Origin of the sequence: Ruminococcus sp. HUN007 (genome assembly GCF_000712055.1) — a bacterium.
Taxonomy (GTDB): Bacteria; Bacillota; Clostridia; order Oscillospirales; family Ruminococcaceae; genus HUN007.
Map to the genome: position 1 here is coordinate 2640001 of NZ_JOOA01000002.1, position 115343 is coordinate 2755343.

Below are 115343 nucleotides of genomic sequence, written 5' to 3' on the forward strand. Positions count from 1 at the left end.
GGAATCAATGATGAGGTTCTGAATGCAGATAAAAACGAAAGAGTTTCATCTCTGCCTGTCGGATATTCAGTCAGTGACGGTAACAATGAACCGCTGGTTTATTCAAAGAGCATGTTTGAAAACAACGGTGATCAGAACTCTGCCGGAAATGTAATAGAAACTGAAACTATCGGAAACGTAACAGAAACTATCGAAAATGCAGAGGAAACAGAAACTGCCGATGCCGAAACAAGAAAACAGAAAAATGTATCCGGAATTCTTATCACCGGTGTATCAATGGTACTGCTGGCCGGACTCATTTTCGTTACTACCAACTGGAATTCAATAGGAAGCGGATTCAAGATCTTTCTTAGTGTTCTGGTTACGCTTATTTTCTTCGGAGCATCATTTTTGGCGGAAAAGAAGTTCGGTATCGAGTCAACATCCAGAGGATTCTTCGTGCTTGGAGTATTCTTTGTACCGATAACCAGTATTTCAGTATTTTTCTATAAAATATTCGGAGAATGGCTTTCGTTTTCCGGTGAGGGAAAAATGCTGGCACTTATGGCTGTTTTCCTTTCATGCGCAGGGGCGTGTGTTCTTATAACCGGAAAATTCAGAAATCATATTTCCGCATTCGGTGCGATGCTGTTTGTTTCAGCAGCGGTATGCTCCCTCGGATTTTTCACCGAATCATATATTGCATTCTACATAATTGCGGCGATGTATTCCTGCGCAGTTATTTATATAAATCAGAAAACACTGGCCCGTCTGGAAATCCCTGTTGTATATTCTGAAGTATTCGGAAAATTTTCAGTATTCAATGTATTTGCTATGGCCTCAGTCGCCCTTGTCTTTGGCTATGCAGATTCAAGTTCGGCTGAAACAGCTGCTGCAGTTATAATGTTTATCACTGCTACTCTGTACTTCCAGCTGAAAACAGACAATAAGGAGATCTTCCTTGTATGCAGTCTGGTGTCAGTCGCCGAGTTCATTTATCTGGCACTCATTGTTTCTGATATCATGATGCCTGATACGGCGATCAGAGCCGAAGAAAAAAATATTATATTTGTATTATGTCTTGTTCCGGCGTTTGCGGTATATAATTTTGTGCCTAAGCTGAAATCAGAGATTTCTGCATTGGTGCTCAACATTCTGATGTTTTCAGGGCTTCTTCTGAACCTGTCGTTTTCAGAACCGGTTTCCTTCACTGCAGCGTTCCTGATGACAGCAGTTTCATGTGCATTATCCCGCAGAAAATATCTTATTTTCACTTATTCGGTACTGCTGGTTCCGTATCTGTACTTTGTACTCCTTGCCTTTGATTTAACTACTGATACAGCATTGCCGGCGGTTTCATATACTGTATGTGCGGTATTTACTGCTTGCAGATTTCTTTCATCAAAATCGGAGCGGTTTGATCCGGCGACCCTTGTGTTTGTAGGCTGGTCGGTACTGTGTCCGGTTTTAACAGCGGTTATATACATAAGTAATATGTCAGCAGTTATTACGTTTGCAGTATCTGTGACCGTATTCCTTGCAGCGCAGCTGCTTGAAAACAGAAGCGGATCCGGAGAAAGCTTCCGTTCTGTTATCTTCAGCATCATATCTGCTTCAGAATACATTATTATGGACTATCTGATAGTGCAGCGTTTCACACCGGATATAGCATCCGGATTCAGCCTTGCATTCACACTTACAGCAGTTCCTGCGCTTGTGCTTTACACATACGTAAAGCCGTTCCGTTCAAAGACAGCACAGTGTATCGTTACCGGAAGCATGTTCCTGTGGTCAGTGCTGCATTTCACCACAAATCATCCTGCAGCATGTGCGGTAGTTTCAGCCGCCGTTATACTTACAGCATTAAATAAAAAAAAGGACGGCAGTGTATACTGTATCAGCTGTTATGGTAACAACGCTCGTTTACCAGTTTACAGTCACACTCGGTTCCGGCAGAGCTGTTTCGGCGGTCATAGTTTCTGTTTTTGCAGCTTTAATGTTTTTCATTTCTGAATATTTTTCAGACAGGTACGAAAAGATCAGGGGCGCCGGCACGGTGTTCATGATCTGTACAATGATATTCCCGGTCGTATCCCGTTTTCCTGACAAGCCGTTCATGTGCTTTACTCTTCTGCTTTCGACAGCAGTTCTGGGACTTGCAGCATACAGAAGAGAATTAAAGGATTCTTCAAAATCAAGTATACTTCTCGCTCTGGCATCTTCTGCACATTTTCAGATTTTCGCATTCCTGCTTTCTGATAATATCCTGTTTGGCAGTTTTTCATCTGAAGCGTTCACTGAAAACGTTCCGATGTATATTGCCTCACTTGTAACCATGGGAATAGTGGCAGCTGCAGGTTTTGCAGTCAGAAGATCATCAGTATTCGTTTCAAAGTCATTTGTCTTTTCTTCACCGGTCATGGTATTGATGACATTCATTATCTATACGCCTTCTCCTGAAGGAAAGTGGGGAGCTGTTGCAGGATGTGCACTTATCATTTATTTCATACTCTGCGGTATGATCTCAAACGAAAAAGAAGCGCAGGTTCTGTATACTGCTGCTGCCGTTTCGGCGGTACCGACACTTCTGTTCCAGAAGTTCTTCCCGGTATCTGATCTGCTCATGCCTGAATACTGCGTGCTATGCACACTTGTACCGTACATTTTCCTTTTCAGGATCTGGAGAGAGAAAAGAGATGAACTCTGGAATGTTCTCTTTGTTCATTCCTGTATCGCAATGGCGTCACTCGGAATCGCTGCGGTCAGCTCGTCGGAACTTTTCCATGTTATCATAATGGGTGTTACCTGTGCGGTACTGATAATGATAACACTTATTACAGGAAGCAAAAGATGGAGCCGTCTCGGAACGGTCACCCTCGTTGTCCTTGTATTTTATGCGACAAAGGATTTCTGGTCATCGCTCGCATGGTGGGCATACCTTCTTCTTACCGGTATTCTTCTTATCATTTATGCAGCTGTCAACGAATACTGCAGACAAACCGGAAGAGAGAATGTGATCAGGGAATCATTCAAAGCGCTTTTTGAAGCGCTTCGCGATAAAAAGAAATGAATCGCTGACCGATAAATGAAAAACAAAGCCATAACACTGACGTTTTTAGTGTTATGGCTTTGCCGTTTTATATTATCAATCCTTACCCATCAGTACAGAGATAATAGCTGTAAGATCAGATGTGTTTACAACTTCGTCGCTGTTTACGTCTGCGGCGAGCTGTTCACGTTTATCGGCAGTGCCGCCGAGAAGAATGCCTTTGAGAAGTATAAGGTCGGCAATGTTTATTTTTCCGTCATCGTTTAAGTCTGCCGGGGTGTATCTTACCGGTGGAGTTGTTTCGGCCGGTGCAGTGGTTTCGGCTGGCGGTGCTGTTACGACCGGAGGTGTCGTTTCAGCTGGCGGAGTGGTTTCAGCCGGCGGAGTGTATCCGGCCGGAAGTTCTCCTGCTGCTGTGAGAATCCACTGCTGACAGAAATTATTTGTAGGACCCCACTGCGCGATGTTGGCACCGTATTCGGCACTGGCTCCTGCAACTTCCATGAATTTTGTTCCGCCTGATGCGAATGTCGATATCATGTATGTGCCGTTTTCATTTCTGGAAAACTTAAAGAGCTGTGATGTGTCTTCAGCGTTGAATGACGCAAGCTCAATGTTTCCGCCGTCTTCTTTGCCGGCACAGCGGAGTGCGAATTTAATGTCGCTTTCGGAAATTATGTAGTAGTAACCCTGGTGTTCTGATGATTTTCTCAGTATCCAGTGCTGGCACTTTTCGCCGTTGTTTTCCCACTGGCGGATGTTGGAGCCGTTCTCCATTACGCCGTTGATGATGTCGGCGACGAATCCGCTGTTTCTGTTTGTGAGTACATATGATACGGAGGCGTCCATTACGGCCGGATCTTCCGTGATAATTTCCTTCTTTGTATATGCTCTCGGAGTTCCTGTGAATTCCGTGGTCTTGTTGCCCCAGATTGTTTTGTTGTCATTTCCGACAGCAGTGAAGGACATTACTTTTTTGCCTTTTTCATCTTTGGCGGCAAGGAATTTTCCGCTGTAAAGTCTGCCGCCTGCGATGATGACAGCATCATTTGAGTCCTTTGCTTCTGACCATGTACCTGTTAAGGCGCCTGTTATTTTACCGTCTTCGGTAAGAGTTATGTTTACAGATTCATAGATTTTTGAACCTGTGTCAGTTCCGTGGTTTATAAATTCGTAGGTTCCGGCAATATCGGATGCACTGTATCCGCCCCTGTCGATGGCGTCACCGCTGTATTCATTAGGAGCGACAACAGGCCATCCCTCAGCGTTGAACTGCATGGAGTGAACACGTACCTCATGGTATTCGGTTCCGCCGTTGAAACGCGTATGGTTTACAAGGTACCATTTACCGTCGTCGTCACGGAGAACGGAGTTGTGTCCCGGAGCCATGTATGCCTGGTCGTTGGTCTTGAATTTGTGGTTGCCCATAACCTTGAGGCCAACTGTATCAAGATTTGTCGAAGATGCAAGCACGGCATTCTTTCCTGAAGGATCAAAGAAAGGTCCTGTCGGACTTGTTGAGCGGAATACTCTCATATTGTATCCGCCGGTGGCTGTAAGGCCGCCGTAAGTTACCCACAGATAGTAGAAACCGGTTTCCGGATTGTATTCGATGAACGGGCCCTCACCTGATTTTCCGTATCCGCCGGATATCTTGGTGCCGAAGTAGCTGTCGATCATTCTGCCGTCGGAAGTCTGTCCGGATTTCGGATGTATGCATTTTCCTGTTTTCGGATCGATCTCAAGAGTGAAAATACCGCCTGACCATGAACCGTAGCACATGTACATCTTACCGTTTGTGTCATAGTATATAGTAGGGTCGATGGCATTCGGGAAGAGCTGGTTGTTGAAGTTTGATTTATTGAACCAGTTCTGGTTGAATGATACCTGACCGGCTGCTATAAGTTCATCCACATTGGTCGATGTGTATTTGCGGTTTACGTTTTTGGTATTGCTCTTTGCGTAGCTGTCGTTTTCCGTAAATCCCGAGTAGATGAGTGTGTCGCCGAAAGTGTACGGACCTTCGATGGTTTTTGAAGTGGCGAAACATATAACTGAGCGGATGTAGGTCGATGATGTGCAGAAGTACATCATGTATGCGCCTGTGGTTCCGTCGGAGTTCCTGAATTCAGGATTCCATACAACATCAGGTGCCCATACTGCGAATCCGCCCTTGCAGTCTTCAAGGTCTTCGCCGCACCATGCAAATGCTTTTTTTAAGTTTCCGGAAAGATCGCCGAATTCGACATTGCCCGGAGTTTTATATCCGTTTGTGAACAGCTTCCAGTTCTGAAGATCGGTCGATTTTGCTGCGTCGATGTGAGAACCGAATGCATAGTATGTTCCGGTTGCAGGATCTTTTACTACAGAAGGATCGTGTACTGATACACGGCTTCGTGCCGCACCTGCCATGGTTCCCGGAAACAGTGACATGAGCATCATTCCTGATACTGCAGCGGGAATTATTCTTTTTAATTTCATAAATTCCTCCAGTTTACATACAAAGTCTTAACCCATAATGAAAATAGAATAATAAGATGACACTGATTATGCCGGAAAATGTGTTATGATCCGGCCGCAATGCGAAATACGGGCAAATCAGCGCACTTTAAGCGTAAACGTTTTCTCTTTTATGTACAGTTACGCTTTATTTACTCATTAAGATTATACACTCTTTTGTTAAAAAAATCAATAATTAAATATTGTGAACTGTTTTTTATGAGAAAATTCGGGCGGGAAAAAATTTTTTTGAAATTTAATATGCCTGTAACCTTCGGTTTTACGTGGATTCATAAGAAATAATACTTTTAAAGTAAAAAGAAATAAAATTTTTTTTATTTTTCGGGAACCTTTGTTTATTCTGATGCATCTAATTATCAGCAAACGAAAAATGGAACTGCTGCACTGAAAAATGCAGTGCAGCATTATACCCCACATATCCATAAGGAATTTTTAAGAAATGAAAGGAAGTAATTATTATGAAGTCAAACAAGATCATCGCAGGCGTTTCAGCACTCGTTATGGCAGCAGCAAACATCGCTGCAGTTTCAGCTCAGGCTGTTGAAGAAGAAGCAGTTAAGAAAGCTGAAGTTACAACAACAGTTGCTCCTGCAGCTGAAGAAGCAAAGGCTGAAGAAGCTGAAAAGCCAGCTCCTCCTGCACCGGCAGAAGAAGTAAAGCCTGAAGAAAAGGCTGAAAAGGAAGAGAAGGCAGAAGAAAAGCCAGCAAAGCCTGAAAAGGAAGAGAAGGCAGAAGAAGAAAAGCCAGCTAAGCCTGAGAAGGAAGAAAAGGCAGAAGAAGAAAAGCCGGCAAAGCCTGAAAAGGAAGAGAAGGCAGAAGAAGAAAAGCCAGCTAAGCCTGAGAAGGAAGAAAAGGCAGAAGAAGAAAAGCCGGCTAAGCCTGAAAAGGAAGAAAAGGCAGAAGAAAAGCCGGCAAAGTCTGAGAAGGAAGAAAAGGCAGAAGAAGAAAAGCCGGCAAAGCCTGAAAAGGAAGAAAAGGCAGAAGAAGAAAAGCCAGCTAAGCCTGAAAAGGAAGAAAAAGCTGAAGACGAAAAGCCAGTTCCTCCTGCACCGGCTGAAGAAGTTAAGTTCAATGCTGATGTAATCAAGCTCATCCAGGACTTCGTAAGCAACATCTCATCACTCCTTCCTGACTTCACAGAATTCGAAGGATTTGAAGTTTCAGAAGACTTCGGCGTTAAGGATCTCAGAGCAGTATTCAGACACATCAAGGATGCAGGCCGCAAGCCGGAAGCTCCTAAGGCACCTGAAGCTCCAAAGCATCCACTCGGTGAATTCACAGGTCTCAAGAAGTTTGAAGTAAGCAAGGATAACAAGGAACTTGCTGCTGAAGACGGCGTTCTCCTCGACAAGGAAAAGAAGGTTCTCATCGCTTACCCTGCAGGCAAGGAAGATGAAGAATTCAAGGTACCTGAAGGCGTTGAAGAGATCGGACCTCACGCATTTGAAAACAACAAGCACATCAAGAAGATCGAACTTCCTGACACTGTAAAGAAGATCGGTAAGGGTGCTTTCGAAAACTGCGAAAACCTCGAAGAAGTTAAGCTTCCTGAAGACGTAAAGGTTATCGAAGAAGATACATTCAAGGGTGCTGAAAAGCTCGAAAAGATCAACAAGCCTGAAAAGCTCGAAGTTATCAAGGATGATGCATTCAAGGGCGTAGAAAAGCTTGATGAAAAGGTTAAGGAAGAACTCAAGAAGCACGAAGATCTCAAGTACGGCGATCTCACAAAGGACAAGAAGATCGACGTAACAGACCTTTCAACGCTTGCACTCCACCTCGTTGGTGACAAGGATCTCGACAAGGATCAGAAGGTAGTTGCAAATGTTCGTGAAGACGAAGGCGTAAACCTTGCAGACCTCGCTACATTAAAGAGAAAGGTTGCAGGACACAAGGAACACTTAGGTCCTGACGCTGCAAAGGATGTTCTCGGACTTGACGAGGAAGAAGCAGAAGAAACTGCTGAATAATCCACACCATTATACCACCGTATAATAATATAATAATCAGTCGAAACGCCCTCCGTGTTTTTACGCGGAGGGCGTTTTGCTGTTGACGCAGATCTGAGAGCGTGGTATAATTACTATATTCTATGTGTGTGAAAATAACATATAATGATCATATACGGGGATAAGGGGGGGATATAAAACTGACACGAATACAGAAACGGTTTCTTCTGTGGTTTTTGTGGCCGGTGGCCGTTATATTTATCAATATGGTTCTGTCTGTAAAAGTCAGTTTATATATCTCCTATCTTCATGATCTTTCGTCCGTTATTTTCGGAACGCTGATCATGATGTGGGGAAGAGGAATCCGCAGCCGTGTCATACACAAACGCACACGAAACTGCCTTACGGGTGTTTCCTGGACTTTGTTTTCGCTTTATCTGATACGTGTATGCCGCTGGGAGTTTTTCGGACAGACGCCGTTTCTTGACCACATATGCTGGTACTTCTACTATATGGTGTTTATCACTGTACCATTGCTTTCTTTTCACGCGGCGGCCGGTATAAGCAGGGAGCAGAATTCCTGCAATACTGTTCTGAAACTCGCCTGGATATCCGGAGTGTTACTGACAGCTGCAACTGCCACGAATGGTATTCATGGAATGCTTTTAAAATTCGGTGACGAGGACAGCTACACCCACGGCAGGCTTTTTTATGTGCTGACTGCTTATTCAGTTCTTATGTCGTTCGGAGTACTGATCGTTCTGATTCGCTGCTGTCGTCTTTCAAAATGCTGGAATCAGATATATGTGCCGCTTCTTATGAGCGGGGCAGGAATGGCAATGCTTGTATGGTACAATATAGTCGGCGGATCGCCGAGGATCTTTGATATAAAGCTTTTTTACATGCAGGATTCCTATTCGCTGATCGTCACCGGACTCTGGGAAGGATGCATGATCATCGGTATTCTTCCTTCCAATTCAGATTACCGGCAGATATTCGAGCAGTCTCACATAAATGCAGTGCTTAAGGAAAATAACGATACAGTGTGGTATTCTTCAGTGCAGGTACAGAGTGACGAGCATGGTGCTGATCTTATTGAGCATCAGAAACCGGTCGCAGGAGGAAACATCACCTGGACGGAGGACCTTCACGCCATACGTTCACTGCAGAATGAGCTCGCTGAGGCAAACGAGATACTTGAAGAGGAAAATGACCTTATCGAGGAGGAAAACCGTATTACTGCTGAACGTCTGCAGTACGAGATAAAGAATCGTCTGTACGATGAGATAGCTGCACATACTCACGGTCAGCTTGAAGAAATTGCAGGTACATTTACTGATACAAAGACTTTTACAGACGGACTTGTCCGTTCACTGCTGCTTGGAACCAGTGTCAAGCGCGTTTCGAATCTCATGATACTTACCGATGCAAACAAGTTTCTTTCATCAGACGAACTTGTTCTTGCACTGCGCGAGACCATGGAAAACTTCAGACTCACAGGCGCCGACTGTGAGTTAAGGCAGGGAGAAACCAGACAGTATCCGTCAGGTGTACTGCTTGCTGTATATGATGCCGTGGCTGCCACTGCAGTAGCTGTTTCAGGAATGTGCAGTGCATTCAGCGTTTCAGTCACACTGGATGATGACACGCTTCTTGTCATTGAAACGGATGCAGAAGATCCTTATGCGGGGGCATCCGGAATATTGAATAAAGCCGGTATCAGGTTTTCGGTTTCAGAATCTGACGGCACGCAGATCCTTTCGACAGGAGGTGCGGTTCATGGATTACTATAGCTGGGATGCCCTGCAGGGCGTGCTGATGCTGATTGCTTTTATGTTTGTTTTCACCTGGACATATCTGCTTATTCGCCTTGTTCAGATAAAGATTTGCGGAAAACAGTGTGCGGCCATCTCGCTCTGCGCTGTGCTGTCGTATCTGTTCTACCATAATCTTCGTGAACATATCAGCGAATGGCCGTTACGGGTTTGCATAATAAGCTTTTCGTTCCAGACCGTGGTTGCCTTTATCACGGCAGTGTTTATTTACCGACAGGAAAAGACACATCTTTCCGCCATGTCGTTCCGCGAAGGATTCGACACTTTACCGGCCGGACTTTGCTTCTATACTGCCGGCGGCATGCCGAAAATGGTAAACTACCGTATGGACAGCCTGTATTTTAATATAACGGGCGAGCATCTTTCAAACGGTGAGGAATTCTGGCAGAAGCTTTCTGACGGAGCGTATCAGTGCAGTGTTTCAGGCGGGAAACAGCCGATCATCTGTCTGCCGGACGGAACAGCTTTCAGTTTTATGCACAGTGTAATAAAGGTGAGAAACGAGGATGTTTACGAGCTCATCGCCTCTGACATCACCGGTCTTTATAATCTGGCAAAGGAGCTGGAGGAGAAAAAGAAGCGAAGCCAGCAGATCAATGCCCGCCTCAGAGCTCTCAATTCCACTATGCGCTACGTTATCATGGAAAAAGAGCTTCTGGCTATCAAGACGAGGATACACGACGAGCTGGGACAGTCACTTCTGCTGGGACGCCGCTATCTCGCATCGCCTGACAAGGTGGATGCAGACCAGATGCTAAAACAGTGGAAAAATACATTCGGACTGCTTCTTTACGAGGAACGTGAGGACTGGCAGAAGCCATACCTGGTAAACACCAGAAGGGCGGAGCTGCTGGGGGTAAAACTCACTGTGGAAGGAGTTCTTCCTGAGGAAGAGCATCTCATAGCAGTCATAGACACAGCGATAGCCGTACATACCACCAACGTTCAGCGCCATGCGGAAGGAACCGAGGCGTATATACGAATCACGGAGGATGAACGGTTTTATAATATTTATTTTACCAACAACGGCAAAGCGCCGGAAAAAGGTATAAGGGAATCAGGAGGACTGCTTAATCTCCGCAGAATGGCGGAGCGTGCAGGCGGCGGTATGAAGATTCGCTCGCTTCCTGCTTTTGAAATGGCACTTAAGCTGCCGAAAGAAAAAATAACGGAGGATTTTGGGGATTATGAATTATCAGGTGCTTATTGCGGACGATTACAGGATGATACGTCAGATGTTTGAGGAGATCATAAAGGGAGCGGGAGGACGCTACTCGCTTGCAGGAACGGTTGACAATGCCGAGGAGGCAATAACATTCTGCCGTTTCCATAAAGTTGATCTTGTTGTAATGGACGTTGTTATGGGCAGCGGCATGGATGGTATCGATGCTGCCGCCGAAATAAAGAAGTTCAGCCCGAACACAAAGGTGCTCATTGTAACGTCAATGCCGGAAAGTTCGTTTATCAGACGCGCGAAGGAAGCAGGAGTTGATAGCTTCTGGCACAAGGAGGTTCAGGACGCTCCGCTGCTTGACGTTATCGACAGAACGATGGAGGGTGAATCAGTCTACCCAAACGCCATGCCGGAGGTCTGGTTCGGCAACACGGTCAGCACAAGCCTCACGGACCGCGAACTCGATGTTCTGCACGGACTGGTAGGCGGTGCTTCCAATTCCGAGATCGCAGGAGATCTTGGAATTTCGGAGCGAAGTGTAAAGCAGCATATCACCGATATGCTCAACAAGACCGGATTCAGAAGCAGGCTTCAGCTTGCGGTAAGAGCAAGGGGAGACGGTATTGTTATCAACGACTGTCACACGGTGTAAAAATCGCATTATCATATCTGGAGGATTCGTCGGATAGAAGATCTGACGGATCCTTTGTTTATTTATAATAATCTTACTATGCAAATGTTGAAAGTTTTCTAACGTGATGCTTCCCTTTTGTACGATGTGAAGCGCATTTCTGATGTGTTATCATAATAAACATAAGGAAACACTGATTAAATCGGAAATCCGGCTTCTCCGGATTTCCGAAGGTGGGATTTGCGGGGCTTCACCCCGGAACCCCACGCTGATTTATGAATAAATCAGCGTTTCCATAATAAAGAAAACCAGAGTCCTAGGGGGTAAAGTTTATGAAAAACATGAAAAAAGTACTTGCAGCACTTCTCGCACTTACAATGACAGTATGCCTTGCATCATGCGGCGAAACAGGCGGAGCAGGAAACGACGGCGGAACAGTCGAAAACAGCGTGACCGAAGAAAAGAAAGAAGAAAGCAAAACAGAAGAAACTGAAGCACCGGAAGAAACAGAACCGGCAGAGACAGAGGCACCGGCACCTGCGGTCCCTGATGGTTATGAAGAAGTGAAACTGGAAAGTGATTATCTTGGCGTAAACGTGTCGTTTGCAGCACTGAATGACGGCAGATTTGTCGGAAGTGAAATAAAACCGAATAAGAGTATGGATCAATATGGTCGTTCTGAGTTTGAAGTTAATTATTATTCGGATGAAAAACATAAGCTTCAGGATTGTGTTAAATACAAAGTTACCATTCAGGCAATATCAAATGACGCTATGGTTACTGAGAGTAAAAGATACAAGGCAATTGAAAACTCTGAATATTCAGGTTACTGGAGTACTGAGATTGAAGATAAAACTAAATGCTACTATAAGCTTTTTACTGACGAGAATACATATATTAATGGCAGAATAATGATATCGGTTGACATGTGGTCCTATGGGGAATGGATGCCGTTGGATGATTATAAAAAAATGACCAACACAATGATTGAATCGATGAAGATCGATATACTTGATACTAACTCACTGAACGATGCAAATGGCGATTTTCCGAATTGTCACGGTACTTATACTGTGCCTGCCAAAATGAATATTGCAGGTAAAGACTGCGATACCTATTGGTATGTCAAAAACGGTCAGGTTCATGCAGCTGTTGATTTCACAAATGAAAAAGGCAATACGTTTACGATCCTGGATAACGGACCTAATGTTCCACAGTACTTCAGTTCACACGTGAATAGTGAGACTTTAAGACAGCTTCAGTTTGGAGACAAGAATGTTCTTGCTGATATCAATATCGGTACTGTTCTGCTTAACAGTGCTCTGGAAGCTGAGTACACAGTAGTGTTTGAGACAGATGGAGAAAAAGAAAAAAGCATTTCATTCTCTGTTTTAATGGGCGGTTCCGGTGATTTTAATTATCTGGATTTCAAAAATGAGTACGGAGATGAAGAGAAAAAAGCAGAATGGGATGCAATGCTTGACAGTTATGCCGAGGAATATTTTAATCAGATTATTTATAATTCCAATACAGCAAATGAAGGAACTGCTGAAGACGAATCTTCAGAAAGCAGTGAAGCTGCAGAAGAAACAAAAGCCGAAGAATAACCGGTATCATAAAAGGGGAAATAAAATATGGGAGCTGATTCAACTCAGATGTGCTGCCCTAACTGCGGCGGTACTATGGAATTTGATCCGGGTGTGGGAAAACTGAAATGCATGTTCTGTGAATCTGTGTTTACTCAGGAGGAATGTGCGGCATTCTTCAAGGACAAGGAATCACAGGAAGAGGCAAAGCAGTCCGGCAGTGACTGGGGCAGCGATGCCGATGACATGAAGGCATATTCCTGCAACACCTGCGGAGCGGAAATACTTGCAGATGAAAATACGGGTGCTTCACGCTGCCCGTACTGCGGCAACACGACGATAATGGAAGCGACATTTACCGGAGCGGCAAAGCCGGATTACCTTATCCCGTTTGCATTCAACAAGCAGCAGGCGATGGAAAAATACAAGGAATACTATCAGAAGAAAAAGCTTCTTCCGAAGGCATTCTTAGACGGAAATACAGTCGAGGAGATACAGGGTGTGTATGTTCCGTTCTGGCTGTTTGACGGTGCTGTTACCATTGATGCCGAATACGAAGCTGTGGACAGGGAAGACACACAGACCGAGACCGTCCGCAAGATCTACCGTGCTGAACGACGCGGTAATATAAAATTCAAAAACGTTCCTGCTGATGCTTCAAAGCGTATGCCGGATGATATCATGGATTCGATCGAACCGTTTAAATTCACGGAACTTAAGGATTTCAACATGATGTATCTGCCGGGATTCCTTGCTGAAAAATTCGACGTTGAGGGCGACGATGACCTTGAACGTGCGGAAAAGCGTGTTGTCAACACAGCAAAGAGCAAAACACAGGAAACGGTAAAGCACGATGAAGTAAAGGAAAAGCGCGGTAACTTTGCGGTCAACTACACTGACAAGAAATACGCCATGCTTCCGGTATGGTATCTGACAACGAACTGGAACGGGAAGCAGTGGAATTTTGCAATGAACGGACAGACCGGCAAGTTCACCGGTGATCTTCCGGTCGATTACAAAAAACTCGGAATTTTTACCGGCATTGCATTCCTTGTTCCGCTTATAGTTCTTTATCTTGTAATGAAGAGCATTCCGGTCGCAGCCATTGCCGGACTTGTTATCGGACTTATCACTTTCTTCGCAGGCAAGGGAAGCATGAAGCCTGTTCATATTGCTACGCAGGCAAATGATTATATGGACAAGCAGGTACGTCTTGTTTATTCGCATGATCAGTACGTCCGCACGGAGCGTAAAAAGAAGGAGCAGAAACAGACACCTGCCCCGCAGAATAAGTGACAGAAACCATCGATTTTTAATTGTTTATTTTCTAATTCGTGCCGATCAGCAGTTCCGGAACATCCGGAACTGCTGACAGCATTTAAACCATGATATTACGGAGGATAAGGAAAATGAAAAAAATGAAGAAAGTACTTGCAGCATTACTTGCACTTTCAATGACAGTATGTATGGCATCATGCGGTGAAACAGAACCTGCAGCTGAAACTGAGTCAAAAGCAGAAACTGAAGCTGTGATTTCACCTGAAGAAATGTATCCGGCAAATATCAATCCTGAGGATATCCATCCCGGTTCAATTAATTCAGATGAAGATACCAGCGATCGCTGGTATCCAAACGGAGATACATCTTCAGCGCTCAGCTTCACTCTGACGCAGACTTCGAAAAAGAATGATTGTGTTGGCCTTTCGTTCTGCCTTTATAAGAAGAATGAATCCGGTATTGAAAATGATTTCATTGATATGCCTCTTCGCGATGGAGGAAATGGTCATGGTATCACAGAGGAGGCAACATTAACGGTTGACAAGAGCAAGACTTATAAGTTTGATCTTACATTTCAGGATAATTTCACTTGTTATGATTTTGAAACAGGTACTGTATGGAAGAGATGTCATCCCGATTATGGATGCAAGGATCAGGAATGGTATGATAACGCTTTTTCAGGCCTTGTAGCATATCGTGATATTTCAAGTGCTAAGCATCAGCAGATCGTTATGAATGCAGATCATACATTTTTAGAATCTGTAACTGGAATGGATGATATGACTGGTCACTGGGCGGTTAAGGCAGCCAATGTTCTTGATTTAATATATGACAATCCCGAAGATTCAGGTATGCAGGTTGTTGATGCCGGTTCACTTCTTGCCGGCGATGCAGAAAATGCTAATGAAACAACATACAGCGATACCTGGCAGCAGGAATTCAATATCTCAGCAGATGGCGTAGTTACAGAGTTTGGTTTATATCCTAAGTATGATGATGACATGAATCTTATCGGATATGATTCTGCATTCGATGTAACAACTGTTGAGAAGATGGAAGCAGATGCAAAGGCAGAAGCAGATGCAAAGGCAGCAGAGGAAGCAGCAGCAGCTCAGGCCAAGGCAGATGCGCTTGCAGCCGGAAGTCCTTATGAGCAGCCTGAAGACAAGAAAGATCTTTCGGGTGTAAACCTTGATCAGGTTCCTGACTATCTTATCGATGGTACACAGGATTATGAAACCTTTGATAAATTCAGGAAAAATATCGGTAAAAGTTATGGAATGATCTTTGAACTTCACGGTACTGCAGAATTTTCCAGCACTTTTGTTCATGTGATTGTTCAAAATGAAAGTGGCCGTCTTGAACAGAAGTTTACCATAGAGGCTGTGGATGTCGATGATCTTCAGAGTATTGTAACAGACGGAGGCCCTATTACCGTAACCGGAGTTCTCTGGAATGACAGAAGGATCTATACTGACTCAGCTCACATAAAAGCTGAATAATCTGAGCAGAGCACTTCCTGTTTTGATATGTTATCATTTCAGGGAGTGTTTTTATGTTCAGGTCTTGTCACCTCGATTATCTTGCAGATGGTCGGGGAAAATTTAAGATTTCGGATCAGTCGGATATCCGGGGGACAGTTGCTTTATACAGAAAGATAGGTTATAATACTATAGTAAGTATTCATGATGAAAAGGGGATATTGACATGAAACGAATGAACATTAAAATATTCTGTCTGGCTCTCTGCACATCGCTGATGATGAGCGGCTGCACTTCGTCAGGCGGGGATGAAAGTGATGTCACTGCGGAAAACAATGCTGAAACTTCTGCAGAGAATGTAACGGGAACGGCAGAAACATCCGTATTGGTGTCCGGTACTGAATCGAAGAAGGCTGAGACCGGAACCACGGCAGTAAGCGGAACGGAAGTATCTGGAAATGTGTCAGGTACGGCGAAGGTATCTGATACTGCCAAAAGCACGGAAAAGGCAAAGGCGTCTGAGACCACCAGAGTACCGGGACCTCCTGCGGAAACGGGAGAACCGGCGGTCGTACCGCATGAAGGAGGAAAGCCTGACACCTATGCTGATCCGGGCGAATACGGTTATGCCAACGATTTACTCTGTACGATGGCACGCGGTTACTACGGCTCACGCACCAATCACAGTCCGGAATTTGTCGAGGTGGAAGGCGAAACAGACGGGAAGGTAAATATCCATCTGTACGATCTGTTCGACGGACATACCTCAACAGCAGCATGGTATTACATCGACCGAATGACCGGAAAGGGAACAGATTTTCTTGAAAACGAGATCGATCTGACTGCTCCTCCGGCAGAGATGTGGAATCCTGATGTTCCGCAGCGCTCAAAAATCGAAGGAGATAAACGCTGTGCAGTTCTGTACCTCGGATATATTGACACTGATATAGAAACTTATATTTCAAATAATGTCTCTTATCAGGAACTGATCCATCAGAATTTCAGCGAGTATAATTACACCTGGCTCGCAGATATGCCGAAACAGAATTACGTGGAAATACCGGACGGCAATGAACTCTATCTGATAATTCCGCGTGATGATGAAGCCAGAGTACGTGTAGGCCGATTCGATCTGTCCAGAGAACAGCTCATCGGCAATGTATACAGCAGCTACAGAGGAGCTCCGTTCCTTCTGCGCTGCAATGTAAGCGAGATCAGACCTGACGCCGAGATATTCATCACCGACAACAGCGGTGAATATCCGGGATTTAGCGTAAGTTTAAGCGGAAAAGACGGCTCGCTATGCGAAAGCGACAGCTATACCCGTCTGAACGAAGACACAGAAGGCCCTGCGGGCTGATAAAATTTAAGCCATAACACTAACGAATGATCTTAGTGTTATGGCTTTTCTGTTAGAGCGTTTCCTTAAGGAAACGCTGATTTATTAATAAATCAGCGCGGGGCCGGGGCGAAGCCCCGCAAATCCCACCTCCGGAAATCCGGCGAAGCCGGATTTCCGGTTTAATCAGTGTTTCCTTAATTCTTTATATATTTCGTACTTCTGCCGGAACCGATTTTTCTGACGGTGCCGGATTTCAACATCTGACCGAGTACTGATTCAATCGTCGTAGGGCTTACATCCGGAAGTATCTTTGTAACATCACTTTTTGAAACAGGTGTCAGGCTATTTAGAACAACAGCTTCAACTCTTGCCTGCTTGGTGATTTTTCTGCTTCCTACAACAGCAAAGCGGTTATCAAGTTCCTTGTAGCATATATACAGCGTGGTCAGAAACTCCATGATGAAATCGGAGTAATCATTAAGGTTTTCATGCCATCCGTCAGATGAGCGTTTAAGGGCATCGTAGTAGTTTCCCTTGCGGATGTTTATCTGTTCTTCAAAAGAGATATATTTGCCGACATCGAAACCGTTTCTGTAAAGAAGGAGCAGTGACAGCAGTCTGGACATACGTCCGTTACCGTCACGGAACGGATGGATACACAGAAAATCCAGTATAACACACGGAACAAGAAGCAGCTGATTGATATTTGGGTTGTCTCTTGCTTCGCGGTATGCAAGAATAAGCTGCTCCATTTCATCAGGTGTGTCTTCTGCAGAAGTCGGATGGAATCTTACTCTTCTTCTGCCATTAACGTCTTCTTCGATTATATCGTTATCGTTGATCTTATACTTACCCGCCAGCGGATCGCGCACAAGTCTCATCATGACTGAATGAAGTCTTAGTATATCTGCTTCGCAGAAATCAAGATCAGCATATCCGGTATGCACCTCAGCCAGAGCGTCACTGTAACCGGCGATCTCCTGCTCGTTATGATTGAGCGGAGCACTTTTTCTGTTTACGATCTCATTGATTCGGTCGTCGGTTGTTACTATACCTTCGATCTGATTTGAACACTTTACAGACTGGACTTTAGCAACAGCAGCCAGTTCGGTAAATACATTTTCAAACTGTTCCTTACGGTTGACGGCCATTACACGAAGAGCGTAAATATCGCTTGTAATGCTTACAAGACTAGCGGGGAGCATTCCGTTATCAAGGAAAGAATAATCAAAATGATGCATGGTCACGACTCCTTTCTGCATATAAGTGTACTATTTTTTATGTAGAAAGTCAATCGTTTCTGCATAAAAAGTGGTGTGTTTTTATGCAGAAAGAAATTTTTATCTGCATAAAAAATGATGGGTTTATATGCAGAAAGTTTTTTTCGGAGGGGGGAGCCCAAACAGAAAGCCATAACACCAATGAAATGATCTTAGTGTTATGGTTTCGTTATTACATATAGGTTCACTGCTTTTTACAGTCGTTTAAGAAAATCTATTAACGCTTTTGCGGTTTTTACAGTGATTGGATCATCAGTTTTAACGATGGATTTTATGATTTTCTCAGTTCCGGCAATATCATCAATAAAATCACCTTTAAGTGTTACTTCTATTCCAGGTTCAAACGGAAATGTACAGAATTTCCTGTCGGTGATAGCGTTATCAATATAGATTTTTCTGATGATTTCTGCAAAATATTCATCTGGTTCAATGTTGTATATAGGAACATACACTTGTCCCGGTCCTATTGAAATCTTCTTCTGGGTGTATTCACATGGATACCAAAAGTGACAAACTTCAAGAAAACCAGGAATCTGTTCCGATATGCATACACCTATTCCCTGATGATTTACATTAGCCGGAAGAAAAACATAGCGTCCATCAAGCATGTTTGGCTCAAATGCATATTTATCATCAGCAAAATATGTTTCAATGAATTTAAAAAGAGGCATATTATCATTTATTCTTTTGATTCCTTTAGGTGATTTCATTGAATAATTAACTGACGGAATTAATCCCCACATTCCAACGTCTGCGATTTGTTCTTTCAGATATTCATTTTTTATCTTTGATTCAAAATTAGACGGCAGTTTTTCACGGTTTCTTTTCGATTCCATAGTTTTTTCCTCCGGTATATGTTCTATCGATGGTATAAGGATAACTCAGATACACAATCATACTATATAAGTATAAATGTAATGTTGATGTTTGTCAAATAAAAAATAATCACCTTTTTTCGGAGGGGTCAATCACCTGAAAAGGTAGCAGGCACCTTTTCAAGGCACCTGCTGCTATTGATAATGTGCTGCTTTGCAGCCCAAACAACCTGTTTGCTGAATCACTGGTTCTTCACGTACTTCGTACCTCTTACGGAACCGATTTATTTGACAAATCCGGACTATAAACTTTTTTTATTGTATTAAGCAGTTCAGCTTTGCTGATATTTATTTTTAAATTTTTAAGATCTATAGGTTCGTCTTCAATTTGCTCAATGAACTTAGTCATATCATTATATATTTCAGGAGAAAGCTGAACTTTATCATTTTCTGATATGATCTGAGCCAGTCGGAATATATCGCGTTTGTGCTTATCGATATTTTTGCTGTCAACAGATTCACCCTGATTTTTGCGATCTTTAAGGTCCAGCCATGCTTTCGCTTTAAATGGGATGATATGAGTGTAATTTAAAACTTGTATTCCGTTTATAAGTACTGTTCCGGTTTTCAGAAAGTCGTAGTATTCATCGTTTAAAAGGATCGCAGATAAACTGGATATTTCATCGGAAATATGAATTGGCATCAGTCTGCTGTTTTCTGAATAATTTATAACATTGCTTTTTCTAGAAAACAGTTCGATTTCTTTGGGATAATCGGGATTTGACGGCTTGTGGAACCTATAAAATTCCGGTTCTCCGCTGTTTCGTTCTCTGGCCTGATATCCGCCTTCCTCGACAAATTCCCAGAAAGCTTTTCCGAATTTTTTATCAAGTGCTTCAATTATGAGGACAATGTCAAGGTCTTTGGTAGATCTGAAATCCAGACCAGCGTCGTTAAGTACAAGACCGCATGCAGCGCCTCCGATAAGAGTGTACATATCTTCAAAGCCTTTGAATTTGTCCCTGAATTTATCAATTCCGTTTACCATTTATATTTACTCCTTAATTCGTCTAATGATATCTGTACGCGTTCGTCTTCAGAATTTTTCAGCGACAGTATCAGCGATATGTCATCCACGCAGTCACCGGTGCTCAGTAATTTCGGATCATAGCACCATTTTTCTAGACATATGTTGTTTCCGGGGTCGATATCTTCAGGTAAAACGATATAGTCGCTGATCAATGGATAATGATTATCAGCTGCGTAACAGATATCGTTATCGTTTATTGCTAACATTGATTTTTCACTGAGAGCAGACAATCCTGATTTTAATAATCCTGCATATTCATTCTGTTTCATGTAACAGTATTTTTTTGAAACCGGATTTATCATGTATTTTTCAGCCTGATCAAGAATTTCATCAGTCTTGTAATTCGGAATCAGATATTTTTTTCTTCCTTCTGTATGATAATCAAATAGTGCGCAGTTTACGAGCGATGAGTAGGCGCGGCTTATGGACATAGGAGTATATCCTGTTTTTTCAGCAAGTTCTGTTATAGTTAGTTTTGCCTGGTTATAAAAAATATAAAGAAATACGAACTGTGTTACAGGACTGAATTTTTCTGGTTCAGCAGATTTGCTGTATTTTTCTGTAAGATATACTGCAAGAAAAGGAAGGAAAATCTGTGTGTCTTTAATGATGAACGGGATATTATCTCTTATCAGTGCTTTTCTCTGGTATGGAGTAATGCTGTTCATGAGCAGAATTACAGGCATACCGGACAGTTCTGAAATGAGCCGGCTCTGTTTTTTATACGATGCGAGAGAGAACTCCGCAGGGGTAACGCATAAACACCGGCATCCGATTATAACAGTTTCTGTGTATGAGTAGGCATGTTTAAGATACAGCGGGAATTTTGATGAAAGAATATATTTCTGAGATTCGATTTTGGCGTTCAGCACTTCATTTATAAAATTTATCATGTGTCCACCTTCTTTATAACATAGTTTTTATTATTATAACATTGACTATGTTACAATGTCAATATCGATGTTAAAATTCATGCCGGAACTTGTTTTTTCTGACTGCTCCGGACTTTACCATCTGACTGGTACGCATCAGTCTACGGTACGTGGATTGACGGGAATGTGTGCGTCGGATATAATGGAAACAGGAGCCGGACGAAACACAGTGAGGTGGTGTAAAATGGATCAGAAAAAAAACAGGTGAACTGATAAAATATTTCAGAACGGAAAAGGGACTTACTCAGAAACAGCTTGCGGAGATGATAAATGTCAGCGACAAGGCGGTTTCAAAGTGGGAGTGCGGAAACGGCTGTCCGGATGTATCTCTGCTTGCTTCTCTTGCAGAGGTATTCGGTACAGATGTTCGGGTCCTGCTTTCCGGAGAGATAAATAAAAATGAAAGCGAGAAGGGTAAAATGAAAAATCTTAAATTTTATGTGTGTAAGAAATGCGGAAATATCATAACGTCAACATCTGAAGCGTCGGTAACATGCTGCGGCAGCAGACTTGAGGCTCTGGTGCCGAAGAAGGCTGATGAAAGTGAGATGCTGAGCGTAGAGGATACCGGCGGTGAGTGGTATATTTCATCGGATCATTCCATGACAAAGGAGCATTACATTTCATTTGTGGCATTTCTGACGGACAGCAGCGTGCAGATATTCAAGCAGTATCCGGAGTGGAATTTACAGCTGAATATCCCGGTGTACAGGTACGGAAAACTTGTGTGGTACTGCACAGAGTGCGGTTTGTTCTGTCAGGATGTGAGAAGACAGATAAAGAAGGATAAGTGATCTTCGGATAAGAACATATAAAAGCCATAACACTAAGGGTTGCTTCCGTTAGTGTTATGGCTTTTGTTTATCTCACACTGTCAGTTCAGAACATCATGCAAGTATCTTCTTGAGACTTAAAAGATCGATGATGTTTACGTTTCCGTCGCCGTTGAAGTCGGCTGCCGCTTTCTGCTGTTTTGAGAACTGGCCGGTACTCAGCATGATGTTTACCATTGCGGCAAAGTCTGCGGTGTTTACTGTTCCGTCGAGGTTTACGTCTCCGATGACTTCGTCGGATGCATTTTCGCCGCCCTTCTTTACGATGGCGATACGGTCGATCGACGGACCGTTTCCTCTGTCGTTGCTGAGTTTAATGGAGTTCTTTCCGGCGTTCAGTTTAACAGTTGTGCTTGCTCCCGCAAGACCGGTCCAGTCGTTTCTGTTTGCGTAGAGGCCTTTGAGTGTTGTGGTCTGGCCGCCGTTTACTGTAACGTCAAGATCACGGTACTCGCCTGAGATGTAGTAGATGTAAAGGGTGTAATCACCGGCTTCGGACGCCTCAACGTTATCGAAGGTAACCGCGCCGCCCTTGCCGATGTAGCCGACATACTGGAAGCCGGAGCTGTAGCGTCCGTTCTTTCCGGTTTCGGTTTTTTGCGCTTCCTGAGAGCTTAGCCTGTTCGGCTTCGTAGAATTTGTATTCGGAGTAAGGCGTTGTCAGTTTCATTCCGGTCTTCGTTATCTTGATGACGCATCCGCCGTTCGGAAGGAGGCTCTGCTTTATTGTGCTGGCCTTTGTGACATCATCAAGAACAGTTACCTTCAGGTCTGAACCGTCATTGTTGTCCGAGAAGATATATGCCTTGTATGTGCCGTCGTCTGTGATAAGGTCGCCTAAGTTTATTTCAACATCACGGCTTTTTATTGTTGAAGCACCGATGTACCAGTCTCCGCCGCTTCTTCTTGCAGTTACGTTGAACTGCATCGGTCTGCCGTCAAGTACTTTAAGATCGTCCCAGGTGACCGGAACGTCGTTCATCAGTGCAAGAGCTGTTGTGCCCGGATATCTGAATACCGAGTGTGCGTAGTGCTGGATGCCTGATTCTATTGTTACGAGGTCGGCAAGTGCAAATCCTGCAGTTGCCTTTATGCCCGGTATCGGGAGACCTGTAGGTGTGAAGTCTGCTGAGCCTACAACATTTCGTGTGAATGTGTATGAGATGCGGTTTTCAAGTGACGGGCTGTCGAACCACTTGTAGTATTCGGCGCCGTTTACCGCTTCATATGAAACCACGTTCGGATAGGTTCTGCTTTCACCGCGCGGGAGTGTGCAGCCGTGGAAGAGCACCATGAGTTTGTTCTTTGCAGCTATGTCCATGCACAGATACATCTGTTTCATGGTCTCCTTGGTGTCGCTTTCGTAGTAGTCCACCTTGACACCCTTTACGCCGAGACCGCTTATGCGTTCGAATTCACGCTTTATGGTAGCTTCGTCGAGCAGTGAGTAGTAAGGATAAGCCGGATTTCCCTTGCTGTCCCTGTATCCGCTGTGGCCTGTGTTGTTTACGCCGTACCAGAGATAGATGCCGATGCCTTTCTTATCTGCATATTCACATATCTCACGTACCTTTGCTTCACTGTCATCCCACAGTGCCCAGCCGAAGTCGAGGCAGACAAAATCCCATCCGTTTGCTGCTGCAAAGTCAACGTAGTCTTTCTGGGTGTGATATTCAACAGGGGAGTCACCGCCGCTTGACCACCATGACCATGCGCTCTTGCCCGGCTTTATCCAGCTTTCATCTTCCAGAACTGAAGGCGGGTTGAGGTTGAGTATGAGGTCACTTGATGACATGTCGTTTAAGTTATCTGCGACTACCATTGCACGCCACGGTGTGTGGAAAGCGTTGTTCATTGTTACTGACTTTGTCTTAACGCCGAACTTCCACTTTATCGCACGTGAGCCGCCGGATGTGCTGAGGCAGCCTGCGCAGTACGGATCTGACTCGTTGAAAACATTCGCTTCGGAAACGAGAACCCAGTACTTGTTATTGAAATTGCCCGTAAGAGGCAGTGAGTAGTCTGCCCAGGCGCTGTTTACCTTGTCCATGCCAAATTCGGTAAAGTTCCATTCGTAGGTGGCGTTAGGACCGTTGCCCCACAGGGTTCCGTTTGTCGGGAATACAACCTGGCTTGTTTCGTCCTTGACAGTGGCTCCGTGATTTAAGGCGTAACGGAAGCCTACACCGTCATCGTATACTCTGAAAATTACCGTAAGAACGGAATCACCTTTTTTAAGCGGTATGCTTATTTCGTTGTAGTGGTTCCTTATTTCTGCGTGTTTGCCGTAAGGCATTGAATATGTTTCGTCGAACGTGGACGTTGAAGATGCCTGAAGTGCGAGTCCGTTCGAAAGATCTTCAGTGGTTGTGACAAGACCGAGCTTTGAAGGCTCGATAACCGTTCCTGTCACGCCGCCGCTTTTCTTGTGTACCGAGTAGTAGAAACTTCCGCGTGAGTCCGTCCAGAGTTTCGTCGTAAGTGTTCCGTCCGGTGAAACTGTCTGGAGTTCAGGAAGGCTTTTAAGCTGTGTGCCGTCAAAAGTTACTGAGGTTTCAGCGTCTGTGCTTACTTTTCCTTCCTTAAGTGTTTCCGGTTCAAATGTATAGAGGTATTTTGCATTGTCAGGAAGGGAAGCTGCTTCGGAGGCGGAGAGTGCGTAATCGTAGAAAGCCACATCATCTACTTTTGCCTTTATGTCGTTGTCCGTGTAGAGTGAATGTCCGATCGAGTTGTACTTGTATGATCCGATCAGTCCGTCACCGAAAAGGCTTCCGAGTGTTTCGGTAAGATATTTCGCATCGACTTTGTCGATTTCCTTTCCGTCGAGGTAGAAGTTCATGGCACTGGCCGAATATGTTACGCAGAGGTCGTGCCATGTATCTGAATCGGGTTTTGCATCTACATTGAAGATAGCCCGGTGCTTATTGTCGTTTTCAGTAGTTGTTCCCTTACCGGCAAAAACACTGCAGCGGTACTGGTCGTGTTTATTCAGATCTACCGACAGATCAGGCGATGAATAGCTCGGAGTAACACCGGTTCCGAACGGAGCGGGTGCGAACTGATACAGTCTTGTGTAGTCTTCAGATCCCGGATAAAGACTGAATTTCATTGCTATGGTGAATCCGTCTTTGCATCCGTCCTTAAATACATCGGGAAGTTCGAGCCATGAAGCTCCGAATGCTCCTCCCTTAAGGTCGAGGACATTTGTTCCGTTTTCACTGTCCTTTACTACAGAAGCGTTCTCACCGCGGATGATCGCTGCATCACCGGATTTACCGGTACTTGCTGCTTCAGCATTCTGGAATACGATTTCCGCAGCGGAGGTTTCTGATGATGATAAAAGTTCTGCGCCAGTGAATCCTGCCTGTGAAGCCATACATACCGCTGTCGTCAGGGCAAGGCTTCGCCATAATTTTTTACACATACAAACCCTTCTTTCCTAAAACGATCAGTAAAGCACGTAATTCATGCCTTACCATTTTCTGACCGGTAGTTAAGCCGGCCGCAATTTCTTGCAATTTCACAATTATAGATATGTTCCACAAAAACTTTACACAATCATTAAATTTATTATATCATCTAATTTCGCAATAATCAATAGGCAGTTCGCAATTTTTGGTTTTACAGTTAAGGAAAACACTGATTAAACCGGAAATCCGGCTCCGCCGGATTTCCGGAGGTGGCATTTGCGGGCTTCGCCCCCAGGAGCAACGCGCTGATTTATGAATAAATCAGCGTTTCCATAAACAAAGCAGGCAGTGTCTGTTACGGACACTGCCTGCCTGTTTATAATGTTTGTTATGAAAAAAATTTCTGTTGTTATTTTTATGCTGCCATTTCGGCAAATTCTTCAAATGAATCAGTAAAACCTGTAAATCCGTTGAGATCAAGGAAAGTAAAGTCTTTGTCTTTCATACCGAGTGAGATGACAAAGTCAAGTTTTCCGAGATGGTATTCAACAGCAATAGTTCCGTCTTCATACCTGTAAGTTTCTTTTTCGGCACCGTCGAGTACAAGATGCTTTTTGTGTGTTTCAACGTAATTCATGATTTTTTCTACGATTCTGATTTCTTCCCCTGATAGATCAGATGCTACATTAATGTCCATCATATTTACCCCGTCCTTTCATAACTCTTCAGACCTTTGCTGTTTACGAATAAAAAAGCAAAAACAACTGATGTGTATATTATATAACATAACAGAGAACATTACAAGTGCATTTTCATAAAAAAAATTCTATAACCAATTTGTCTATTGTGCATAATGCATATACAAAGATCCCGGTCAGCATTTGTCAGCTTCTGACCGGGATCCGGAATATTTTAAGGAGATGAAAATTGTTTATGCGTATACCTTGTCATCATACTTGTAAAGAACAAGTGTGACATTGAGATTTCCGTTGAGAGTTCTGATCTCATCGATGAAAGCCTTCTGGTTGGCACTGTTGTTCATTTCAATGCTGTAGATGAGTTCAAAGAGTGTACCGAATTCAGTAGTCTTTACTCTCTTGAGTCTCCAGTCGGTTGAGTACTTGCTGAGTACATTGTCGAAGAGACCTACGTAGTTGAGGTTTTCCGGAATGGAGATCTTGAGTGTCATGCTGCTTGTTGCCGGAGCACCGAACTTTGTCTTGTGAAGAATTGTGATGATAGCAGCGATGATAGCAAGGAAGATAAATGCGTATCCGATATATCCGAGACCGCAGATAAGACCTGTTGCTGTTGCGTAGAATACGTAAGCGATCTGCTTCGGATCACCAGGGGCACTTCTGAATCGTACCAGAGTGAATGCACCCGCAAGACTGAGTGAGCTTGCCACGTTGTTTCCGATGGTTGCAATTACGATGGCTACGATAGGAGGGAGCATGATGATGGTCCATACATAGCTCTGTGAGTAGCCTTCCTTTTTATTTGTTATAAGGTAGATGAGACTGATTATGAATCCGGCTGCAACTGCGCTCAGTGTAGCCATGAGAAATGTGTTCAGAGCAAGCTCTGATTCGAGAAATATAGAATTGAACATTGTAATTTATCCTTTCAGTATTATGGAAAGCTGAGGTCCGGCGGATCATTTTTCTGCAGGCAGAGCTTTCCGGAGTAAAGCTTTAGTGAGTTTCTGTTACAAATGCTTTGAAAGCACGTCCGTATTTTGAGAAACTTGTTTTGTAGATTCCGAGCTCTGCGAGTTTTTCAGAAAGCCACATTGGCATTGAAGCACCGATCTTGATCTCCATGAGATACTGACCCGGAGCAAGAAGCTGAACACCGTAGTTCGGCTTGTCGAGGCTTACGTCGAATCTTCTCTGAGTGATTGCACGGTCGAAAGTAAGACGGAAACTGCTGTCGTCTTTTCCGAAGTAAGCTGATCTCTGGTAGCTGATATACTGTTTAGGCTCAACCGGATAGTTCTTCAGGAATACAACGAGTTCGTTGAGCACCTGATGCTGAATGTAAGCTTTTGAGCCTGTTGTAGTTAATTCCGGAAGTTTTCCTTCAAGAAGGAATGCATTTGCCTGTCCGAGCGTGAGTGATATCCTTCTCTTGGTTACGATTCCGCCGATCTTCTTCTTGATCTCAAGGAATACCATATCGTCATCCTTTGCGGGTGATGCGTAGCTGCGGAGTCTGATCTTTTCCTTGTAGTATGGCTTTTCAAGAGATTCACGTATAAGGTAGTTGTCCGGTGTATCATAATATACATTGTAGATGCCGTATTCTTTACCTCCTACGCAGTATTCATCGAAGTTCATGTACTCACCTAAAACGGAGCTGAGAGCATGAAACTGATTTTCGTCCAGAATGAATTTGATCTCCTGCCTCTTGAAAGTACTGATTGCCATAGAATCACATCCTTATCCTGTAAAATGTTGTAATCGTTGTAATCCCGGAATCCCGTTCCCTTTTGACAATTATATTTTAGAATATATATCTTAAAATAATCTTAAAGCTTTTAAGATTATTTGCGGATATATACTATTATAATACTGGCAAAAATCATAAATGAAATGATATTTCACGCAGATTTCTGTAATATTTAACATCAAAGACTCAAAAAAGACACAAACATGAACCTGATTGTGTTTTTTTTCTTAAGAAATTCGGCAAAATATGACGTAAAAACCGCAAAATATGATAAGTCCAGCTTTTCAAAAAGAATAAACATTAAAATAGTATTAATCGTTTTCATAAATGAAATTTGTTTTCACACAGATTTCTGCTGGCTTTAACTTTTAAGAAACAAAAAAGACATAAACCGAAGCTATAATGATGCTGTAAAAAGAAATTCAGCAAAAAACGGCAACATAACAGCAAGATACAAATTGAAAAAACGGATCGTTCTTTTTTTGACGGGCGCACGGCGACAAAGATCCGGTTCGGATCTTTTGCCGGGCAGAACATGATACGTATGAAGTAATGTACTGGAAAGAGGTTAGGCTAATGAACAGACAGAAGAATACAAGAACAATTTTAAGCGGTATACTTTCACTTGTTATTGCAGGATCCTACACAGGTGCCGCATTTTACGGAACAGAAGCAAACGCATCCGAAGAGGCGAAGACAGAAGCGGTATCAGGTGATGTGAACGGCGACGAGAGCGTAAACTCATCCGATCTTCTGGCAATGACAAAATACCTTTTAGGCAATGACGTTAAGATCGTTAAGGAAAACGCTGACTTAAACAGTGACGGAAAAGTAAATATCATCGATGCTGTACTTTTAACAGGAAAGCTCAGGGGCGACGGAACAGATCCGGCGCCAGAACCAGGTGCTGAACCTTCTGCAGATCCGGCCGGAGAAACAAAGACCATAACACTTAAAGGTGCTTCAGCTGCTGCAGAAGGAAGCGGAGTTAAGGTCGAAGGAAGTATAATTACAATAAGTGAGCCTGGTACATATGCAATAAGCGGTAAACTTGATGACGGTCAGATCATCGTTGACGTTGACAAGACAGCATATCCGGAAGGCGTTGTTGAACTTTCACTTGAAGGCGCAGAGATCACATCGAAGACTACATCACCTGTTTATGTGGCATCGGTTGCTGATGAGTGTGTGATAAAGCTTAAGAAGGGTACCGAAAACGTAATTTCGGACAGTAAGGAATATACCAATGCCGACGGATCAAGCGGTGCCATCTATTCAAAGGATGACCTTAAGATCAAGGGAAAGGGCAGCCTTACAGTAAACGGTAACTGCACAGACGGTATCGTAGGCAAAGATTCAGTGAAGATCTTCAACGGTACGGTTACAGTAAATGCAGTGGATGACGGTATCAGGGGCAAGGACAGCGTTAAGATCGGTGACTCCGATGATACTGAATTCACAGATCTTGTCGTTACTGTAAACAGCACGGGGGGTGACGGAATCAGAGCTACAAACGGTTCTGAAGAAGGCAAAGGCAAGGTCATCATCAACGGCGGTACAGTAAATGTAACTTCATATGCTGACGGAATACAGGCTGAGCAGACTTTCACCATGAACGGCGGTGACCTTACAGTTAAGACATATGAAGGCAGCACATACACTGCTTCCGGATCGCAGACAGGCGGAAACACTAATCCGTGGGGCGGCAGAGGCGGCATGGGAATGGACGGCAATGCCAACAAGACAGACATTTCTGCAAAGGGTATCAAGGCAGTCGGTATATATGACGAAGCAGGCACTGCATGGCAGTCGGGCGGCGACATCATCATAAGCGGAGGTACTGTTACTGTGGATTCTTCCGACGATGCTCTCCACTGCGGCGGCAGCATGACTCTCACAGGCGGCGTCTTCACGATAGCAACTGCTGATGACGCGTTCCATTCGGATCATGAACTTACCATCGGAACAAAGGATTCAGGTAAGTATGACGATGTGCAGATCTTTGTTTCAAAGTGCTACGAGGGTGTTGAAGGCGTAACTATCAACCAGAACTCAGGTACAGTTTACGTGGTTTCCGGCGATGACGGCTACAATGCCGCAGGCGGAAACGACGGTTCCGGAAACACTGCTCAGGGTCCGTGGGGCGGTGGAGGATTCGGCAGCGGATCTACCGGTACGCTTAATGTAAACGGCGGTCTTGTTGTCGTAAATTCCGCAAGCGGAGACCATGACGCACTTGACTCGAACGGAAACATAAATCTTAACGGCGGATTTGTATATGTAAACGGTCAGGAGCCTCTTGACTGCGGCGACGGCGGCAGCTACTCCATTAAGTACAACGGCGCAAGCGTTATCACGATGACTGCCGGCAATACAAACCTGAAGACAGTTTACTCATTCAAGGATGCTTCCGGCAACGTGATCGCATCATTCTACGGTGCTTCAGGAAATCCGGGACAGAACTGTACAAACTCAACTGCATGGACAGGCGGTACAGTATCCGGCGGAACAGCTGTCTGCGGCGGTAATGTAACTCTCGGCGGAACAGCAAGCGGCGGCACACAGATCACAGCAGCTGCATCATCCGGCGGCATGCAGCCTGGCGGTCCGGGAGGACAGGGCGGCCGTCCGGGAAGAAACTGGTGATAATCATCAGATAGATATTCATATATTTTTCATCATTATACCTCTTTTTCGCAGTGAACGCAGGTAAATTCCTCGTTCACTGCAAACTATGAAATTTTCCCCCAAATTTTCATACCTTAACGCAGACCGCTCTCCGGTACAAAACTGGAGAGCGGTTTGTGGTTTATGTGTGAAAATGATAAATGAACTGTGGTCAGGCATGCCGCAGAAAAGGTTGAACCGAAGTTTTGCTCCGGTTCGGTTTAAATTCAAATTTTCAATTCTGAAAATTTGAATGGCGCGTTTTTGATATGTATTATTATTGAAAATAAAATTTGATATTAATTTGCAGATAAAAAACGTTCACAGCACGATGTTGCTCCAGCGCTATGGACGTTTAAGTATATTTGAACAAGAAATTTTACTCGCTATATCTGAGTTGAAATATTACTTTGTGGAGCATTTAAGATAATGAGTTTGATTGTGTATTTACAATTCTTCTTAAATTTACTTATGCTTAATTGAACTAAACACACATATTATTTGTTTTTATATGTAATATATTATGTTACTACACAAATATCTGTAGCGAGTATTTACTTATATCAATTAATATGATATTATAAATTCATATTATTAAAATGAGAGGTGTCTTATGAAAAAAATCAAACGAATTATTTCCACTATTACTTCGTTTTCACTCATGTTTTCATTGATTGGAAATTTTCCGATTAGTAATGCTGAAAATGAGAAATTTCAATATACACTTTTTGCAGGGTCAGAAAGTAATGGTGCATTAACAATTAATGCAGAGAATTTTTGTATTAACGGAAATATGGCTACAAACGGTTCTGTCGTTCATGGACGAAATTTTAATGTGAACGGAATAAATAAAGAAAATGCAAATGTAGACATGATTTATATGTTTAATAAAATTGAAACAAGGTATTTTAGTACAGAGACAAAAACTTATAGCGATGACTATGCCTTAAATTCAATAAATATTGATATAAATAGTCCTATTAGTGTAAAAGGTAAAACCGATTTAACAGGCAATATAAACATTAACAATGCTTTGAAATCGATTGATGACATAATGCTTAATGGAGAAGTTAAAAACTCTAATAACGCATTGGTGTTTTCTAGGGAAACGCTGAATAAGTCGTGATATAATAAAATATCCTTGTAATATTGGAATAATATTGAAATGCGAATCGCTATTCGAGCATTTACCTCATTTTTTTATTATTTTTTGCGGAATTAATCCGCATTAGGGTACACTTACCCCTTGCAAAATTCTGCAGTTCTTCCTGCACGAGAACACATCAGCAAATTTGCTGATGCGAATAGAAAATTGAATCTATTCATGTTCTTTTTTATTCCTTTGTATGCTACTTTTGAGTATCCAAATGTATTCTTTACAATGAGGAAAGCATGTTCCACTTTGCATCTTACTGATGACTTATCATGCTCCATCTTTTTATCCCAGTTAATACCGTTATAGTCATCTGAGGTTTTTAAACTTGACGGTCTTTTATTGATTTCAAACTTCATGTTTTTATGATGCTCATCCTGTTTTATGGCATTCTGTGCCGGAACACCAAGATAACCAGAATCGCCGTACATTATTTCATCATCATTGCGAATAAGCTTAGATGCTTCAGTGGAATCATGCACATTTGCCGCTGTTCCGGTTATTGTATGCACATATCCTGTTCCAGCATCTACTCCAGCATGTACCTTCATTCCATGATACCACTGATTGCCTTTCTTAGTCTGATGCATTTCAGGATCACGTTCTCCCTTGGCATTCTTTGTTGAACTTGGTGCTGCAATTATTGTTGCGTCAACAATTGTACCACCATGCATGATAAGTCCTGCCTTTTCAAGTCGATCATTAACGTCCTTGAAAATAGCGTCGCCGATATTATGTTCTTCAAGAAGATGTCGAAACTTCAGTAATGTTGTTGCATCCGGAACTTGTTCATGCATAAAATTTATTTTCATGAATTTTCTCATTGCATAGCTATCATAAATAGCATCTTCGACACCTTCATCTGATAGATTGAACCAATCCTGAAGAAGATACATTCTAAGCATGGTCTCGATACCTTTTACAGGTCTGCCATGATTACCTGACGGATAGTAAGGAGCGATTATCTGAATCCATGAATCCCATGGAATTATCTCTTCCATTCTATTAAGAAACGCTTCTTTTTTTCCCTGACGCTTTCTAAGGGAATATTCCATATCGCTGAAACTTAACTGTCCGTTCATATCAAAATACCTCGCATAATATATTTTATTAACTACATTATATCATATATACGACAATTTGTCAATACTAACGTCGATTAAATCAGCGTTTCCCTAAATATGGAGACATAATAATTGATAGTCAGAATGTTAGTTTAAACGGCTTGATATATGCTCCATTTGGAACAGTTGAAATCACGGCAAACAACCTCAATTTGAACAATGTGGTTATAATTGCAAACAAAATAATTATGAATTGTCCAAGCGTCAACGCAAATGCAAACAATGAATTACTTGAATTTATTGGCGATACGACAGAACCTATATATGTCCCTGTCGAAGAGTATCAGTATTTAGATGATACTGATGAAGACAAATTACCTGACATAATAGAGAAACAAATTGGTACAAACCCTTTGAACCCTGACACTGATGCTGACGGATTACCAGATGGTTATGAAAAATATACAACACTTACAGATCCACTGATTGTTGATACTGATCATAATGATATTGATGACGGAAACGAGGATTTTGATAACGACGGATTAAACAATATTTATGAATACATATCAGAAACTAATCCATGGATACTTGATTCAGATGAAGATACTCTCCTCGATGGCGAAGAAGTAATGAACTACAATTCTTCTCCTTGTTTAAAAGATACTGATAATGATGGGCTAGATGATGACGATGAAGTAACTTTAGGTACAGACATAAATAATCCTGATTCTAATGGAAATGGTATTTTAGATGGTGATGAAAAATTCAATCAGTCATTTACATTTATTAATAATAATGAAGAAAGTGTAATTACTAAAGTTTCAATCGCTTCTGAATGTACAGGTAATATAAACAAAACTACAGTTGTTGAGGACATTTCTGAATCAGATTCAATATGTGCAGGTGTAGAAGGATTATTGGGCGAACCATTTTCCATAGAAACAACATCAAATTTTGAATCTGCTACATTAACTTTTGAAATTGATAAAGCATTACTTAAAGATGTAGATTTTGAAGATATCATGTTTTTGTGGTACAATGAATCAGATTACAAATTTGAAGAACTTGAGACAACATATGATTTTAATAATAGTTCAGTTAGCATAGAAACAACTCATTTTAGTAAGTATATGATTGTTGATAAAGAGTCTTGGTTAAAAGCATGGAATAAAGAATTAAACTATACTTCTTCAAATTATGAACAATCTAAATGTTATTCTGTTTTAGCGATTGATTGTTCTGGAAGTATGTATAATAACGATTATATAGACAATAATAATTGTAAACGTGCTGAAGCAGTTAAAAATTTCATAAACACTATGGATTCAGATGATAAAGCTGCGATAATTACTTTTGATGACAATACTACTGTAGAGGTTGAATTAACTGATAATAAAGATAAGTTATTAGAAGCTACAAAAAGCTTTTATCATAGTGGCGGAACAAACTTCAATAACGCTATAGAAACCGCAACAGAGCTGTTGCAAAACTCATCAGGAAGTACACGAAAAAATATTATATTACTTTCTGACGGTGGTTCAAGTTTATCTGAAGATATAAAAAAGCTGCTGCAGATGCTCATATTAAAATACACACCATTGGTCTTGGAAATAGTGATGACTACACACTTAATGAAATATCTTCGTATACTAACGGAAAATTTACCAAGGCCTATACTGCAGATGAACTATTGAAAATATATACAATGATTGGAATATCAAATGATTTTGATCAGACTGATAACGACAAAGATGGACTGTTTGATGTTATTGAAACTGTTGGAATCAGAATTCAGAATGGTAGTATAATTCACGGTTGTGATCCTACAAAGTTAGATACTGATGGTGATGGGAAAAATGATGGAATCGAAATAGATCCGCAAATCAGGTGGAAAATAGACAAACAATACTATTTTGTAATGAAATCTAATCCTGTTATTGATGAGAGCTATTATGATGTTAGAAATCATAAATTCAATAGAATAGATGGTGAATACTTATTATGTGAAGATTGCGATTTCAAAGTAAAATCTCCAATCTATCAAGACAAAGAAATTTTATCAGAAGATGATTATTTAAGAGTTCAATCACTATATAACGAATTTAACAAAGAGTTTATAGACTATACTGCAAAAGGCGATGTTTCTATAGCTGATGCTAAAAATTTTTATAATAGTTCTATATTCATTGTTGAAATAGAAAAAATACGTTCTAAAAGAGAATATCGTAGCAAATACGATTATTGTGATGATAATAATAATTATTATTCTGAAGTTTTAGCTTCTGTAAATTTGGATAATGTATATTATTATAGGAATGGTTCTCTATCACAGAAGCGCCACTGCCAGTGTAACATTGAAACAATTGATGAAACTAATATATATCGATACATAAACCAATATAAAACCATACCGTTTATTGGTTCTGTTATGATAGCTATAATTGGTTTTAACCATCCTGTCATTAGTTCAGCTTTGACTGCTGCCCAAAACTCAGCAGACGGAAGAATCAGTACTGATGAATCATTATGGAATACGTATTATACACTTTATGGTGTCTACCCTTTTTCTAACAATTATGTTGACCTTTCCAAAAATATTATTTTGACAATAACTGCAATAGTTCAGAGCGGTGATGTATATTCGAATAGAGATATACCTCAAATAGGCGATAAATATGTAACTATAAACAGAGGATGGAAATGTGAATGCAATAGTAGAAACTGCCATTTTCCAGCTTATACTACTGTTGCAGAATATATATATAGGAATGGGGAGATTGTTTATTATTCATTTGGAGGATAAACATGAAAAATCTTTTCAAGATAAAAAAACATAAATGTCCCTGGTGTGGAAATGATGTGTTTATGTTGAGTACGTATAGTTCAACGAAAAAAAAATGTGACTGTTGCGGGCATAATTATACATATTGCGACGATAGCAAAGCATGCAAAGCACAAAAGTTATCGGTCGGGCTAATGATACTATGCATGTTCGTTGTGCCATTTAACTTTTTGCCTTTTATTGTAGTGTTTTTTTTGTCTTTTTATGTGAGTTGCTATTTATTCATTCCGTATGAACGAATGGACGATACAGATAAATTTATGATAAAAAAATATGTATCGATTATCACTATGTACGATATCATCAAAATTAATCCTAGAAAAATACTATCATACTACAACATTGTTCCGATATGTTTTATTAAAGATAACGATATACCTATTTCAAATGATATTTGCATTCTCATCGAAAGCTCAAAAAAAATAGGTCCTAATGAATATGAATGCATATTTTCTTTTTTACCATTATCAAGTGTGAAATTTGATATTAAAGAACCAAATACGAAATTTATCGTTTTTGACAATCATGAAAAAGTCGGTGAAGGAATTGTTAAAGGTGAAAAAGAAGGCTTTTAATTATTAGATAGTTATAACTGGTTATCTTTATTTTGATAGTAAAAAAGCAGTTAAGAGAGAAATCTTAGCTGCTTTTTCATACCAAAACAAAAAAACATTGAGACTGTAGATAAGGCAATGGAAAACATAAATCCAACACATCCTGAAGTGTTTATTAAAAACATAATAGATTATTCTAAATTGAGTAAGGGTAAGGAAATCTTTTATACGTTCCGTAAGAAAAACTTGAATTTTAGGCGATTAGATGCTATGATATAAATTGATATGCTTCGAAAATAAGAACATTTTAAGATCGGAGGGACATGACATATGCGATGCTTCAATACAACGGCTCTGTGCAGACCGGACAAGCATTATATGGTTGATATTTCTGCAAGAATAGAAAAAATCAAAGAGCTGGTCGATGCGGGAAAATATTTTACGATCAACAGGGCGCGGCAGTACGGAAAGACAACTACATTAAGAGCGCTTCGGAATGAACTGCAAAGTGAGTACAATGTTATAGCTTTGAGTTTTGAAGGCCTGACTAAGGCAAATTTTGCTGATGAATACACTTTTGTCAGGGCTTTCTGCAGACTTTTAAAGAAGAACAGCAAATCATATATGCTGCTGCCTGATTCTGTAAAGCAGCAGATCGACGGATTTTTACTGCGCCGGGATGACAAAGCAGAAATGGACGAGCTGTTTATAGCGCTGAACGAATGGTGCGGGATTTCTGACAAGCCTGTTGTCATGGTCATAGATGAGGTTGACAGTGCCTCCGATAATCAGGTCTTTCTCGATTTTCTCGGTTTGCTGCGTGAAGGATATATCAGCAGAGAGGCAGATGATATTCCGGCTTTTCATTCTGTTATTCTTGCCGGGGTTACGGATGTAAAACATCTTAAGGGAAAAATCAGACCGGATGCTGATCAGAAAGAGAACAGTCCGTGGAATATCGCCGCTGATTTTGATATAGACATGAGTCTTCCGGAGAACGGCATCAAAGGAATGCTTGATGAATATGAATCAGATCATCATACGGGTATGGATACTGCATATATGGCAAAGCTCATCTGGGAGCAGACAAGCGGATATCCGTTCCTTGTGAGCCGCTTATGTCAGCTGATTGATGAGAAAGTTTCGGCTGAAATGCCGCTTTGTGATGCGTGGACCAAAAATGGTTTCTTAGAGGCTCTGAAGCTGATACTTTCAGAAAGCAATACTCTGTTTCAGACAATAACCAAAAACCTGAATCTGCATCCGGCTCTTAAAGATGCCATAAGAAGTATTCTGATGGAAGGTATAAAACTTACATATAACTCCGATCAGGATGATATTGTGAAAATGGAGATGTACGGACTTATCAGAAATGATCACAACTGTGTAAGAGTTGCTAACCGTATATTCGAAACAAGGCTTTATAATCTTTTCCTTTCAGATGCTGAACTGAGAAACAGTATTTTCTATAACAGCAGTGAACTGGAGAAAAACCGTTTTATCAGAAACGGAAAGCTTGACATGCAGGCAATATTCCTCGGATTTATAAAGACCTATGATCAGGTAGTTGAGAAACTGGTGGATAGGTTTAAGGAGGGGGAAGGACGTGAATTTTTCCTTCTTTATTTAAAACCGATCATCAACGGAACCGGAAATTTTTATATTGAGGCACAGACCAGAGATCAGCTGAGAACAGATGTTATCGTTGATTATCTGGGAGAACAGTATATTATCGAGCTGAAAATATGGCACGGTCCGCGTTATAACGAAGAAGGGGAAAAACAGATCTGCGAGTATCTGGACAGATTTGACCTTCAGACCGGATATATGCTGAGTTTTAATTTTAATGATAAAAAAGAACAGGGCGTAAAGGAATATCTTATTGACGGAAAGAAACTGATCGAAGCTACTGTGTAAAAACTAAAAAACACAAATATACAATTTCACCCCGCCGGTTCATATAATCGGTGGGGCTTTGTGTATATTAATTCTTATTGTATAAAAATACAGGTATTGAATTTACGCGGTTTGTTTATTTTAATTATTTCCCTTGACATTTAAGTGAATATCATTGTATAATATAAATCAGAAAAATGGTATTTTGTTGTATTGTTTTAATTATGAATGATGAGAAAGGAAAATGCTGCTATGAGTATTTTTAAGAGGCTTATTTCAGCTGTGTGTGCTGTTGCAGTGGCAGGCACATTCAGCTTCTCGTATGCAAACGGCAATGCGGGAGAAACAAAACTTAATGCTGCAGTGGATTCAAACAACGATGACTGGCTCCACGCAAAGGGCAGCAGACTTTACGACATGAACGAGAACGAGGTATGGCTCACAGGTGCCAACTGGTTCGGATTCAACTGTAACGAAGCCTGCCCGCACTATCTCTGGAGCGCTGATGCTGATGACTGTCTTACAGAGATCGCTGACCGCGGTATCAACATCATTCGTTTCCCTATTTCAACTGAGCTTATCGTTTCATGGATGAACGGCAAGCCGAATCCGGTAAACAGTTTCTCTGCAAACGCAGATCCTGCATTCACTATCAATGCTGATTTCTGTGAAGCAGACGGCAAGACTCCTGTTGACAGTATGCAGGTATTCGATATCATGATGAGAAAGTGCAAGGAGCACGGTATCAAGGCATTTATCGATATCCACAGCCCGCACACAGACAACTCAGGTCACAACTACAATCTCTGGTACGGCAAGGCAGGCGTAACAACAGACGTATGGATCGACTCACTCGTATGGCTTGCTGACAAATACAAGAACGACGATACACTTATTGCTTTCGACCTTAAGAACGAACCTCACGGAAAGGGTCAGGAAGGCAAGGAAGCTGCAAAGTGGGACGGCTCAAAAGACGAAAACAACTGGGCTTATGCAGCTACAAAGTGTGCTGAAGCTATCCTCGACGTAAACCCTAAGGCACTTATCCTCGTTGAAGGTGTTGAACAGTCAATGAGCGGTGCTATGGAAGGCGACTACTGGGGCATGCCTGACAGACGTGACAACTCACCGTACATCGGTGCATGGTGGGGCGGTAACTTCCGCGGTGCAAGAGAATTCCCTATCAAGCCTAAGCAGGGTACATCACAGATAGTTTACTCACCTCATGACTACGGCCCGTCAGTATATGCTCAGACATGGTTCGAAAAGGACTTTACTGAAAAGACACTTCTCGATGACTACTGGTACGATACATGGGCATATATCAATGCTGAAGATATCGGTCCTGAACTCATCGGTGAATGGGGCGGACACATGGACGGTAAGGAAAACCAGAAGTGGATGACTCTTCTCCGTGACTACATGATCAAGCATCACATCAACCACACATTCTGGTGCCTCAATACAAACTCAGGTGATACAGGCGGACTCTGGGACGATCTCGGATTCCAGGCAGGCAAGGGTACAACTATCAAGTGGAACGAACCTAAGTACGAACTCTTCGAGGAAGCTCTCTGGCAGACAAAGAGCGGCAAGTACATCGGTCTTGACCACCAGGTAGCACTTGGCAAGAACGGTATTTCACTTAACGACTACTACGCTAACTACGCAGCAAGCGAAGGAAGCAACCTCGACGGCGGTAAGACTTCATCAGGCAAGCCTGTTGATTCAACACCGGCACCTACAAAGGAACCTACAAAGGCACCTGCAAGTCCTTCACCGACAGCAAGTGCAAGTCCTACAGCTTCACCGACATCTGCACCTACAGCGACACCAACTGCCACACCAACTGCTTCACCTACAGTTACACCAACTGTTACTCCAACAGCAACACCAACAGTTACACCTACAGTGCAGCCTTCACCGACTGTAAAGCCGACAGAATCTGCTTCTCCAAAGCCAACAGAATCACCAAAGCCGACAGAGAGCCCTAAGCCGACTGAAGAGCCGAATGCAGAGAAGACTCCTGACAAGCCGAAGGAATCACCGACACCTGGTGTAACAAGACCAACTGAAAAGCCTGAAACAGTTGTTTACGGTGACGTAAACGGTGATGAAAAGGTAGATATCACAGACCTTTCAGTTGTAGCACTTAACCTCGTTGACAAGAAGCCTTTTGATGCTGAACAGACAAAGAGAGGCGACGTTGACGGAGACGGAAAGGTAACACTTCAGGATCTCGCAACGATCAGACAGTTTGTTTCAAAGAAGATCGACAAGCTCGGTCCTCAGTAATGTAATTTAATTCTTTTCATACATAACACAAAGACCCGGAGCGTAAAAAACTTCGGGTCTTTGTCTGACACTAAAAATCTGATTAAAATGATTGAAAGTCATTTTAACAGCGCCGTGCTCCGGGGCGAAGCCCCGCAGATCCCGCATCCGGAAATCCGCCAAAGCCGCATTTCCGATTTAATCAGTGTTTCCCTTGACAGTATATTTGCTGATACGATATAATAAAGTTAGTTGGTTTTTATATGAAAACATCAGGTATAAGCCCTGTGTGTTCAGAATGAATTACGGAGGTAATCAATATGGGTTTATTTAAGAAAACTACAGCTGTTCTTTGTCTTGCAGCTGTTGCAGGTACCTGCTTCGGCGGATATTCACCTGCATCTGAAAAGGTAAATGACACAGCTTTTGCTGCAGTCGATGACAGCGGTGATGACTGGCTCCATACAAAAGGAAGCCGTATTTACGACATGAACGGAAATGAAGTATGGCTTACCGGTGCAAACTGGTTCGGTCTTAACTGTTCGGAAAACGCACCTCACGGTCTTTATGCAAGAGACGTTGATGACATGCTTCAGAGTATCGCAGATCACGGTATCAACATCATCCGTTTCCCTATCTCAACTGAGCTCCTGCTTTCATGGATGGACGGAGAACCGCTTCCGGTAAGCTCGGTTCAGGCAAGCTACAATCCTCCTAAGGATGAAGTAGGCGAAGACGGTACAGTTACTCCTGCCGGCAAGTACGGCAACATCAACCGTGATTTCTGTGAAGCAGACGGCAAGACTCTGAAGAATTCAATGGAGATCTTCGACATAATCATGCAGAAGATGAAGAAGTACGGCATCAAGGCGCTTGTTGACGTACACAGTCCGGCTTCACACAATTCAGGACACAACTACAATCTCTGGTACTACGAACCGACAGCCGAGGACTGCGACGGTATGGCTACCGGACATTTCTCAGGCAAGGAGATCACATGGGACAACTGGAAGGATTCCATCACATGGCTTGCTGAAAAGTACGCAAATGACGATACCATCCTCGCATACGACCTGAAGAATGAACCTCACGGAAAGCGCGGTTACGACGGCAGCAGCTGCCCTGCAAACATGGCAAAGTGGGATGATTCTACAGACAAGAACAACTGGAAATACTCTTCCGAAGAGTGCGCAAAGTCGATCCTCAAGGTAAATCCGCATGCACTCATCCTCATCGAAGGTATTGAACAGTCACCAAGATTCGACAGAAATGCTACATGGAATACTGCAGACGTATTCCAGCCTAAGGCAGGCGAGGAAAAGTGGTACGGCGCATGGTGGGGCGGTAACCTCCGCGGTGTAAAGGATCTTCCGGTTCTTCCTGAATCAGGTCAGATCGTTTACTCACCTCACGACTACGGCCCGTCAGTATACGCTCAGTCATGGTTCGACAAGGACTTTTCAACTGAAACACTTCTCGATGATTACTGGCGTGATACATGGGCATATATCAATTCAGATGAAATCGCACCGCTTCTCATCGGCGAATGGGGCGGACACATGGATGACGGCCCGAACCAGAAGTGGATGGAGCTTCTCCGTGACTATATGATCGACCACCATATCAACCACACATTCTGGTGCCTGAACCCGAACTCAGGCGATACGGGCGGACTTCTCGACACTCAGTTCAACAACTGGGATGAAGCAAAATACGGCCTTTTCGAAAAGTCACTCTGGCAGACATCTTCAAGCGGAAAGTATGTTGGTCTTGACCATCAGGTAGCACTCGGCAAAAACGGTGTTTCACTCAATGATTTCTATTCCTCATATGCAAACAGCGAGGGAAGCAACCTTGACGGCGGAAAGAAATCTGACGGCAAGCCTGTAGATTCAACTCCTGCAAGCCCGAAGCCAACAGAGAGCCCGAAGCCAACAGAAAGCCCGAAGCCGACAGAGAGCCCGAAGCCGACAGAGAGCCCGAAGCCAACGGAGAGTCCGAAGCCAACAGAAAGTCCGAAGCCAACCGAGAGTCCAAAACCAACAGAAACTCCGAATCCTTCAGAAAAGGCTGTATATGGTGACGTAAATGAGGACGGAAAGGTAGACGTTACAGACCTTTCAACACTTGCACTCAGCCTTGTTGACAAGAAGGAACTCAAAGGAAACGCATTCACAAATGCTGATGTAGACGGTGACGGAAAAGTAGGTCTTACTGACCTTGCAACTATCAGACAGTACATTTCAAAGAAGATCGACAAGCTCGGTGTATAAATAAAGCGGACAGATACGTCTGTACGCATCAGATGTATGCCGTAACAAATAATAGTAATGATCCCCCTCCCGGCGGGAGGGGGATAGCTTTGAAATAATATAAAAATAAGGACAGGTATTATGAAAAGAATAGCAGAATTTCAGAAAGTAAGCCGTGAACAGTTTATAAAGGACTGGAAAGATTCCTTCGACGGCGTAAGTGACGAGCAGGCCGGAGCTGTTTACGACAGCATTAAGCTTCCGAAAAGAGCAACATCCGGTTCAGCCGGCTACGACTTCTACACACCGACAGACTTTACTCTTGCCCCGAATGAGACAATCAAGCTTCCTACGGGCATCAGAGTAAAGATAGAAGAAGGCTGGATGCTCGGGTGCTATCCGAGAAGCGGACTTGGCTTCAAGTACCGCATGCAGCTCAACAACACAGTCGGCATCATCGACAGTGACTACTACTATTCTGATAACGAAGGCCATATCATGATCAAGTTTACCAATGCATCAAATACAGGCCTCACTATCTCCCTTAAAGCAGGAGACGCCTTTGCACAGGGAATCTTCACTGAGTACGGAATAACTTTTGACGATGACTGCACAGAAGTAAGAAACGGCGGCTTCGGCAGCACAAGTAAATAAATGTACGCTTTCAGCGTACTATCAAAAATACCGGCACTCCGCGGGGGACCGGTATTTTTTTCGGGCAAAACAAAAGCACGCAAACTTTATGTCTGCGTGCTTTCTGGTTTATTCTTCTGTATTATCTGAATCCTCAGAATCGGTTTTCTTTGCTGAATCAACGGAAACGGATACTTCAGTATCGTCGCTTTCTTTTGAAAATCCGACTGAAATTTCCGGCTCGTCTTTCTTTTCTTCCGGAATATTTATGTTTATGTCGGTTTCAGTAGGCTTTTCTTTCTCAGAAGGAATTTCATCCTTTTTAACATCAAGTTCACCGTGAATGAGCTTTTCGAAGTCGTCGCCGTCGATCTTTTCGTTTTCGATAAGGTACTTTGCAACGAGGTGGAGTTCATCGAGGTGTTCTCGGAGAATAGCTTCACACTGTTCGTGAGCTTCCGCGATGATCCTGCGTACTTCAGCGTCGATCTCTGATGCGATCTCTTCACTGTAGTTTCTTGTGTGGCCGTAGTCCTTGCCGAGGAATACTTCACCGTTGTCATCGCCGTAAACAACAGTTCCGAGCTTCTCTGAGAAGCCGTACTTTGTTACCATGTTTCTTGCTACCTTTGTGGCACGTTCAAGGTCGTTTGAAGCACCTGTGCAGATGTCATCGAGAACGATCTCTTCTGCAACACGTCCGCCGAGGAGCATTACGATGGATTCACGCATCTTTGTTCTTGTCATGTGTGAATCATCTGTTTCAGGTCTTGTAACTGTAAGACCGGCAGCCATACCACGCTGGATAACTGTGATCTGGTGTACCTTGTCCTGTGTTTCGAGATAGTAAGCTGCGATGGCGTGTCCGCCTTCGTGATAAGCTGTGATCTTCTTGTCGCGGTCTGTAACGATGTGTGATTTCTTTTCAGGACCTGCGATCACCTTCATTGTAGCTTCTTCGATGTCTGATTCGATGATAGCCTTTCTGTTCTGGCGGGCTGCAAGGAGAGCAGCTTCGTTAAGAAGGTTTTCAAGGTCAGCACCTGTAAAGCCCTGTGTTGTTTTGGCAATTACCTTCAGGTCAACGTCAGGACCGAGAGGCTTGTTCTTTGCATGCACTTTGAGGATATCCTCACGTCCCTTGACGTCAGGATAGTTTACAACGATCTGTCTGTCGAAACGGCCCGGTCTTAAAAGTGCCGGATCAAGAATGTCACGGCGGTTTGTCGCAGCCATTACGATAACATTGTCGTTGGCTGTAAAGCCGTCCATTTCAACGAGGAGCTGGTTAAGTGTCTGTTCACGTTCATCATGTCCGCCGCCGAGACCTGCGCCTCTGTGACGTCCTACAGCATCGATCTCATCGATGAATACGATGGACGGGCTGTTTTTCTTTGCCTGTTCGAACAGGTCACGTACTCGTGAAGCACCGACACCGACGAACATTTCAACGAAGTCAGAACCTGAGATAGAGAAGAAAGGAACGTTTGCTTCGCCTGCAACGGCTCTGGCAAGAAGAGTCTTACCTGTACCCGGAGGGCCCAGAAGGAGAACACCCTTAGGAACTCTTGCACCTATCTCGTCATATTTCTTGGTATTCTTAAGGAAATCAACGATCTCCTTGAGTTCTTCCTTTTCTTCATCGGCACCGGCAACATCATCGAATGTAGTCTTTTTGCCGTTTGAAGGTCTTATGTTTGCCTTGCCGAAGTTAGCGTATTTTCCGCCGCCGCCGGCCTGACGGATCATGAAGAAGAAAAGCGCTACTCCCATTATAAGAAGGAGTACTGTCGGAACGACTGTTATGATCCAGGAATTATCTGAACCCCTGATGTAGTCTACCTTTACGTCCTCACCGTTGTGCTTTTCCCTGTAACCGGCTCTGTAGTCGGCTATTTCAGAATCAGTATCGTTTATGAAAAGATTTACGTTCGGGACTATATATGTGTTTTTATCCGAAGAGCCTTCGAGATAGTATTCAAGCTCGCCGCTCTTGAGATTGAGAGTATACTCAGTTACCCTGTACTCATCAAATTCGTGCATTATTTCAGAATATTTCTTGCCCTGGCCTGTCGGCTCGAGCTTCGGTACGAGTACTCCGAGAACTATAATTATTACTGCTGCAATGCAGATATAAGTCAGCAGCCCCTTGTTCTTTCTAGGTGTCAATGACATCACTCCTGTCTTTTGTGTTTTAACATCAATAAGAATATTTTAACTTGAAAACGTTATAAAGTCAAGCATAAAAGGAAAGAGCTCTATAATTTCATGTTTTCTTGTTACTATTCACGACCTAATTTTCCCAGTACAAAAGAAAACAACACCACTGGACCGGTTTTATTACCGGCCTGGTGGTGCTGTATTTTTTATTATTCACATTCAGCAAATATTTCTTCGACAGTATATGGGTTACCATCACATAATCTTGTTAATGCATCATATTCGTTGATTCCATTTCTTCGGCATGTTTCAATGTATGTACGAATCATTGCATAGTTATTTGCTGTTTTTGAAGATGCGAACTGACCTGACACCTTCATTTTTGTTTTCGTCCCACGTAGTGCTCGTTCTGAGAGATTATTTGTTGTAGGCAGACTGAAATCATATACCCAGGCGAAGTAATTGCTGCGATATTTTATGATTCTGCGTATCAGAGCGCGTTCCGGACCGCCTGAATATTTTGATGTATTCGCTTCTGCCAGCGTTTCTGCTCTTTGCAGAAGTTCTGTAAGCTTGCTTTCAAAATTTTCAAGATATCCATCATCAAATCGTGTTGTTCCTGCTTGTATCAGATTCTTTCGGTCTTTTATCGTTGCTGATATCAATGCTTTTATTTCAAGCAGTACTTCATGATTGGTTTCATCTGCAAGTTTCTGAAGATCGCGCTGCAAATGTGCATTACACTCAATATTTATGAACACAAAACGTTCATTGTAATTGATGCTGTTATGATCATGCATAACAGATGTTTCAGCAGAAAGATTTTCAAGTATTCCATCCAGAAGAATTCCGTTCATATCTTTGTTTTCATGGGCTGCAAAGAACGCGATTCTTTCGTCTCCGTAAAATCTCAGGCAGATTCTTTTGGTATCGGCGTAAACCACGGTATCATCCCAGTAAATGAGCAGTCTTTTAAGTAACTCCCTTCGCAAATCATTATGAAAAACTGCCAGTGCTTTGGCGGCTCTGGCCTGTACTTTAGCTACATACCCTTCACTCGGACTGATCTCTCCGTTTGTTATGCCCTGAAAGAATACAGGAACCTTATTTATTGACGAATTCATAATATTCAGCAAAACAAGTATCATTGCCTGTACGTTTGCTCCATATCTTACTTTCGTTCTTTTTTCAGGTGCCGTTCTGCTGATCACCAGGGTCCCGCAATTCTTACATTTGTAGACGTAATACTTATGCTTCACCCTCTTTACTTTAACTTCTACTTCTATTTCATAGCGATTTTCTGTTTTTCCGGTATATTCAAACTCATCTTTTTTGCATTTCGGACAACAGTCATCTTCAGTTAAACAATGTTCCGTTATATCAGTTATTGCTTCTTCTGCAGGTGGTTCAAGCTCTGATCTTTTATGCCCTGTTTGGCCTCCTTTGGAATTATCGGTTTCTTCTCTGCTGTTTGGTCTTGCTTTTGATTTCCCGATTGGTGTCTGCGATGTAGGCAGAGATGTATTGGTTCCATCTCTGTCCTGTACCGCTTTCATATGCCGGATCTCGGCTTTAAGTGTTTCTATTATGGTGTCTTTCTCGTCAAGTGCTTTTTGATATTCTTCGTCCTTCTTAGCAAGCTTTTTTTGATACTCACAGAACAAATCATAGTTTTCCTGTCTTAATTTACAGATTGTATCTATCTTTTCATCAAGCTCTTTGGTGTGATTTTCGCATTCAATTACAAGCTGTTCATACCAGATATCGCGTACTTTCTTCACTGCATTTTTTGATGACCGAACTTGTCTGCAAAGCTGTTTTATCCGCCTCTGATATCCAAGATATATGAGATGATGATTATGCTGCAGTTTTTTATATCTCTCACCATTTTCAAATTCTTTTACCAGACGTTTAAGTCTTTTATTTTCATATTGTAATGATGTATTGATAAAAAACTGCCTGTTCATAGCTTGCTTCCTGTTCTGTTTTATTTCTGTTCCAGCGCTCTTTCTGCTGATTCCTTTATGTTCAGTAAGTGATTTTTAAGAATAGCATTTTGTTTTTCAAGTTCGCTGATTCTTTTATCTTTCTGTATACTTTCTTCTTTTAGTTTTTTTATGATTTCCTTGTAATCCGGTTCTGCTGTTACCTTCGTTTCAACAGTATTGCTATTTGATTCTGATTTAGCCTTTCGTCCCGGCTTTCCTGTAGACGGTATCAGTTCTCCCGTTACCGGATCTTCCACTCCAAGATACTTGCGTATTGGTCTTGATTGTTTGGTTACAGGGTCGTAGTGTGATGTTGATTCATAAAGAACCACTCTTCCGGTTTTCTTATCTGTGTAGCGTACAATCGACATGATTTCAGCTTCCTTTCTACACTTGGTACTTATTATTATATCACATACCAACGAAAATGTCAATAGTTTTATTGGTATCTATTTAAACAAATACCACTATGCTTTTTTGTACTTTTTTTACGTAAAAAAAACAGTGCTGAAAACATCGCATTTTCAATGTTTTCAGCACCATTATCATTTTTCTATTTTACATTATTTGGCCGTGAATAGTAACGTTTTCTTCACAAACTACTCTTATCATCAATATTTTTTTTTGTACTATTAGTGATTCGTGCCCTGTCGGCTATGCCCGCTTTTTCGATGAACAGAATTCCGGAATCGTCGGCAGCAAAGCAGAGACTGTCGCGTTCTTCAGGTTCGGTAAGGCTGTTTAACAGTTTTTTTACTGAAGAAGTAAAGTTTCTGTTTTCAAGTTTTATCCGGTCACCCGGCATTCTGTTCCGCAGCACCAGGTCTCCCGTGATGCAGTCAGCGTCGATCATGGCAGTGCACGGCGGAAATCCGTCCTTTTCATACTGGTTTATATCTGCGTATGTGATATAAACTTTTTTGTTCAGAAAAGTATTTTCGCCCTGCGCAGCGCGAATGCATACATTTCCGGCAGATACCGGTTTCTTCGGGATGACTGTTATCCTCAGTACATCATCTGCCGCTTCGGCATAAATATCTCCCTTAAGATTGATCTTGCCGCCGGTAAGTGCGGCTTTTTCCATATCGGCTATCCTTCCGGCATTTACTTCGATATGGTTTTCTGTCAGAAGTCTCGCTATGCAGCGCCTGCGGACTGCAGGGTGAAGCTCTGAGATACCGCGCAGTGTATTACCGTTTTCTGAAAACCGGGAATAAGCTTTTTCCGCCTCTGATTCAATGAATGAACTGTCAGTCCGGAAATTATCCGAATCAGCCGAAATTGTTCTGAAAAGAGCAGGATTTATCTTTTCAAGCACAGGTATTACGTTGTGCCTGATGGTGTTCCTTGTATAGTCGTCAGACAGATTGGTGGAGTCTGTCACAAAGTCCTGTTTCCGTTCCTTTAAGAATGCTTCTATTTCGTTTCGGGTGACTCCAAGCAGAGGTCGGATTATATTATCCCTTACAGGAGGTATTCCTGCAATACCCTTTGTTCCGGTGCCACGGGTGAGATTGAATATCACCGTTTCAGCGTTGTCGTTGGCGTTGTGGGCAGTGGCAAGCTTTTTTCCGGCTGTCTGTTCGGCAAAGAAGCGGTAGCGTATCTCGCGTGCTGCAAGCTCAGTTGACATTTTCATCTTTGCGGCTTCCGCATTTACGTCAAATCTTCCGCAGATAAATGGAACCGAAAGCCTTTGGCAGAGATCACGGCAGAACTTCTCGTCCCGGTCGCTTTCCTCACCGCGGAGGCAGTGGTTTACGTGAATGGCGGAAAGGGTGATCCCAAGCTGGTCCTGCAGTTCGCTGAGTGCAAGCAGCAGGCAGACACTGTCAGCTCCTCCCGAGAGCGCAGCGACAATGTGATCATTTTTTTCCGTCATGCGGAATTTTTCAATATCAGAAAGTATACGACCGAGCATGATCAGCCTTCCTTGTTGGCAAAACGTGTGAACTGACCATCCCAGACCATTTCCACGGTGCCGACTTCGCCGTGACGGTTTTTCGCAACTATACATTCACTGACATTAGGCGATGTGCATGTTGTAGGATTATAGTATGCATCACGGTAGAGGAACATAACTATGTCGGCATCCTGCTCGATGGAACCCGATTCTCGTAAGTCCGAAAGCATAGGACGCTTGTCTGTACGTGATTCAGGACCTCGTGAGAGCTGTGAAAGAAGGATGATCGGCACGTCAAGTTCCTTGGCCATGATCTTGAGCTGTCTTGTGATCTCCGAGATGATAACTACTCGGTTGTCGGTCTTGAGTGTGGAGTTCATGAGCTGAAGGTAGTCGATAACCACAAGACCGAGATTTTTTATTCTCCTGAGTTTGGCCTTCATCTGCTGTACTGTTATGCCCGGCGTGTCGTCGATGAGCATCGGCATACGGCAGAGTGTGTCGGCACTGGAAGCAAGACGCATCCAGTCGTCCTTTTCCAGAAGTCCGCTTCGGAGCTTTTTACTGTCTACGAGAGCTTCTGTGGAAAGAAGTCGTGTCGCAAGCTGCTCCTTGGACATTTCGAGTGAGAAGACTGCCACCTGTTTTTCAGTTTTTCTTGCAACGTTCAGTGCGATGTTCATGGCAAAGGACGTTTTACCCATGGCAGGACGGGCAGCCAGGATTATAAGGTCCGAACGGTTAAGACCTGTTGTGTATGTATCAAGTTTGGTGAAACCTGTCCTTGCACCGAGATATTTTTCCTTGTCCGGACCGGTGATCTTGGCAAGCTGGTCGTAAGCCCCGTAGACAACGTCATTGAGCGGTGTGAGACCAGTGGTGTCACGTCCCTGACGTATGTCATAGATCTTCTGTTCTGCCGAGTCCAGCAGGGAAGAGGCACTGTAACCACCTGAGGCGATATCGCTCAGGATCTGCTGCGCTGTTGCTGCCAGTGTTCTTGCGTAATACTTTTCAGCAACAATATTGCAGTAGTCCTCGATGTTTGAAACGGAAGGCACTGACTGTACCATTGAGACAAGATAATGTTTGCCTTCCTGTTCCGTATCAAAGATCTTCATGGCCAGAGCTTCATTCAGAACAGTAACGATGTCCGAGGTGGAACCGTCTGAAAACATTCTCACCATTATCGAGAAAAGCTGTCGGTGCTGTTCGAGGAAGAAGCATTCCGGTTTGATCTTTTCGAGTACTACTGCCAGAACATTCGGATCATAAAGAATTGAGCCGAGTACAGACTGCTCGGCTTCAATACTGTGAGGCAATTCAAAACCAGCTACCGTTTGTGTCTGATCGTAGCTATTATCCATTTTACGCCTCTGTTACTTCAACTTTCATTTTTGCGGAAATTCCTGTGTAGAGCTTGATCTCGGCTTCGTATTCACCGAAGTTCTTGATCTCGGACTTGAGTGAGATCTTCTTTTTCTCCACTTTCTGTCCGTACTGGGCAGCGATCTCGTCCGCGATCTGTGCAGATGTTACTGCACCGAAGAGCTTTCCTGATGAACCCGCCTTGGCTTTGATAACGATCTTTTTGTCGTTGAGGATATCCGCGGTTTTCTTTGCTTCCGCAGTGTCAACGTCGATCTTGTGCTGTGCAGATGCCTGCTTTCCTTCAAGGTCGCTTAAGTTTTTAGGGGTTGCTTCAACTGCAAGTCCCTTTGTGATAAGGAAGTTTCTTGCGTATCCGTCTGATACGTTCTTTATTTCGCCCTTTTTGCCAGAGCCTTTAACGTCCTGTGTAAAAATTACTTTCATTTCAATTCTCCTTCTGAGGTAGTGTTTTAGTGTCTGTCATATTTTCCAGCAGATACTGTTCGATCGCATCAAGAAGCATTTCCTTGGCCTTCTCAGCGGTGATGTCCGGTATCTGTGCGGCCGCCATTGTCTGGTGTCCGCCGCCGTAGTGGAGCTTTTCCACTATCAGCTGGACGTTTACTTTTCCGTAGGAACGTCCTGATATATTCATTTTTCCGTCAGCGTCGAAAATTACGAATGAAGCACTTATGTCGCTTATGTTCATGAGCTCGTCGGCAGCCTGTGAGGCAATGACTCTCATGGATTTTTCAAGCTCAGGTGTCGTTTCAACAACAGATACCGCAAAGCCCTTGTAGAGTTCGGCGGAGGAAACGATCGCCGCTTTCATTCTGTAGAAATCTATGCTGTTTGTGAAAAATTCCTTTACTGAAACTGTGTCGGCTCCCATTTTCTTGAGGTAGGCAGCTGCTTCGAAGGTTCTTACCGTTGCCCTGATAACAAAGTTCTTCGTATCGAGCATGATTCCGGCAAGAAGAGCGTTGGCTGCTTCTTCAGGAAGCCTTGTGAAATTCTTGAAGTAAGGGATGATCTCCGTTACCATTTCCGATGCGGATGAGGCATTCGGGTCATGGAAGAACAGAAGAGAGTTGTCTATGTAGTTGACATCTTTTCTGTGATGATCGATTATTGCAGTGTTCTTTACTTTCTCGTAAAGTGCCTTGCTTTCAAGCAGAGCCTTCTTGTGCGTGTCAACGATGATGAGAAGACTGTCGCGGTCGGTCATTTCGAGAGATTCAGCCTCGGTAATGAACGAAATGTCCTTTATCTGTTCACGGGCACGCTGTATGAGTTCCGGTGCAAGGTGGGTGCTTTCGTTTATTACGATGTACGACTTTCTTCCGAGTATCGATATAGCGCATGAAAGACCGATCGAAGCACCGAGTGCATCAAGGTCGCCGTTCATGTGACCCATGATGAAAATTGTCGAAGCGTCATCGATGAGTTTCTGTATTGCAATCGATTTGAGACGTGTTTTGAGCTTTGACTGTTTTTCAACAGGCTTGGAAAGTCCTCCGAAGAATTCGTAGCCGTTTTCCGTTTTGACAGCAGCCTGGTCGCCGCCGCGGCCGAGAGCCATGTCGAGAGCTTCCCTGGCGAAGACCTCACTTTCAGCAAGTGAGTTTCCGCCTGCTCCGACACCGATCGAAACGGTGAGCATGATACCGGTTCCGGCACCTGCCTTGCGGATCACGTCAAGTATACTGAAACGTTCTTCAATTACCTTGCGAAGATGCTTGTCTTCAAAAATAATAAGGAATCGGTCCTTTGAACAGCGCTGTATCATGCTGTTCTGACCGGAAGTGAAGTTTTCGAGTGCCTGTTCAAGATTTGCAAGCACCTTGGAACGTTCGCTTTCCTTGGTGTTCTGGAATACTTCCTCGTAATTGTCTATAACGAAAAAAGCCACAGTAGGTTTCTTGTCGCTGTATTCCTGGCATATGCTGATATAGTCAGTGTCATCCTTGAAAAACAGGATCTCGAAATCCACCTTGTAGTCACGGCTTTCAACGCATTTTACGCTGTATTTTTTATCTGCGTATTCAACGGTGAACTCTTTTTTGTCCTGCAGACAGTCTGCGTCGATGAGGAGAGATTCACAGATGCTCATTCCGTATGCGTCGGTTCCGTTTGAAATTGTATCAAAAAAAGCGTTGTTGTACCAGAGAATTTTACCGGTCTTGTCCGTGATGGCGATAGGCTCAGGCGAATTGTAAAGGCAGTAGCACTTTACCTGGTCGAGACTTCGTTCAATACGGTTGAAGTACTTGTAGATATTCTGCTTCATTCGTATTGCCTGTGAGATCAGCAGGAAAATGAGAAGCAGCGTTACCAGCATGTACATGAAAGATTCCTCTTCGTTGTACGTGTAGATACGCAGCGATGAAATAAAGCAGAGCGTTATCATCATCATCGAAGATATGGCAAGCGGTATGAACTTTCTTTTATTCGTGAATATTCCCCTCCTTTCACGGGAAACGCTTTCCGGACGGATATCCGGTGGAGACTGCCGCGGTTTCATGCGATGCTTCGCATTTATCCGGCAGACGGGCGTTACCCAAGTATTTACCCCGCATAAAGCGGGGCGTTTCCTGGATCTGCAGTTTCAGATGTCAGATCTCCATTATTATCGGAAGGATCATAGGACTTCTCTTTGTCTTGCTGTAGATGTACTCGGAAAGTGCATCCTTAAGCTTTGACTTGAGTGAGTTCCATTCCCTGAGATCGTGGATGGAGCACTGTGAAAGTGTTGCGTTGAGTACCTGTTTTGCTTCTTCGATAAGTTCTTCGGATTCACGCACATAAACAAATCCGCGTGAGATGATGTCCGGACCGGAAGCGATGATGTTTGATGCCTTGTCGATCGCGATAACAACGATTATGAGACCGTCCTGGGCAAGATGCTTTCTGTCGCGGAGAACTATTGATCCGACGTCGCCTACGCCAAGGCCGTCAACAAGTATGCGGCCGGCAGGAACACGGGATGTTATCCTCATGTCAACACCGTCGGTTTCAATAACGTTTCCTATTTCACCGATTATTATGTGATCTTCAGGTATTCCCATGTCAATGGCAAGCTGGGCATGCTTTTTCAGATGCTTGTATTCACCGTGAACAGGAATGAAGTATTTTGGCTTTGTGAGTGCCAGCATGAGCTTGAGTTCTTCCTGGCATGCGTGACCTGAAACGTGTACTTCATACATTTTTTCATACACAACTTCAGCGCCGGACTTCATGAGTTCGTTTACCACCTTGGTAACGTACTTTTCGTTGCCCGGTATAGGTGTAGCTGAAATGATGATGAAGTCGTTGCAGTTTATGTTTACCTTCTTGTGGTCGTTCATCGCCATTCTTGTGAGCGCTGACATAGGCTCGCCCTGGCTTCCTGTTGTTATGAGGACGATACGGCTCGCTTCGTAGCGGTTCATAAGGTCGATGTCGATGATGGTTCCTGAAGGTGCTTCAAGATATCCGAGCTCAATGGCAGTGGTGATAACATTCACCATGCTGCGGCCGAAAACGGCGATTTTTCTGTCCGTGCGTACTGCACAGTCGATGATCTGCTGGATCCTGTGTATATTCGAAGAGAATGTAGCAATTATTATTCTCTTGCCTTCAGCCTTTGTGAAAAGTGACTCGAATGAATTTCCTACGGTTCTTTCAGACTGTGTGAAGCCCGGTCGTTCTGCATTTGTCGAGTCCGCCATGAGAGCGAGTACGCCCTTTGATCCGAGTTCGCCGAATCGTGCAAGATCGATCGGTCCGCCATTTATAGGTGTGTAGTCGACCTTGAAGTCACCTGTGTGTACGAGAACGCCGGCAGGTGTGTGGATGGCAAGACCTACTGAGTCAGGTATTGAGTGGTTTACTGAGATGAATTCAACTGCCATGCAGCCCATTTTAACTGTTTTCTTCGGAGCGACCTCGTTGAGTGTTACCCTTCCTGAAAGTCCGTGCTCCTTGAGTTTTCCGTCCACGAGTCCGAGCGTAAGCTTTGTGCCGTAGACAGGAACGTTTATCTTCTTGAGAAGATAGGCAAGACCGCCGATATGGTCTTCGTGTCCGTGGGTAAGAACAACACCTCTTACTTTTGCCTGGTTTCTTTCGATGTAGGTGAAGTCCGGAATTACGATATCGACGCCGAGCATTTCAGAATCCGGGAATGCAAGGCCGCAGTCAACGATGAAAATGTCGTTTGAGCATTCAAAGGCAGTCATGTTTTTTCCGATCTCATTAAGACCGCCGAGTGGAATGATCTTCACTGGAGTTTTCCGGTTATCCTTTTTGGCTGTCTTCATTGCACGGGCCGGTGCATTTGAAGCGGAACTGCCGGATTCGTTTTTCTGCTGTGATGCCTGTCTGGAATTGCTCCGGTTTTCGCCGGAACGTTTGTGATTACTGTTGTTGCGGTTCAATTAACGCAAGCCTCCTTTATGTATTTTTGTTTTTGTCAGATTCATTGGCACATCACCTGTGGGTCCAGATCATGTGTACTATCAGAACATAAATATACACACTAATTATAGTACAATACCCGATCAATGTCAAGGAATTAAGTGGATAAAGGCTATGGTGAAAATATACGAATTTCGTGTACAAAAAAACATTTTCATTTTAATATTCTCTTTTCGTTTTTGTGGAAATGCAGTATTTTTAAGAATATACTGACAAATCGGGAAATGTAAGACAGAGCTCGGCCTGCCTTGACAAATCAGACGGTATTATGGTAAAATCTGTAGTATGAATGATGCCGGTCTTCGTGAGGCCGGTACTGGAAAATATGCGGGAATGCCCGGTGTTTTCCGGATCAAAGAGAAAAGAGAAAGACGGTGTATATAATATGTATGAGACACTTTTGAACCAAGCGGTAAGCGCCCGTGAAAATTCATTCTGTAAATACTCCGGATTTGCCGTAGGTGCTGCTCTTCTCTGCAGCGACGGTACTGTATTTACCGGATGCAATATAGAAAACATATCCTATTCACTTACGAACTGTGCGGAAAGAACAGCTGTATTCAAAGCTGTGTCCGGGGGAAAAAAAGACTTTACAGCAATTGCCGTCGCCGGCGCTGTAAAGTCTGATGATCCGCTTAAGGAACCGTGTTTCCCGTGCGGTGCGTGTCTTCAGGTGCTGAGTGAATTCTGCGGACCTGATTTTGATGTGGTCCTTGCAAAGGACGGAAAACCTGAAGTATATAAATTTTCTGATCTTATGCCGAGGGTGTTCGACTCAAAGTTCTGAGAAAACGCTGACCGGAGCGCAGATACCGCCTTACCGGAGAGCCCGTGAAACTTGTATTCTGCAGTGTCATCGTACGCTGCCGGTCACTTTGCGTTCTTAGCCTTTTTGAGTACGTTGCCTTTTTCATCTACTATAGTACAGCTGTCAAGCTGCGATGTGAGACTCGAAACAACGCTGCGGCGGAATTCGTTGCGGAGCTCAGTCTGCTCTGCCTTTTCCGCTTCGGTAAGACCTTCGGGTGTTTTTGATTTTCTTGCAAGTTCGTTGATGCGCTGTACTTTTTCGTCTGTCATTTTATTATACCTTCCATAATGAGTAAACTGTAGATTTAATGAAACACTGATCAAACCGGAAATCCGGAGGTGGGATCTGCGGGAGTTCGCCCCGGAGCTCCGCGCTGACTTATGAATAAATCAGCGTTTCCTTAACGTAAACACATCCATTATACTATAATTAAATGCAGGCGTCAATAGAATGATCAGTGTTCGGTAAAATCAAAGCAGAGGAATGATAACATGCCAAAAACAGTACTGATAACCGGTGCATCAAGGGGAATAGGTGCCGCATGCGCGGAGCTGTTTGCCGAAAACGGTTATAATGTGATAATAAACTATGCCAATAGCAGCGAAAAAGCTGAGGCGCTTGCAGAAAAAACAGGCGGAACAGCTGTGAAATGTGATGTTTCTGATCCGGAAGCATCGGAGAAAATGGTAAGCGATATAATAGAACGGTTCGGAAAGATCGATGTTCTCGTCAACAATGCAGGAATATCGGTCACCGGCGTTTTTGATCTTGTTTCTGACGAGGATGAAAAAAGGCTTTTCGACGTCAACGTATTCGGAACGCTGAACTGTACGAAAAAGGTGCTTCCGTACATGCTTAAAAGGAAGTACGGAAAGATAATAAATATCTCATCCATGTGGGGTCAGACCGGCGCCTCGTGCGAGGTGCACTATTCTGCTGCAAAGGCAGCTGTGATCGGATTTACAAAGGCGCTTGCCAGGGAAGTCGGACCGAGCGGGATAAATGTCAACTGCGTCGCTCCCGGCATGGTCATGACGGACATGACATCCTGCTATACTGCAGATGAGATTGCGGAGATCACTGAGGAGATCCCGCTTGGAAGATGCGGTGATCCGCGTGACATAGCGGAGGCCGTCTTTTTCCTCGCTTCGGAAAAAGCGTCGTTTATTACAGGCCAGGTGATCGGGGTAAACGGCGGAATGGTCATATAGGCCGTATAAACGCCTTCAAACCCCGTAATTTCAGCGTTCCGGGAATCAGGTGAATACAGATTTCCAATTCAATCAGTGTTTTCCTAGGAAAACGCTGATTAATTCATAAATCAGCGTGGAGGTTCGGGGCGAAGCCCTGCAAATCTCACCTCCGGAAATCCGGCGAAGCCGGGTTTCCGTTTTAATAAGTATTTCCCTAGTTGCTATTGCACAAAAACGGTTGTGCCGGATTATGCAATACAAAGAGAATAGACAAAAATCGATTTAAGCTATTGAAGTTTTATCTCCAGTGTGATATATTTGTTTACAAAGAAAGATAGAAAAACAGCCGGTAAAGTCCGGCGTTTATTCATTTTGGTCCCATATACAGAAAGAAAAGGTGGAGAACAAATAATGAATGGCTTAAAAAGTTTATTGAACAGGCGCTGGCATAAGTTCAATGAATTTATCAGGAATGTCAACGAGATAAGAAACAGAAACACAGTACAGTACAGCATGACCTGCTTCTTCCTTACTCTGCTCTTTCCGGTTTTCATAGTACTTATGGCAGAACTGAATCAGGACAAGTATCCGAGCAAGCTCGTGATGTTCATCGTGAACAAACCTCTGGTTATGCTTTTCGATATTGCGGTCGCGGCGGCGATCTTTGCAGCGCTGTGCCTGCTGTTCCGCAAGGTGTGGAGAGCAGTGGCAGTCCAGAGCGTGGTCTACTTCATGCTTTCGATAACCGAGCTTTTCAAGTACGGCACAAACGGCAATCATCTGATCATGACTGACATGAAGCTTATCAGAAGCGTCAAGAGCCTTACTTCATTTGCCTATATAAAAATCACACCAAGACTTGTGACATATACGATAATAGTTATTGCGTATATCGCTTTCACATTCTGGTTCAACCCGAAAATAAAGATAAGTTTAAAAAAGAGCGTTGCTCCTGCAATAGCATGTGCCGGTGCAGTTCTTTCAATGTTCTTTGTAACAGCAGTTTCAACGCCGGTTTATTCATTCTTTGACGTTGATACAACAGCAGCTGACAATGTTTTCATTCTCAACGAGAAATTTGAAAAACAACAGTTTCCTCGCATTTTTCATGCAGACAGCCAGTGAAAATCTTGCAAACAGACTTGAAGAGCCTGAAAACTACAGCGAGCAGGCAATTGCAGGTTTCCTTGGCGATGAGAGTAAAAACAGCTATGACGTAACTCCGGATGCTGATTTCAAAAAGCCTAATGTCATTGTGGTAATGTCCGAGGCACTTGCAGATTTCAGAGCATTCGATGAACTTAAAATAAGCGACGAGTACTACAGCGGCCTCGATAAAGTGGCTGCCGAAGGACACCGCGGACAGGTTATTGTTCCGACATTCGCAAGTTTTACAGTTCGTACTGAATTCGAGCTTCTTTTCGGTCTTCCGGTAAAGTCACTCAATGACCCGAACATGCCGCAGAGAATGCTTGCTGAACGTGACCAGCCGGCTTTCGCCCGTTACTACAAGTCACTTGGCTACAACACGGCTTACGTTCATCCGTTCCTCAGCTCATTCTACAGCAGAAAGAGAATTTACGGAACATTCGGTTTTGACCAGATGATCTTTGAAGATGATTTCACAGTTCCTGTTGAATACCGCGGTTCATACATCAAGGATGAAACAGTATTCAATCAGATAGAAAAGCTCATAAAGGAATCTGACGAACCGCTTTACTTACATACTACAACGATGCAGAACCATCAGCCGTATACTGAGGGTGAATCGGATGATGAACTTCTTAACTATCTCGATAACGTAAAGGTTACAGGCGATGCGTTCGAAGCCTTTATTTCAGATCTTAAGAAGATAGATGAACCGACAGTGGTATTCATGGTAGGTGACCACTTCCCGTCCTTCAAGAATACAGAAGGCAACGTCTACAACCGTCTTGGCATCAACAGTTCAACATGCAGCAAGGTATTTGAACAGAACTATGTTGCATGGAGCAACTACGGTGCAGATCTTTCAGCACTTCCGGAGGAAAGAGTATCAACATTCTATGTTCCTTACCTCCTTCTCGATGTGATCGGCGCTCCGAAGGATACATTCATCGAGGCGATGACGGAAAAGATGAAGACACTTCCGGTGTACTCCACACAGTATGATTCATCAATACCGGGCGACAGTGAGCTTGACGTGCTTACTTACGACCGTGTGATCGGAGAGAATATTTCCGGTTAATACAGAAATCCCCCTCCCTCCAGATAGAGAAAGCAGCCGAACAGATCAGGGTTTGCCCCCTGGTTTGTCCGGCTGCTTTATTTTATGCGGATAGGTTCAGAATGAGGAGGCCGGTATACGTGCAATATGTTTATTGTAATTTTGTGCGAAACGGCTGTCAGATAAGCTGGAAAATTTCATTTTACGGAAGATGTAAATACCGGAAACAGACTAATTTTGGACTTTTAAAGCGCGTAATTTCGTGCATTAAAAGGTGCATTTGGTGATTGTATAATTATTTTATACGGGAAAGCACTGAAAAATTGCACAAAGGATAGTGCAAAATTATTACAAACGTTTTCATCCCCGGTATTGCGCAGTCCGGAAATGATGTCCGACACATTTCTGAAAAAGTGTTGAAAAGTATGCAAAAATATAAAAATCTGAAGAATAACACTGAAATTAATAAATTTGTATGTTCCGCGACCCGGAAAAATCCCGTGTAAAGCTGTCGGTTAAAGCCGAAATGTTGTTCTTTATGTGGAAAATACACTAAATTTAATGTGTTATAGTCTGCTACATGTCATCTATTGTATTTTTAAACCGTTTGACTTGTGAAATTTCAACTGTAATGTGGACAGGCGATTAATGCAATAAAATTTGTACACATTTTCTGACCTTAAAGTATTGAAAATGAAATCACATTTGGGTATAATAATTTTCGAACGCTAGTTTTGTGCATATTCTACAAAAGTTGGTCGAAAGTGTGCAGGCCGCACACACCAGGGACGGGGCCATGTCGGATTTGTGTGCAAAATGATATTCGGGCGTGAAATCGCGTGTTTATGAGAGGGATATCGGCTGCACGGCGAAAGTTTTTAATTTATTTATTTTTGAAAGGCAGGTATGATATGATGGACATCAAAAGATCAGACAGGCTAAGAAAAACAGCTGCCATAGCAGCTTTAGTGCTGGCAATCAACAGCACCGGTGCCACAGCCGAACTCGGGACAACGGGATTTTTCGACGGGGATGTAGTAAGTGCGATCACTATTTCTTCTACCGACTTTGAAATCAAAAGCGAAGCTGATTTAAAGGCTTTCTTAGATCCTGACCAGACACAGAAGAAGCGCGGTATTATTAATCCTGATGAGGGCGAAACTATTGAAGTTTCAGAATACTTAGGCAACCTTACAGGCGAAAAGACCATTTACGGAAATGGTAAAACAATCACAATAACTTCAGAAAAACGGAAAAGCTTCACCACTGTTCAATGAAATTGAAAGCGGCTCCAGAATCGAAAACGTGAATATTAAAACAGCTCCTTCAGTTTATATTGAAAGCGATACAACGGTTGGTGCTGTGTGCTGCAAGAACAACGGTGAGATCAGATATGTTACAGTTGATGCGAAAGTAAAATCAGCTTCAAACAGAGATCACGACAATGCAACGGCGGGTATTATCTGCGGTGAAAATAATGGTAAAATATTCGGCTGTATTGCAGACGGTACACTTGATACCCAAAACAACTATGCAGGTTCTTTGTGCGGTAAAAATAATAAGAATGGTAATATCGAAAGATGTTCATGCCCTGCTACGATCAATTTTTCAGATACTTCAAAGTTTATAGGCGGTTTCTGTGGATATAACTCAGGAAAAATATATGACTGTATTTTTGAAGGTTATCTTCCTCATAGTGAATGGAGCAAAACTTATATCCATAGTAATTCTACAGATAAAGCTTCCGAATACAGAAAGCGTAAAATTGGTGCATTTTCTGGTGAACTGGATACAACAACTGGTTATATTCAGAACAGCCTTTATAACGGACGTATTAATCTGACTGAAAATGAGTACAAACTGTTAGCTGCCAAGGCGAAAGATGGCGTTATTGCTGATGATAAGGCAGCACCTAAGGACTTTTTCTGTAATGGTAATTACGGTGTCGATGATAAAATGGCTAACACTTATCGTATTGACACATATACTTATAATGACGGAACAGAAACAAAAACAATTATTTGTCACGCTCATTATCATGATAAAAAATATGGAGATAATCAGCTTGAAAATATTACTGCATCAGAATATACGAAAGAAAACGGAACAGTTAAAAAGAAACTTAACAAGGGAAGCAATGCTGCAAGACCTACTGAAGAAGAACGTGATGCGTTTATCTGGATAGACGGAGAAAATTTCCCTCGTCTTAATCTTACCAAAGGTTCGACTTCAGCTGATATCACCGTGAACAATCGCTACTATGACCATACGGAGCAGCCTCTTATCAGTGAAGCTTCAATCGGAAAAGGTTTCGGAACTATCCTTTACAGAGTAGGTGAAACAGGTGACTGGTCTGAAGAGATTCCGAAAGGAACAACAGCTGGTAAATACACGATATATTATAAAATACAGGCTGGTCCTGGATATGAAAATTCTGCTGAAAAATCTGTAGTAGCAGAAATAAAACCAAGACAGTTAAAAATCAATGATGTAAGCGTTTCTTACACAGGACAGAAACTTAATGACGAGATCAAGAGCAAGGTTACTGTTGATAAATCGCTGATGAAGTTTGACGAGAACGGCAATGATACAGGCTACGGACTGGTTGAAGGTGAGTCATGCGGTATATTTGACGGATCATTACAGTTCCTTAAGGGAGCAGATGAGGCTACTGTAAATGAACCAGGTGATTACACAATAAGCGCTAAGTCCGATAATCCTAATTACGAACTGCCCCCTGGTACACTTACTGTTACTGCTCCATCACAGGCTGCTTCTCTGGTAAGACCTACAGCTGCTCCAATTACATACGGACAGTCAGTTGGTGAATCTGAACTTTCTGATCTCACCTCAACAGATACACCTTATGCCAAAAGCCCAAAATGGGAATGGGTAGAAGAAGATGCTCTTAAAGCACCAGAAGCTTCTAAGGAAGATAATAAGGGTAATCCGATTCCATATGTGTATAAAGCACGTATCGAAGTGGATCCAAACTATGATTACACTCAACTTAATGCTAAATATGACGGCGAGCAGGTGTTTGAACTTAAAACTGATACTGCAACAGGAAAAAACCTATGTTTATGCAAATGTGGATGTTGTTGTAAACAAGAGAACACTTAATGTTATCTGGACAGATCCTGAAGATAAGAAGTACACATACAACGGCAATCCAATTTATCCTTCGTATAAAATCGAAGATAAAAATGACGAAACGAAAACAGGTTACATTAGTGATGATGACAGCCAGAGATACACTACTGCGGTCAAGGTAACATCATCTAAACTTCCTGTTGATGCAGGAAGATATACAGCAACTGTAGAATTTAATTACAAAGAGAGACTTTCAGAGAACTATGTATTATCTGTTACACCTAAGGATTATGTCATTGACAAGGCAACTCTTAATGAAGTTGAACCTGTAGAAGTACATGTTACGTACGGCACAGACATGTCAGGTATAAGAACAGCGGTAAATGGGAAGATAAATGAAACATATGGTGCTAAATATGTATTAACATCTTCATTTAACATTAATGATGCAAACGGAAGAAAACTTCCTGATGACGCTGTTCCTGATGTTAGCAAAGATCCATACTCATCAGATATTACTTATACGTTAAACAGCGATGTAAATCCTGATACTAATCACGAAGGAAAATTCACAGCGAAAGTATATGTTGATCCAGCGGAAACATCTGTTTCTGTCATCGGAAAAAACTGTTGAATATAATGGTGAAGCGCAGAAACTTATCGATAAGGTGTCGCTTAAGAATATTGAGCTTATCAGCTTCCAGGTCGTAAACAAAAAAGGTGCAGTGGTTTCTCAGAGTGCCGGAACTGCATTTGAAAATGTAACTGCAACAGATGCTGACGAGTATACAGTATCATATACATTCAAACCTGACGGCAACCATAAGCTTCCGGCTGGTAATTTCACAGCAAACACTGACGGAACATATACTGGTTATGTATCTGCTGTGATCAAACCTAAGCCAGTTGATGCACGCTGGAACTCAAATGCAAAATACAACGAAAATAGTAAGGAAAACGAGATCGTAATCGGTACACAGGCAAATATTTCAGCTTATCTTGAAGACGAAGATGTTTTCAAACGCGACCTCGTTAATGGCAAGGCACCGAAACTCAGCACAGAGAATGGGAATGCAAGTACAGTAGGAGAATATACTGCTAAAGCAACTTTTGGAAACACTAACTACACGCTTGGTAATAATACTTATGATTACAGCATAGTAAAGATAAAAGATCTTCCTGCTATTCCGACTCCGTCGGCAGGTCCTATTACATACGGTCAGACTTTCAATAATGCTAAGCTGACTGAAGGATGGGCAGTAGATGGCACTGCACCACCTCCGAACGCTGGTGATCATGCAGGAATTGAAGTACATTATCCTGTAAGAGATGATATCTATGATTACAAAGACTTTCCGAACTATGTTTCTGGTGATGGCTCATCTAATGGCTACGTCATAGGATACGTAGATATCCTGGTAAATCCTAAGGAACTTACTGTTGAATGGGAAGACAAGAAAGAGTTTGAGTATAACGGTAAAGTACAGACTCCTGCAATCGTAAAGGTACACGGATATATCGATGAGCCTGAAGACTACGCTGATTATGAGAATGAATCAGAAGATGCTGAAAGAGCAAAGTACCCTGTAAACCCTGAACCGGACAAGGCAAACGATTATAACGGAATCGATGCCGGTGACCAGAGAGCAATACCTGTTATCAATGCAACAAAGAAAGATGACGGCACAGATCGTCCTGCAAACTACTTCATCGATCCTGAGGGCGAAACATACTACAAGAATTACAAAATAACTCAGCTTGGCGTGAAGGACATCGAAGATGTGAATGTAACTCTTGAGTACGATGAAGCAACATTAGCCAATGCACAGGAAAAGCTTCTTGCTCAGCTTAAGGATGATCTTAAGAAATCCGGAAAGAATTACGAGGATTATGAATTCACCGGAGAGTTCACAGCAGATGTAAACAATGAAGGAAAACTTGATGCCGGCAAAACATACAGCTATAAAATAACATACACATACAAGGAAGAGAAAGTAAAGAATCATTCGGGTTCTTTCAAGGAAAATGTAACAGTTACTCCATCTATAGTAACGGTAGATGTGACGGCGCTCAACCGTCCATATGACGGAACAAGCAAACCTCTTGTTACGGTAGAAAAATCAGATGCAGCAGTTGTTTCATTCACCGTAAACAATGTTGATTACCTTTCGGGAATCCCTGAAGCGATTGATGCCGGTAATTACAATGTAACATATACTGTAAGCACTGACGCAAACCATGTATTCAATGGAAGACCTGTGCCTGTCCAGGTAACAGTATCTCCGAAGAGAATTGAAGTACAGTGGAAAACAAATACTACATACAACGAATCATTAGAAAGAAACGAGATTGAATACGACGAAAAGAATTTACCGGAGGTAACTCCGGATCTTGAAAAAGGCGCTCTCTGTGAACGCGACAAGGATAAAAAGCTTGATTATTCGGCTTCACCTGAAGGTCATAATGTCGGCGACTACACAGTAAAGGCATCACTTGAAGATACAAACTATGAGCTTTACAATGATGAGTTTACTTACACTGTAACGGAAGGCAAAGCTGACATCAAGATAACAGACAAGCTCGAAGCAACATATGGTGATCCTGTAAGTTCAGTTAAGCTTCCTGAGAATAAGGAAGGCACATTCAAGTGGAAGAATCCTGACGAACCTGTCGGCCCAGTTGGCAAACAGGATCACTTGGTAGTCTTCACACCGGATGATGTATCAAACTACAAGAAGACTGAAATCACAGTACCGGTTCTCGTATACCCTAAGGATGTACATCTTATCTGGAACATCGAAAACGGTCACGAATTCACATTCAGCGGCAGTGAGCAGAATGTTACTGTAAGAGCAGATCTCAGAGATGTTTACGACGATGATGAAAAGGAATTTGCTGCTTCATTTACAGCTGACAATCTTGTAAATGCCGGCTCACACGAGGCAAAGGGTGTTATCAATGACTCAAACTACAAGATAGTTAAAGGCACTGAATCAAGAAACTTCAAGATTTTACCGAGCAGCGACCTCAAGCCGATGAGCTACTCTGAAACTTACGAATACGGCACAACAGCCAAGGAGATCTTCGATGACATCTTCGCTAAGCACTTCGGTGACTTCTCAGCATTTGCTGAACAGTACAGTGTGGATCCTGGATCTGTTGAAGTGTTTAAGAACGGAAAGAAGATCGATCCGACTAAGTATGCGAAGTACATTGAAGCGTGGGCAAAGTTACAGAGCGGTATGGTTGACAATGGAGTTATTGATCAGCTCAACCAGATAGGTTCAAGAATCTATAACAAGCCTGATTTTAATATCATGACATGCTACAGTGACTACAAGCAGATAGAGAGTCTTGTCAACAGCAACAGCGGACGTATTGTATCATTCATTCAGGCAGGTGTATTGCCGGAAGCTTCAAAGTATCAGAAACTCGTAGATGTTTTTGAAAGATATGAAAGCTTCAGAGACGCTGAAAATATCATGCAGGAAGTCGGCGATTATAAGATCGTTGTAAATTACAACCACATGGATGATGCTAATAATCCTGACTTTGAAAGATTCTTAAAGCTCAGCAGCAACTACCATCCGGCAACACTTACAGCAGAAGTTAAGATCACACCTCGCGTTATAAACAGCATTTTTGCTGACATTGACTCAAGACCGTACGACGGAACAACTGATCTTAAGAAGGTAAACGGATATACATTCTACTCTGAAAAGAACGGCGAAAAGAAGAGCTGGACTGTAGACGGATATCATACGGTCAACTGCCAGTTTGTCTCTCCTGACGCTGGTACAGACAAGATCAACACTGAAATAGTTCTTACAAACGAGAACTTCTGCTTCGGCTATGACTACAGGACAGGCGAGCCGGTAAAGAGCAAAAAGTTCTACAGCGCAGATACAGACGGATGCATTACAAAGGCAGAATTCCCGTACACTGTAAACCTTGAAGGATTTGCAGGTGAACGCTTAAGTTCAATTGCTGCACCGAGTGTTATCCACGGTACATTCAAGTGGAATGATACAGAAACACTTATCGCTGAAGGCGCAAACGATGTAGCAGCTTCAGAATACACATTCACACCTGATCCTAAGGATAAGTTCAACAGCAACTACGACATGAAGCTCACCGTAAAGGTAAACGGTGTCAAGAAGCCTGTAGAAACAGTTGTTGAGACAGCAGTTGAGACAGTTATCGTAACAGGTGAACCGCAGCCGTCAGAAACAGGCGTTACAGGAAATGCAGAAACAACTGCAGCAGTAACAACACCTGCTGGTACAGGTGTAACAACAGCTGATACTACAGAAAATTCAGCAGTAACAACAGCAAAGGTTACAGAAGCGACAGCAGATGAAACAAAGCCTGTTACAACAGCAGAAACTGAAGTGACTACTGATAAGATCACAGCAGAAACAACACTCACTGAGATCACATTACCGGTAACAACAACATCAAAGCTCATGGGTGAAGTAACAGAAGCACCTGCTATCGTAACAGAACCGGAAGCTGCAGCATCTGAGACAAAGCCGGTAACAACAGCAAAGGTAACAGAAGCAGAGGCTACAGAAGTTACAACAGCAGAAACCAAGGCAGTAACAACAGCAAAGGTAACAGAAGCAGAGACAGCAGGAGTTACAACAGCAGAAACAAAGCCGGTAACAACAGTGAAGGTAACGGAAGCAGAGAAAGCAGGCGTTACAACAGCTGAGACAAAGGCAGTAACAACAGCGAAGGTAACAGAAGCAGAGACAGCAGAAGTTACAACAGCAGAAACCAAGGCAGTAACAACAGCAAAGGTAACGGAAGCAACGACAGCAGGCGTTACAACAGCAGATACCAGGGCAGTGACAACAGCGAAGGTAACGGAAGCAGAGACAGCAGGCGTTACAACAGCTGAGACAAAGGCAGTAACAACAGTGAAGGTAACGGAAGCAGAGAAAGCAGGCGTTACAACAGCTGAGACAAAGGCAGTAACAACAGCGAAGGTAACAGAAGCAACGACAGCAGGAGTTACAACAGCAGAAACAAAGCCGGTAACAACAGTGAAGGTAACGGAAGCAGAGACAGCAGGCGTTACAACAGCAGAAACAAAGCCGGTAACAACAGCGAAGGTAACAGAAGCAGAGACAGCGGGAGTTACAACAGCAGAAACAAAGCCGGTAACAACAGTGAAGGTAACGGAAGCAGAGACAGCAGGAGTTACAACAGCAGAAACAACAGTAAAGGTAACAGAAGCAGAGACAGCAGAAGTTACAGCAGCTGAGACAAAGGCAGTAACGACAGCGCAGGTAACGGAAGCAGCTACAGCAGAAGTTACAACAGTAGTTACAGAACCGGTAACAACAGCAAAGGTAACAGAATCAGAGACAGCAGCAGAAGTTACAACAGTAGTTACAGAACCAGTGACAACAGCAGAGACAACAGAAGCAACAACTGCAGACGTTACTACAGCAGCTGAACTTCCTGAGATTACTCTTCCGGTAGTTACAACAGCTAAATTCATGGGTGATGTAACCGAGGATCAGTCAGTCGTAACAGAGGCAGTTACAACAGCTCAGACAGAAGCAGTAACAACAGAAGCTGATACAGGATCTGAAAAGACAGACCTTGAAAAGATCAGAGAGATCATCATCAACGAACCTGAAAAGGTTAAGCAGGAAGTACGCGAAGATGAAAAGATCAGCATAAACGGCGAACAGATCAGGCTCGCTCTTGAAGACAAGATGTTCTTCCAGGGTACAGAATCATTCGATTACCCTGTAAGACTGAAGGACTTCAACGCAGAAAAGGCATACTTCGACTATGCAGGATTCGGCTTCGAACTTCCTGAAGGATTTACAGTTGATCCTGATTCACTCAGCACTGACCTCAAGGGTAACATAAAGTACTACGCACCTGACAGCCTTGAAGCTCTTGCACTTTCAGCAAAGACAGGCTATGCAGCAAAGGGCGGCTACGTAGTATTCCGCGGAGTAGAAACAAGAAACCTCGCATCTGACGCAGTACTCTTCACAGTTAAGATAAAGGTTTCAGATACACTCGATACATGCATCAGCAAGATCGGCGTATCAGCACTCTACGGCAGACTTACAGAAAACTCAAAGCTCAATGCAGACGGAACAGTTGAACCACACGTAGCATTCATCGACAACAATGCCGGTGACCAGCTCTACACAAAGGAAACATCAACAGTAAGCATGGGCGTAAAGGGCGACGTAAACCTCGACGGTAAGGTAACACAGGTAGATGCGACTGTAATACTCCGTGAGATCCTCTCACTTGAAGTATTCAAGAAGTCACTTCTCGCTGACAACATCAACTTACACGACGGCACACCGGAAGAAGGCGTTGCACTTTCACACTTCTTAGGTAACGTAAACCAGAGCCCGAACGGCCTGTTCACACAGATCGATGCAACAAGTATCCTCAGAGGTATCCTCGAAAGAGATATGAACGGCGACAAGATCGTTACTGAACAGATCTGGAAGAAAGTTACTAACAAGTGATGCTTTAACCTGAATTATTCATCGCGGCATAAAGAAACTCTTTTCAGCCACATAATCATGTAATTTAAAAAGTTTTTCATGTTTCACCTAAAAAGTGAAGCTATGGTATAGAAAAAGAGCTTCAAATTTGTTATAATTGAAATCGCCAAACAACAAAATAACAAAGGAGAAGCTCTCATGATTAATAGTATAAGCGATTTTTCATTTAAATTCAATAGTTCTGTGAAATTTAATTTCGATGGTGGCGATTTAACGTCAGATTCCGGTGCCCTTTTGATAGAAGAATTCATGCATGTAACAGGTATAAAAAAGCTGTTTCAGCTGTTTAAAACAAAAGATTCCGCTGTTAGATTTCACACTGACGCAGATAATCTTCATCAGGCAATTTCACAGATTTTTCTTTCATACTACAACGATTACGATGCTAATGAGCTTGCTCATGAACATGTTCTCACAACTTCCCTAAACAAGGATCGCATTGCTTCACAGTCATCAATGTCAAGATTTTTCAGCCGCGCAGATGGAACTACAATCAAGCAGCTTAACTGTATACTGACTGAGTTAAGAAGAATAGCTTATGCAATTAAAAGACCTGAATTCATAGTCTTTGACTTGGATTCAACATTGCTTGATACTTATGGGAATCAGGAAGGCACAGCCTTCAACTTTCATTATCAGAACGTTGGATATCATCCATTACTATGCTATGATGCATTAACCAAAGACCTCATTGGAGCTGAATTACGCGAAGGATCAAAATACTGCAGTAAAGATGCTGCAGATTTTCTTGAACCAATATTCAAAGAGTATACTGAATCATATCCTGATATGAACTGTATGCTCAGAGGAGACAGCGGTTTTGCCGCTCCGGAAATATATGATCTTTGTGAAAAGTATGGTATCAGCTATGTAATCAGGCTGAAGGAAAATAATGTACTCAGACAGCTCGCAGAAGCTAAACTTAAAGATTTGAAAACAGCTGTAGATTTGAATTCGCTTGACTATGCATGTACATACGGAGAATTCGAATATCAGGCTTCCTCGTGGAAACACCCGAGACGTGTTGTTTTCAAAATTGAAAAACCATACGGCCAGATGATTTACATGTACACCTTTGTTGTTACTTCAATGAAAAGCGAAGCGCAGCAGCTCATCAATGCATACTGTAAACGCGGTGCTATGGAAAACTTCATCAAGGAAGGTAAGAACGAATTTGGATTCCGACATGTCAGCAGTAAGTCGATGACTGTAAACGCTAACCGATTTCTTATCCATGCGCTTGCATACAACATCTTCAATCTGTTTAGAAGATTTGCCTTGAGTAAAAGACTTAGAAACTGTAATGCCAATACTATACGTATGGCTATATTCAAAGTAGCAGGAAAAATTGTATGCAAGTCCAGATACAAATACTTTAAGTTCTGCAGCAATTGCGTACACAAGAGCGATATTATAGAAACGTATATCAATATTCAACAGCTTTATGTACAGCTGAATGAATAGTTGTGGAAAACCAAGTATTTTGAAAATCGAAAAATCAAAAAAAATATATTTACAGGATAGGTGTACCATCTCGAACTGTTTTATAGTGGCAAATATTCCGAATTTTCACTTTTGAAAATTGATTTTTAGAAATTCATAATTTTTCACAGCGTTCCGAAGTTTCGTGAATTATTCGGGTTTAAAAAGATATCATCAAACCGAATCAAAAATAAATAAATTGCTTGTCTGACGAAAACGTCCGGCACAGAACAGCCACTCCAATACCCCGGAGTGGCTGTTTCTGCGTTACGGGGAAATATGCTGAACTCTTATCCGGCTCACCTTAGTGAAAATCCGTTTTATGGCAGATTATACGACAGAAAAGACGGGTTTTGGACTTTCTGAAGCCCGAAATTTCGTGCATTGAACTGGTCATTTGATGCTTGTATTATTTTTAGGGCGAAAAAAGCGAGGTGAAACTGCACAAAGGAAAACTGCAAAGTAAATTAAACGTTTTCATTGCGGAAATTAGGCGATGTCAAGGCAAAATAAGTGAACCCTACCAGCATTGTTGAAAATGTCGCAATATTGACGAAAACAGCGATTAAACATCAAAAACTTGAAAAATGAATAATTTTTCAGAAAGATTTGTTCCGGCTAACCAGGGCGGCTTTCGACAGATTTATTGTGCTAAATGACAGTAAAGCTAGAAACTAAGCATCATCAATTTTACGTTATACTCTTCATTGTATTAAAATTATATGTTGTACACATTTCTCCGGGAAACCACAATTTTAATTGGGCTTGCAATAAATTTTTGTGAAATTTTTCTGTTTGAACACTATTGAAAATACAATCGTAATTATGTATAATAAACTCTAGACGCTGTTTTTGTGCAAGTTTTACAAAGAATGGTCGAAAGTGTGCATAACGCACATGCAAGGGACGGGACCGTGCAAAACTTATGTACAAAAGCAATATGGTGCGTATTCGAATGCGTGTTTCATGAGAAGGACATCAGCTGCACGACGGATTTTTAATTTATTTATTTTCTGAAAGGTAGGTATTGTTTGATGGACATTAAACGATCAAACAGAATCAAAAAGGCCGCTGCCATAGCAGCATTAGTGCTCGTAGTAGGCGGCGCCAGCGTTGCAGCTGAAACTGGAAATGCGGGATTATTTGAGAAGGACATTATTTCAGCAGATGCTGTTGATACTACTGTTGTTCCAATTAGCACGGCTGATGATTTTATAGCATTTCTAAGCAGAAATCCTGAACCAGGAAAAACACTTACAGCAAAGCTTACAGCTTCTATTGAAGTTCCAGGCGGTTATGATAAACTGAAAAAGGGTATGATCATTTACGGTAACGGAAACACGATTACTGTAACTGGTGTTAAAACTGGTAATGGAAGGAATGCTAGAACAGATAAGAAACCTCTTTTTAAAACAATAGAAGAAGGGGCAAAAATAGAGAACGTAGCTATTCAGGCTGATGAAATTAATCATGACGATGCACGAGGCGTACTTTGCAATATAAATCGCGGTGAGATCAGATACGTTGATGTAAATGCAAATGTAACCGCAAAGAAAGATAATACTGGTATAATTTGCGGCGAAAACCACGGTAAGATTTTTGGTTGTGCAGTTACAGGTAAACTTAATGTGGAAGGTCGTACTAATGCCGGCGGTATCTGCGGAACTAATCATACTGATGGTATAATTGAGCGATGCAGCTGTGAAGAAGAAATAACGTTTAATGATGACGCTGAGACTGTTGGTGGTCTTTGCGGGTTAAACAGTGGTAAGATTTATGACTGTGTTTTTAAAGGAATGCTTCCAATAGAAACTACTTCTGCTCCTCGTGGTGCAGTTGATGTGTGCCCAGAATATGGCTATGCTAAAGAAGTTGAGAAATGGGTTTGGGTTGAAGATGCATGGTTCGGACATGTCGAAAAAGTTACTGTAAAAAAGTATTATGCAGACCTTTGTAATCGAGCAAATCATAGTGCTAGAGAAATAGGCGGCCTTTGTGGAAAGATGGACGATATAGGTACCATCGCCAATACTCTTTATAATGGTCAAAGACATGTTACTAAAACTGGTATTGACTATATTGAAACACATAAAGATGAGGCAGATAGTAATTATGAGTACAAAGTGGTTAATGGCTATGAATGTATCGGAAAATGCGAAAAAGAAGAAAATATGGCCAACTGCTTCCGTATAGATACCTACAAATATGATACTAATGGCGACGGAAACGAAGATGGTACACATTTTAGTTTGATACACTATCACTTTAATAAGTATGATTCAAATCATACTCCTCGTAAAGATTATGAGTATACAGACGGTACAGTTGTAAATGAACTTAATGCAGGTAATGGTCTTGTTGGAGAAGAACATACTAACGTTTGGGTACAGGGCAAAGATATGCCTGAACTTAACCGTTCTGCCGGTGTAGTTAGTTATACTGCTCCAACAAAACTCAACCGTACTTACGATGACACTACAAAACCACTTGTTAAAGCGGGTAAAGTAGACGCTGGTGCTGAACCAGATGCATTCCTTTATACACTTACGCCAAATGTCGAGAATTCATGGAGTGAATCAATACCTGAAGCTAAAGATGCAGGTCAGTACAGAGTTTACTATAAGGTAGTTGTTGAAGAAGGTTCAAGATATACGTTTGTACCTATTGATAACGGTTACGTTGATGTTACAATATCTCCTGCGGAACTTACTGTAACCTGGCCGGATGAAAAAGACAGAACATTCTCTTACGACGAAAAAAATCATTCTGTTGTTCCTACAGTATCAGGTTATCAGGGCGACGATGCAGATCTTGTAAAGTTTACAACAACAGGTGACACTGTTAATGTCGGAAAATTCACCGTTAAGGCTGAACTCGACAGCGCAAAGCAGGATTCAAAGAACTACATACTTACTGATGAAGGATGCGAATGCGAGATAACAAAAGTTCAGGCAACAGCTCCTAAGATTAAAGAATTAAAAGCGACATACGGCGATACATTGGAGAAAGTTGCTCTTCCGACAAACAGCAAGGGCGTATTCGAATGGAAGGATTCAAAGGAAACTCTTGTTGGTAATGTTGGAAAACATACTTTCAAAGTTATCTATACTCCGAACGACACTAATTATTTACCTGTTGAATTAGATGCAACAGTATATGTTTCACAGAAGAAAATTAAGCTCCAGTGGACAGGTAAACATGAATATACATATGGTGATGAAATCAAGATAACTGCAGATTCATCAGATATTTTCAGCTACGACAGACCTGATACGAAAGTCACAGTAACAATTCCTGAAGAAAGAAATGCTTCAGAAACTGAATATGTAGCAAAAGCTTCGGTCAACAATGGAAACTACGAGATTGATGGTGACGAGTTTAAATATAAGATCAAAAAGGCTACTCCTTCATATTCAGAAGCACTTGAATTTACTGTGCCATACGGCACAAAATTAGGAGATATTGACCTTCCTGACGTTGATGGCGGTAAACTTAGCTGGGTGAATAACGATTATGTTGGAGATGTTACTGGTGAAACAGGACGTTCTTTTGACGTGATGTTTGTTCCTGATAATCAGACTAATTACACTGTAAAGACTCTCAAGGCAACAGTAAATGTAACACCAAAGGAAATCGAAGTTGAATGGACAGGAGATACTGAGTACAGTTATGGAACAGCTGTTAATCTAACAGCCGATAAAAAGAATGAAGATGATATTCTTGCTGAAGATGAAAGCAATGGTGTAGAGATTTCAGTAACTGGTAATACTGAAACAGCAGTTGGTGAATATACAGCAACAGCAACGATCAACAGCGGAAACTATACAATAACCAATTCTACATGCCCTTACAGCATAGTTAAGGCTAAACCATCAGTACAGATCACAGAAACAGTATCAGCGGTTTACGGACAGAAGTTAGGCGAACTTGATCTTCCTACAGTAGCAAACGGAACACTCAGCTGGAAGGATGAAGATAAAGAAGTACTTGTTGGAGACAAGGGTGAACATGTAGTTGAAGTAACATTCACGCCAGATGAATCAGCAAGCTACGAAACTGTAACAGCAAATGTAACAGTGGTAGTAGCAGCAAAGAAAATCAAGCTTCAGTGGACAGGTGAACATGAATATACATATGGTGATGAAATCAAGATAACTGCAGATTCATCAGATATTTTTGACTACGACAGAACTAATGAGACAAAAACACAAGTCTCTGTAACAATCCCTGAAGGAAGAAATGCTTCGGAAACTGAATATGTAGCAACAGCTTCAATTAATAACGAAAATTACACAATCGAAGACAACGAGTTTAAGTATAGAATTAACAAGGCTACACTTGCATATTCAGAACCACTTTACCTTGATGCAGTTTACGGTCAGAAGGTAAGTGAACTTCCACTTCGTGAAGTTACTGACGGAAAATACGAATGGGTAAATGCAGAAGAGTATGTTGGTGATGTAACCAAGGAAGGCGAAAGAAATACTCGCAAGCTGATCTTTAAGCCTGCAGATACAGTAAACTTTAATGAGTTAGAGGTAGATGCATTAATAAAGGTAACACCAAAGGAAATCGAAGTTGAATGGACAGGAGATACTGAGTATTATTACGGAACAGAAGTAAATCTCACAGCCGAGAAAAAGAATGAAGATGATATTCTTGCTGAAGATGAAAGCAATGGTGTAGAGATTTCAGTAACTGGTAATACTGAAACAGCAGTTGGTGAATATACAGCAACTGCAACGATCAACAGCGGAAACTATACAATAACCAATCCTACACGCCCTTACAGCATAATTAAGGCTAAACCGTCAGTACAGATCACAGAAACAGTATCAGCAATTTACGGACAGCAGTTAGGAGAACTTACTCTTCCTACAGTAGCAAACGGAACACTCAGCTGGAAGGATGAAGATAAAGAAGTACTTGTTGGAGACAAGGGTGAACATGTAGTTGAAGTAACATTCACGCCAGATGAATCAGCAAGCTACGAAACTGTAACAGCAAATGTAACAGTGGTAGTAGCAGCAAAGAAAATCAAGCTTCAGTGGACAGGTGAACATGAATATACATATGGTGATGAAATCAAGATAACTGCAGATTCATCAGATATTTTTGACTACGACAGAACTAATGAGACAAAAACACAAGTCTCTGTAACAATCCCTGAAGGAAGAAATGCTTCGGAAACTGAATATGTAGCAACAGCTTCAATTAATAACGAAAATTACACAATCGAAGATAACGAGTTTTAAGTACAGAATTAACAAGGCTACACTTGCATATTCAGAACCACTTTACCTTGATGCAGTTTACGGTCAGAAGGTAAGTGAACTTCCACTTCGTGAAGTTACTGACGGAAAATACGAATGGGTAAATGCAGAAGAGTATGTTGGTGATGTAACCAAGGAAGGCGAAAGAAATACTCGCAAGCTGATCTTTAAGCCTGCAGATACAGTAAACTTTAATGAGTTAGAGGTAGATGCATTAATAAAGGTAACACCAAAGGAAATCGAAGTTGAATGGACAGGAGATACTGAGTATTATTACGGAACAGAAGTAAATCTCACAGCCGATAAAAAGAATGAAGATGATATTCTTGCTGAAGATGAAAGCAATGGCATAGAGATTTCAGTAACTGGTAATACTGAAACAGCAGTTGGTGAATATACAGCAACAGCAACGATCAACAGCGGAAACTATACAATAACCAATCCTACACGCCCTTACAGCATAATTAAGGCTAAACCGTCAGTACAGATCACAGAAACAGTATCAGCAGTATACGGACAGAAGTTAGGCGAACTTGATTTTCCTACAGTAGCAAACGGAACACTCAGCTGGAAGGAAGAGGATAAAGAAACTCTTGTCGGAGACAAGGGTGAACATGAAGTAGCTGTAACATTCACACCTTCTGAGCCTGATTGCTATGAAACAGTAGAGGCAAATGTAACAGTTGTAGTAGCAGCTAAGCCTGTAAATCTTACCTGGAGTAAACAGAATGAATTCAATTATGGTGAAAAAATAATCATTACTGCTGATTCAAACGATATACTTGCTGAAGATAAGGAAAATGACGTTAAGGTTACTGTTACAAGGGATAGCAAAGACGGTAATGTTGGTAATAATTATACAGCAACTGCTTCTATCAACAGTGACAATTATACAATAGCAAACTCCACATTTGTCTATAGTGTAAAAGCTGTTGCTCCATCAGTAATTATTACTCCAGAAACTCTTACATATAAGGGCGAATCACAGAATCTCGTAACATTCCTTGAAAAAACAGGGGCTTCGGTGGACTTTGATGTTAAGTTCGGTGATAAGACTTACTCAGTAACAGGCGGTGGTGTTCCGACAGGAACGGACGCAGGTACATATGAGATCACTTACACTATCAAGCCTGATTCAAACCATGTGATTTCTGATGCTGATGCTAAAAAGACGATACGTGTAACAATAAACCCTAAGCAGATCAACGTTGATTACTCTCCACTGTCATTTACTTACGGCACACCGGTAGTGATCAATGCAGCTCCAAAGGATGAAAACGCTATTGCCAGACGTGATAATGGCAAGATAGCCATAACAGTTACTCCTGACAACGACAATAATGTTGGAAAACACACAGCAACTGCTGAGATCAACAACAGCAACTATACAATTTCTCCTTCTACCGTAGTTTATGAAATAACACAGGCTAAGGCCGATCCTGCTGCAGTACCTACACCATCACTTCATTCGATTGAGTATGGTCAGCAGGCTCAGGAAGCAGAACTTACTGAAGGCTGGAACTGCCCGGTTGTTAATTCTTCAGAAAGACCTAATGCAGGTAATCATTATGGTCAGGCTGTTTATGAGGCGGATTATCATAACTACGATTACAGTAACGTTCCGGGTTATGATCCGACAACTGGAAAAGTAACAGCAGAAATTAAACTCGAAGTAACTGCAAAGGATCTTCATGCTTACTGGAGCGAGTCCGGCGAATTTGTATACAATGGTAAGAAACAGATCCCTGCTATTGACAATTCAAAGACTAAAGGATTTGTTGAGGAAAATAATGATTCACAGTACTATGTGATCAAGCCTAAGAGTGTTGATCCTGAAAAATATGACTGTACATCTGCAGGTGCTCAGAAGGTTACAGCAGAACTTGTTACTAATGATGAGGAAAAAAGACCGGTAACCAACTACAATCTTATCATTGAAGAGAATGATTACAATATCTCAACAGCAACAATCAAGGACATTGATAAAGTTGGTACCACAGTAACTTATGGTGATAATACATCATCAGTTAAGGCTGTAAGAGAAGCATTAAAGGCTGAAATTCTTAAGAAAGTTCCTGATTTCGATAAGAATTACATTATCCTTGATGACTTCGGTGTCGAGAACAAGACTGAAGATGATGTTCTTGTTGTAGATACATACTCTTCAAGAATCCACTATACCTGCATCAAACAGGATGCAGCTACTGGTGAAACTAAAGCGGACAGCAATTATGAAGGCTGGTTTACTGCAACAGTAGATGTGTTACCAAAGGAAATCGCAGTTCAGTGGAAATCAAATGCTGAATTCAACAAGGAAACTGGCAATAATGAAATCGTGTTTGGTGTAATCCCAGATGTTAAACCTGAATTAGCAGCCGGTGCTCTTTGCAATCGCGATAAGGACGAGAAGCTTGATGTGAAAGTTTCTCCTGCAGACAAGAATGGTGTAGGTGATTACACAGTTACGGCATCTCTTGATGATAAGAATTATAAACTCAGCAATACTGAGTATAAATATACGATCATAAAGGCAACACCTTCGATAAAGCTTGAAGATAAATACACAGCAACATACGGTGACAAGTTAAGCGATATCGCTGACCAGCTTCCAAAGGATGATAACGGTACTTACACATGGAAGAACGAGAACGCTCCTGTAGGCGATGCTGGTGAAAACACTCACATAGTTGTTTACAAACCAAATGACGATAAGAACAACAACATTGTTGAAACAGAAGTTACAGTTAAGGTAAATCCTAAGGAAGTAAACCTCATCTGGAACATCGACAACGGTGAAAAGTTCACATACAACGGCGAAGCTCAGAACGTTGATGCATACGCAGATCTCAACGATGTATTCGACAAGGATGAACCTTCATTCAAGCTTGATATCACAGCTGATGATCTTGTAAATGCTGGTGAAAACCATAAGGCAGTTGCTACGATCAGGGACGAAAACAACAACGCTAAGAACTACAAGATCGTTGAGGGCAAAGAATCAATAACATTCGATATCCTCAAGAGCAGCTCACTCCAGGATCTGAACTACTCTGAAACATACGAATACGGCACAACAGCGAAGGAGATCTTCGACGACCTCTTTGCTAAGCACTTCGGTGACTTCTCGGCATTTGCTGAACAGTACAGTGTGGATCCTGAATCTGTTGAAGTATATAAGAACGGAAAGAAGATCGAAACTGAAAAGCTTAAGAATTATGCTAAGTCATGCTTAAAGGCTCAGGATCTTATCTTTGAAGGTGACATTATAAAAACAGCTCAACCAGCTGGGTGCAAGCTTCTACAACAAGCCTGATTTCAATGTTTTGAATAATTACAATGACTATATGCAGGTGAAGACACTTGTAGATACAAACAGAGACCGTATCAAGTCATTCATCAACGCAGGTGTATTACCTGAGGCAGACAAGTACAGGAAGCTTATCACACTCTTCGAGAAATACGAAGCTGTTAAGGAAGCGGAAAATGTAATGCAGGAGGTCGGCGATTACAAGATCACTGTAAACTACAACCGCATGGCAGATGAAAAGGAGCAGAGCCTTACGAGATTCTTAAAGCTCAGCAACAACTATCATCCGGCAGCACTTACAGCAGAAGTAAAGATCACACCTTGCGTTATCGAGAACATATTTGCTGATATCGATTCAAGACCTTACAACGGCGGCACGGATGTCAGCGTAAACAATTATACATTGATCTCAAAGAAGGATGGCAAAAACAAGGAATGGAACCTCGGCGGATACCTTACAAACGGTGCAGAGTTTGTAAGTGCTGACGCAGGTACAGACAAGATCAATGCAGAATTAACACTCACAAACGAAAACTTCTGCTTCGGATTTGATGAAGCAGGCAAGCCGGTAATGACTAAGAAGTTCCACGAGGCAGATACAGACGGATGCATTACAAAGGCAGAATTCCCGTACACTGTAAACCTTGAAGGCTTCGCAGGCGAACGCTTAAGCACTGTTACAGTACCGGGCGTTATCCACGGTACATTCAGGTGGAATGATACAAATACAGTTATCGCTGAAGGTTCTAACGTGATCGATGCATCTGAATACACATTCACACCTGATGCTAAGGATCCGTTCAACAGAAACTACGATGTTGTTCTTACTGTAAATGTAAACGGCGTTAAGAAGCCGGTAGAAACAGTTGTTGAGACAGCAGTTGAGACAGTTATCGTAACTGAGGAAACAAAGCCGTCTGTAACAGAAGTATCCGGCAAACCGGTAACTACAGCAGAAACATCTGCTAAGGTATCTGAAGCTCAGACAACACCGGCTGGCACTGAAACAACAGCTGAATCAGGTGCAGTTACAACTACAGTAACAGAAACAACAACTGCAGGCGTTACAAAGGCAGAAACAACTGATCTTCCGGAGATCACATTACCAGCATCCACAACAGCTAAGTTCATGGGTGAAGTAACAGAGGCTCCGGCTATCGTAACAAAGCCGGCTGTAACAACAGCGGTTACTACAGCAGCTACAACTGCAAAGACTGAAGTAACAACAGTGGCTTCAACAACAGCAGAAACAAAGGCGGTAACAACAGCGAAGGTAACAGAAGCAGAGGCGGCAGGCGTTACAACAGCTGAAACAAAGCCGGTAACAACAGCGAAGGTAACAGAAGCGACAACAGCAGGCGTTACAACAGCAGAAACAAAGGCGGCAACAACAGCTACTGTAACAGAAGCAACAACAGCAGGCGTTACAACAGCTGAGACAAAGGCAGTAACAACAGCGAAGGTAACGGAAGCAGAGACAGCAGGAGTTACAACAGCTGAGACAAAGGCAGTAACAACAGCGAAGGTAACAGAAGCAGAGACAGCAGGAGTTACAACAGCAGAGACAAAGCCGGTAACAACAGCGAATGTAACCGAAGCAATAACAGCAGGAGTTACAACAGCTGAGACAAAGGCAGTAACAACAGCCAAGGTAACAGAAGCAGAGGCGGCAGGCGTTACAACAGCTGAGACAAAGGCAGTAACAACAGCGAAGGTAACAGAAGCAGAGACGGCAGGAGTTACAACAGCAGAAACAAAGGCAGTAACAACAGCGAAGGTAACAGAAGCAGAGGCGGCAGGAGTTACAACAGCAGAAACAAAGCCGGTAACAACAGCGAAGGTAACAGAAGCAGAGACGGCAGGAGTTACAACAGCTGAGACAAAGGCAGTAACAACAGCGAAGGTAACAGAAGCAGAGACAGCAGGAGTTACAACAGCAGAGACAAAGCCGGTAACAACAGCAAATGTAACCGAAGCAACAACAGCAGAAACCAAGCCGGTAACAACAGCAGGCGTTACAACAACAGTAACAGAAGCAGGCGTTACAACAACAGCAACAGAAACAGAGACAGCAGAAGTTACAACATCAGCGACAACAGCTGAGATCACAGAAACTCCTGTAACTGATATCACAACAGATGCCGTTGTAACAACAGCATCAACAACTCCTGGACTCATCGACATCGATCTTCCGGAGATCACAACAGGTGTGATGGGCGATGTAACTGAAAACCCTGCAGTCGTAACAGAGGCTGTTACAACAGCACAGACTGAAGCAGTTACAACAGAAGCTGCAAAGACAGGTCTCGATAACATCATAGATATCATCATTAATAACCCTGATAAGGTTAAGCAGGAAGTACACGAAGACGGAAAGATCAGCATAAACGGCGAACAGATCAGGCTCGCTCTTGAAGACAAGATGTTCTTCCAGGGTACAGAATCATTCGATTACCCTGTAAGACTGAAGGACTTCAATGCAGAAAAGGCATACTTCGACTATGCAGGATTCGGCTTCGAACTTCCTGAAGGATATACTGTTGATCCTGAATCACTCAGCACTGACCTTAAGGGCAACATAAAGTACTACGCACCTGACAGCCTTGAAGCTCTTGCACTTTCAGCAAAGACAGGCTATGCAGCAAAGGGCGGCTACGTAGTATTCCGCGGAGTAGAAACAAGAAACCTCGCATCTGACGCAGTACTCTTCACAGTTAAGATAAAGGTTTCAGATACACTCGATACATGCATCAGCAAGATCGGCGTATCAGCACTCTACGGCAGACTTACAGAAAACTCAAAGCTCAATGCAGACGGAACAGTTGAACCACACGTAGCATTCATCGACAACAATGCCGGTGACCAGCTCTACACAAAGGAAACATCAACAGTAAGCATGGGCGTAAAGGGCGACGTAAACCTCGACGGTAAGGTAACACAGGTAGATGCGACTGTAATACTCCGTGAGATTCTCTCACTCGAAGTATTCAAGAAGTCACTTCTCGCTGACAACATCAACTTACACGACGGCACACCGGAAGAAGGCGTTGCACTTTCACACTTCTTAGGTAACGTAAACCAGAGTCCGAACGGCCTGTTCACACAGATCGATGCAACAAGTATCCTCAGAGGTATCCTCGAAAGAGATATGAACGGCGACAAGATCGTTACTGAACAGATCTGGAAGAAGGTAACCAACAAGTAATAACAGTATCCGTAAAGATACTGATCAGAGCGGCGGATGCTTCAGACAACAGTTCTGAAGCATCCGCCGTTTCTGTTTTCCGGACGCTGACAGCAGAATTCCGGGGTTCCGGTGGAGCAGCCGTACGTTTGCCGGTCCCGGGAATGCAGATTCCTTACAGGGCGGCGGGTTAATGATCAGATGATTTCAAAGTGTTGTTCGTTTTCGGGAATTATGACAAAACTTTTGAAAACAGCAAAATATCGCTTTAAAAAACAACATTTATACAGACTGTGATTTTTAAACAAAGTTTTATGGGTTTTATACTGCGAAAACGCCTAAATTTTCTCCTGTTTTTAACTCAATTGTGACATAAAACAACAATTTAACGGGATTTCCGTATTGTTTAAAACTTGACAAAAGAAATAAAATCAATTAAAATATAATAAGCTGATTATGTAAATACGTGTTAAACGATTATCAAATAATTTCCAACAAAATTTTCCGAGGAGGTGTGCGATTTATGAATGGATACGTTGACTTTCACTCAAGGGTCCTTCCGAAACTCGATGTCGAAAACATGGATGAAGAACTTGACAGATGCGTTGATATTCTTAAAATTCTGCACAAAGCTAAAATCAAGACCGTAGTAGCAACACCATACTTTAATTCTGTTGATTCAAATGTTTCAGATTTCCTTGCAGAACGCGAGGAAGCTTTTGCAAAACTGAACGAAAAAATAAAGGGAATGTCACTTCCGCGTATAATTCCGGGCGCAGAAGTACTGTTTACAACGTCACTTCTTGATATACCTGATACATCAAAGCTTTGTGTCGGAAACACAAACTACATCATGCTTTCCCTTCCGTACCAGGAATACAGCGACATGGTTATCGAGACTCTCCAGAAGCTTATTATTTCAAAGAATCTCTGTCCTATCATCGCTCACATTGAAAAGTATTATCCTGAATTCTACACCATCGAGCAGCTTGAAAAGATCTCACAGCTCGGTGTAATAATGCAGCTCAGCTGCGATGCTATGATCAACCGTTCCACAAGAAAGGCTGCACTTGAACTCCTTTCAAGAAATGTGGTCCAGATCATCGGATCAAACGACATCACAAAGCAGAATGTTCATCGGACAGCTCTCGAAACAGCCATGGATGTACTCAACAAGGATGTTTCAAGCTATGCAGCTATCGATGTTTTGAAGAAGGATATCCGCGATATCCACACTGCTGATTTCAAGGCAGGAGTAAATGAAGCTATCTCTCCTTCACCGCAGTATGCAGATGCAATCAGAATAATGAGATATCACCTTCCTCTTGGAAAATACAAGCAGATCAAGAACAATGCCGGCATGATCATCTCGAACGCAAATATAAAAGATATCATGTGCTGATGCAGGTGCGGATGAAATTTATTTTTAATCTGTGCACATCTTGAAAATATACAAAGATTATAGTAAAATATATAGTGTAGGTCCGTCCGGATCTGCACTATATTTTTTTAAGGAGCTTACGGATAACGTGAAATTGCTTTCCATAGTAGTGCCATGCTACAATGAACAGGAAGTACTTCCATTGTTCTATGACAAGATAACCGAAGTCATGGACGGAATGAAGACTGAACATCCCGAACTTGACTATGAACTCGTTTTTATTAATGACGGTTCCCGTGACGCAACTCTTGAAGGACTCAGGAAATATGCACGCGAGGACAGCCGTGTCAGATACATCTCATTTTCAAGAAATTTCGGCAAGGAAGCAGGAATGTATGCCGGACTTGAGGCTTCGAAGGGTGACTACATAGTTGTTATGGACGCAGATCTTCAGCATCCGCCGGAGTTTCTCCCGAAGATGTACAGCTATGTAAAAAGCGGTGAATATGACTGCGCAACGACACGCAGAGTGGACCGCGAAGGCGAATCAAAAGTAAGAAGCTGGTTCGCAAGGAAATTCTACAGAATAATAAACAGGATCTCACAGACCGAGATCGTTGACGGAGCCCAGGACTTCAGATTCATGACCCGCCAGATGGTCGATGCCATTCTGTCGATGAAGGAGTACAACCGCTTTTCAAAGGGTATTTTCAGCTGGGTCGGATTCCGTACAAAATACATTGAGATAAAGAACGTTGAACGTGCCGCAGGTACGACTGCCTGGTCCTTCTGGGGACTTTTCAAGTACTCCCTCGAGGGCATTGCGGCGTTTTCAACGGCACCTCTCGCCATTGCATCTCTGCTCGGTATAGTTTCATGTGCCATTGCAGTGATCTTCGCGCTGGTAACGATCATCGAGAAGCTTTGCTTCGGAAATGACATTCACGGTTATCCTACGATCGTCTGCCTCATTCTCCTTCTCGGAGGACTCCAGCTGTTTACTACCGGTATTCTCGGACAGTATTTAGCCAAGACATATCTTGAATGCAAGAAGAGACCTATTTATCTTGTTCAGGAGACCGAGGCGGATATACAGAAAACGGAGCGTGAGAATTGAACAGGAATATCCGGGTGATATCTTTCATACTCTCAGTTATTTTCATCATATTCACGTACCATATAATAAAGTTCTACTCGGATGAAAGCCGGGTGCTTGTGAAGGACGAACCTGAGACACTGACTGTCAGCAGTCTCGGCGATAATTACTACAGCTTTGCAAGACGGGGATTTTACGGGGTGAAAAACCAGGGGGGAAAGGTGATAATAGAAGCCCGGTGGAAAAGCGTTGACAAGATCGAAGGCGATCATTTCATCGTATCGCTTCCGACTGACCGCGGCATCAGATACGGCATCATCGACAACGCCGAAAATGTTATTGTCCCCTTTGTCTACAAACAGTTTGAAAAGATCTCCACTGAGATGCTCAGCGCTGAAACGGAACGTGAGAAATTCGTTCTGTTTGATTACAGCGGAAAAGTGTTTATCACAGAGGAATGGGACAGAATTACGAAAAACTATCCTGCGAAGCCGCTTTCTGAGCAGGGCAATTACATACAGTTGAACAAGGGAGAGGATTTCTTCCGAATAACCGAAGACAGTGAAGGGCGCCTTGTCATGAGTGAAATAAGAATGTACAAGTGGCTTTTCGGTGAAAAAAAGCTTGTAAGGATACACAATACTGCTGTTACACCCGGAATGGGCGAACTGCCGGGACTGTACAGCGAGCTTTTTGACAGGTCGGTTGAATATATCGGTTCGGTGTTCAACGGTGACAGCGCCAGAGTAAAGGATCTTGCCTGGGGTGACAATTACAGGGATCTTCTTCTTGAAGGACTTAATCTCAGGGGAGGGGAAATTACCGCACTGAATATCCCGTCGCCGGAAATAACCGACACAAAGGACGATACAGTGACTTACGTCTGCTATACGGCCATGACATATATTTCGCCTGACGATACCGGCCGGGACGATATCTATAAAAAATCGCCGCATCACATGACGATGGACATCCACTTTAAAAAACGCCAGAACGGAAAGCTTGCGATAACCAAGGTGTACGCAAGCCGCAAGGACTGATATTACACACAGAAAACGCCGGATCATCCGTTCGGGTGTTCCCTGTGATATAATATACCAAAAAATCTAACGGAGGAAAAAATATGAAGAAATTTTTCACATCAGAATCAGTAACAGAAGGACATCCTGACAAGATCTGCGATCAGGTTTCTGACGCAATACTCGATGCCATTCTTGAAAAAGATCCTTCTGCCAGAGTAGCATGCGAAACAGCTGCAGCGACCGGCATGATCATGTGTATGGGCGAGATCACAACAAGCGCCTATGTTGACATTCCGAGAATTGCAAGAGATGTTATCAACGACATCGGCTACGACAGAGCAAAGTTCGGTTTTGACGGAAATACATGCGCAATAATCACTTCGATCAACGAACAGTCACCTGACATTGCAATGGGCGTAAACGAAGCCCTTGAATCAAAGGACGGAAGCGTAAACGACGCTGACGCCATCGGTGCCGGTGACCAGGGTATGATGTTCGGCTTTGCCTGCAATGAGACAAAGGAACTCATGCCGCTTCCGATCTCACTCGCTCACAGACTCGCTCTTAAGCTTACCGAGGTAAGAAAGAACGGCACGCTCGTTTACTTAAGACCTGACGGCAAGTCACAGGTAACAGTTGAATATGATGACGGAAAGCCTGTACGTGTTGACACAGTTGTAGTTTCAACACAGCACTCAGATGCAGTATCACTTGCCGACATCAGAAAAGATATAATGGAATATGTTATCAAGGCTGTCATTCCGGCAGAACTCCTTGACGAAAATACAAAGTACTTCATCAATCCTACAGGACGTTTCGTAACAGGCGGACCAATGGGTGACTGCGGCCTCACAGGACGCAAGATCATCGTTGACACCTACGGCGGATACTCAAGACACGGCGGCGGAGCTTTCTCAGGCAAGGACCCGACGAAGGTTGACCGTTCAGCTGCCTACGCAGCACGTTACGTTGCCAAGAACGTAGTTGCCGCAGGACTTGCAGACAAGTGCGAAGTTCAGCTTGCATACGCTATCGGTGTTGCAAGACCGGTTTCAGTGCTCGTTGACACATTCGGCACGGGTAAGTTTGCTGATGATGCTATTGCTGAAGCAGTAAATAAAGTGTTCGACTTAAGACCGGCTGCCATTATCGAAACTCTCGAACTCAGAAAGCCGCAGTACAGAAAGCTTGCTGCATACGGTCACATGGGACGTGAGGATCTCGGCGTTGCGTGGGAGAAGACAGACAAGACTGAAGCACTTAAGGCAGCACTTAAGTAAACAGGCATTTTTCTAAGGAAACGCTGATTTATTCATAAATCAGCGTAGGGCTCCGGGGCGAAGCCCCGCAAATCCCGCCTCCGTAAATCCGGCTTCGCCGGATTTACGATATAATCAGTGTTTCCCTAAGAAAATATAGTGGAAGTGTGGTCGTTTTACGCCGATCATACTTCCGCTTTTGTTTTTTATGTCAAAAAAAGTTTCGAATAAAAAAAGCTATTGCATGTTAGAAAGAATTGTGATAGAATAGTAATTAGTACGGCAAAAAACAGCCATATTGTGTTTTCAGGGGAACGCTGATCTGTGATCAGCGTGGGGGCCGGGGCGAAGTCCCTCTTTCTCCCCCGCACGCCGGTCCGGCGCAGCCGGATCGGCGGCTCGATCAGTGTTTCATTATTTTATAGAAGGAGAGATCTTTATAATGTTTAAAATCGTTACAAAGAGAGCATTGAATGACGCAGTTTTCCTCATGTCAGTTGAAGCTCCGTTTATTGCAAAAAAGGCTCAGCCTGGTCAGTTCATAATTTTAAGAGTTGATGAAAAGGGCGAACGAGTTCCTTTCACAATTGCTGACTATGACAGGGAAAAGGGAACTGTTACGGTTATTATCCAGATCGTTGGAAAGACTACAGAACAGCTTTCAAAGCTCAGTGAAGGTGATACGATCCTTGACTTTGTAGGACCTCTCGGTGTTCCGACACACGTTGAAGAAGGCACAAAGAGTGTCTGCGTTATCGGCGGCGGCGTAGGCTGCGCTATCGCATATCCGCAGGCAAAGGCACTTTATAACAGAGGTATTGACACAACTGTTATTGCCGGTTTCAGAAACAAAGATATTGTTATTCTTGAAGATGAATTCAAAGCTGCATGTACCGATCTCATCATCACAACAGATGACGGATCCTACGGCAAGAAGGGCTTCGTAACAACTGCTCTCGAGGAACTCATCCAGAGCGGAAAGAAGTTTGACGAAGTTATCGCTATCGGACCTGTTCCGATGATGAAGTTTGTCTGTTCAGTGACTAAGAAGTACGGCATAAAGACAATAGTATCACTCAACCCTGTAATGATCGACGGCACAGGAATGTGCGGCGGCTGCCGTGTAACTGTAGGCGGCGAGACAAAGTATGCATGTGTTGACGGACCTGACTTCGACGGACACCTGGTAAACTTCGACGAACTCATGAGCAGAAACTCAACATACAGAGAACAGGAACATGCCTGTCGTATGATGGCTGCAGCCAAGTGATTCTTTAAGGAGGATTTTTTAAAATGCCAAATATGTCTTTAAATAAAGTTGTAATGCCTGAACAGGATCCTAAGGTAAGAGCCAGAAACTTTGAGGAAGTTACTCTCGGCTATACTGAGGAAATGGCAGTCGAGGAAGCTGAAAGATGCCTTAACTGCAAGAACAAGCCGTGCGTTACAGGATGTCCTGTAGGTGTAAAGATCCCTGAATTCATCGCAAAGGTAAAGGAAAAGGATTTTTACGGTGCGTATGAAGTAATAAAGTCAACAAACGCTCTTCCTGCTGTATGCGGACGTGTCTGTCCCCAGGAAAACCAGTGTGAGGGCAAGTGTGTAAGAGGCATCAAGGGCGAGCCTGTAGGTATCGGCCGTCTCGAAAGATTCGTTGCTGACTACGTAATGAACGGAAAGGCTGTTCCGGTACAGAAGCCTGCTTCAAACGGTAAGAAGGTAGCAGTCGTAGGTGCAGGTCCTGCAGGTCTTACATGTGCAGGCGACCTTGCAAGACTCGGCTATCAGGTAACTGTTTTTGAAGCTTTCCATGTTGCCGGCGGCGTTCTTATGTACGGTATCCCTGAATTCAGACTTCCTAAGTCCATCGTTCAGAAAGAAGTAAACGCTCTTAAGGATCTCGGCGTTGAGATCATGACAAACATGGTAATCGGCAAGGTGCTTTCAATAGACGACATCATTGAAATGGGCTACGAGGCAGTATTCATCGGATCAGGTGCAGGTCTTCCGAACTTCATGGGTATCGAAGGCGAGTCACTTATCGGTGTATGCTCAGCAAATGAATATCTTACACGAATCAATCTTATGAAGGGATATCTTGATGACTACACAACACCTGTTATCAAGTCAAAGAAGGTTGCAGTCGTAGGCGGCGGTAACGTTGCAATGGACGCAGCAAGAAGTGCAATGAGAATGGGTGCTGAACACGTATACATCGTTTACAGACGTTCCGAGGAAGAACTTCCGGCAAGAAAGGAAGAAGTTCACCACGCAAAGGAAGAGGGCATCGAATTCATGCTCCTCAACAATCCTGTAAAGATAAACGGGGATGAAAACGGCAGAGTTTCATCAATGAAGTGCATTAAAATGGAACTCGGCGAACCTGATGAAAGCGGCAGAAGAAGACCTAAGGAAATTCCGGGTTCAGAATTTGACCTTGAAGTTGACACAGTTATCATGTCTATCGGTACTTCGCCTAACCCGCTTATCAGAAGAACAACAAACGGTATCGAAGCTAACAAGAGAGGCTGTCTCATCGTAAACGAAGATATGATGACAACAAGAGACGGTATCTACGCAGGCGGTGACGCTGTAACAGGTGCTGCTACAGTAATCCTCGCAATGGGTGCCGGCAAGACAGCGGCTGCTTCGATCGACAAGTACATTTCTTCAAAGTAATGTGACTTTTCCGTACGGAAAAACAGTACATTACAGCAACATTATTGGAGGCCAGTAAAAAATGAATTTTACACCAGTTATACTCGCTGAGGCAGCTGCCGGATCAGAAGGAGCATATTCAGGAATGATCTCAATGCTCATTACATTTGTTCCGCTTATTGCTGTTTTCTACTTCCTTATCATCAGACCGCAGCAGAAGCGCGACAAGCAGGATAAGGAAATGCGCCAGAACATTGCTATCGGTGATGAGATAATTACTATCGGCGGAATAATCGGTCTTGTGGTACGTCAGACGGACGATACGCTTGTTATTGAAACAGGCAGTGACAGAAGCAAACTCCGTATTCAGAAATCAGCTGTTAAGGAAAATGTGACTGCAAACGAAAGAATGCAGGCTGCTGCGAAAGCAGAAAAGCAGAATGCAGGTCCTGACAAAACTGTGAATTTAAAGAAAGATAACAAGGCTGAATAATACAATTATTATGAAAAATGCAGTTATTTCGAGAAGAAATAGCTGCAATTTTTTTTATAAATACTATTGAAAATAAATAGACAGTGTGTTATAATACTGTTTATATTAAAATTATTAATATTAACAGTGAAAATCTGGAAATCCGGACGTTGAACTTCCGGTATTTTCTTTATTGATCAGCGGTTGGAGGTGTTGCAGTATGAAACATATAAGAACTCTTTGCAAAGCGGCTCCGGCAGGCAGTTCTGAAAAATCAGACTGCGGCAAATGCAGGTCTCTCTGTGTGCCTGCATGCAGAATGTCATGTACAGTTACAGTACATAAGAAAACCGTGAAAAAATAAAATAATATGAAAACCAGAAGGGACAATACGATACGATGTTGTCCCTTCTTGCTGATTTTAAGATGAAAAGAGGGCAGAGGGGCTTATGATCCATAAATTCAAGGCGGCAGGATACAACATAGTAATTGACGTAAACAGCGGCAGCATTCATGTAATCGATGATCTTACATATGACATGCTTGAAAACATCGAACCTCCTTTTGATCCGGTCTGCCCGGAAGATGTTCTCGAAAAGCTTCAGAAATTTCATCAGAAGGAAGATATCTGGAGCTGTTACGATGAGGTGGTCGAGCTTTACAATGCCCATGAACTCTTTACCACGGAAGAGCCACCGTGTACAGGCTGCGCACCGGAGGTGCCGGCGGTAAGGGCCGTCTGCCTTAACATTTCGCATGACTGCAATCTCAGATGCAGATACTGCTTTGCCGGAAACGGACTTTTCGGCGGCGAAAGAGGACTTATGAAGTCTGAAACAGCGTTTAAGGCTGTTGATTTCCTTATAGAGCATTCAGGCAGTGTAAATGACCTTGAACTGTATTTCTTCGGCGGCGAGCCTCTTATGAATTTCAGCGTCCTTAAGGATACAGTTGAATATGCTCATAAAAAGGAAGCGGAAACAGGAAAGAAGTTCCGCTTCAGTATCACCACCAACGGTACTTTTCTTTCTGACGAAGTTATCGGATATATCAACCGTGAAATAGACAGTGTTGTACTTTCCGCCGACGGACGAAAGGACGTAAACGACAGACTGCGCTGCAGACCGAACGGCACCGGGATCTACGATGAAATAATGCCGCGATTCCACAGACTTGTTGACGGACGCGGCGGCACGAATTACTGTGTAAGAGGAACTTTCACGAAACTTAATACGGACTTTTCGGAAGATGTTTTCAGTCTGGCAGATGAAGGATTCACGAGCATGTCCATTGAGCCGGTGGCTCCGGGATCACCTGACTACTCACTTGCCGGTCTTGACATACCGATGGTCTTCAGGGAATACGACCATCTTACCGAAAGACTGATAGAATCGGAAAAGGCAGGAAAACACATCGACTTTTTCCCGTTCAGCGTGGATATAAGGCATTCCGGATGCGAGAGAAGCCGTGAAAAAGGCTGCGGCTGCGGATACGAATATGTTGCGGTCACACCGTCCGGAGACATTTATCCGTGCCATCAGTTCATCAGCGACGGTTCGTTCCGGATGGGAAATGTCCTCGACGGTACTTTCGACACAAAACTGCAGAACAGGTTTGCATCAACAGGAGTATCGACCATAAGCGCATGTCAGGAATGCTGGGCAAAATTTTACTGCGGCGGAGGCTGCAGAGCAAGTGCTCACCTTCTCACCGGCGAGATCGATAAGCCGCACAAGCTCACCTGCCAGCTCATAAAAAAGAGAATAGAATGTGCGATCGCCCTTATTACCGCAAGGGCTGACATAGACGGAATACTGTGATACTGCAGGCGAAGTTCAGTTAATGAGCTTCGCCTTGTTTATTAGTATAAAAAAGTTGAAAAATTTGTCTTATATTTTTTTCTCAAATTCATTTGCGGATATTGAAAAAACACGTGATGTATAGTATAATTGATATTAGCATGGTTTTTACGGGAAAAACATAATACAGGGAAACGATGACCTGTCTGCAGATCATCCGGGACACGGGGCGGGCCCCCGCACACTCTCATTCCCATGGAGAAACGGCGAAGCCGGATCTCCGGCATGAAGTTTCACAGAAATTAATCGGAAGGAAGTCAGACGATGCCTGAAAACAGACCAGTATCACTGAACATGACTGCTGTAAGAAAGAGAAAGAAAAAGTCCAATCCATTTAAATTATCACTGATTCTCATGTTCTATGTGGTAAGTATAATAGTAAGCTTTTTAATTTATGCAAATAATTTTGATATATCATCCAAGCCTTCAGCAACATACAACGGCGGAGCATCGAAGCAGGAACCGGTTGTGGTAACCGACTCCGAAGGTGCTTCAGTAACTGATGCTGACGGAAACACGCTCGTTGAGATGAGTGAAGTTGAAAACAGCGAAACAGAAGGAAACAACCCTGTTCCTGAGTCAGAGGCACAGCCGGAATCATATCTTGAAAACTGTATGTTTATCGGTGACTCTATCACAACAGGCCTTTCAGTTTACAAGCTTGTACCGTCAGACAACGTGTTTGCTGATGTCGGGCTTCGTATAGACAAGATAAACGAAACTCCGGTCAAGAATACAAGATTTGACGAACCGGTCAAGGTCATGACTGCAATCGAGGAACTGAAGCCGAAGAATATCTACATTCTTCTCGGAAGCAACGGTGTAGCATGGTATAACAATGACTCAATGATCGAGGCTTACGGCACATTCGTTGACGATATCAAGACAAAGCTTCCTGATTCATCTATCTATATCATTTCACTTACACCTGTAGGCACAATGAAGGAAAACATAGATACAGTTGAAAACGGAAAGGTTCTCAATTCAGAAATCGACCAGTTCAATGCAAGACTTCTTGAACTTGCAAACCAGAAAAACGTACATTACGTTGATGTAAACTCAGCACTTAAAGATTCGTCAGGAAAACTTCCTGATGATGTTACCAGGGACGGTATGCATTTCACACTTGATGTCTACAAAAAATTTGTAGAGTACATTCTTACTCATACTGCGAAATAAACCGAAAGGCGGTAAAGATCACGGACAGCAATAATATTGTAAAAATTACTGCTGCAGCTTTACTTGTTATATTTACCGGAAGCTATATTTCCACACTGGCCGGACTTGGATCTGAACAGGTCCTCGAAGAAATTCCTTCGGAAACTGTTGTCAGGGAAGCGGCTGTACTGGAAACTGAAGGCTCAGTTCCTTTCACCGGTGTACCGTTCTCCACAGTCACAGTCTCTGCAGTTACATCTGCAAAGCCGGAAACAGAACGTACCTCACCGGTTACTTCAGTATCGGAAACGGAAGAGACCGAAACTGAAGAAACGGAACTTTCCGAGACGGAAACTGAAGAAATTTCAGAAACAGAAGCGGAAACGGAACCGGAGATACCGGACGAAACAAAACCGGAAAAACCTGCAGGTCATTCCGGCGGTGACTATAACTATGGGGCGCCTGTTCCTGCATCAGGTCAGGTGAAAGGCAGCGATTATTATGATACATGTGCTTTTGTAGGGGATTCGCATACAAACGGACTGTGGGCATACGGATTTGTTGACAGCAGCAGGGTCTTTGCAAAGGATGGCCTTTCAATAAGCAACATCCAGCAGAGCATAAGCCCTTCATCCATTGCATCCGTTTCACCTGAAAATATCTACATCATGATGGGGACGAACGGCGTTGCGTGGCTTAAGTCTTCAGATATGATAAGCTCATATGAGGATTTTGTCGGACAGATAGTTTCGCAGATACCGGGAGTGAACATTTACATTCTTTCAATACCGCCGGTATCGTACGAACGTTCCACTACGACTGATGCGAAAAAGAATATCAGTATGGACAGGATAAGAGAATATAATTCAGATCTTCAGGACATGGCTGCAAGACATGAATGGTATTTTCTCGATACATTTTCAGCGATATGCGGATCCAGCGGCTATCTCGAAGGATCCACTGACGGTGTTCATATGAACAAGGATCTGTACGTGAAGTTTACCGACTACATCCTTAGCCATACAGTTGAATAGGGGGAGAGTTATGAAAAAATTAATTTCAGCGTTCACAGCCTGTGTGACAGCAGGAATACTTTTATGCTCATGTTCCGGAGGCAGTTCCGAAGCTGCGACAGAGGATCTTCTCAAGGCAGCACTTGACAACGGCACCGGATTTGATGAAATGGTCAGTGTTGAGGGTTCTGACATAAAATACACCTACGACATTGAGGAAAGCTGGTACGACGATTTTGCGGCATCCGTTGCCGGAAACATGGCCTATGCCGAGGAGGCAGTCTTTGTAAAGGCATCTTCCGATGAGAATGTCGAAAAGATCGAAAAGGCTCTTGAAAAGAGACTTCAGAGCAGAAAAGAGACTCTTAAAAGCTATGCTCCTGCGGAATTTGCCAAGCTGGAAAACAGCAGTGTCGAAACAAAGGGACGCTATGTGTATCTCGTTGTGTGCGAGGATTCAAAAAAGGCTCTCAAGGCCGCCGAAAAGGCGTTCTGAAAACTTTAAAACCGAATACTAAGGAAACGCTGATTTATGTATAAATCATTGTGGGGTTCCGGGGCGAAGCCTTGCAGATCCTGCTTCCGGAAATCCGGTGAATCCGTAATTCCGGTTTGATCAGTGTTTCCCTAAAGTAATACCAGACATGCTTTTACGCTGTTTGGTATTGTTTTTTAATAATGCAGGGGACTTAAGGAGGACGCTTAAGATGCTTACAAAGATCATAAAAAGAGACGGCCGAAAGGTTACTTTCAATATAGATAAAATGGCAAATGCAATATTCAGGGCAGCGCAGTCGGTAGGCGGTTCTGATTACCAGGAGGCTATGGATATCGCATGCAGGATCACGGAATCGATGGATGAAGGATTCCGGGGAACGATCCCGACTGTTGAACAGGTGCAGGACATAGTTGAAAAGACTCTTATCGAAGAGGGACATGCAAAGACGGCCAAGGCATACATTCTTTACCGCTATGAAAGAACGCGTGCGAGGGAAATGAAGTCAAGTCTTATGAAGGTTTTCAGGGACCTTACCTTCAAGTCGGCCAAGGACAGTGACATCAAGCGTGAAAATGCCAACATAGACGGCGACACTGCAATGGGTACGATGCTCAAGTACGGCTCTGTAAGCGCCAAGGAATTCTACGAGATGTATGTTCTCGAACGCGAACACGCCAAGGCACATGAAAAGGGATATATCCACATTCACGATCTTGACTTCCTTACGCTTACTACTACCTGCTGCCAGATAGACCTTATAAAGCTCTTTAAAAACGGCTTTTCAACAGGCCACGGCTTCTTAAGGGAGCCAAACGATATCGCCAGCTATTCAGCTCTTGCCTGCATTGCTATCCAGTCGAACCAGAACGATCAGCACGGCGGACAGAGCGTGCCGAATTTCGACTACGCAATGGCAGTGGGCGTAAGAAAAACATATAAGAACCGTTACGTTCAGAACGTGGCACGATGCCTCGAACTTTTCGGTATTTCAGACAATGCGGCAGAAACTGCAAAGAAGATCGCAGATGAGATAAAAGCGGACACAGGTCTTGTTCCTGTGCTTTCAGGAGATAACGGATATCAGAAGGCTGAATTCGAAAAGCTCACGATACTCACCGATGCTGAAAATGCAAGAAAGATCCAGGAGTTTTCATCTTCAGCAGCTTTCAGAGAAACAAACAGGGCGACTTACCAGGCAATGGAAGCTCTTATCCACAACCTCAACACCATGAACAGCCGTGCAGGTGCCCAGACACCGTTCAGTTCAATAAACTACGGTACTGACACATCTCCGGAAGAAAGAATGGTAATAAAGAACATACTCCTTGCAAATGAAGCAGGACTTGGAAATGGCGAAACACCGATCTTTCCGATACATATCTTCAAGATCAAGGAAGGCATAAACTACAACAAGGAAGATCCGAACTACGATCTTTTCAAGCTTGCATGCCGTGTATCGGCAAAGCGTCTGTTCCCGAACTTCTCGTTCATAGACGCTCCGTTCAATCTTCCTTACTACAAGGAAGGCGACTACAACACTGAAGTTGCCTACATGGGCTGCCGTACACGAGTAATAGGAAACGTGTACGACAAGTCAAGAGAGATAGTTACAGGACGAGGCAACCTAAGCTTTACTTCCATAAATCTTCCGCGTCTTGCCATCAAGTCGAAGGGCGATCTTACGAAGTTCTACGAGCTTCTTGACAAGTACATGGATCTTTCCATCGACCAGCTTATGGCCCGCTACAAGATACAGGCGCAGAAAACAGTAAAGAACTTCCCGTTCCTTATGGGACAGGGCGTGTGGATAGATTCCGAAAAGCTCAGGGAAAACGATACAGTGGGAGAAGTGCTGAAGCACGGAACTATGTCGGTCGGATTCATCGGACTTGCGGAAACTCTGGTTGCTCTTACAGGAAAGCATCACGGCGAAGACGAGAATTCAAGAAAACTCGGCCTTGAAATAATCACGAGAATGCGTAAGAGGCTTGATGAGGAATGTGAAAAGACCGGCCTTAACTTTACACTTCTTGCGACGCCGGCTGAAGGACTTTCAGGCCGTTTCGTAAAAATGGACGCAAAGAAATACGGCGTTATCAAGGGCGTAACTGACAGGGAATACTACACGAACTCATTCCATGTACCGGTTTACTACCACATCAGCGCCTTTGACAAGATAAGAATAGAAGCTCCGTACCATGCACTTACAAATGCAGGTCACATAAGCTACGTTGAGCTTGACGGCGACCCGCTTCAGAATCTTTCTGCCTTTGAAAAGGTTGTAAGATGCATGAAGGAATCAGGCATAGGCTACGGTTCAATAAACCATCCGGTAGACCGCGATCCTGTGTGCGGATATACGGGAATAATCGGTGATACCTGTCCGAAGTGCGGGCGCACCGAAGCTGAGCACATGCGTAATTTCGAGCGTATAAGAAGAATAACAGGCTACCTTGTGGGAACGGTGGACCGTTTCAACAACGCAAAGCAGGCCGAAGTACGTGACAGAGTAAAGCACGGCGTTGACGAAAATGAATGAGATAAGATATGCCGGTACCGCCAACGATTCGATAGTTGACGGTCCGGGACTTAGGTTCTGCATATTTACACAGGGCTGTCCGCACAGATGTCCGGGATGTCACAATCCGCAGACACATGATTTTAACGGCGGAAAGACCGCAGACCTGTCATTTTTCACTGAAAAGATAAGGAAAAACCCGCTGCTTGACGGTGTGACCTTCAGCGGGGGTGAACCCTTCTGTCAGGCGAAGGCTCTGGCAGCACTTGCGCGTGAGCTGAAGGATACAGACCTTAACATAGTTACCTATACAGGATATACATACGAGTATCTCACGGAAAATGCGGATGAAAGCAACGGATTCATGGAACTTCTTGAATGCACGGACATTCTTGTTGATGGTCCGTTCATACAGGAATTAAGAAGTATTGAACTTAAATTCCGGGGAAGCAGCAACCAGCGTATAATCGACTGCAGGAAAAGTCTTGAAACAGGCGCGGTTGCTGAGATCGATCCGGATACGCTGTAAAACTGCGGGCAAAGAAGGGAGCAAAATAATTTGAACATAATTCTGAAACTGAAAAAAAGCGCAGCACTTATTCTTGCTCTTTTGCTTGTGATCCCGCTTGCAGCCTGCGGCGACAGCGGCGAAGATGACGGAGCGGGCTATTCCTTCCGGTATACACTTTACGGAAACCCGAAAAACCTTGATCCTCAGCTCGCCGTGGACCGTTCTTCGCTCATGATAATCCGGAACATGTTTACCGGCCTTGTTACATTCGGCCAGAACGGGAAGCTTGAATACGGAGTTGCGAAGAGCTGTGAGGTTTCCGAGGACGGACTGCGGTACAGTTTTCACGTTAAGGGATGACTGCCACTGGAGAAGCGAGGCGGGTCCTGAAGGTGTTGTAACGGCTCATGACTTCGTTTATGCGTTCAAGAGGATATTCGATCCGGTCATGCAGTCTCCGTACAGGGAAAAATTCAGTTTTATACACAATGCACGTGCCATAATCAACGGTGAGATCGAATATACCGAGCTCGGTGTCTATGCGGTAAACAATACGGAACTGGTGTTCCATCTCGACAGACCGAATTCCGAATTCCTCTATCTGCTTACAACGGCTCCTGCGATGCCGTGCAACAAGCGCTTTTTCGAAGGAACAAAAGCGCGCTACGGTCTTGACGAGGAATCGGTCATCTCGAACGGCGCTTTCTATATGACACAGTGGTCCTACGATCCCTACGGCAGTGACAATCTGATCTATATGAAACGGAACTATGAAAACTCGGCATCGGACAGAGTGTATCCGTACATGCTGACCTTCCTTATCGACCGCGACAGCGATGCTCCTGCGGAAAACTACGACGCATCGCTTACCGACGTTTATGTTTCGCGGGCGGCGCAGAAAAAGTCATTCGTAACTGCTACCGATGTAAAAAGCTACGAAACCTCATCGCTGGGTATCATCTTCAATCCGGAGGTCCAGATAAACGGAGAGATCAAACAGGCACTTTCTCTCACCGTTGACAGAAAGGCTATCGAAAAGATCTGTCCGGATGACCTCAAGGTTGCCTACGGCATCGTTCCGGGAAGCATGTACGTGGCCGATGCAGTATACAGGGAACAGTATCCGGCAATATCCTTTGATTTTTACAAAGCTGAAATTACGGATGAGACAAAGGCGATGGCAAAGGATTTCTTTGACACCTATCCGGGCGAGGCGGAAATCCTTGTCCGCAACAAGGCTGATGCAGGCGTTGTAAACAAGATCATCGGCGACTGGCAGGACAAGCTCGGTGTCTACATTGAACTCCGTTACGCCGACGATGAAGAATACTACAGCCGCATGGAAAGCGACGATTACTTCATGGCGTTTGCTGAGATAGACAACTCCGACAAGTCGGTGTACTACTATCTGAAAAATGTTGTCGAAACACTTTATGAAAGCGATGAAAGACAGGACCTCAGGGATGGTCTTGACGAGGCACTGACCTATTCGACGTTTAATGACAGGTGCGATGTTTTCAGCAGGACGGAAAATGAAATAATGATGTCCGGCGACTACATCCCGCTTTTCTACAGAAAACTGTTCCTCACATACAGAAAGAACGCAAAGGATCTCAACTTCAATCCGTTCTCGGAACAGATCGATTTCAGAAAAGCGAAATATTATAAATAATAAAGAATTCGAATCCGGTACTTTTTAAGTGCCGGATTTTTTCGCGTAAAAAAGCCACACTGCGATGATGAACAGTGTGGCGTTAATTTTTTGTGAAAATATTTCAGTTTTCGTAAAATATCTTATTTTGCGAAAAATCACTGGCTGTGTTATTATAATTATCAGTATACATTCATTAATAGTATTAATTCTATCACATACCGCTCATAAAGTCAAGTTCAGAAATACCATGATATCAATAATATTCACTCGGTTTGGTGATTGTTAATTAAAATACAGCTATGGAGGCATAAAGCTTTGATACAGTTTAACATATATCTTCGCAAAGACGGAAGATGGGAAGGAAGAATTTATTATCCTTCTGAGGAAGGAACGAAGAAAAAGTATAAATCTTTTTACGGAAAGAGTTATGAAGAAGTTGTACTATTGATAACAAAACACAAATCAGATAATACTGTTACAGATGAAATATCAACAACTTTCAGCGAACTTTACTCAGAATGGATTGAAAACAGCAGACGACGGATAAAGGAATCGACTGCTGCAAATTATCAGATGAAGGCTGACAAGCACATTCTACCTGTGTTTGGCGGCCTTTATATTCATGAGATCACTTCTGAAATGATCTATGATTTTATATCTGATAAACAGGAAAACAAACTTTCAAACCGCTATATATCAGATATTATGACCCTTATGAAGGCAGTGATGCGTTACGGTGAAGTTCATTATCACTTAAATAATCCGACGAGAGATATTGTAATGCCTAAAAAACACAAAGCCGAGATTGACAGGCTATCTTCTTCAGAAGAAGCAAGGCTTGAAAATTACATTGCAAACAATCATTCACTTGCTACGCTTGCTGTAGCTCTTGCAATGCTTACAGGATTAAGAATCGGTGAACTGTGCGCTTTGCAATGGAAAGATGTTGATCTTAAAAAACGGATAATTACCGTCAGCAAAACGATACAACGTATACAATGCAGAAACGGAAACAGGAAAACTAAACTTATTATTACTGATCCGAAGAGTCGTTCTTCATTTCGCACAATTCCAGTTCCGGAAACACTTATATCATTCCTCCGCAAGTTTCAGACTAATGCGGAGGATTTTGTTTTGTCAGGAAGCAGAAAACCCGTTGAACCACGTACAATGCAGAACCGTTTTCAAACTATACTGAAAAACGAAAACCTGCCGTCAGTCCACTTTCACGCCTTACGTCACGGTTTTGCAAGCAAATGTATTTCTCTTGGTTTTGATATGAAATCGTTAAGCGAACTCCTTGGACACAGCAGCGTGAAAATCACTATGGATAACAATTATAAATGTCTTGTTTCTTATCTGAAACGAACAGGAAGTAAAGATATTCCTACTAAATTAAAAGAAGGAAACATCGCCCTTGGCTTGGCCGGTGGTATCGCCTTCAGAGAGAACTTTACAGTCGTGGAGAACTGCGCGAAGACAGAGCGGAACGGTTACTTTCATTAGGCATGAATAAAATCATAAATAAAGGTCTTGATCCGAGAGTCGGAGCCGAAGAACTTATGTCACGTGATAAAAAATCAGAATCAATAAAAGACGATTTACATATAAATTATGAATACTCTTTGCTGCAGAGCAAGAAAGGAACAAGTATGAAAAGAGTTATTACTTACGGTACATATGATTTACTCCATTATGGACATATCAATCTGTTAAGGAGAGCAAAAGCATTAGGTGATTATCTTATAGTAGTTCTTTCTTCCGATGAATTTAACTGGAATGAAAAACATAAGAAAACATATTTTACTTATGAGCAGAGAAAACAGCTTCTCGAATCTATTCGTTATGTAGATTTGGTTATTCCGGAGAATAACTGGCAGCAGAAGAGAAGTGACGTTCATGAATATCATGTTGATACATTTGTAATGGGCGATGACTGGAAAGGAAAATTTGATTTTCTGAAAGAAGAAGGTGTAGAAGTCGTTTATCTTCCACGTACTCCTGAAATCAGTAGCAGCCAGATGAAGAGAGATCTTCACGATACTGATGAAGTAACTGAGGAAAGTAAAACTTCTCATGATGATTTGAATACTGATCCAGGAAAATAAAGTTTATTTCTATACATAATTTGGAGTAAAAGAATAAAGAAATAAAAAAAGCGACCGTAAGGATTTTTATTTCCTTACAGTCGCCCGTTAGCATATTCAGTTCAATTATCCGAATCAGTGAGAAGTCAGCGCCTCACTTGCTTTCTTAAACTCATCAACCGACATATTAGCTATTGATGCAGCATCGCTAAGTTTAAGTTTGCCGCTGTTTACATGATTTAAAAGTGATAAAAGATACTTATTTTCGGTTTCTTTTCTTCCTTTTTCTTCAGCCTCATCATAATCGTTAAAGATATCGAGATCTAAAATTGGACCTAACATAACGTCATCAACTCCTTTTCTTACATTGTCATAATTCTGAGCAAGCTGATCTGAAACGGCTTTTGTGCATTTCCCGATGGCTTTTAGGTGCATTGGATCAAGATCACCTTGATTCACAAGAGCACACAGTTCTTTTTCAAGATATCTCAGATCATTAAGAATGACTTTAAGCTTTTCAGGATCATCATTGCATTCTTGAAACTGTTTCTCGTAGTTGAACAGATAAAACGGTATAAGCATAAATAGCTTCTTCTGTATTATTTCTTCAGCTGTATAGTTTTTCATTTTGATGACATTAACGTTTCTAATGGCCTCAGTGCCTTCTGAAACTTCAATTATCATCTTCATTTCATCAGGAATGGTTGAAATGTTCCTCAGATAAAGCACTGCAGTATTCGGGTACTTTACTCTGATTGTGTTGTCTTCAGTAACGCTGTTACGCAGAGCAAGCTGAGTGTCATATTCATAAAGACGGATCAGCATGTTAGTGCTGTACGGTTTGCTTTCACATTCCAGATGATAATTCTTGTTATTACCCGCGAAAACAGTGAAATTAGTATCTGTTATTCGCTCTTTGTACTTGTTGCTCTTTGCGTCAGAGCTTTTGTTTTTTTCTTCCGATTCCTTTTTTACGCTTTCTTCAGGCATTTCAATCATCTGTTCATTCTGATCAAAGACGATTTTTTCGTCGCCAGTGTAGTGTTCACTGAAGGTTTCATTAAGAAGCGGAAGAACAAGAGAACTGCATTTGTAGACCAGCGTTCTAAACGTTGTATCATAAACGTCTGCCATTGTTTAGTTCCTTTCTTTTAGTATAGCATATCCGGATTAGCTATACAATGGTTTAAATTTACCATGGCATATATATATGATAACATATAAAAATGGCCATGTCTATGGGTTCGCCCTAAGAGGTAGCCGAAATGCCCTAAGAGGTAATTTTTCTCCTAAAGTTTGGAAAGCACCGGTTAAATACCGTTACATATATAAATATATTACGTCTAAAAACTACAGAAAATATTGGAAATAATTTTAGATTTAAAGGAGTGCATGAACATGTGCGGAATAGTTGGATTTACAGGTAACACACAGGCAGCTCCGATCCTTCTGGACGGACTTTCAAAGCTTGAATATCGTGGTTACGACTCGGCTGGTATAGCTGTTCGTAACGGTGAAAACAAAGTAGAAGTCATCAAGGAAAAAGGCAAGCTCAAAGTTCTTATCGACAAGACCAACAGCGGTAAGGCTGTAAAGGGTACGTGCGGTATCGGTCACACTCGCTGGGCTACTCATGGTGAACCGTCGGCAGTAAACGCTCACCCGCACAGTTCGGAAGACGGGAATGTAGTTGCAGTTCACAACGGTATTATCGAAAACTTCGCGGAACAGCGTGAGAAGCTTATCAAAAAAGGCTATACTTTCGTTTCACAGACAGACACTGAAGTAGCTGTCAAGCTTATTGATTACTATTACAAGAAATACAATCTCGGACCTGTTGACTCTATCGCCAGAGCAATGGTACGTATCCGCGGATCGTATGCGCTTTGCGTAATGTTTAAGGATTTTCTGGGTGAGATCTACTGTGCGCGTAAGGACAGTCCTATGATCATCGGTATCACAAACGGTGAATCTTATGTTGCTTCTGACGTTCCGGCAATTCTTAAGTACACACGTAACGTTTACTACATCGGCAACATGGAGATCGCTAAGCTCGAAAAGGGTAATGTTACATTCTTCAATATTGACGGAGAAACAATAGAAAAGCCTCTTACCGAGATCAAGTGGGATGCGGAATCTGCTGAAAAGGGCGGATTTGAGCATTTTATGCTTAAGGAGATCCACGAACAGCCTAAGGTTATCCGTGATACTATCAATTCTGTTGTAAAGGACGGGGTTGTTTATTTCGATTCTGTAAATCTTACGGACAAGGAAATGAAGAAGATCGACCAAATCTATATAGTAGCCTGCGGATCGGCTTATCATGTCGGTGTTGATCTTCAGTATGTAATTGAATCGCTTACTTCACTTCAGGTTCGTGTGGAACTTGCTTCCGAGTTCCGTTACAGAGATATGAGGATCAATAAAAACAGCCTTGTTATTGTTATCTCACAGTCAGGTGAGACTGCTGATACACTGGCTGCACTCAGAATGGCAAAGGACAGCGGAGTTAAGACTCTTGGTATTGTAAACGTAGTTGGCTCATCTATCGCCAGAGAAGCAGACAACGTATTCTACACACTTGCAGGTCCTGAGATCTCAGTTGCCACAACCAAGGCATACTCAACACAGCTCGTTGCCGGATATCTGCTTGCTCTTCAGTTTGCAAAGGCAAGAGGAGAAATAACTGATGAACGCTATGCTGAACTTATTGCTGAGATCAACTCCATACCTGAAAAGGTGGAAAAGATACTTGAAAACAAGGAACGCCTTCAGTGGTATTCAAACAAGCTCATCAATCTTTCAGACTCCTTCTTCATCGGCCGTGGCATTGACTATGCCATCGGCATGGAAGGAAGTCTTAAGCTTAAGGAGATAAGCTACATCCACTCCGAGGCATATGCAGCAGGTGAACTGAAGCACGGTCCTATCAGCCTTATTGAAGACGGAACAGTAGTTATAGCTGTTGTCACACAGACAAATCTTGTGGAAAAGACCATCAGCAACATGGTGGAAGTAAAGAGCCGCGGTGCAAAGGTCATGGCAGTTACAACTGCAGGCAACTACTTCCTTGAAGACACTGCTGAATTTGTATGCTACGTTCCGCAGATAGAACCGTTGTTTGCAGGAAGTTTATCGGTTATTCCGCTTCAGCTTATCAGTTATTATGTTTCTATCGGCAAGGGATTTGACGTTGACAAGCCGAGAAATCTGGCTAAGTCGGTTACAGTTGAATAAGCCGGTAAGTAACAGGGAATGCAGCAGGAGATTACACATCTTTTCTATATAATGGATTCTAAAAAAAATCACTTTGACAAACGCAGAATAATAATATTTACGTTATTCGTTATATACATCTTCTGTGTTTTCTATATAACATTATTAAACCGCGAACCTACGTACCGCCGGCGTGTACTTACGCCGCTGTGGGAATATCACAAGCTTCTGCATGAAGACAGTCATTACTGGTTTCAGCAGATCACATGTAACATCATCATGCTTGTTCCGTTCGGTGTATTTACCGGATACAGATTTAAGAAGATGACGATCATACAGGGCGCAGTCCTGGGCGGGGCGTTTTCTTTGCTTATTGAGATCACGCAGTATTTTACCAGAAGGGGACTGCTTGAATTTGATGATGTGCTTAACAACACGTTCGGTGCAGTTATCGGGTTTGTGTTTACTAAGCTTATCATTGCTTACAGGGAGCATAAACAGGCTTGTAAGTATTATTAGGATGATAAACATAAGTCATCCGCAAAAATATTTATATCGGAAATTAGTTTTGATTATATTCAGTAATCAGATAATAATATAAAAAGGTGTGAAAAAAATGGGAAAATGTATTGAACATTCAAAACGAACAATGATCATCGGCGGCGGTGTTGCCGGACAGATGCTGATGACGGAGATCAAGAATGCGCAGCATTCCGAGTATGAGGATGACAAGCTGGCGGCGCAGTTTGATCCGGTCTGCATCATTGACAACGATCCTGAAAAGATCGGTACGGAGATAATGGGGGTAAGGATAGTCGGTCCTTCGTCCGACATTCCGCACTTTGCGAAGAAATTCAGGGTGGAACAGATCATTCTTGCCATTCCTTCACTTACTGAGGAACGACGCAAGCTGATCATTGACCTCTGTAACGAGACAAAGCTTCCGTTAAAGATCATACCATTCATCGGTAGTCTTCTACTTGATGACAATGCAAGTCTTCTCGGACAGGTTCGTGACATTAAAGTTGAAGAACTTCTTGGACGAGATCCCGTTACGTTTAACAACCATAATATTAAAGCCTTTGTTCACGATAAAGTATGCATGGTAACTGGCGGTGGCGGTTCTATCGGCTCTGAACTTGTTCGCCAGATTTCTAAGTACAAGCCTAAGCAGGTTGTAATCGTTGATATTTATGAAAACAATGCCTACGAAATTCAGCAGGAACTTCTCATGGAATACGGTGATGATCTCAATCTTGTAACACTTATTGCATCTGTCCGTGACTACTACCGCATGAACCAGATCTTTAAGACGTACAAGCCGGATGTTGTGTTTCACGCGGCTGCACACAAGCATGTACCGCTTATGGAAGACTCACCGATGGAGGCTATCAAGAACAACGTTATCGGTACGTTCAACGTTGCTACACTTGCGCAGTATCATAATGTAAAGAAGTTCGTTATGATCTCGACAGACAAGGCGGTAAACCCGACAAATGCGATGGGTGCGTCAAAGCGCTGCTGCGAGATGATTGTTCAGTTCCTCGCTCAGCAGAACGAAGGATGTACAGAATTCGTTGCAACACGTTTCGGTAACGTACTCGGTTCAAACGGATCGGTTATCCCGATATTCAAGAAGCAGATAGAGCAGGGCAAGCCGGTTACTGTAACTCATCCTGACATCATCCGGTACTTCATGACTATTCCGGAGGCGGTAAGCCTGGTAATGGAAGCCGCAGCGATGGCCAAGGGCGGCGAGATATTCGTTCTCGACATGGGCAAGCCGGTAAAGATCGTGACCCTTGCGGAAAACCTTATCCGTATGTACGGCAAGGAGCCGTATATTGATATTCCGATACGTTTTACAGGTCTTCGTCCTGGTGAGAAAATTAAGGAAGAACTTCTCATGATGGAAGAAGGGTTACAGAAGACTTCTAACAAGCTTATCTACATAGGCAAGCAGATTGAAATTGATGAGGAAACATTTGCATCTGACCTAAGAGAACTTCGTGATGCTGCTAAGAAGAACAATGAAAAGATTGCTCTTGAGGCACTACATAAGATGGTTCCGACGTTTACAACACCGGAAGCGTTCAATAGTAAAGTGCTAATGAACGTATAAATTGAAATGCTATTTGAAATTATCTACCTATTATACTCATATTAACATGATATCTGTGAGGAAACGCTGATTTATTCATAAATCAGCGTGGGGCTCCGGGGCGAAGCCCCGCAAATCCCACCTCCGGAAATCCGGCGAAGCCGGATTTCCGATATAATCAGTGTTTCCCTTAAGTAAAAAGATACAAACGGACTGTGGCAGACGTAAAATATTTTTTCGTTTATCACAGTCCGTTTTGCTTGTATTTGATTCTGTGTTATGATATAATTGTAAAGGAATTATCCGGTTTTACGGATGATCATCTTTTTAACAGAGGTGAGAAAATGGCATCGGGAAAAAAATATCAGAAATTAAGCACAAAGTTTGCTTTGTCCTGTGTTTTGCCGGCCTCGCTGCTTCTGATCGCAGTATGCTGTGTAAGTCTTATGATCACAAGCAGAAATCTTTTGCAGTCCATGAGAAAATCAATGGAAATGCAGGCTACATCCCGTTCCGACGCTCTTGTTGATAGCCTCGATAAGGCTCTGTCCAATGCAGGCTTTCAGTCGAAGGTATACAACATTCAGCGTAACCTGAAAAACGAAGAATATGAAGGCGTCAGGGAAGTGCTTTCCCGTATTTCCAGAAGCTCGTCCTGCTTTAACAATGTTTCTGTGTATGATTTTTCATCCGCAGATGCATGTAATGTTTATACGGAAAAATCAAACAGTTCAATAAAATACACACCTGAATGGTATGATGAAGAACAGTTCAGTCAGTCAGAAGGTTATTTTGTAACTCAGGATATAACCCATAACGCAGACCGTACTCTTATGTACTATGTATATCCTTTCAAATCGCCGGATTCTGATAAAAACGACCGCTGTTTTCTTGCCAGCGTCAGCAACGATGTTGCCCTGAGAATGCTGGAACTTTCAAACGGCGTGGACGAAAGCCGCTGGATGATAGTTTCAGACAAAGGAAAAATTCTTTACCATTCAATGGAATATAAAAAAGAAGTCTTCGATATGATCGAAGAAAAGACGCAGAATGAAAGCGAACTTTCATCAATACATGAATTCAACGGCAGACTAATGCTGATCGTTGACAAAAAGATACCGGAAATCGACAGCATCAGGGTAATTTATGTTGTACCGGTCGAAAGAGCGCTGAAGGATATTACTGTAAGCCTTATTATAACCATCGGCCTTACGATCATCAGTATATGCATTCTTGCATTCTTTATTTCATACATGACAAAGCAGATGGTCGATGAGATAAAGGCTATCAGACAGAGTCTGAGCGGTATTCATGAAAAGAAGTTTGTCGGAGTTATCAAGTCTGAAAACCGTGATGAAATGGGTGATCTTGTTGATGATTTCAATAAAGTTATCAATCTTCTCACTTATCAGGCGGAGCACGATGAAAACACAGGTTTTTACAATTCCAGAGCCTTTGCTGAAAAAGCCCGAAGGATCATTTCAGAAAATAAGGGCAGCAGCCGCTATGCGGTTATCAGATCGGACATTGACAATTTCAGCTTTATAAACGACATTTTTGACTGGTCAGTAGGAAACAGTATACTCAGGAAGATCGCAGCTATAATAAAGGATGTATTTAAGGATGCACCGCTTCACGGATACCTCGGCAACGATATTTTTGTTGTGCTTTACAGGTACGATGAAGAGGACAACATGTACACCGATATAAAAAAAGCTGCCGACAGGATCAGAAAGTGTGATAACAGGATACAGCTCGTACCGCATTTCGGTATTGCTGATGAGCTTGAACCTGAAACGGAAATAAGCGTTGCATGCGATTATGCAGGCGTTGCGCTCAAAACCATCAAGGGAAATATGCTCCGCGAATTCATTACCTACAACAACGATTTCAAGAATATGCACAATATGCAGAAATACGTTGAAAGCAATAAGCAGTCAGCCCTTGACAACGGTGACTTCTACATTCAGTTCCAGCCTAAATGCGACATTGTAACAGGTCGTGTTGTCGGAGCTGAAGCTCTTGTCAGATGGAAGAGAAGCGATACAGGTGAGATCATTCCGCCTGTTGAGTTCATACCTATTTTCGAAAAGAACGGATTTGTCATCACCCTTGACCGTTATGTCTGGGAGGAAACCTGCAAGGTTATAAAGCACTGGCAGGATATGGACTATCATGAGCTTCCGGTTTCAGTAAATGTGTCACGTGTTCATATAAACAATCCGCATTTTGTTGCTGAGCTTTATGCACTCGTAAGAAAATACGGAATAAAACCTGAACTTCTTGAGATCGAAATAACAGAGAGTGCTCTTCTTGAAAAAGGAGACGCAGAGCTCGAAAGCGTTATGGATGATCTTAAAACAAGAGGATTCAGACTTCTCATGGACGATTTTGCGTCCGGCTATTCATCACTTATTTCGCTTCAGAAGCTGCCTTTCGATGTTATTAAGATAGACAAGGCTCTGATAGACGATGTTGATGATCAGGAAAACAGAAAGTTCGTGGCAGGTGCTGTTTCCTTCATCCTTGATCTCGGAAAGGAAATAGTAGTTGAAGGCGTTGAAAATGAAGTACAGCGAAAGATACTTGCTGAAGCGGGATGCAGCATCATTCAGGGCTTCTGCTTCTCAAAACCGCTTGACATAGCAGATTTTGAAAAGATAGCATTTGCCGAAGATACGAACAGAAAAAATACGGATCCTTATGAAGATGATGATCCGCTTAATGAAGCATATTAAATTGTCCGGTACTGAAAAGTACCGGATTTTTTATTTGTTTTTTGTATGGAAATCGAATGGGATTTGTGATATAATATAAAATGACGTATTTTTATTTAAAGGATGGTGTACATGGGACTGAAACTCGATCGGGAGATCATTGCCGACGGTGTCGGATTTACAGAAATAACTGATCCTAAACTCAGGACAAGCGTACTGAAGATCAAATTTGTTACGGAACTTTCAGGTGAGACTGCGCAGCTCAATTCTATCGTTTCACAGCTTATTCCGTCTTCGAACAGCCGCATAAAGACTTATTCCGAAATGTCAGACAGACTCGATGCACTTTACGGTTCATCGCTTTACAGCGATACCAGCAAGAACGGTGACTGCCAGACGATCACCGTATCGGCTGACTGCATCGACAACCGTTTTGCTTTTGATTCAGAGGATATTCTCGGTGAACTTCTTGACATAATAAATGACTGTATTTTTTCGCCCAATACAGATGAAAACGGATTTGACAAAACTGAATTTGAACTTAAAAGAAGAGAACTTATTGAAAGTATCTATTCCGATATAAACAATAAAAGATGGTATGCAATGCTCAGGGCTCAGAGGCATATTTTTAAGGGTGAGCCCGGTGAGTATTCCGTATACGGTACGGTAGAAAATGCGGAGAAAATAACTCCGCGTCAGGCATATGACGCATATCTGTGGCTTTTAAAGACAGCAGTTATCGAAATATACTTCGTTTCACCGGTTACCGATCATTCGGCTAAGGAACGTTTCAGAAAGATGTTTTCCGGCATGGAACGTGAAGTCCAGAATGTTCGTTTCCGTTCGGTAAGTCCTCTCAAGGCTGAAGTGTGCCGCGTTACGGAAAAGGTAAAAATGAAGCAGACAAAAGTCATAATGGCTTTCAAGTCAGCGACTGACAGCAAATATGCTGCGACTGTAATGGCCAGACTTTTTGGCGGAACGCCTTTCTCAAAACTGTTTTCAAACGTCAGGGAGAAAATGAGCCTTTGTTATTACTGTGCCGCTTCCTATGTTTTCAGCAAGGGAACGATGTTCGTTGAAAGCGGTGTTGAAACGGAGAATACGGAAAAACTCATTTCCGAAGTTCAGAATCAGCTTGACAGCATAAAGAACGGCGGCTTTACTGATGAGGAATTTGAAAACACTGTACGTTATCTCATCAATCTTGTGAACGGTGTGGAAGATTCACCGGGATCGGTCGTTACATGGTATTTTTCCGGACGCTGCTCTTCTGATGAGGTATCACCTGAAGAATATATCAGACGTCTTGAAAAGCTTACACGTGAAGACATTATCGCGGCTGCACGTTCATTCAGTCTTGACACGGTATATGTAATGGAAGCTGATGCAGATTCAGAGGAGGATGACGATGAATAAGGAGATCATCACCAGCAGTATAACAGGTGATTCCTATACAAGAATAAAGCATAAGAGCGGTCTCGATATACTTGTATGGGAAATGCCGGGATATTCATCAGCCGAGGCACTTTTCGGAACAAAATACGGTTCCATCAATACACGTTTCAGAACCCTTAATGACACCGGCTACACAACGGTTCCGGAAGGTATCGCACATTTTCTTGAGCACAAGCTTTTTGAAAATGAAGACTGCGACGCTTTCGCCCAGTATGCAAAAACCGGTGCATCGGCCAATGCCTACACTTCATTTGACAAGACCTGCTATCTTTTCAGCTGCACGAAGAATTTCAACGAGTCGCTGAAGATTCTTTTAAGTTTTGTGCAGAATCCGTATTTTACTGAAGAAACAGTGGAAAAGGAACAGGGGATAATCGCACAGGAGATCAGAATGTGCAACGACAATCCCGGAAACCGCTGCTTTTACAATATGCTGAAATGCCTTTATCATGAACATCCGGTAAAGATAGATATAGCAGGTACGGTCGACAGCATAAAGCAGATAAATGCAGATCTCCTTTACAAGTGCTACAACACGTTCTATAACCTTAACAACATGGTGCTCGTTGCAGCAGGAAACGTAAATACAGATGAGATCCTTGCAATTGCCGATGAAAAGCTTCGTATGTGCGAGGACATAAAGCTCGAAACAGTATTCCCTGATGAACCGGATACTGTTGTTCAGAAGAAAATTACTGAAAAAATGTCAGTCGGACTGCCGGTCTTCAACATTGGTTTCAAGTCGGCGCCGGGAAGCGGCTATGAAGTTGTGAAGAATGAAATAGTGCTGTTTACGGCATTAAGCGTTATTTCAAACGCTGCTTCGGATTTCTACAGAAAGATGATGGCAGACGGGCTTATCAATTCATCATTCTCAAATGAAGTATTTTCAGGTGACGGTTACTTTTCCGCAATAGCCGGCGGTGAGTCGAAGGATCCTGATGAAGTGTATGAGCGCCTTATGAACGAGATAGCGCGTGTGAAGAGGGAAGGAATTGACCGCAGCCTTTTTGAAAGTATAAGAAAATATACCTACGGTTCAGTTATCAAGGAACTTGAAAGTCCTGAACAGGCTGCATCGCTTCTCATAAACAGTTATTTCTCCGGAACCAGCGCGTTTGACGGAATGAGGGCTATCTCGGAGATGACATATGATGATGTTATGAATGCAATAAACGAAAGACTTGATCCTGAAAAAGCTGTTCTTTCAGTGATCGAACCGCAGTAAACCGGAGGGATATACAATGGATCTTACAACACTTGGCCTTGAACCGGATCAGATCTCGTTTCCCGGACTCGGGATCGACCGGCTGAATATAAGCAGTACGGCATTTACCCTGTTCGGGGTGAATATAGCCTGGTATGGTATTATAATTGCATGCGGAATGATGCTTGCTATAGTTTTCGGACTCTCGCAGGTGAAAAAAATTCGGTATAAGTCCTGACCGTGCCACCGATGTCATTCTTGCAGGAATAATCGGCGGAATAATCGGCGCCAGAGCTTACTACGTACTCATGAACCTTGACTATTATTCAAAGGACTGGAAATCAGTCTTCATGACCCGAAACGGCGGACTTGCCATCTACGGCGGAATAATCGGTGCGCTTCTTGCAGGTCTTGTCGCATGCAGAATAAGAAAAGTAAAGGTTCTTCCGATGTTTGACGTTGCAGCAATGGGCTTCTTCATCGGTCAGTCCATCGGCAGATGGGGAAATTTCTTTAACCATGAAGCTTTCGGCAGCAACACCGATCTTCCGTGGGGAATGACAAGCGGAAGAATACAGTCGTGGATAACAGAAAACGCCGGAACTTCAAAAATTCTCGAAGGGCTGACACCTGAAAGAGCAGTTCATCCGTGCTTCCTCTACGAATCCATCTGGTGCCTTCTCGGCTTCATAATACTTTTTCTCGTTTCACGAAAAAGAAAATATGACGGTCAGATCCTTCTTCTCTACATCTTTTGGTATGGCCTCGGAAGAACCTTCATAGAAGGCCTCAGAACCGATAGCCTTATGCTCGGTAACATCCGAATCTCACAGGCACTTGCATGTATCTCATCCATAGCCGCCCTCATTCTCCTCTTTGCAGTCGGTTCAAAAGTAAAAAGAATGGGCGGCGACTACGTCTTCTACAAAGACACCGAAGAATCCAGAGCACTCCTGGCAGCTGACGCTGCAGCCAAAACCACAGGTGCAGCCGAAGAGGCGAAGGGCCATAGGGCGACCGAAGGAAGTGCAGAGCTCGATCGCAAAGCCCCTGTAGAAGGATCTGAGGACACAGAAGAAAATACAGAGGCTGCTGAAGAAGTAGAGAAAGAATCTGACTAACAATAATAATTGAAATATAACTTAAAAGGAGAATTATAAAAATGGCAAAAATAATAAGCGGAAAAGAAGTATCTGCAAAAGTAAAAAACGAAGTTAAGGAAAAAACACTTGAACTGAAAAACAAAGGCATTGAAGTAGGCCTTGCAGTAGTTATCGTAGGCGATGATCCTGCATCAAGAGTATATGTAAACAACAAGAAGAAAGCCTGCGAGGAAGTCGGCTTTACTTCATACGAATACGCTCTTCCGGCAGAAACAACAGAAGCAGAGCTCCTCGCCCTCGTTGACAAACTCAATAAGGACGACAAGGTAAACGGCATACTCGTTCAGCTCCCTGTTCCGAAACACATCAACGAAACAGCTGTTATCAACGCTATTTCACCGGACAAGGACGTTGACGCTTTCCACCCTGTAAACGTAGGAAAGATCATGATCGGCGACTACGCATTCCTTCCGTGTACACCGGCAGGCGTAATGGAACTCATCGACAGCACAGGCGTTGAGATCGCCGGCAAGTCATGCGTAGTGATCGGCAGAAGCAATATCGTAGGCAAGCCTATGTCAATGCTCCTTCTCCACAGAAGCGGCACAGTTACCATCTGTCACTCAAAGACAAAGAACCTTAAGGAGATCTGCGCAAATGCTGACATCCTTGTTGCAGCAGTCGGAAGACCGAACTTCGTTACAGGCGACATGGTTAAGGAAGGCGCAGTAGTTATCGACGTTGGCATCAACCGCCTTGAAAACGGCAAGCTCTGCGGAGATGTAAACTATGAAGAAGCAGAAAAGAAAGCAGCATTTATCACACCTGTACCGGGCGGCGTAGGACCAATGACTATAGCAATGCTCATGAAGAATACTCTTACAGCTGCAATGATAAAGAATAATTTAATGTAAGGAAAACACTGATCTGTTCATAAATCACCGGGGACCGGGGTGAAGCCCGCAAATTCCCTTCTCCGTAAATCCGGCGAAGCAGGATTTACGGTTTGATCAGTGATAAACAGATTACTATTTTATGAGAGAATTAAAGGGGGTATCATTATGGACTTTCAGGCACTTGCAGACAGCTTCTACGCAGCTGCCAGTATAGTCTCTGTAGAAAAACTTGAAAACGGAAACTACGGAAAAATCTGTATCATAGCAGGCAACAGACCGTATCTTGATACGATAGAACATCCTATGCCGGGTGTTGAGATGAAAACGACAAAATTTATTCCCGGCAGTGAGTACACTACCTACATGCCGCCGGATCTGAACTTTGAAAATTCGTGTTATGCTGCTGCGGTAAGTAAAAAAAAGCATTCATGCCTATGCACATCCTGAACGTTACAACGTCTGGTTCAATATGTCGTTCATCCCGCTTATGTATGAAGACGGCAACATCTGTTACTGCATCTATACAGTCGAGATAGATCTTAAGCCGGATGCAAGAAGAATGTCAACCATTTCTTCAGACACAGCATCTTCTGTACTTGAAACCTGTATAAGACTCAGAAGCCACGGGGATTTCCGTGAAACTATGAATGCGGTCTGTGAGGATATCCGTGATCTCTGCGGTTCCGATCACTGCTGTATCATCAGCCTCGATACATCGAAGAGAAAATGTTCCGTTCTCTGTGAGGCTCATTCCGTTAAGCTTGAACACGGAACTATCGGCGATATGATAGATGACTCGTTTTTCGATATGGCATATTCGTGGCTCGACACGATCGCAGGCAGCAACTGCATTCTGGTCAGAAACGAACATGATATGGAAACGCTGAAAGAACGAAATCCTGAATGGTATCATTCAATGAAATCAAACGGAACAAGAAACATCGTTCTTTTTCCGCTGACTTTCAATGAAGAACTTCTCGGCTACATCTGGGCAGTGAATTTCAGAGAGGATGACGCCGGCAAGATCAAGGAAACTCTTGAACTTACAACATTCATACTTGCTTCGGAAATCTACAGCTACAGAATGATGGACGAACTGAATATTCTCAGCGCGACTGACATGCTTACAGGAGTAAACAACAGAAATGCAATGAACAATTACGTTTCCGGGCTGGTTGAAACTACTGATGATGCAGTAAAGGGAAAAACGGTTTCAGTTGTTTTGGCTGACTTAAACGGCTTAAAGCGTGCCAATGACAATGAGGGGCATGCCGCCGGCGATCTGCTCTTAAAGAAGGCTGCGCTTGTTCTTCAGAAATTTTTTACCGGCAGTAATATATACCGTGCCGGCGGAGATGAGTTCGTTGTGATTTCAGAAAACATATCAGAAGCTGAATTGACGGACAGACTCGGCAAACTCCGCGCAGCTACATCTCAGCCTGACGATGAAGTGTGCTTTGCAGTCGGAAGCAGTATCGGCAAAGCCGGCGATATACGCAGAC

At 42.8% G+C, this 115343-nt stretch carries 81 protein-coding genes (2 of these 81 only partly in view); 60 read left to right on the top strand and 21 right to left on the bottom strand.

Translation table 11 applies throughout. From position 1 onward, the window contains the following. Positions 1-1992 carry the 3' portion of a hypothetical protein gene (locus CC97_RS15650; protein ID WP_044976080.1) on the top strand. The gene continues 246 nt to the left of window position 1, outside the view, so 1992 of the gene's 2238 nt are visible here — the last part of the coding sequence; the start codon falls outside the window, past its left edge; its stop codon occupies positions 1990-1992. Positions 1993-3124: 1132 nt separating this feature from the next. On the opposite strand, the gene CC97_RS15660 is transcribed toward CC97_RS15650, so the two are convergent. Continuing rightward, positions 3125-5509 carry a glycoside hydrolase family 43 C-terminal domain-containing protein gene (locus tag CC97_RS15660; protein ID WP_044976083.1) on the bottom strand — a complete coding sequence of 795 codons (2385 nt, stop codon included), beginning with the start codon at positions 5507-5509 and terminating at the stop codon, positions 3125-3127. A gap of 497 nt (positions 5510-6006) precedes the next feature. On the opposite strand from CC97_RS15660, the gene CC97_RS19140 reads away from it, so the two are divergent. The 8 genes from CC97_RS19140 (at position 6007) to CC97_RS15700 (ending at position 16842) form a co-directional block, all read left to right on the top strand. Beyond that, on the top strand, positions 6007-7518 hold the full coding sequence (locus tag CC97_RS19140; RefSeq protein WP_049962968.1) for a leucine-rich repeat protein: 1512 nt from the start codon (positions 6007-6009) through the stop codon (positions 7516-7518). Positions 7519-7841: 323 nt separating this feature from the next. Continuing rightward, positions 7842-9290: a hypothetical protein gene (locus CC97_RS15670; protein WP_156036944.1), complete on the top strand. Its 1449-nt coding sequence runs from the start codon at positions 7842-7844 to the stop codon at positions 9288-9290. Beyond that, the gene (locus tag CC97_RS15675; protein ID WP_044976088.1) at positions 9277-10575 is read left to right on the top strand and encodes a sensor histidine kinase; all 1299 of its coding nucleotides are present in this window, start codon (positions 9277-9279) and stop codon (positions 10573-10575) included. The genes CC97_RS15670 and CC97_RS15675 overlap by 14 nt, the downstream gene beginning before the upstream one ends. Further along, positions 10520-11158 carry a response regulator transcription factor gene (locus CC97_RS15680; RefSeq protein ID WP_044976090.1) on the top strand — a complete coding sequence of 213 codons (639 nt, stop codon included), beginning with the start codon at positions 10520-10522 and terminating at the stop codon, positions 11156-11158. Before CC97_RS15675 ends, CC97_RS15680 begins: the two co-directional genes overlap by 56 nt. Before the next feature lie 311 nt (positions 11159-11469). Continuing rightward, positions 11470-12744 (top strand): hypothetical protein, encoded by a 1275-nt coding sequence (locus tag CC97_RS15685; RefSeq protein WP_044976092.1) that lies wholly within the window; start codon positions 11470-11472, stop codon positions 12742-12744. A 27-nt stretch (positions 12745-12771) separates the two neighbouring features. After that, the gene (locus CC97_RS15690; protein WP_044976094.1) at positions 12772-14019 is read left to right on the top strand and encodes a hypothetical protein; all 1248 of its coding nucleotides are present in this window, start codon (positions 12772-12774) and stop codon (positions 14017-14019) included. A gap of 113 nt (positions 14020-14132) precedes the next feature. Beyond that, a complete protein-coding gene (locus tag CC97_RS15695; protein ID WP_044976096.1) occupies positions 14133-15503 on the top strand; it encodes a hypothetical protein in 1371 nt (456 codons plus the stop codon). Between the two features lie 205 nt (positions 15504-15708). Beyond that, positions 15709-16842, top strand: a complete 1134-nt coding sequence (locus CC97_RS15700; protein WP_044976098.1) for a hypothetical protein — start codon at positions 15709-15711, stop codon at positions 16840-16842. Between the two features lie 176 nt (positions 16843-17018). On the opposite strand, the gene CC97_RS15705 is transcribed toward CC97_RS15700, so the two are convergent. The 4 genes from CC97_RS15705 to CC97_RS15720 all read right to left on the bottom strand — a co-directional run bounded on the left by CC97_RS15705 (position 17019) and on the right by CC97_RS15720 (position 20902). After that, positions 17019-18065, bottom strand: a complete 1047-nt coding sequence (locus CC97_RS15705; RefSeq protein WP_044976100.1) for a Fic family protein — start codon at positions 18063-18065, stop codon at positions 17019-17021. Positions 18066-18298: 233 nt separating this feature from the next. Next, the gene (locus CC97_RS15710) at positions 18299-18940 is read right to left on the bottom strand and encodes a hypothetical protein (protein ID WP_044976103.1); all 642 of its coding nucleotides are present in this window, start codon (positions 18938-18940) and stop codon (positions 18299-18301) included. A 250-nt stretch (positions 18941-19190) separates the two neighbouring features. Then, positions 19191-19967, bottom strand: a complete 777-nt coding sequence (locus tag CC97_RS15715) for a hypothetical protein (RefSeq protein ID WP_044976105.1) — start codon at positions 19965-19967, stop codon at positions 19191-19193. Beyond that, entirely contained in the window at positions 19961-20902 is a 942-nt protein-coding gene (locus CC97_RS15720) for a hypothetical protein (protein WP_044976107.1), read from the bottom strand. Before CC97_RS15720 ends, CC97_RS15715 begins: the two co-directional genes overlap by 7 nt. A gap of 302 nt (positions 20903-21204) precedes the next feature. Between CC97_RS15720 and CC97_RS15725 the strand changes: the two genes are divergently transcribed. Beyond that, positions 21205-21735 carry a helix-turn-helix transcriptional regulator gene (locus CC97_RS15725; protein ID WP_242848180.1) on the top strand — a complete coding sequence of 177 codons (531 nt, stop codon included), beginning with the start codon at positions 21205-21207 and terminating at the stop codon, positions 21733-21735. A gap of 93 nt (positions 21736-21828) precedes the next feature. Here CC97_RS15725 and CC97_RS21610 read toward each other — a convergent pair whose 3' ends face one another. The 5 genes from CC97_RS21610 to CC97_RS15745 form a co-directional block, all read right to left on the bottom strand. Continuing rightward, positions 21829-22314 carry a dockerin type I domain-containing protein gene (locus CC97_RS21610; protein ID WP_347493879.1) on the bottom strand — a complete coding sequence of 162 codons (486 nt, stop codon included), beginning with the start codon at positions 22312-22314 and terminating at the stop codon, positions 21829-21831. After that, complete coding sequence (locus CC97_RS15730) at positions 22283-25201, bottom strand: glycoside hydrolase family 97 catalytic domain-containing protein (protein ID WP_081850155.1); 2919 nt, start codon at positions 25199-25201, stop codon at positions 22283-22285. The genes CC97_RS21610 and CC97_RS15730 overlap by 32 nt, the downstream gene beginning before the upstream one ends. 401 nt (positions 25202-25602) lie before the next feature. After that, positions 25603-25887 (bottom strand): hypothetical protein, encoded by a 285-nt coding sequence (locus CC97_RS15735; RefSeq protein WP_156036945.1) that lies wholly within the window; start codon positions 25885-25887, stop codon positions 25603-25605. A gap of 231 nt (positions 25888-26118) precedes the next feature. After that, positions 26119-26799, bottom strand: a complete 681-nt coding sequence (locus CC97_RS15740) for a DUF4956 domain-containing protein (protein ID WP_044976114.1) — start codon at positions 26797-26799, stop codon at positions 26119-26121. Positions 26800-26881: 82 nt separating this feature from the next. Beyond that, positions 26882-27616 carry a polyphosphate polymerase domain-containing protein gene (locus CC97_RS15745; RefSeq protein WP_044976116.1) on the bottom strand — a complete coding sequence of 245 codons (735 nt, stop codon included), beginning with the start codon at positions 27614-27616 and terminating at the stop codon, positions 26882-26884. A gap of 598 nt (positions 27617-28214) precedes the next feature. On the opposite strand from CC97_RS15745, the gene CC97_RS15750 reads away from it, so the two are divergent. Then, the gene (locus tag CC97_RS15750) at positions 28215-30284 is read left to right on the top strand and encodes a carbohydrate-binding domain-containing protein (protein WP_049962970.1); all 2070 of its coding nucleotides are present in this window, start codon (positions 28215-28217) and stop codon (positions 30282-30284) included. Between the two features lie 634 nt (positions 30285-30918). Further along, on the top strand, positions 30919-31431 hold the full coding sequence (locus CC97_RS15755; protein ID WP_044976118.1) for a hypothetical protein: 513 nt from the start codon (positions 30919-30921) through the stop codon (positions 31429-31431). A 113-nt stretch (positions 31432-31544) separates the two neighbouring features. Here the strand turns inward: CC97_RS15755 and CC97_RS15760 are convergent, their stop codons facing one another. Next, the gene (locus CC97_RS15760; RefSeq protein ID WP_044973980.1) at positions 31545-32540 is read right to left on the bottom strand and encodes an IS5 family transposase; all 996 of its coding nucleotides are present in this window, start codon (positions 32538-32540) and stop codon (positions 31545-31547) included. A 143-nt stretch (positions 32541-32683) separates the two neighbouring features. On the opposite strand from CC97_RS15760, the gene CC97_RS15765 reads away from it, so the two are divergent. The 7 genes from CC97_RS15765 to CC97_RS15795 all read left to right on the top strand — a co-directional run bounded on the left by CC97_RS15765 (position 32684) and on the right by CC97_RS15795 (position 42997). Next, positions 32684-34219, top strand: a complete 1536-nt coding sequence (locus tag CC97_RS15765) for a VWA domain-containing protein (RefSeq protein ID WP_156036946.1) — start codon at positions 32684-32686, stop codon at positions 34217-34219. Then, complete coding sequence (locus CC97_RS15770; protein ID WP_044976122.1) at positions 34216-35328, top strand: hypothetical protein; 1113 nt, start codon at positions 34216-34218, stop codon at positions 35326-35328. Before CC97_RS15765 ends, CC97_RS15770 begins: the two co-directional genes overlap by 4 nt. A gap of 2 nt (positions 35329-35330) precedes the next feature. Next, on the top strand, positions 35331-35942 hold the full coding sequence (locus CC97_RS15775; RefSeq protein ID WP_044976124.1) for a hypothetical protein: 612 nt from the start codon (positions 35331-35333) through the stop codon (positions 35940-35942). A gap of 309 nt (positions 35943-36251) precedes the next feature. Further along, positions 36252-37838, top strand: coding sequence for an AAA-like domain-containing protein (locus CC97_RS15780; protein ID WP_044976126.1), 1587 nt, complete (start codon positions 36252-36254; stop codon positions 37836-37838). Positions 37839-38069: 231 nt separating this feature from the next. Beyond that, entirely contained in the window at positions 38070-40112 is a 2043-nt protein-coding gene (locus tag CC97_RS15785) for a cellulase family glycosylhydrolase (RefSeq protein WP_044976128.1), read from the top strand. Between the two features lie 299 nt (positions 40113-40411). Beyond that, positions 40412-42364: a cellulase family glycosylhydrolase gene (locus CC97_RS15790; RefSeq protein ID WP_044976130.1), complete on the top strand. Its 1953-nt coding sequence runs from the start codon at positions 40412-40414 to the stop codon at positions 42362-42364. Positions 42365-42484: 120 nt separating this feature from the next. Continuing rightward, positions 42485-42997: a deoxyuridine 5'-triphosphate nucleotidohydrolase gene (locus CC97_RS15795; protein WP_044976132.1), complete on the top strand. Its 513-nt coding sequence runs from the start codon at positions 42485-42487 to the stop codon at positions 42995-42997. A gap of 108 nt (positions 42998-43105) precedes the next feature. On the opposite strand, the gene ftsH is transcribed toward CC97_RS15795, so the two are convergent. From ftsH to CC97_RS15835, 8 genes are all read right to left on the bottom strand, one after another. Beyond that, the gene (gene ftsH, locus CC97_RS15800; protein ID WP_242848181.1) at positions 43106-45145 is read right to left on the bottom strand and encodes an ATP-dependent zinc metalloprotease FtsH; all 2040 of its coding nucleotides are present in this window, start codon (positions 45143-45145) and stop codon (positions 43106-43108) included. 200 nt (positions 45146-45345) lie between these two features. Next, the gene (locus CC97_RS15805) at positions 45346-47103 is read right to left on the bottom strand and encodes a transposase (protein ID WP_044973470.1); all 1758 of its coding nucleotides are present in this window, start codon (positions 47101-47103) and stop codon (positions 45346-45348) included. A 20-nt stretch (positions 47104-47123) separates the two neighbouring features. Next, positions 47124-47495: a hypothetical protein gene (locus CC97_RS15810; RefSeq protein ID WP_044973469.1), complete on the bottom strand. Its 372-nt coding sequence runs from the start codon at positions 47493-47495 to the stop codon at positions 47124-47126. Between the two features lie 221 nt (positions 47496-47716). After that, a complete protein-coding gene (tilS, locus tag CC97_RS15815; RefSeq protein ID WP_049962971.1) occupies positions 47717-49045 on the bottom strand; it encodes a tRNA lysidine(34) synthetase TilS in 1329 nt (442 codons plus the stop codon). Between the two features lie 2 nt (positions 49046-49047). Then, on the bottom strand, positions 49048-50394 hold the full coding sequence (gene dnaB, locus CC97_RS15820; protein WP_044976136.1) for a replicative DNA helicase: 1347 nt from the start codon (positions 50392-50394) through the stop codon (positions 49048-49050). Position 50395: 1 nt separating this feature from the next. Continuing rightward, positions 50396-50842 carry a 50S ribosomal protein L9 gene (rplI, locus tag CC97_RS15825; protein ID WP_044976138.1) on the bottom strand — a complete coding sequence of 149 codons (447 nt, stop codon included), beginning with the start codon at positions 50840-50842 and terminating at the stop codon, positions 50396-50398. Between the two features lies 1 nt (position 50843). Beyond that, on the bottom strand, positions 50844-52922 hold the full coding sequence (locus CC97_RS15830) for a DHH family phosphoesterase (protein ID WP_049962972.1): 2079 nt from the start codon (positions 52920-52922) through the stop codon (positions 50844-50846). A 91-nt stretch (positions 52923-53013) separates the two neighbouring features. Beyond that, a complete protein-coding gene (locus CC97_RS15835) occupies positions 53014-54816 on the bottom strand; it encodes a ribonuclease J (RefSeq protein WP_242848182.1) in 1803 nt (600 codons plus the stop codon). Positions 54817-55181: 365 nt separating this feature from the next. Between CC97_RS15835 and CC97_RS15840 the strand changes: the two genes are divergently transcribed. Further along, positions 55182-55643, top strand: a complete 462-nt coding sequence (locus tag CC97_RS15840) for a cytidine deaminase (RefSeq protein ID WP_081850228.1) — start codon at positions 55182-55184, stop codon at positions 55641-55643. Between the two features lie 83 nt (positions 55644-55726). Here the strand turns inward: CC97_RS15840 and CC97_RS15845 are convergent, their stop codons facing one another. After that, on the bottom strand, positions 55727-55936 hold the full coding sequence (locus CC97_RS15845) for a DUF896 domain-containing protein (protein WP_044976140.1): 210 nt from the start codon (positions 55934-55936) through the stop codon (positions 55727-55729). Between the two features lie 222 nt (positions 55937-56158). Between CC97_RS15845 and CC97_RS15850 the strand changes: the two genes are divergently transcribed. The 29 genes from CC97_RS15850 to tagD all read left to right on the top strand — a co-directional run bounded on the left by CC97_RS15850 (position 56159) and on the right by tagD (position 101164). Further along, positions 56159-56878: an SDR family oxidoreductase gene (locus tag CC97_RS15850; protein ID WP_044976142.1), complete on the top strand. Its 720-nt coding sequence runs from the start codon at positions 56159-56161 to the stop codon at positions 56876-56878. Between the two features lie 393 nt (positions 56879-57271). Continuing rightward, complete coding sequence (locus CC97_RS15855; protein WP_156036947.1) at positions 57272-57985, top strand: hypothetical protein; 714 nt, start codon at positions 57272-57274, stop codon at positions 57983-57985. Continuing rightward, the gene (locus tag CC97_RS15860; RefSeq protein WP_197021874.1) at positions 57939-59087 is read left to right on the top strand and encodes an LTA synthase family protein; all 1149 of its coding nucleotides are present in this window, start codon (positions 57939-57941) and stop codon (positions 59085-59087) included. The genes CC97_RS15855 and CC97_RS15860 overlap by 47 nt, the downstream gene beginning before the upstream one ends. Before the next feature lie 890 nt (positions 59088-59977). After that, complete coding sequence (locus tag CC97_RS15865) at positions 59978-60343, top strand: hypothetical protein (protein ID WP_044976147.1); 366 nt, start codon at positions 59978-59980, stop codon at positions 60341-60343. A gap of 28 nt (positions 60344-60371) precedes the next feature. Beyond that, positions 60372-62189, top strand: a complete 1818-nt coding sequence (locus tag CC97_RS15870) for a hypothetical protein (protein ID WP_044976148.1) — start codon at positions 60372-60374, stop codon at positions 62187-62189. After that, positions 62107-62793: a hypothetical protein gene (locus CC97_RS15875; RefSeq protein WP_156036948.1), complete on the top strand. Its 687-nt coding sequence runs from the start codon at positions 62107-62109 to the stop codon at positions 62791-62793. The genes CC97_RS15870 and CC97_RS15875 overlap by 83 nt, the downstream gene beginning before the upstream one ends. Beyond that, on the top strand, positions 62747-68671 hold the full coding sequence (locus CC97_RS15880) for a hypothetical protein (RefSeq protein ID WP_156036949.1): 5925 nt from the start codon (positions 62747-62749) through the stop codon (positions 68669-68671). The genes CC97_RS15875 and CC97_RS15880 overlap by 47 nt, the downstream gene beginning before the upstream one ends. 180 nt (positions 68672-68851) lie before the next feature. Next, on the top strand, positions 68852-70174 hold the full coding sequence (locus CC97_RS15885) for an IS1380 family transposase (protein WP_044973808.1): 1323 nt from the start codon (positions 68852-68854) through the stop codon (positions 70172-70174). A gap of 1052 nt (positions 70175-71226) precedes the next feature. Beyond that, positions 71227-75447, top strand: coding sequence for a hypothetical protein (locus tag CC97_RS15890; RefSeq protein ID WP_044976154.1), 4221 nt, complete (start codon positions 71227-71229; stop codon positions 75445-75447). Positions 75448-76489: 1042 nt separating this feature from the next. Then, the gene (locus CC97_RS15895; RefSeq protein ID WP_044976156.1) at positions 76490-78778 is read left to right on the top strand and encodes a hypothetical protein; all 2289 of its coding nucleotides are present in this window, start codon (positions 76490-76492) and stop codon (positions 78776-78778) included. A 10-nt stretch (positions 78779-78788) separates the two neighbouring features. After that, positions 78789-81977, top strand: coding sequence for a hypothetical protein (locus CC97_RS19145; RefSeq protein WP_049962973.1), 3189 nt, complete (start codon positions 78789-78791; stop codon positions 81975-81977). A gap of 502 nt (positions 81978-82479) precedes the next feature. After that, complete coding sequence (locus CC97_RS15905) at positions 82480-83358, top strand: CpsB/CapC family capsule biosynthesis tyrosine phosphatase (RefSeq protein ID WP_044976158.1); 879 nt, start codon at positions 82480-82482, stop codon at positions 83356-83358. A gap of 127 nt (positions 83359-83485) precedes the next feature. Continuing rightward, entirely contained in the window at positions 83486-84454 is a 969-nt protein-coding gene (locus CC97_RS15910) for a glycosyltransferase family 2 protein (RefSeq protein ID WP_044976160.1), read from the top strand. Positions 84455-84546: 92 nt separating this feature from the next. Further along, the gene (locus tag CC97_RS15915; RefSeq protein ID WP_156036950.1) at positions 84547-85473 is read left to right on the top strand and encodes a hypothetical protein; all 927 of its coding nucleotides are present in this window, start codon (positions 84547-84549) and stop codon (positions 85471-85473) included. 83 nt (positions 85474-85556) lie between these two features. Next, on the top strand, positions 85557-86735 hold the full coding sequence (metK, locus tag CC97_RS15920; RefSeq protein WP_044976164.1) for a methionine adenosyltransferase: 1179 nt from the start codon (positions 85557-85559) through the stop codon (positions 86733-86735). A gap of 421 nt (positions 86736-87156) precedes the next feature. Continuing rightward, positions 87157-87984, top strand: a complete 828-nt coding sequence (locus tag CC97_RS15925) for a sulfide/dihydroorotate dehydrogenase-like FAD/NAD-binding protein (RefSeq protein ID WP_044976166.1) — start codon at positions 87157-87159, stop codon at positions 87982-87984. A gap of 23 nt (positions 87985-88007) precedes the next feature. Further along, positions 88008-89393 carry an NADPH-dependent glutamate synthase gene (gene gltA / locus CC97_RS15930; protein ID WP_044976168.1) on the top strand — a complete coding sequence of 462 codons (1386 nt, stop codon included), beginning with the start codon at positions 88008-88010 and terminating at the stop codon, positions 89391-89393. 61 nt (positions 89394-89454) lie between these two features. Beyond that, positions 89455-89865 (top strand): preprotein translocase subunit YajC, encoded by a 411-nt coding sequence (yajC, locus tag CC97_RS19770; RefSeq protein ID WP_081850159.1) that lies wholly within the window; start codon positions 89455-89457, stop codon positions 89863-89865. A gap of 199 nt (positions 89866-90064) precedes the next feature. Next, a complete protein-coding gene (locus CC97_RS20355; RefSeq protein WP_156036951.1) occupies positions 90065-90208 on the top strand; it encodes a six-cysteine ranthipeptide SCIFF in 144 nt (47 codons plus the stop codon). An 85-nt stretch (positions 90209-90293) separates the two neighbouring features. Next, entirely contained in the window at positions 90294-91664 is a 1371-nt protein-coding gene (gene scfB, locus CC97_RS15940) for a thioether cross-link-forming SCIFF peptide maturase (protein ID WP_044976170.1), read from the top strand. A gap of 303 nt (positions 91665-91967) precedes the next feature. Further along, positions 91968-92882, top strand: a complete 915-nt coding sequence (locus CC97_RS15945) for a GDSL-type esterase/lipase family protein (protein WP_044976172.1) — start codon at positions 91968-91970, stop codon at positions 92880-92882. Between the two features lie 461 nt (positions 92883-93343). Continuing rightward, complete coding sequence (locus tag CC97_RS20640; RefSeq protein WP_044976174.1) at positions 93344-93895, top strand: GDSL-type esterase/lipase family protein; 552 nt, start codon at positions 93344-93346, stop codon at positions 93893-93895. A 10-nt stretch (positions 93896-93905) separates the two neighbouring features. Next, entirely contained in the window at positions 93906-94370 is a 465-nt protein-coding gene (locus CC97_RS15955; protein ID WP_044976176.1) for a DUF4358 domain-containing protein, read from the top strand. 211 nt (positions 94371-94581) lie between these two features. Next, complete coding sequence (locus tag CC97_RS15960; RefSeq protein WP_044976178.1) at positions 94582-96912, top strand: anaerobic ribonucleoside triphosphate reductase; 2331 nt, start codon at positions 94582-94584, stop codon at positions 96910-96912. After that, complete coding sequence (gene nrdG, locus CC97_RS15965; protein WP_044976180.1) at positions 96905-97420, top strand: anaerobic ribonucleoside-triphosphate reductase activating protein; 516 nt, start codon at positions 96905-96907, stop codon at positions 97418-97420. The genes CC97_RS15960 and nrdG overlap by 8 nt, the downstream gene beginning before the upstream one ends. A 30-nt stretch (positions 97421-97450) precedes the next feature. Next, the gene (locus CC97_RS15970) at positions 97451-97762 is read left to right on the top strand and encodes a hypothetical protein (protein WP_044976183.1); all 312 of its coding nucleotides are present in this window, start codon (positions 97451-97453) and stop codon (positions 97760-97762) included. Beyond that, positions 97713-99074, top strand: a complete 1362-nt coding sequence (locus CC97_RS15975) for an ABC transporter substrate-binding protein (protein ID WP_044976185.1) — start codon at positions 97713-97715, stop codon at positions 99072-99074. Before CC97_RS15970 ends, CC97_RS15975 begins: the two co-directional genes overlap by 50 nt. Before the next feature lie 297 nt (positions 99075-99371). Continuing rightward, positions 99372-100562, top strand: coding sequence for a site-specific integrase (locus CC97_RS15980; protein ID WP_081850162.1), 1191 nt, complete (start codon positions 99372-99374; stop codon positions 100560-100562). 146 nt (positions 100563-100708) lie between these two features. Beyond that, positions 100709-101164 (top strand): glycerol-3-phosphate cytidylyltransferase, encoded by a 456-nt coding sequence (gene tagD, locus CC97_RS15985; protein WP_044977141.1) that lies wholly within the window; start codon positions 100709-100711, stop codon positions 101162-101164. A gap of 114 nt (positions 101165-101278) precedes the next feature. On the opposite strand, the gene CC97_RS15990 is transcribed toward tagD, so the two are convergent. Continuing rightward, the gene (locus tag CC97_RS15990; RefSeq protein ID WP_044976186.1) at positions 101279-102277 is read right to left on the bottom strand and encodes a hypothetical protein; all 999 of its coding nucleotides are present in this window, start codon (positions 102275-102277) and stop codon (positions 101279-101281) included. A gap of 264 nt (positions 102278-102541) precedes the next feature. Between CC97_RS15990 and glmS the strand changes: the two genes are divergently transcribed. From glmS to CC97_RS16035, 11 genes are all read left to right on the top strand, one after another. Continuing rightward, a complete protein-coding gene (glmS, locus tag CC97_RS15995) occupies positions 102542-104380 on the top strand; it encodes a glutamine--fructose-6-phosphate transaminase (isomerizing) (protein WP_044976188.1) in 1839 nt (612 codons plus the stop codon). Between the two features lie 18 nt (positions 104381-104398). Next, complete coding sequence (locus tag CC97_RS19150; protein ID WP_049962974.1) at positions 104399-104878, top strand: VanZ family protein; 480 nt, start codon at positions 104399-104401, stop codon at positions 104876-104878. 97 nt (positions 104879-104975) lie between these two features. Continuing rightward, the gene (locus tag CC97_RS16005; protein ID WP_049962975.1) at positions 104976-106481 is read left to right on the top strand and encodes a nucleoside-diphosphate sugar epimerase/dehydratase; all 1506 of its coding nucleotides are present in this window, start codon (positions 104976-104978) and stop codon (positions 106479-106481) included. Positions 106482-106804: 323 nt separating this feature from the next. After that, positions 106805-109198, top strand: coding sequence for a bifunctional diguanylate cyclase/phosphodiesterase (locus CC97_RS16010; protein ID WP_081850163.1), 2394 nt, complete (start codon positions 106805-106807; stop codon positions 109196-109198). 111 nt (positions 109199-109309) lie between these two features. Beyond that, the gene (locus tag CC97_RS16015) at positions 109310-110596 is read left to right on the top strand and encodes a pitrilysin family protein (protein ID WP_049962976.1); all 1287 of its coding nucleotides are present in this window, start codon (positions 109310-109312) and stop codon (positions 110594-110596) included. Continuing rightward, entirely contained in the window at positions 110589-111863 is a 1275-nt protein-coding gene (locus CC97_RS16020) for a pitrilysin family protein (RefSeq protein WP_044976194.1), read from the top strand. The genes CC97_RS16015 and CC97_RS16020 overlap by 8 nt, the downstream gene beginning before the upstream one ends. A gap of 16 nt (positions 111864-111879) precedes the next feature. Continuing rightward, a complete protein-coding gene (locus CC97_RS19155; RefSeq protein ID WP_049962977.1) occupies positions 111880-112080 on the top strand; it encodes a hypothetical protein in 201 nt (66 codons plus the stop codon). A gap of 43 nt (positions 112081-112123) precedes the next feature. Continuing rightward, positions 112124-112963, top strand: a complete 840-nt coding sequence (gene lgt / locus CC97_RS16025; protein WP_242848223.1) for a prolipoprotein diacylglyceryl transferase — start codon at positions 112124-112126, stop codon at positions 112961-112963. A 41-nt stretch (positions 112964-113004) separates the two neighbouring features. Further along, positions 113005-113859, top strand: a complete 855-nt coding sequence (folD, locus tag CC97_RS16030; protein ID WP_044976196.1) for a bifunctional methylenetetrahydrofolate dehydrogenase/methenyltetrahydrofolate cyclohydrolase FolD — start codon at positions 113005-113007, stop codon at positions 113857-113859. Between the two features lie 147 nt (positions 113860-114006). Next, the gene (locus tag CC97_RS21120; protein WP_242848183.1) at positions 114007-114288 is read left to right on the top strand and encodes a hypothetical protein; all 282 of its coding nucleotides are present in this window, start codon (positions 114007-114009) and stop codon (positions 114286-114288) included. A 22-nt stretch (positions 114289-114310) separates the two neighbouring features. Continuing rightward, positions 114311-115343 carry the 5' portion of a diguanylate cyclase gene (locus CC97_RS16035; protein ID WP_242848184.1) on the top strand. It continues 80 nt past the right edge of the window, so the window shows 1033 of its 1113 coding nt (coding positions 1-1033); it begins with the start codon at positions 114311-114313; its stop codon lies off the right edge, out of view.

Excerpts from the sequence above, each read along its gene's own strand:
- CC97_RS15660 (WP_044976083.1), bottom strand. The coding sequence starts at position 5,509 with ATGAAATTAAAAAGAATAATTCCCGCTGCAGTATCAGGAATGATGCTC.
- CC97_RS19140 (WP_049962968.1), top strand. The coding sequence starts at position 6,007 with ATGAAGTCAAACAAGATCATCGCAGGCGTTTCAGCACTCGTTATGGCA.
- CC97_RS15670 (WP_156036944.1), top strand. The coding sequence starts at position 7,842 with ATGATGTGGGGAAGAGGAATCCGCAGCCGTGTCATACACAAACGCACA.
- CC97_RS15675 (WP_044976088.1), top strand. The coding sequence starts at position 9,277 with ATGGATTACTATAGCTGGGATGCCCTGCAGGGCGTGCTGATGCTGATT.
- CC97_RS15680 (WP_044976090.1), top strand. The coding sequence starts at position 10,520 with ATGAATTATCAGGTGCTTATTGCGGACGATTACAGGATGATACGTCAG.
- CC97_RS15685 (WP_044976092.1), top strand. The coding sequence starts at position 11,470 with ATGAAAAACATGAAAAAAGTACTTGCAGCACTTCTCGCACTTACAATG.
- CC97_RS15690 (WP_044976094.1), top strand. The coding sequence starts at position 12,772 with ATGGGAGCTGATTCAACTCAGATGTGCTGCCCTAACTGCGGCGGTACT.
- CC97_RS15695 (WP_044976096.1), top strand. The coding sequence starts at position 14,133 with ATGAAAAAAATGAAGAAAGTACTTGCAGCATTACTTGCACTTTCAATG.
- CC97_RS15700 (WP_044976098.1), top strand. The coding sequence starts at position 15,709 with ATGAAACGAATGAACATTAAAATATTCTGTCTGGCTCTCTGCACATCG.
- CC97_RS15705 (WP_044976100.1), bottom strand. The coding sequence starts at position 18,065 with ATGCATCATTTTGATTATTCTTTCCTTGATAACGGAATGCTCCCCGCT.
- CC97_RS15710 (WP_044976103.1), bottom strand. The coding sequence starts at position 18,940 with ATGGAATCGAAAAGAAACCGTGAAAAACTGCCGTCTAATTTTGAATCA.
- CC97_RS15715 (WP_044976105.1), bottom strand. The coding sequence starts at position 19,967 with ATGGTAAACGGAATTGATAAATTCAGGGACAAATTCAAAGGCTTTGAA.
- CC97_RS15720 (WP_044976107.1), bottom strand. The coding sequence starts at position 20,902 with ATGATAAATTTTATAAATGAAGTGCTGAACGCCAAAATCGAATCTCAG.
- CC97_RS15725 (WP_242848180.1), top strand. The coding sequence starts at position 21,205 with ATGATAAATGTCAGCGACAAGGCGGTTTCAAAGTGGGAGTGCGGAAAC.
- CC97_RS15730 (WP_081850155.1), bottom strand. The coding sequence starts at position 25,201 with ATGTGTAAAAAATTATGGCGAAGCCTTGCCCTGACGACAGCGGTATGT.
- CC97_RS15735 (WP_156036945.1), bottom strand. The coding sequence starts at position 25,887 with ATGATGGACATTAATGTAGCATCTGATCTATCAGGGGAAGAAATCAGA.
- CC97_RS15740 (WP_044976114.1), bottom strand. The coding sequence starts at position 26,799 with ATGTTCAATTCTATATTTCTCGAATCAGAGCTTGCTCTGAACACATTT.
- CC97_RS15745 (WP_044976116.1), bottom strand. The coding sequence starts at position 27,616 with ATGGCAATCAGTACTTTCAAGAGGCAGGAGATCAAATTCATTCTGGAC.
- CC97_RS15750 (WP_049962970.1), top strand. The coding sequence starts at position 28,215 with ATGAACAGACAGAAGAATACAAGAACAATTTTAAGCGGTATACTTTCA.
- CC97_RS15755 (WP_044976118.1), top strand. The coding sequence starts at position 30,919 with ATGAAAAAAATCAAACGAATTATTTCCACTATTACTTCGTTTTCACTC.
- CC97_RS15760 (WP_044973980.1), bottom strand. The coding sequence starts at position 32,540 with ATGAACGGACAGTTAAGTTTCAGCGATATGGAATATTCCCTTAGAAAG.
- CC97_RS15775 (WP_044976124.1), top strand. The coding sequence starts at position 35,331 with ATGAAAAATCTTTTCAAGATAAAAAAACATAAATGTCCCTGGTGTGGA.
- CC97_RS15780 (WP_044976126.1), top strand. The coding sequence starts at position 36,252 with ATGCGATGCTTCAATACAACGGCTCTGTGCAGACCGGACAAGCATTAT.
- CC97_RS15785 (WP_044976128.1), top strand. The coding sequence starts at position 38,070 with ATGAGTATTTTTAAGAGGCTTATTTCAGCTGTGTGTGCTGTTGCAGTG.
- CC97_RS15790 (WP_044976130.1), top strand. The coding sequence starts at position 40,412 with ATGGGTTTATTTAAGAAAACTACAGCTGTTCTTTGTCTTGCAGCTGTT.
- CC97_RS15795 (WP_044976132.1), top strand. The coding sequence starts at position 42,485 with ATGAAAAGAATAGCAGAATTTCAGAAAGTAAGCCGTGAACAGTTTATA.
- CC97_RS15805 (WP_044973470.1), bottom strand. The coding sequence starts at position 47,103 with ATGAACAGGCAGTTTTTTATCAATACATCATTACAATATGAAAATAAA.
- CC97_RS15810 (WP_044973469.1), bottom strand. The coding sequence starts at position 47,495 with ATGTCGATTGTACGCTACACAGATAAGAAAACCGGAAGAGTGGTTCTT.
- tilS (WP_049962971.1), bottom strand. The coding sequence starts at position 49,045 with ATGCTCGGTCGTATACTTTCTGATATTGAAAAATTCCGCATGACGGAA.
- dnaB (WP_044976136.1), bottom strand. The coding sequence starts at position 50,394 with ATGGATAATAGCTACGATCAGACACAAACGGTAGCTGGTTTTGAATTG.
- rplI (WP_044976138.1), bottom strand. The coding sequence starts at position 50,842 with ATGAAAGTAATTTTTACACAGGACGTTAAAGGCTCTGGCAAAAAGGGC.
- CC97_RS15830 (WP_049962972.1), bottom strand. The coding sequence starts at position 52,922 with ATGAAACCGCGGCAGTCTCCACCGGATATCCGTCCGGAAAGCGTTTCC.
- CC97_RS15840 (WP_081850228.1), top strand. The coding sequence starts at position 55,182 with ATGCGGGAATGCCCGGTGTTTTCCGGATCAAAGAGAAAAGAGAAAGAC.
- CC97_RS15845 (WP_044976140.1), bottom strand. The coding sequence starts at position 55,936 with ATGACAGACGAAAAAGTACAGCGCATCAACGAACTTGCAAGAAAATCA.
- CC97_RS15850 (WP_044976142.1), top strand. The coding sequence starts at position 56,159 with ATGCCAAAAACAGTACTGATAACCGGTGCATCAAGGGGAATAGGTGCC.
- CC97_RS15855 (WP_156036947.1), top strand. The coding sequence starts at position 57,272 with ATGAATGGCTTAAAAAGTTTATTGAACAGGCGCTGGCATAAGTTCAAT.
- CC97_RS15865 (WP_044976147.1), top strand. The coding sequence starts at position 59,978 with ATGATGGACATCAAAAGATCAGACAGGCTAAGAAAAACAGCTGCCATA.
- CC97_RS15890 (WP_044976154.1), top strand. The coding sequence starts at position 71,227 with ATGGACATTAAACGATCAAACAGAATCAAAAAGGCCGCTGCCATAGCA.
- CC97_RS15905 (WP_044976158.1), top strand. The coding sequence starts at position 82,480 with ATGAATGGATACGTTGACTTTCACTCAAGGGTCCTTCCGAAACTCGAT.
- metK (WP_044976164.1), top strand. The coding sequence starts at position 85,557 with ATGAAGAAATTTTTCACATCAGAATCAGTAACAGAAGGACATCCTGAC.
- CC97_RS15925 (WP_044976166.1), top strand. The coding sequence starts at position 87,157 with ATGTTTAAAATCGTTACAAAGAGAGCATTGAATGACGCAGTTTTCCTC.
- gltA (WP_044976168.1), top strand. The coding sequence starts at position 88,008 with ATGCCAAATATGTCTTTAAATAAAGTTGTAATGCCTGAACAGGATCCT.
- yajC (WP_081850159.1), top strand. The coding sequence starts at position 89,455 with ATGAATTTTACACCAGTTATACTCGCTGAGGCAGCTGCCGGATCAGAA.
- CC97_RS20355 (WP_156036951.1), top strand. The coding sequence starts at position 90,065 with ATGAAACATATAAGAACTCTTTGCAAAGCGGCTCCGGCAGGCAGTTCT.
- scfB (WP_044976170.1), top strand. The coding sequence starts at position 90,294 with ATGATCCATAAATTCAAGGCGGCAGGATACAACATAGTAATTGACGTA.
- CC97_RS15945 (WP_044976172.1), top strand. The coding sequence starts at position 91,968 with ATGCCTGAAAACAGACCAGTATCACTGAACATGACTGCTGTAAGAAAG.
- CC97_RS15955 (WP_044976176.1), top strand. The coding sequence starts at position 93,906 with ATGAAAAAATTAATTTCAGCGTTCACAGCCTGTGTGACAGCAGGAATA.
- CC97_RS15960 (WP_044976178.1), top strand. The coding sequence starts at position 94,582 with ATGCTTACAAAGATCATAAAAAGAGACGGCCGAAAGGTTACTTTCAAT.
- nrdG (WP_044976180.1), top strand. The coding sequence starts at position 96,905 with ATGAATGAGATAAGATATGCCGGTACCGCCAACGATTCGATAGTTGAC.
- tagD (WP_044977141.1), top strand. The coding sequence starts at position 100,709 with ATGAAAAGAGTTATTACTTACGGTACATATGATTTACTCCATTATGGA.
- CC97_RS15990 (WP_044976186.1), bottom strand. The coding sequence starts at position 102,277 with ATGGCAGACGTTTATGATACAACGTTTAGAACGCTGGTCTACAAATGC.
- glmS (WP_044976188.1), top strand. The coding sequence starts at position 102,542 with ATGTGCGGAATAGTTGGATTTACAGGTAACACACAGGCAGCTCCGATC.
- CC97_RS19150 (WP_049962974.1), top strand. The coding sequence starts at position 104,399 with ATGCAGCAGGAGATTACACATCTTTTCTATATAATGGATTCTAAAAAA.
- CC97_RS16005 (WP_049962975.1), top strand. The coding sequence starts at position 104,976 with ATGGGAAAATGTATTGAACATTCAAAACGAACAATGATCATCGGCGGC.
- CC97_RS16010 (WP_081850163.1), top strand. The coding sequence starts at position 106,805 with ATGGCATCGGGAAAAAAATATCAGAAATTAAGCACAAAGTTTGCTTTG.
- CC97_RS16015 (WP_049962976.1), top strand. The coding sequence starts at position 109,310 with ATGGGACTGAAACTCGATCGGGAGATCATTGCCGACGGTGTCGGATTT.
- CC97_RS16020 (WP_044976194.1), top strand. The coding sequence starts at position 110,589 with ATGAATAAGGAGATCATCACCAGCAGTATAACAGGTGATTCCTATACA.
- CC97_RS19155 (WP_049962977.1), top strand. The coding sequence starts at position 111,880 with ATGGATCTTACAACACTTGGCCTTGAACCGGATCAGATCTCGTTTCCC.
- folD (WP_044976196.1), top strand. The coding sequence starts at position 113,005 with ATGGCAAAAATAATAAGCGGAAAAGAAGTATCTGCAAAAGTAAAAAAC.
- CC97_RS21120 (WP_242848183.1), top strand. The coding sequence starts at position 114,007 with ATGGACTTTCAGGCACTTGCAGACAGCTTCTACGCAGCTGCCAGTATA.